At 72.3% G+C, this 94,689-nt stretch carries 83 protein-coding genes and 1 pseudogene (1 of these 84 cut by a window edge); 47 read left to right on the top strand and 37 right to left on the bottom strand.

Annotated features, from left to right (window positions below; genetic code table 11):
* Positions 1-184: the end of a type II toxin-antitoxin system VapC family toxin gene (locus V6V47_RS16885; RefSeq protein WP_334629191.1), read on the top strand. Its footprint begins 233 nt before the window's first position; 184 of the gene's 417 nt are visible here — the last part of the coding sequence; the start codon falls outside the window, past its left edge; its stop codon occupies positions 182-184.
* Between the two features lie 328 nt (positions 185-512).
* Entirely contained in the window at positions 513-1,184 is a 672-nt protein-coding gene (locus V6V47_RS16890; RefSeq protein ID WP_334629192.1) for a uridylate kinase, read from the top strand.
* Between the two features lie 72 nt (positions 1,185-1,256).
* On the opposite strand, the gene V6V47_RS16895 is transcribed toward V6V47_RS16890, so the two are convergent.
* From V6V47_RS16895 to V6V47_RS16910, 4 genes are all read right to left on the bottom strand, one after another.
* Positions 1,257-1,628, bottom strand: coding sequence for an integrase (locus V6V47_RS16895; RefSeq protein WP_334629193.1), 372 nt, complete (start codon positions 1,626-1,628; stop codon positions 1,257-1,259).
* A gap of 181 nt (positions 1,629-1,809) precedes the next feature.
* Positions 1,810-2,151: a hypothetical protein gene (locus V6V47_RS16900; protein WP_334629194.1), complete on the bottom strand. Its 342-nt coding sequence runs from the start codon at positions 2,149-2,151 to the stop codon at positions 1,810-1,812.
* 621 nt (positions 2,152-2,772) lie between these two features.
* Positions 2,773-3,207 (bottom strand): hypothetical protein, encoded by a 435-nt coding sequence (locus V6V47_RS16905; RefSeq protein ID WP_334629195.1) that lies wholly within the window; start codon positions 3,205-3,207, stop codon positions 2,773-2,775.
* Positions 3,208-3,516: 309 nt separating this feature from the next.
* Positions 3,517-4,137: a dihydrofolate reductase family protein gene (locus V6V47_RS16910; RefSeq protein WP_334629196.1), complete on the bottom strand. Its 621-nt coding sequence runs from the start codon at positions 4,135-4,137 to the stop codon at positions 3,517-3,519.
* A gap of 234 nt (positions 4,138-4,371) precedes the next feature.
* Between V6V47_RS16910 and V6V47_RS16915 the strand changes: the two genes are divergently transcribed.
* Positions 4,372-4,830: a hypothetical protein gene (locus tag V6V47_RS16915; protein ID WP_334629197.1), complete on the top strand. Its 459-nt coding sequence runs from the start codon at positions 4,372-4,374 to the stop codon at positions 4,828-4,830.
* 246 nt (positions 4,831-5,076) lie between these two features.
* On the opposite strand, the gene V6V47_RS16920 is transcribed toward V6V47_RS16915, so the two are convergent.
* Both V6V47_RS16920 and V6V47_RS16925 read right to left on the bottom strand, forming a co-directional pair.
* Complete coding sequence (locus tag V6V47_RS16920) at positions 5,077-5,451, bottom strand: type II toxin-antitoxin system VapC family toxin (RefSeq protein ID WP_334629198.1); 375 nt, start codon at positions 5,449-5,451, stop codon at positions 5,077-5,079.
* On the bottom strand, positions 5,448-5,702 hold the full coding sequence (locus V6V47_RS16925; protein WP_334629199.1) for a type II toxin-antitoxin system Phd/YefM family antitoxin: 255 nt from the start codon (positions 5,700-5,702) through the stop codon (positions 5,448-5,450). The genes V6V47_RS16920 and V6V47_RS16925 overlap by 4 nt, the downstream gene beginning before the upstream one ends.
* 1,367 nt (positions 5,703-7,069) lie before the next feature.
* Here V6V47_RS16925 and V6V47_RS16930 point away from each other — a divergent pair.
* Positions 7,070-7,288, top strand: a complete 219-nt coding sequence (locus tag V6V47_RS16930) for a hypothetical protein (protein WP_334629200.1) — start codon at positions 7,070-7,072, stop codon at positions 7,286-7,288.
* Positions 7,289-7,627: 339 nt separating this feature from the next.
* Positions 7,628-8,107, top strand: a complete 480-nt coding sequence (locus tag V6V47_RS16935; RefSeq protein WP_334629201.1) for a hypothetical protein — start codon at positions 7,628-7,630, stop codon at positions 8,105-8,107.
* A 75-nt stretch (positions 8,108-8,182) separates the two neighbouring features.
* On the opposite strand, the gene V6V47_RS16940 is transcribed toward V6V47_RS16935, so the two are convergent.
* Positions 8,183-8,734, bottom strand: coding sequence for an RNA polymerase sigma factor (locus tag V6V47_RS16940; RefSeq protein WP_334629202.1), 552 nt, complete (start codon positions 8,732-8,734; stop codon positions 8,183-8,185).
* A 44-nt stretch (positions 8,735-8,778) separates the two neighbouring features.
* On the opposite strand from V6V47_RS16940, the gene V6V47_RS16945 reads away from it, so the two are divergent.
* Positions 8,779-10,212, top strand: coding sequence for a serine/threonine-protein kinase (locus V6V47_RS16945; protein WP_334629203.1), 1,434 nt, complete (start codon positions 8,779-8,781; stop codon positions 10,210-10,212).
* Here V6V47_RS16945 and V6V47_RS16950 read toward each other — a convergent pair.
* A complete protein-coding gene (locus V6V47_RS16950) occupies positions 10,203-10,574 on the bottom strand; it encodes a hypothetical protein (RefSeq protein ID WP_334629204.1) in 372 nt (123 codons plus the stop codon). The genes V6V47_RS16945 and V6V47_RS16950 overlap by 10 nt on opposite strands.
* A 425-nt stretch (positions 10,575-10,999) precedes the next feature.
* On the opposite strand from V6V47_RS16950, the gene V6V47_RS16955 reads away from it, so the two are divergent.
* Positions 11,000-11,707, top strand: coding sequence for a hypothetical protein (locus V6V47_RS16955; protein ID WP_334629205.1), 708 nt, complete (start codon positions 11,000-11,002; stop codon positions 11,705-11,707).
* A 12-nt stretch (positions 11,708-11,719) separates the two neighbouring features.
* Here V6V47_RS16955 and V6V47_RS16960 read toward each other — a convergent pair whose 3' ends face one another.
* The 3 genes from V6V47_RS16960 to V6V47_RS16970 all read right to left on the bottom strand — a co-directional run bounded on the left by V6V47_RS16960 (position 11,720) and on the right by V6V47_RS16970 (position 14,184).
* Positions 11,720-12,337: a response regulator gene (locus tag V6V47_RS16960; protein ID WP_442934249.1), complete on the bottom strand. Its 618-nt coding sequence runs from the start codon at positions 12,335-12,337 to the stop codon at positions 11,720-11,722.
* A 53-nt stretch (positions 12,338-12,390) separates the two neighbouring features.
* Positions 12,391-13,512 carry a sensor histidine kinase gene (locus V6V47_RS16965; protein WP_334629207.1) on the bottom strand — a complete coding sequence of 374 codons (1,122 nt, stop codon included), beginning with the start codon at positions 13,510-13,512 and terminating at the stop codon, positions 12,391-12,393.
* Between the two features lie 81 nt (positions 13,513-13,593).
* Complete coding sequence (locus V6V47_RS16970) at positions 13,594-14,184, bottom strand: hypothetical protein (RefSeq protein ID WP_334629208.1); 591 nt, start codon at positions 14,182-14,184, stop codon at positions 13,594-13,596.
* A gap of 242 nt (positions 14,185-14,426) precedes the next feature.
* Between V6V47_RS16970 and V6V47_RS16975 the strand changes: the two genes are divergently transcribed.
* Both V6V47_RS16975 and V6V47_RS16980 read left to right on the top strand, forming a co-directional pair.
* Positions 14,427-15,374: an ATP-binding cassette domain-containing protein gene (locus V6V47_RS16975; RefSeq protein ID WP_334629209.1), complete on the top strand. Its 948-nt coding sequence runs from the start codon at positions 14,427-14,429 to the stop codon at positions 15,372-15,374.
* The gene (locus tag V6V47_RS16980; RefSeq protein ID WP_334629210.1) at positions 15,371-16,114 is read left to right on the top strand and encodes an ABC transporter permease; all 744 of its coding nucleotides are present in this window, start codon (positions 15,371-15,373) and stop codon (positions 16,112-16,114) included. Before V6V47_RS16975 ends, V6V47_RS16980 begins: the two co-directional genes overlap by 4 nt.
* On the opposite strand, the gene V6V47_RS16985 is transcribed toward V6V47_RS16980, so the two are convergent.
* Positions 16,098-19,241 carry a BTAD domain-containing putative transcriptional regulator gene (locus tag V6V47_RS16985; RefSeq protein WP_334629211.1) on the bottom strand — a complete coding sequence of 1,048 codons (3,144 nt, stop codon included), beginning with the start codon at positions 19,239-19,241 and terminating at the stop codon, positions 16,098-16,100. The genes V6V47_RS16980 and V6V47_RS16985 overlap by 17 nt on opposite strands.
* 105 nt (positions 19,242-19,346) lie before the next feature.
* Between V6V47_RS16985 and V6V47_RS16990 the strand changes: the two genes are divergently transcribed.
* The 3 genes from V6V47_RS16990 to V6V47_RS17000 all read left to right on the top strand — a co-directional run bounded on the left by V6V47_RS16990 (position 19,347) and on the right by V6V47_RS17000 (position 22,201).
* Positions 19,347-20,009, top strand: a complete 663-nt coding sequence (locus tag V6V47_RS16990; RefSeq protein WP_334629212.1) for a class I SAM-dependent DNA methyltransferase — start codon at positions 19,347-19,349, stop codon at positions 20,007-20,009.
* 32 nt (positions 20,010-20,041) lie between these two features.
* Positions 20,042-20,824: a protein phosphatase 2C domain-containing protein gene (locus V6V47_RS16995; protein WP_334629279.1), complete on the top strand. Its 783-nt coding sequence runs from the start codon at positions 20,042-20,044 to the stop codon at positions 20,822-20,824.
* A gap of 180 nt (positions 20,825-21,004) precedes the next feature.
* Positions 21,005-22,201: a low temperature requirement protein A gene (locus V6V47_RS17000; protein ID WP_334629213.1), complete on the top strand. Its 1,197-nt coding sequence runs from the start codon at positions 21,005-21,007 to the stop codon at positions 22,199-22,201.
* Positions 22,202-22,269: 68 nt separating this feature from the next.
* On the opposite strand, the gene V6V47_RS17005 is transcribed toward V6V47_RS17000, so the two are convergent.
* On the bottom strand, positions 22,270-22,707 hold the full coding sequence (locus tag V6V47_RS17005; protein ID WP_334629214.1) for a winged helix-turn-helix transcriptional regulator: 438 nt from the start codon (positions 22,705-22,707) through the stop codon (positions 22,270-22,272).
* Positions 22,708-22,810: 103 nt separating this feature from the next.
* Between V6V47_RS17005 and V6V47_RS17010 the strand changes: the two genes are divergently transcribed.
* The 5 genes from V6V47_RS17010 to V6V47_RS17030 all read left to right on the top strand — a co-directional run bounded on the left by V6V47_RS17010 (position 22,811) and on the right by V6V47_RS17030 (position 26,664).
* Positions 22,811-23,776: a hypothetical protein gene (locus tag V6V47_RS17010; protein ID WP_334629215.1), complete on the top strand. Its 966-nt coding sequence runs from the start codon at positions 22,811-22,813 to the stop codon at positions 23,774-23,776.
* A gap of 104 nt (positions 23,777-23,880) precedes the next feature.
* Complete coding sequence (locus tag V6V47_RS17015) at positions 23,881-24,489, top strand: RNA polymerase sigma factor (RefSeq protein ID WP_334629216.1); 609 nt, start codon at positions 23,881-23,883, stop codon at positions 24,487-24,489.
* Positions 24,486-25,247 carry a hypothetical protein gene (locus tag V6V47_RS17020; RefSeq protein WP_334629218.1) on the top strand — a complete coding sequence of 254 codons (762 nt, stop codon included), beginning with the start codon at positions 24,486-24,488 and terminating at the stop codon, positions 25,245-25,247. Before V6V47_RS17015 ends, V6V47_RS17020 begins: the two co-directional genes overlap by 4 nt.
* A 106-nt stretch (positions 25,248-25,353) precedes the next feature.
* Positions 25,354-25,998, top strand: a complete 645-nt coding sequence (locus V6V47_RS17025; protein ID WP_334629219.1) for a hypothetical protein — start codon at positions 25,354-25,356, stop codon at positions 25,996-25,998.
* Positions 25,999-26,109: 111 nt separating this feature from the next.
* Entirely contained in the window at positions 26,110-26,664 is a 555-nt protein-coding gene (locus V6V47_RS17030; protein WP_334629220.1) for a Uma2 family endonuclease, read from the top strand.
* A gap of 123 nt (positions 26,665-26,787) precedes the next feature.
* Here the strand turns inward: V6V47_RS17030 and V6V47_RS17035 are convergent, their stop codons facing one another.
* A complete protein-coding gene (locus tag V6V47_RS17035; protein ID WP_334629221.1) occupies positions 26,788-27,453 on the bottom strand; it encodes a response regulator transcription factor in 666 nt (221 codons plus the stop codon).
* A 204-nt stretch (positions 27,454-27,657) separates the two neighbouring features.
* On the opposite strand from V6V47_RS17035, the gene lysW reads away from it, so the two are divergent.
* The 8 genes and pseudogenes from lysW to V6V47_RS17075 all read left to right on the top strand — a co-directional run.
* Positions 27,658-27,852 (top strand): lysine biosynthesis protein LysW, encoded by a 195-nt coding sequence (gene lysW / locus V6V47_RS17040; RefSeq protein ID WP_334629222.1) that lies wholly within the window; start codon positions 27,658-27,660, stop codon positions 27,850-27,852.
* On the top strand, positions 27,845-28,702 hold the full coding sequence (locus tag V6V47_RS17045; protein WP_334629223.1) for a RimK family alpha-L-glutamate ligase: 858 nt from the start codon (positions 27,845-27,847) through the stop codon (positions 28,700-28,702). The genes lysW and V6V47_RS17045 overlap by 8 nt, the downstream gene beginning before the upstream one ends.
* Positions 28,699-29,745, top strand: coding sequence for an N-acetyl-gamma-glutamyl-phosphate reductase (gene argC, locus V6V47_RS17050; protein WP_334629224.1), 1,047 nt, complete (start codon positions 28,699-28,701; stop codon positions 29,743-29,745). Before V6V47_RS17045 ends, argC begins: the two co-directional genes overlap by 4 nt.
* The gene (locus V6V47_RS17055; protein ID WP_334629225.1) at positions 29,742-30,608 is read left to right on the top strand and encodes a [LysW]-aminoadipate kinase; all 867 of its coding nucleotides are present in this window, start codon (positions 29,742-29,744) and stop codon (positions 30,606-30,608) included. Before argC ends, V6V47_RS17055 begins: the two co-directional genes overlap by 4 nt.
* Positions 30,601-31,743 (top strand): [LysW]-lysine hydrolase, encoded by a 1,143-nt coding sequence (locus V6V47_RS17060; protein WP_334629226.1) that lies wholly within the window; start codon positions 30,601-30,603, stop codon positions 31,741-31,743. The genes V6V47_RS17055 and V6V47_RS17060 overlap by 8 nt, the downstream gene beginning before the upstream one ends.
* 4 nt (positions 31,744-31,747) lie before the next feature.
* The gene (locus V6V47_RS17065) at positions 31,748-32,620 is read left to right on the top strand and encodes a transketolase (RefSeq protein WP_334629227.1); all 873 of its coding nucleotides are present in this window, start codon (positions 31,748-31,750) and stop codon (positions 32,618-32,620) included.
* Positions 32,617-33,591, top strand: a complete 975-nt coding sequence (locus V6V47_RS17070) for a transketolase family protein (protein ID WP_334629228.1) — start codon at positions 32,617-32,619, stop codon at positions 33,589-33,591. Before V6V47_RS17065 ends, V6V47_RS17070 begins: the two co-directional genes overlap by 4 nt.
* A pseudogene (locus V6V47_RS17075) lies at positions 33,588-34,763 on the top strand (MFS transporter); the annotation flags it as partial. The gene V6V47_RS17070 and the pseudogene V6V47_RS17075, both read left to right, overlap by 4 nt.
* Positions 34,764-34,814: 51 nt before the next feature.
* On the opposite strand, the gene V6V47_RS17080 reads toward V6V47_RS17075, so the two are convergent.
* From V6V47_RS17080 to V6V47_RS17095, 4 genes are read right to left on the bottom strand one after another with little or no spacing between them, the layout of a single operon-like run.
* A complete protein-coding gene (locus tag V6V47_RS17080; RefSeq protein WP_334629280.1) occupies positions 34,815-35,585 on the bottom strand; it encodes an SDR family oxidoreductase in 771 nt (256 codons plus the stop codon).
* A gap of 13 nt (positions 35,586-35,598) precedes the next feature.
* Positions 35,599-36,507 (bottom strand): sulfotransferase, encoded by a 909-nt coding sequence (locus V6V47_RS17085; RefSeq protein WP_334629229.1) that lies wholly within the window; start codon positions 36,505-36,507, stop codon positions 35,599-35,601.
* Entirely contained in the window at positions 36,504-37,358 is an 855-nt protein-coding gene (locus V6V47_RS17090) for a family 3 encapsulin nanocompartment shell protein (protein ID WP_334629230.1), read from the bottom strand. The genes V6V47_RS17085 and V6V47_RS17090 overlap by 4 nt, the downstream gene beginning before the upstream one ends.
* Before the next feature lie 40 nt (positions 37,359-37,398).
* The gene (locus V6V47_RS17095) at positions 37,399-38,286 is read right to left on the bottom strand and encodes an ATP-grasp domain-containing protein (RefSeq protein WP_334629231.1); all 888 of its coding nucleotides are present in this window, start codon (positions 38,284-38,286) and stop codon (positions 37,399-37,401) included.
* Between the two features lie 236 nt (positions 38,287-38,522).
* On the opposite strand from V6V47_RS17095, the gene V6V47_RS17100 reads away from it, so the two are divergent.
* From V6V47_RS17100 to V6V47_RS17110, 3 genes are all read left to right on the top strand, one after another.
* Positions 38,523-40,169 carry an AMP-binding protein gene (locus tag V6V47_RS17100; protein WP_334629232.1) on the top strand — a complete coding sequence of 549 codons (1,647 nt, stop codon included), beginning with the start codon at positions 38,523-38,525 and terminating at the stop codon, positions 40,167-40,169.
* Between the two features lie 3 nt (positions 40,170-40,172).
* Positions 40,173-41,969: an AfsR/SARP family transcriptional regulator gene (locus V6V47_RS17105; protein WP_334629233.1), complete on the top strand. Its 1,797-nt coding sequence runs from the start codon at positions 40,173-40,175 to the stop codon at positions 41,967-41,969.
* A 127-nt stretch (positions 41,970-42,096) separates the two neighbouring features.
* The gene (locus tag V6V47_RS17110) at positions 42,097-44,727 is read left to right on the top strand and encodes a helix-turn-helix transcriptional regulator (RefSeq protein ID WP_334629234.1); all 2,631 of its coding nucleotides are present in this window, start codon (positions 42,097-42,099) and stop codon (positions 44,725-44,727) included.
* On the opposite strand, the gene V6V47_RS17115 is transcribed toward V6V47_RS17110, so the two are convergent.
* The 6 genes from V6V47_RS17115 to V6V47_RS17140 form a co-directional block, all read right to left on the bottom strand.
* Positions 44,722-45,663: a GNAT family N-acetyltransferase gene (locus V6V47_RS17115; RefSeq protein ID WP_334629235.1), complete on the bottom strand. Its 942-nt coding sequence runs from the start codon at positions 45,661-45,663 to the stop codon at positions 44,722-44,724. The genes V6V47_RS17110 and V6V47_RS17115 overlap by 6 nt on opposite strands.
* A 10-nt stretch (positions 45,664-45,673) precedes the next feature.
* Positions 45,674-46,243, bottom strand: a complete 570-nt coding sequence (locus V6V47_RS17120; RefSeq protein ID WP_334629236.1) for a dihydrofolate reductase family protein — start codon at positions 46,241-46,243, stop codon at positions 45,674-45,676.
* Between the two features lie 94 nt (positions 46,244-46,337).
* Positions 46,338-47,015 carry an aspartate/glutamate racemase family protein gene (locus tag V6V47_RS17125; RefSeq protein ID WP_334629237.1) on the bottom strand — a complete coding sequence of 226 codons (678 nt, stop codon included), beginning with the start codon at positions 47,013-47,015 and terminating at the stop codon, positions 46,338-46,340.
* 5 nt (positions 47,016-47,020) lie between these two features.
* Entirely contained in the window at positions 47,021-54,211 is a 7,191-nt protein-coding gene (locus tag V6V47_RS17130; protein ID WP_334629238.1) for an amino acid adenylation domain-containing protein, read from the bottom strand.
* A gap of 1 nt (position 54,212) precedes the next feature.
* Positions 54,213-54,440: an MbtH family protein gene (locus V6V47_RS17135; RefSeq protein ID WP_334629239.1), complete on the bottom strand. Its 228-nt coding sequence runs from the start codon at positions 54,438-54,440 to the stop codon at positions 54,213-54,215.
* Complete coding sequence (locus tag V6V47_RS17140) at positions 54,437-56,224, bottom strand: non-ribosomal peptide synthetase (protein ID WP_334629241.1); 1,788 nt, start codon at positions 56,222-56,224, stop codon at positions 54,437-54,439. Before V6V47_RS17140 ends, V6V47_RS17135 begins: the two co-directional genes overlap by 4 nt.
* A gap of 151 nt (positions 56,225-56,375) precedes the next feature.
* Here V6V47_RS17140 and V6V47_RS17145 point away from each other — a divergent pair, with 151 nt between their 5' ends.
* From V6V47_RS17145 to V6V47_RS17160, 4 genes are read left to right on the top strand one after another with little or no spacing between them, the layout of a single operon-like run.
* On the top strand, positions 56,376-57,899 hold the full coding sequence (locus V6V47_RS17145; RefSeq protein ID WP_334629242.1) for an argininosuccinate lyase: 1,524 nt from the start codon (positions 56,376-56,378) through the stop codon (positions 57,897-57,899).
* Between the two features lie 4 nt (positions 57,900-57,903).
* Entirely contained in the window at positions 57,904-58,839 is a 936-nt protein-coding gene (locus V6V47_RS17150) for a GHMP family kinase ATP-binding protein (RefSeq protein WP_334629243.1), read from the top strand.
* On the top strand, positions 58,839-61,112 hold the full coding sequence (locus V6V47_RS17155) for a pyridoxal-phosphate dependent enzyme (RefSeq protein ID WP_334629244.1): 2,274 nt from the start codon (positions 58,839-58,841) through the stop codon (positions 61,110-61,112). Before V6V47_RS17150 ends, V6V47_RS17155 begins: the two co-directional genes overlap by 1 nt.
* Complete coding sequence (locus V6V47_RS17160; RefSeq protein WP_334629246.1) at positions 61,109-62,146, top strand: GntG family PLP-dependent aldolase; 1,038 nt, start codon at positions 61,109-61,111, stop codon at positions 62,144-62,146. The genes V6V47_RS17155 and V6V47_RS17160 overlap by 4 nt, the downstream gene beginning before the upstream one ends.
* On the opposite strand, the gene V6V47_RS17165 is transcribed toward V6V47_RS17160, so the two are convergent.
* Positions 62,133-65,252, bottom strand: a complete 3,120-nt coding sequence (locus V6V47_RS17165) for an amino acid adenylation domain-containing protein (protein WP_334629247.1) — start codon at positions 65,250-65,252, stop codon at positions 62,133-62,135. The genes V6V47_RS17160 and V6V47_RS17165 overlap by 14 nt on opposite strands.
* Before the next feature lie 470 nt (positions 65,253-65,722).
* Here V6V47_RS17165 and V6V47_RS17170 point away from each other — a divergent pair, with 470 nt between their 5' ends.
* The 3 genes from V6V47_RS17170 (at position 65,723) to V6V47_RS17180 (ending at position 68,047) form a co-directional block, all read left to right on the top strand.
* The gene (locus V6V47_RS17170) at positions 65,723-65,992 is read left to right on the top strand and encodes a hypothetical protein (RefSeq protein ID WP_334629248.1); all 270 of its coding nucleotides are present in this window, start codon (positions 65,723-65,725) and stop codon (positions 65,990-65,992) included.
* Positions 65,992-67,032 carry a hypothetical protein gene (locus tag V6V47_RS17175; RefSeq protein WP_334629250.1) on the top strand — a complete coding sequence of 347 codons (1,041 nt, stop codon included), beginning with the start codon at positions 65,992-65,994 and terminating at the stop codon, positions 67,030-67,032. Before V6V47_RS17170 ends, V6V47_RS17175 begins: the two co-directional genes overlap by 1 nt.
* Positions 67,033-67,117: 85 nt before the next feature.
* Positions 67,118-68,047, top strand: a complete 930-nt coding sequence (locus V6V47_RS17180; protein ID WP_334629251.1) for an LLM class F420-dependent oxidoreductase — start codon at positions 67,118-67,120, stop codon at positions 68,045-68,047.
* A gap of 1 nt (position 68,048) precedes the next feature.
* Here the strand turns inward: V6V47_RS17180 and V6V47_RS17185 are convergent, their stop codons facing one another.
* Positions 68,049-68,447, bottom strand: a complete 399-nt coding sequence (locus V6V47_RS17185) for a hypothetical protein (protein WP_334629252.1) — start codon at positions 68,445-68,447, stop codon at positions 68,049-68,051.
* 20 nt (positions 68,448-68,467) lie between these two features.
* On the opposite strand from V6V47_RS17185, the gene V6V47_RS17190 reads away from it, so the two are divergent.
* The 3 genes from V6V47_RS17190 to bdeA all read left to right on the top strand — a co-directional run bounded on the left by V6V47_RS17190 (position 68,468) and on the right by bdeA (position 71,645).
* Positions 68,468-69,307 (top strand): hypothetical protein, encoded by an 840-nt coding sequence (locus V6V47_RS17190; protein WP_334629253.1) that lies wholly within the window; start codon positions 68,468-68,470, stop codon positions 69,305-69,307.
* Positions 69,308-69,351: 44 nt separating this feature from the next.
* On the top strand, positions 69,352-70,590 hold the full coding sequence (locus V6V47_RS17195; RefSeq protein WP_334629281.1) for an FAD-binding protein: 1,239 nt from the start codon (positions 69,352-69,354) through the stop codon (positions 70,588-70,590).
* Between the two features lie 146 nt (positions 70,591-70,736).
* Positions 70,737-71,645: a bis(hydroxyethyl) terephthalate hydrolase gene (bdeA, locus tag V6V47_RS17200; RefSeq protein WP_334629254.1), complete on the top strand. Its 909-nt coding sequence runs from the start codon at positions 70,737-70,739 to the stop codon at positions 71,643-71,645.
* A gap of 136 nt (positions 71,646-71,781) precedes the next feature.
* Here the strand turns inward: bdeA and V6V47_RS17205 are convergent, their stop codons facing one another.
* Positions 71,782-72,636 (bottom strand): alpha/beta hydrolase, encoded by an 855-nt coding sequence (locus V6V47_RS17205; RefSeq protein WP_334629255.1) that lies wholly within the window; start codon positions 72,634-72,636, stop codon positions 71,782-71,784.
* Positions 72,637-72,836: 200 nt separating this feature from the next.
* Here V6V47_RS17205 and V6V47_RS17210 point away from each other — a divergent pair, with 200 nt between their 5' ends.
* The 4 genes from V6V47_RS17210 to V6V47_RS17225 are packed head-to-tail and all read left to right on the top strand — an operon-like array spanning position 72,837 to position 76,327.
* Positions 72,837-73,736 (top strand): ABC transporter ATP-binding protein, encoded by a 900-nt coding sequence (locus tag V6V47_RS17210; protein ID WP_334629256.1) that lies wholly within the window; start codon positions 72,837-72,839, stop codon positions 73,734-73,736.
* Between the two features lies 1 nt (position 73,737).
* Positions 73,738-74,541 carry an ABC transporter permease gene (locus tag V6V47_RS17215; protein WP_334629257.1) on the top strand — a complete coding sequence of 268 codons (804 nt, stop codon included), beginning with the start codon at positions 73,738-73,740 and terminating at the stop codon, positions 74,539-74,541.
* Positions 74,542-74,567: 26 nt separating this feature from the next.
* Positions 74,568-75,698, top strand: a complete 1,131-nt coding sequence (locus V6V47_RS17220) for a sensor histidine kinase (protein WP_334629259.1) — start codon at positions 74,568-74,570, stop codon at positions 75,696-75,698.
* Positions 75,695-76,327: a response regulator transcription factor gene (locus V6V47_RS17225; protein WP_334629260.1), complete on the top strand. Its 633-nt coding sequence runs from the start codon at positions 75,695-75,697 to the stop codon at positions 76,325-76,327. The genes V6V47_RS17220 and V6V47_RS17225 overlap by 4 nt, the downstream gene beginning before the upstream one ends.
* Positions 76,328-76,337: 10 nt before the next feature.
* Here V6V47_RS17225 and V6V47_RS17230 read toward each other — a convergent pair whose 3' ends face one another.
* Positions 76,338-77,243 (bottom strand): L,D-transpeptidase, encoded by a 906-nt coding sequence (locus V6V47_RS17230; protein ID WP_334629261.1) that lies wholly within the window; start codon positions 77,241-77,243, stop codon positions 76,338-76,340.
* Between the two features lie 75 nt (positions 77,244-77,318).
* Entirely contained in the window at positions 77,319-78,764 is a 1,446-nt protein-coding gene (locus tag V6V47_RS17235) for an alpha-amylase (protein WP_334629262.1), read from the bottom strand.
* A 445-nt stretch (positions 78,765-79,209) separates the two neighbouring features.
* Here V6V47_RS17235 and V6V47_RS17240 point away from each other — a divergent pair, with 445 nt between their 5' ends.
* The 4 genes from V6V47_RS17240 to V6V47_RS17255 are packed head-to-tail and all read left to right on the top strand — an operon-like array spanning position 79,210 to position 83,943.
* Entirely contained in the window at positions 79,210-80,865 is a 1,656-nt protein-coding gene (locus tag V6V47_RS17240; protein WP_334629263.1) for a ferric reductase-like transmembrane domain-containing protein, read from the top strand.
* The gene (locus V6V47_RS17245) at positions 80,862-82,328 is read left to right on the top strand and encodes an NADH-ubiquinone oxidoreductase-F iron-sulfur binding region domain-containing protein (protein WP_442934246.1); all 1,467 of its coding nucleotides are present in this window, start codon (positions 80,862-80,864) and stop codon (positions 82,326-82,328) included. Before V6V47_RS17240 ends, V6V47_RS17245 begins: the two co-directional genes overlap by 4 nt.
* Before the next feature lie 38 nt (positions 82,329-82,366).
* Positions 82,367-82,999: a redoxin domain-containing protein gene (locus V6V47_RS17250; RefSeq protein WP_334629265.1), complete on the top strand. Its 633-nt coding sequence runs from the start codon at positions 82,367-82,369 to the stop codon at positions 82,997-82,999.
* A complete protein-coding gene (locus tag V6V47_RS17255; protein ID WP_334629266.1) occupies positions 82,996-83,943 on the top strand; it encodes a cytochrome c biogenesis CcdA family protein in 948 nt (315 codons plus the stop codon). Before V6V47_RS17250 ends, V6V47_RS17255 begins: the two co-directional genes overlap by 4 nt.
* 35 nt (positions 83,944-83,978) lie before the next feature.
* Here the strand turns inward: V6V47_RS17255 and serS are convergent, their stop codons facing one another.
* The 5 genes from serS to V6V47_RS17280 form a co-directional block, all read right to left on the bottom strand.
* Positions 83,979-85,262, bottom strand: a complete 1,284-nt coding sequence (serS, locus tag V6V47_RS17260; RefSeq protein ID WP_334629267.1) for a serine--tRNA ligase — start codon at positions 85,260-85,262, stop codon at positions 83,979-83,981.
* Positions 85,263-85,352: 90 nt separating this feature from the next.
* A complete protein-coding gene (locus tag V6V47_RS17265) occupies positions 85,353-86,480 on the bottom strand; it encodes a DNA polymerase III subunit beta family protein (protein WP_334629268.1) in 1,128 nt (375 codons plus the stop codon).
* Positions 86,481-86,505: 25 nt separating this feature from the next.
* Positions 86,506-87,702, bottom strand: a complete 1,197-nt coding sequence (locus V6V47_RS17270; protein ID WP_334629269.1) for a saccharopine dehydrogenase family protein — start codon at positions 87,700-87,702, stop codon at positions 86,506-86,508.
* 50 nt (positions 87,703-87,752) lie between these two features.
* Entirely contained in the window at positions 87,753-88,904 is a 1,152-nt protein-coding gene (locus tag V6V47_RS17275) for an alcohol dehydrogenase catalytic domain-containing protein (RefSeq protein ID WP_334629282.1), read from the bottom strand.
* Complete coding sequence (locus V6V47_RS17280) at positions 88,901-89,341, bottom strand: hypothetical protein (protein ID WP_334629270.1); 441 nt, start codon at positions 89,339-89,341, stop codon at positions 88,901-88,903. The genes V6V47_RS17275 and V6V47_RS17280 overlap by 4 nt, the downstream gene beginning before the upstream one ends.
* Before the next feature lie 77 nt (positions 89,342-89,418).
* Here V6V47_RS17280 and V6V47_RS17285 point away from each other — a divergent pair, with 77 nt between their 5' ends.
* Entirely contained in the window at positions 89,419-92,358 is a 2,940-nt protein-coding gene (locus tag V6V47_RS17285; RefSeq protein WP_442934250.1) for a LuxR C-terminal-related transcriptional regulator, read from the top strand.
* Between the two features lie 42 nt (positions 92,359-92,400).
* Here the strand turns inward: V6V47_RS17285 and V6V47_RS17290 are convergent, their stop codons facing one another.
* The 3 genes from V6V47_RS17290 to V6V47_RS17300 all read right to left on the bottom strand — a co-directional run bounded on the left by V6V47_RS17290 (position 92,401) and on the right by V6V47_RS17300 (position 94,287).
* Entirely contained in the window at positions 92,401-92,949 is a 549-nt protein-coding gene (locus V6V47_RS17290; RefSeq protein WP_334629272.1) for a DsbA family protein, read from the bottom strand.
* Entirely contained in the window at positions 92,946-93,443 is a 498-nt protein-coding gene (locus V6V47_RS17295) for a redoxin domain-containing protein (protein ID WP_334629273.1), read from the bottom strand. The genes V6V47_RS17290 and V6V47_RS17295 overlap by 4 nt, the downstream gene beginning before the upstream one ends.
* Before the next feature lie 157 nt (positions 93,444-93,600).
* A complete protein-coding gene (locus V6V47_RS17300) occupies positions 93,601-94,287 on the bottom strand; it encodes a BON domain-containing protein (protein ID WP_334629274.1) in 687 nt (228 codons plus the stop codon).
* Between the last annotated feature and the right edge of the window lie 402 nt (positions 94,288-94,689).

Consider the following 94,689-nt stretch of genomic DNA (forward strand, 5'->3'; position numbering starts at 1 on the left):
CGACGAGGTTGGCGTCTCGGTGCTGCTCGACCGAATGTGGCAGTTGCGGGGCAATGTCACGGCGTACGACGCAGCGTATGTCGCGGCGGCAGAGTTGCTGGCCTGTCCGCTTGTGACCGGTGATGGTCGGCTCGCCAAGGCTAGCGGTGTCCGCTGCGAAATCCGACTGCTCGCGCCGTCCTGACGGCGGCTGCTCCTCGATGCAGGAAGCCGCCGCCCTGTGGAGCCTTGGTCCAAGAGGCAGTCAAGCCGGGCAGGAAGCCGTGGTGAGGCTGACCCAGCAGGACGTCGACGAGCAGATCCGCCTTGAAGCCCGACGGATTGTCGGGACGTCCGAACGGCCCCTCACCCCTGGAGCACTGCCGACGACTCCCTGACGCGAAGCAGCTCGGCTCGACCGCAGCCCCTTCCACACGCGGCAATCTCGCTGGCTGGGGCAGGCGCGTAAGAGTTGGCGCGCATAAGGTCGGCCGGACACGGCGACCTTTCGCGAGATCAGGACGGGGCAGGGCATGGTTCAAGGCACCCGCGGCGAGCTGCTCGGCCACCTGGCTGAGGCAGTCGGGTCCGTCACGGCCGTACACCCGACGCGCGTTGCCATCGACGGACCGCCCGCGGCCGGCAAGACCACCCTCGCCGACGAGCTGGCCGTCGTTTTGCGCGGACAGGGCCGCGACGTCATCCGCGCGTCGATCGACGATTTTCTCTTTCCTCGGGCGCAGCGCTATCCGCGTGGCGAGTACTCGGCCGAAGGCTGCTACTACGACACCCACGACTACGACGCGCTGACCCGGGTACTGCTCAACCCACTCGGCCCGGACGGAGATCGACGCTTCCAGCACGCGGTCTACGACCGCGCCACGGATACTGTGCTGTCCCCGGCGGTCACGACTGCCCCCGCCGACGCCGTGCTGGTCTTCGACGGCGTCTTCCTCATGCGCCCCGAACTGATTGATCGCTGGGAACTGCGCATCTTCGTGTCGACGGCACTTGAGAAGACCGTGGAACGTGCCGTGATTCGAGAGCGCCGGGTGTCAACTCGGGCCGAAGTCGAACGGCGCTGGCGTGAGCGTTACATCCCTTCCCAACAGTTCTACTTCGCGACAGCCCGCCCGACCCATCACGCGAACATCATCGTGCACAACGACGAACCCCAGACGCCGGTCTGGGAAACCCAACGCTGACCGCACCTCGCTCGGCATGACAGCGGAAGCGACCCTGGTCCAGGTCGTCTTCGAGCAGGTACGCGTACGCCGTCAGAGCTGGTGCGGCTCCTCGGTGGCTGACAGAAGATCAGTGACGGCAAAACCGGGCAACGCGACGTCGGCGGCAGCAGTGATCCTGAAGGTTCCGCCGACCGCTTCAGGCGCCCAGCCAATGCTGATGGCGTACCGGGCAAGTTCACGGACATTCTCGGCCGTCGGGTACGGGTACTTCTCCTCCCAGTGCGCCGGGTAGGGCCACTCGGTCAGGTCGGCCTGCAGGGCGCGGCCGTTCTTTCCCGCACCCCAGACCCGGACCCGGATGCAGCGATAAAGACGACCATCCACCCCGGACGTGTCGCGGAGGTCGGCTTTCCAGGTGAACTCGCGACCGTCGACGTGCAGCTTGCGGAGCCTCGACCTCATCCGACCGCACCTCCAGTCCGTCTGATCCGCTGCGTCGTTCATTGCCAGCGGGCTGAGCAGGCTATCAGCCACCCTCGCGGACCGCTTGGGCTCAACCATCGCGCAGTGTCGGCTCGAAGGTCAGTGCACGGAGGATCGGTCGAGTCGACCAAAAGGTCAGGGCGGTTCAAGGCTGCCACGGTTATGACGCGGCGGCTGCGGCTATCGCCTCCGCAACGCACTCGTAGTCCTTGACCAGCGGGCCGACCAAGCGAGGTGCGGCTTCGTTCGCCTCGACCAACCCACGCACCAGGTCGCGGATCCTGGCCTCGTGCGATGGCTGACGGACCCGAGGATGCCGCCGCTGGAAGCTGCGCCAACGGCGAAGCCCGACGTCGACGAGGTGCTCGCGGTCGTCGGGCGAGGCGACCGGGCACCCCCGGTCCCACAAGTCGGCCAACGTCGCCAATGCGAGCGCCCGAGCCGGTTCGGCCATCGTCACCTCCCCGCCGCCGTCGATGATTCGCTGCGACCGTACCGCCATCCGTGCCGCACCCGCGGATAGCGGGCCACGCGCCTGGTCCGAGTGGTCTCCTCGCGTACGCGGTGATGGCCGATGCGGACACCGGCGGCCCGCTGGCCGGGGTCTCGAGGTCCTCGAACCAGTCGACCCACAACGAGTGCAGCACCTGCTTGGCCGGCTCTGTGGCTTCGAGGCGCCGTCGGTAGCCGGCCCAGAAGGCATCAGTGACCACCGGGTCCGCCTGCTCAGCGATGAAGAGGCGTAGCTCGAAAGCTGTCCAGTATTCGTCGAGTAGATCGAGTGGGCCAAGGCCCGTGCGTAGCCGTTGCATCGGGGTCAGCCCGTCGTCTCCCAGAGCCACGGCGTTCCCCTCGTGGGCGAGATCGTTAGCGGATTGCTCAAGGTGACCCGACGGGGTGGACTCCTGCCAGCGTCCCTCACCGAGCGGCGTTACACCCTGTTTGGCTAGCCAGCGCAGCGCACCTTCGGACTCGGGTGTGTGCATCCGAGAATGTCGGCGGTCCGGAGCCACCACCGCCACCAGCCCTCGCCGGCCGCTGCGGTCGACGTCCGCGCCGCGAAGGCCCCATCGCCGGCATGTTGAGCTTCGAGCCCGGCCGGCAGAGACATGTCCAGCATCCGCTACAGCTCACCCGCTGCGGCCACCAGAACCACCGGGCCGTGGGTGTCCCACACGCCTGCGCCGACGCAGATGCTTCGATCGTCGAAGCGCCACGCAGCCACCTCCGACAGGCAGCCGAGAAGGAAGCTGGGAAGTTCCGGCACAGAGTCCCCCCGCGCCATCCGCTCCATGTACGGCCATAGGTCGAGGCTCTCGGCTGGTCCCCACAGCCGGCTCAACGCCTCTTCGACAGCGGCGCAGCGCTGCTCGAAGCGCGTAAGAACCTCAAGGGCGCGCGCATCGTCGTCGAACTCTTCGGTGGCGCTCAGGTACAGGACCAGAAAGTCGTATCCCACCACCCGTGAGGCAGCGCTGTCCGGACCAGGTGGCGGTTGCGTTGCGAGGTCGAGGGTCCGAAGTTCGAGCACCCGCTCCAGACAATCAGCGAAATCCACAGCCCAGCACTGTAGGCGATGGTGGCCTCCGACTCGGCACCGTATTCCGACTGCTCGAGGTCGACGCCGCGCTCCTCCAGGTAGGTCAGGACGCACAGCATGCAGTACCCGGACCAGTCGTACTCCCGCTGCGGCTTGCCCCCGTGCTCGGCCAGGTACGGGTGAAGCGACGATGGCGATGTGCGGGCCCGGCGGGCCAGCTCGGTGACGCTGTCCCTGGAGACCACGGTCATTGACGCGATAACCGACAACACACCCTCCGACAGCTTCCAGTCAGCCCGCCGCAGGTTACTGGGAGGGGGCGACAGATCAGGGCAGCACGCGGTAGGTCACATGCAGGACTGAACTCGCGGCGCGCGACGTCACCTGTTCGAGTTTCAGCGGAGGGACGCCCTCGAACAGCCGCACGCCGACGCCAAGAGTGAGTGGCACGATGTGCAGCCGCAGCTCATCCACCAGGCCGGCGGCGAGATACTGGTTGATGGTGGTCGCACCTCCGTGGATCAAGATGTCGCCGTCGCCGGCCGCCGCGCGAGCCTGTGCGAGTGCCGACTCGATTCCGTCGGTGACGAAGTGGAACGTGGTGCCGCCTCCCATCGGCTGTGACTCGCGCGCGTGGTGGGTGAGCACGAACACTGGCGTGTGGAACGGTGGATCGTCACCCCACCAGCCGTTCCACAGCCGATCCCACTCGCCCCGCACGGGGCCGAACATGTTGCGCCCCATGATGACCGCCGAGGCGGCATTGATCTGTTCGACCTCGGCCCGATTCTCCTCAGCAGCGCCGAACATCCAGGCATGCAGTCCGCGGCCCCAGCCGTCACCGCCGTCGTCGCCGAACGGGCGTTCCTCGGTTTGGTTGAGCCCGGCCGAGTACCCGTCGGCGGTGATGGTCTGGTCGGCGATCACCGTGCCGCCACGTGTGGTCACTGCGCACTCCTCCGTGTCACAACCGAGAGCATCGACAGGTACGGGTCAGCCTACGGCCGATCGCGCATTGGACCAGCGCAAGCTAACTCCGGGGAGTATCGGTAGCACGGCTGGCCGCCGCTTAGTTCGCCTCGCGCCTGAGCCGGTACTCCGATGGAAGCCATCGCGTCCACGTACCGTCGATAGGCCTTTGCGGCCCTCGCCCTGCCGGCCGGCAGTCGTCAGGACGGGGACATGTGCCGCAACGCGCCCCTGGCGTACGACGACAAGCAGGGCATCCTGGCGACGTACCTGGCCATCACGCCCAGGTCGGTGCCGGTGCCGCGGGTGCTGCTGTCGGAACCACCGGCCGGCACGCCGACCCCGCCGGAACTGGCCTATCGGACCATCGCCGCGTCCCTGGTCGTCGCCGACGACCTCGCCGTACCGACGTCGCCCGGAATGTCCACGGCGGCGGTGATGACCTGCTGGGACCTGTACTGGAATTCGTACAACTGGGCCGAGCTACCCGGCTACCCGAACCGGGCCAGCGTGTGGCACCCGGCGAAGACCTACTACTCGTCCAGCTACGGCGGAATGAAGATGTACTCCTACAGCTACCTCGCCAACTGCGGCGGGTTCGCCCGGCACCGCATCTACTACAAGTCGTTCGGTGACTACTACAAGCACCACGACTACGGGGTGGCGTCCTAGCACTGGCAGGCGGTCAAGAAGGGTTCGGTGCACCGCTACCGCAAGGTGGTCTACGACGGCACGTCGGGGGACACCCGCAACGGCAAGTACACCGGCTAACGACGACGCCGGTGGCGGTTGGGCCGGGTGCCGCCGGACGAGGGCTCGCCCCTCGTCCACCGCGGCCTCGGCGCGCCGCGTCCTCTCTTCCCGAATAGCGGCCGGACAGTCAGAGCTTCGTGGGTGAACCGCCGGACGTGCGGGCGGTCAGATCTTGAGGACGTCCACGTCGTACAGCGCTATCGACCCATCGCGGGAGGCCAGAGTCAATCCTTCGCTGATCGCTTGGGCCACCAGCATGCGGTCGAAGGGATCGCGGTGATGGGGTGGCAGGCGGCCCGCCGCGATGGCGTGGATGTGAGTCACAGGCAGTTCACGGAAACCCATGTCCCGTATCCGCTCCGCGAGGTCGGGCGGTCCGGCGAGCTTCCCGGCGCTCTGTTTGATGGTGATCTCCCACAAGCTGACTGGGGAGAGGTAGATGTCCGGATCATGGCGGAGTCGGTCGAGAAACTCGACGCCGAGGGTCTGGTCCCCGGTGATGGCCCATAACGCGACGTGCGTGTCCAGCAACAGATTCATGCGCCGATGCCGAAGTCGGCAGCAATCTCGGTGTTGGTCTCACGCGAGTCCCAATCGCCCGACAGATTCAGTTGCCCGGCGAGGGAGCCGACTGCGTTTCGGTTGACTCGCCGCACCAACGGCACGACCTTCGCCACCGGAGTGCCCGCGCGGTCGATAATGATCTCCTCGCCGCGTTCCACCCGTTCGATGATGCGTGACAGGTGAGTCTTGGCGTCGTGCATGTTGTAGTGCATGGCTTCAGCCGACATGACGAGACCTCCTAGGTTAGCTAACAGCTTAGCCCGCTTCGGTTCGATGTCACCACGGTTCGCTGACGGGCGACGAAGATCCTCGGCCCATCGCGGTGTACTGCGGGAGTTGCGGTTCGAGCTCGATCCGTCCGCACCCGTTGCTCCCGCGTGGTTTGCCGTGTGCGACAGCCTGGAGCGGCCGCCGGCTGCGCGGAGCAAGGAGCTGAGTGTTAATAACGGGCGTCGTCTTGCTTGTTAACAAGAGCGGGATGAAGTAATTCTTAACGACCGAGACGGGTTTAGGTAACGGGCTGAGTTTGAAGAGTGAGAAGACTAAAGGTTGATGGCGGTTCTCGTGTTCATGTTGCCATCATGCTGGGATGACTCGACTTGCGGGAATTCGTATCCCCCGGGCACGCCCACGGCCAAATACGGCCGGTGCGCCTGCAACGAAGCCGCTGCTCCTGGTGCCTGCGCTAATTTGGGCGCTCTCGCTAGGTGCGCTTCGGGTCCTGCTTGTGCGACAGGGCTGGCTGTTCGGCTCTGATCGTGTGTTCTTTGTCGATCTGGCGATCGGTGCAGTCTTCGTTATTGTGCTCGGGTATACGAAGTACCGGAGGGATCAGCGGGCACCGGACAAGCAGAATAAAGGTGACACTGCCCCGTTCAATGATCTGCTGACGACCGCTACCGCAGTTGTCGGTGTCCCAGTGCTGCTGACATCACTGCTGAACCTGGCCGCACCAGCGTCACCCGCTAACTTGGCAGTGCCGCCGTGCCGAAAAGCTCAGACACACAATGTTTCATACCTTGGGGTCACCACGGGGCCAATCGGGAACGCTACCCGTAGTGGTCCTGGGCTTTCTTACTCCCAGACCGACCGATTCGAGAGTAACTGCATGGTCGGCTTCGCCGGATACTGCATCGGTGATCCCGTCAAGGACCCCTTGGTGGAACCATGGGTAGAGACGCGTTGGCTGCTGGTGTCACAACACAGTGGCCTGCCAGGTAGATGGATCGCTCGCGGACTTGCTGGGGAGCCGGCTGATCAGCGATTTACGACGGCGGCCTACGTTAAGCCCCAGAGTGCCAACAGGGATCTTAAGTACCTCGGGCCTGAGGTCTGTCGTGCTGGGCGCCCCATGCCCGGAAGGTTAACGGTCGAATCGGCCACCGCGGAAGGCGGGAAGATGAAGTTTACGGCGCGAGCAGACCACGCCGTGTGGATTGGTATGGCCCTAGCGATTCCGTCCGAGGCGCTTCGGGCAGGGAGCGACATTCGTTGGGTTGGTTCGGGTCCTACTGATCAGGCCGGAGGGTTCAGTAGTCAGTGGGATCCATCAATCACGAGAAAACATCTGCTCCCAAACCGCCAAGCCCCTGTCGTGGCAACCGTCCTGGCGGTGCCGTGTCTCGGGCCGGTCGGGCCGGCGCCAGCCGATACGGCCGCCATCTTGCAGTACAAGATCGATCAGCAGGGGGATGTGAACCGGTCGAATGGAGAAGTCGATAAGGGAGTCAAGGAACGTTTGATGACCATGGCTTGCGATACCGAAGAATTCGAGGGCGGAGCAGAGAAAACGGCTTCGGAGAAAGCGGACTAAATCAACGCGCAGGTGTGGGTCATTAGGCATCCGCATCGGGTCCCGCGCCCACGACCACGACCCCAGACTTCGCGGCCCCGGAAAGATCATCCAGGAACGGGAAGGCGCGCGAGGCGGCCAACGTCAGGAACGCGAGCAGCAACAGGATGACGGCAAGAACGCGTTGTCCACTTATCGATCGCATCGGGGCAGACCGTATCGACTGACCGTCTGTTGGGCAACCACGACGAGGCGTCGATGGCTCGGTCATCAGCGCTGTGCTCCGAGTTGTCGCACCGAGGTCGTAGGTTCCCTCGGTCGCCCTGGATCGTGGGGCTGGGCAGTCGATCGGGGGATTCCGTGGGTGTCTTGTACGACTACTTCCGCGCGTCGGACGAGGAGGCGGTCGCGAAGCTGATGGCCGCTACGGACGGCGGCCCGCTGGTGCGAGCGGGCGATTCGCCGATCGTGGACGCGGTGGATGCCAAGGGGATCGATCCGACGGTGACCCTCGGCAAGGTGGTCTCATTCGCTCTCGATGTGCCGTGGGCCACCGACCTGATCGGGGACCGCCTCATCTGGCCGGACGGCGTCCGTGAGGACCTTGAGTACGAGGGGCCCTGGGTGGTCGCACTGAGCGAGCGTGCCCGGGATGTGCTTGCCGACATCCCGGACGACCGGATGCCGGGGCTCGCCGACCGGTGGTCACGGATCGAGGAGTTGTCCCACTACGACGACATGCAGCCGGACGTCATGCTGTCGCTCCTGCGGGAGTTCGTTGGGCTGGCCGGTCGCGCACGCGCGCACGGGGACCGCATCTACTGCTGGATCTGCCTCTAGCCCGAGGGGTCGATTGGTACCGCCTCGGCGGTTTCACCCTGAACGGCGCGGTCAAGGTGGCCCGCTCTGCTGGTGTCAGGCGGCGGCCTGGAGCGAGGCGCGTACGTGTCGGCGCGCGTCGTGGATGCGGGATTTCAGGGTGCCGACCGGGATGGCGAGGTGGTCCGCGATCTCGTCGTAGGTCAACTGGCACAGGTCCCGCAGCACCAACGGCGCGACCAGCTCGGGTCGGTGAGCTTCCAGCCGTTCCAACGCGTCGAGCAGGTCGAGCCGGGAGCCCGCGATCACGCTGGTGGTGCGCGGGTCGGCGGCGTCGAGCGGAAGGAGCGGCGTCGGCTGCTCGTCGGCTCGGCGCTTGAGGCTCCGGTACGTCTGTCGAGCGCAGTTGGCCGTGACGACGTACAACCAGGTGGAGAACTTCGACCGGCCCGCGAAGCCGCCGATGTTGCGGGCGACCTGCAGGAGGGCGTCCTGGCACGCCTCCTCGGCGTCCTGCCGGCACGGGAGGACGCGCAGACATTGCCGCATGACCTGCGGGCCGATCCTGGTCAGTAACGCGTCGAGAGCTGCCGCGTCGCCGGTGGCGGCACGGCCGGCGAGCTCCTCGGTGTCGATATCGTCAGACATGCTCAGGCCCCGTTCCTCAGCGTCTTGTCGTTGATAATACGGGCGTGTCAGTCCCCGACAGGATCGGCCGATATCGCGTTCTGCGGCGTATCGGCTCGGGAGCGTTCGCCACGGTGTGGCTCGGCGCCGACGATGCTCTGGACGCGTCCGTCGCGATCAAGGTGCTGGCAGACAACTGGTCGTACCACACCGATCTGCGGGAGCGCTTCGAGCAGGAGGCGCGGATCATGCGGCGAACTGATTCCAGCCTGCTCGTGCGTGTGCTCGACGTCGGTGAGTTGCCCGACGGGCGGCCGTACCTGGTGATGCCGTACGCCGCTGGCGGCACCCTCGCGGATCGGCTCGTCTCGGGGCCGATGCCGGTACGTGAAGCTCTGCTCGTCGCGGCCGACATTGTCAGTGCGGTCGCGGTGCTGCACGGGGCCGGTGTAGTGCACCGGGACCTCAAGCCGTCCAACGTGCTGTTCCAGCCGGCCGCCGATCGGGATCGGGTGCTCGTCGCCGACCTCGGCTTGGCCAAGGCGCTCGCGAACGCGTCGGGCTTCACCATCGCCGCCGGCACACCCGGCTACATGCCGCCGGAGCAGGCAACGCCCGGTGGCGGCCTGGACATCCGCGCTGACGTGTACGCGATTGGCGCGACCCTGTACCACATGCTGACCGGCAGCCCGCCGCACCAGCCCGGTCATGCGGGCAGGGGCGGGCGGTCGTTGCCCCGGCCGTCCCAGGTGCGGCCGGGCATCCCGTCCGCGGTGGACGACATCGTGCGACGGGCGCTGCATCACGACCCGCGGCAACGCTGGGCGTCCACGACGTCTCTGCTCGAGGAGCTGCACGGCGTCATCGCCTCCATGGATCGGGGCACGAACCGTGGCCGGTTCGTGCGAGGACTGGGCCGGGTCGTCGGCGTAGGGGTCGCGCTGGCCGCGGTACTGGCGACGACGGGGTCCAGCTCCACGCTGCCGGCACGGTCGGGCTGGGTACGCGTACACGACGTGTCTCGTGCTCTTTCGGTCGCGGTCCCGCCGAGCTGGGCCGGCCAGCTGAAGGACGCCGGCTGGGACCCGTCGGCGCTGCGACTTCCCGCCGGCCACGCACCGGGTCTCGTGGTCGCCCCGGACCTTGCTGTCTGGCCGGACCCGGCAAGTGCAATCCCCGGTGTCTTCGTCGGTGTGAGTAAGGCCCTGGCTGGCGGCGGCCCGGTGCCCGCGTTACCCAGCCACACCTCGTGCGTCCCACAGCCCGAGCGGACCGTGGACGTGGGCGGCAACCCGGCGCGGGTACGGCGGTGGACATCGTGTGGTGCCTCGGTCTCCTTCAGCGAGGTGGTAATCGCCGTGCCGCAGCGCAGCTTCGGCGTCTACGTGCAGATCAAGCAGGTCGGTGACGTCGACGTGACCGACGAGATCCTGGCCGGCCTGCGGATCTCCAGCTCGCTGGTGCCGCAGGCCGGCCGGGTCGGGTCCGCCTATTCGTAGCAGTCCTGACGCCTGAGCTGCAGGGTCAGCGCGGTGACCTTGCCGTTGCTCGTTTGGATGCGGTACAAGGCATTGCCATTGCCGGGCACCTTCGTGTAGCCGCGAGCGTTGGTCGCCTCCGCGTCTTCGGCGGCCTCGTAGGCCGGGTAGATCCGAAGCATCTCGGCGCTCGACGTGCCGATGCGCAGACCCTCGGGCGTCCTGATGCCGGGCCACACGCTGATGGCGGCGACCCCCAGGGTCGGCGAGAGGGTGACGGTCCCTTCTTCGGGCGGGGCGGCGCGCAGGAACGACACACCGCAGCGGCTCGTGGTGTCGAACGGGCGCACCATTCCTGTCGCGGTGGCCTGCTGACGGGTCATTCCGAGCTTCAGCGAGCCGATGCCGTTCGGGCCCAGGACGAGCCGAGCAGGGGTGGTGGCGCCCGTCGACGGCCGTGCGGACGGCGACGACGAGGTGGGCGACGCAGACGACGTGGGCGACGCGGGCGTCCCGGTGGTGGGCGCGTTGGTCGTCTGCTCGGGCGAACCGGCCGGTGCCGCGTCACCGTTCCGATGCGCGGGTGACGAGCACGCCCCTACGAGCAGGAGGCAGGTGAGAGTTCCGATCAACGGTCTTGCACGCATCATTGGCTCCTGGCTCGTTCCACGCGGTTGCTGTCGTAGGGTTCGATGCCTCCACACGGAGGTTTGTTCGCCGCTGTGCGGAGTCTTTAAACCGACACCCAGCGCGGTACGAGCGGCCACCGACACGTTGGCGGCTGGACACTGCCGGTCACCATGACGGCATGCGTAGATGGCAACGTCCGTATTCACTCGACACCGCGACCGGCTTCGCGATCTTCGGGCTGGTCGGGATGGCGGCGTTCACGACGTTCGTGGTGATCCAGTACCTGCACGGACGGGTGCCGACGATCGGCGCGGTCTTCCTCGCACTCTGGCTGCCCATCTGCGCCGCCGTCGGGGTACGGCAGGCCATGCTCGGGGTCTACGTCAGTGACGTCGGGGTCCGGTCCCGGTCCATCCTGCGGACGACCACCGTGCCGTGGGAGTTCGTGTCGGAGATTCACAGCGGTGTGGCCACCATGGCAGGCATGGACATGGGCCGTTCCGCGATCATCATCGAACGCACCGACGGGGTCTCGGTGCAGACCCCGGTGCAGCGTGGCGATTTCTTCCGGCCCTTCACGTTCCGGCCCGAACTGGGCCGGGTGGCGACCTGGCCCGAACACTATGACGAGATCCTGACGACCCTGCGGGCACACCACCGCGACGCCCAGCGCAGCCGGCAACCGGTGCCCACCGATCAGCCGGCGCGGCCCGCCGCCGTCGACGTCCCGACGACCAGGCGCTCCGCTGGGGTTGACCGGACCCCCGATGGCCTGACCGCTGACCAGCGGCGCGACATCCACGCGCTGACCCGGCAACACCAGCGGGGCGCGCTCACCGACGCCGAGTTCAGCACGGCACTGGCAAAGATCCAAAGCATCGATTAGTACGCCGAGAGCTCAGTTCTCGCCGGCGGTGATCAGGCCCGTCTCGTAGGCGCAGATCACCGCCTGGGTGCGGTCTCGGAGGCCGAGCTTGGTCAGCACGTTGCTGACGTGGGTCTTCACGGTGTGCTCACTCACCACCAGGGCTTGGGCGATCTCCGCGTTGGACAGGCCTCGTCCCAGCAGGTGCAGGGTCTCGCGTTCGCGGGTGGTGAGCACGCCGAGGCGGGCGTCGGGCGCGTCGGTCAGCCGGGTCGCACCGGGCCGGTGGCGGCCGGTGATGTCGGCGATGATCTGCCGCGTCACCGAGGGGGCCAGCAGCGCATCGCCGGCGGCCACGACCCGGACGGCGTGGACGAGGTCGTCGCGGCGTACGTCCTTGAGCAGGAAGCCGCTGGCACCGGCGTACAGCGCCTCGTAAATGTAGTCGTCCTGGTCGAAGGTGGTCAGCATGATCACTCGGCTGACGGTGTCCGCACAGATACGGCGGGCGGCCTCGATGCCGTCCATCGTCGGCATTCGGATGTCCAGGAGCGCCACATCCGGCCGGTGCTCCCGAACAGTGGCGACGGCCGCCTCGCCGTCACCGGCTTCGGCGACGACGGTAATGTCCGGCTGGGCATCGAGGATCATGGAGAATCCGCTGCGCACGAGCTCTTGGTCGTCTGCGATCACCACCCGAATCGTCACGTCGGAAACGGTAGCCGGACCTCGACGGTGAACCCACGTCCACCTACGTCCTGCCCGGTTCTCGCCGTACCGCCGCAGGCGGCCGCGCGTTCCCGGATGCCGACGAGGCCGTGTCCGCCGCCTGGGCCGCCGATCCCGGCACCGTCGTCGGTCACGGTGATCGTGAGGGCATCGGGCGACCAGTCGAGGTGTACGTCGACCTTGCTGGCCGCCGCGTGCTTGACGGCATTGGTCAGGGCCTCCTGCACGATGCGGTACGCGGCCAGCTCCACGTCGGACGACACCGGTCGGGGCTCGCCGGTCACTCGCAGGCTGGCCGCCGGTACACCGTCGATCAGCGGCCGCAGTTGAGCCAGGGTGGGCTGCGGACCGCGGGGGCCGGCTTCCGAGCGCAGCAGGCCGAGCATCCCGCGCAGCTGCACCATGGCGTCGCGGCCGGCGGCGGCGATCGCGTCGAACGCCGCCTCCGCCCGGTGTGGGGCGGTGCGCACCGCGACTGGCCCGGCCTCGGCCTGCACGATCATGAGGCTCACCGCGTGGGACAGCACGTCGTGCATCTCCCGGGCGATTCGGGCCCGCTCGCGCGCGGCGGCCCGATCCGCCTCGAACTCGCGCTCGCGTTCGGCCCGCAGAGCCCGGTCCTCCAGGGCGGTCGCGCGCTCCTGGCGGGCGTGGCTGAGCCGGCCCAGGACGTACGCGGTGAAGAAGACCAGGAAGGTGTAGAAGTACTCGCTGATGCGGTTGGTGTTGAACGCGACTCCTGCCGCCACGCCCGGGAAGGTCGCGGCGAGGGCGCCCCAGCGCTGCCGGCGGCCACCGAGTGCGGCGACCGTGTAGAGCGCGACCAGCCCGCCGTACGCGAGGGACTGCCCTGGCGCGTCGACAGCTTTGCCCGCGATCGTGGCCAGTGCGACCGCCACCAGGACGGTGAACGGCACCCGCCGGCGCCAGCTCAGTGGGATCGCCGTACCCGCGGTGAGCAGGTACGCCAGCAGCCCCGGTGTGCTACCCGGCCGGGGAAGCGCGAACGGCAGGGACACCGCGACGAGGACGCACACGGTGATCGCGGCGTCCACCACGTACGGATTCGTGGTGCGCACGAAGCGGGCGAGCGACATCGCGGCAGGATGCATAACCCCTGACTTCCTTCGATGGGCACCCGATCCCCCCGGTCTCGGGGGGATCGGTTCCGGTTGCGCTCAGGCGAGGGCGGGCACCGGTTTCGCCGGGGCGGCGGCGGTGCCCCGGGCCAGCGGGAGGAAGGAGACCAGCAGCAGGACCGCGCCCAGCGGAATCAAGTCCTTGTCGATGAATGGCGTGGTGAGGTCGGCCAGCACCAGGGCCGGCGTCCACAGCTTGATCCGGCGCTGCACGGCGAGCAGGACGACCAGCACGAGCTGGCCGAGATAGAAGGCGTAGGGCCCGAAGTCGTAGGCCAGCTGCGAGATGCCCGGCAGAGTGCGTACCTCGTAAATGATCATGCTCATCGCGTAGTTGTCGTTGGCCATGAAACCGGCTGCCATGTCGATCGAGAACTGGGTGATGAGCGCCAGCGCTCCGAGGGTGCCGGCTGTGGCGCTCACTGTCGCCAAGACCCGGCTTCCAGCCAGGCGACGCATCTGCCAGAACGCCGAGATGAACGCGATGAGCGCCCCGATGAACGCGAGGTGCCCGATGGTCCAGGCCGGGCCGGGACCGCGAACGCCGTCCAGGCCGTCAATGAGACGGATGATCCCATAGCCCATCACCAGGACCGGGGCGATGATGAACGCGGGGCGGCGGAACTCCATTGTGGTGTCTCCAAGTGATGTCTGCGGTGTGTGTTCGACGTGTTCAGCCTGCCGTTTCACCACCCCGAGGGCATCGCTCCGCTCGGCGATCTTGCCAGCGCTCGGCACCTCCCTCGTACGGGTGAGCGACTCCTCCGCGCGAGCGAGACACCGGGTGCCGCGCGGCCCGTGGCACCCCGGCGTCAGCGGTCGTGTCAGGGGCGTGTCAGGGGCGTGACAGGCCGGGTGCCGACAGTGGGCACATGACGAGTTCAGCGATTGAAGTTTCAGGGCTGCGAAAGGCATTTGGCGACAAGGTCGTACTCGATGGCATCGATCTCGATGTCCCGGCGGGCACGGTCTTCTCCCTGCTCGGCCCGAATGGGGCGGGCAAGACGACGACGGTGAACGTGCTGACCACGTTGATGAAGGCCGACGGCGGGACGGTACGTGTCGCCGGGCACGATGTGGCGACCCAGACCAAGGCGGTACGCGCGGCGATCGGGGTCACCGGTCAGTTCGCAGCCGTGGATGAGCTGCTGACGGGCCAGGAGAACCTGCAGCTCATGGCCGATCTGAAGCGCCTCGGCTCCGGCGAGGGCAGGCGGGTCGTCACGGAGTTGCTGGAGCGGTTCGATCTGGTGGAGTCGGCGCAGAAGTCGGTGTCGACCTACTCGGGCGGCATGCGCCGGAAGCTGGATCTGGCGATGACACTGGTCGGTCGGCCGCCACGCATCATCTTCCTCGACGAGCCGACGACGGGTCTGGACCCGCGCAGCCGCCGCACGATGTGGGAGATCGTCCGCGAGTTGGTGGTCGCCGATGGTGTGACGATCCTCCTCACCACCCAGTACCTCGACGAGGCCGATCAGCTCGCCGACCGCATCGCGGTGCTCCACCAGGGCCGCCTGGTTGCCGAGGGCACTCCCAACGACCTCAAGCGCCAGGTCCCCGGTAGTCACGTCCGGCTTCGGTTCACCGACGTCGCCGAGCTCGACGCGGCCGCGCGGATCCTCACCGACGCCACGCGCGACGACGAGGCAATGGTCCTACGGGTGCCCAGCGACGGTGGGACCAGGTCGCTGCGGGCCCTGCTGGACCGGCTCGACGAGTACTCGCTCAGTGCCGAAGAACTCTCCGTCCACACGCCGGACCTCGATGACGTTTTCCTCGCCCTGACGGGCCAGCCCACGGAGGTAGTCGCGAAATGAGCACCCACTCGATCATCATGTTGCGCCGCAACTTCAAGCACATCGCCCGGAACCCGACCTCGGTGTTCAACGCGGTCCTGATGCCGATCGTGATCATGCTGATGTTCGTGTACATGTTCGGAGACGCGTTCAACGTCGGTGTCGACTACATCGACTACGCGACGCCGGGCCTGATGCTGCTGGCCGTCTGTTACGGGTTGGGGGCCACCGCGACGTCGGTGAACTCCGACATGACGAAGGGCATCATCAACCGGTTCAAGGTCATGGACGTCTCCCGTGCCGCGGTGTTGACCGGGCACGTCATCGCCAGCCTGTTGACCAACGTGATCGCCATCGGAGCGCTCATCGGGGTGGCCTTCCTCCTGGGCTTCGACCCGTCAGCGAGTGGCCTCGACTGGCTCGGCGTGGTCGGCATCGTCGTGCTGCTCGGCTTCGCGGCCGGCTGGCTCACGGTCGCCCTGGGGTTGGCGGCGAAGTCGCCGGAGACGGCGGGTCTGGCCGCGGTGCCGCTGGTCATGCTGCCGTTCTTCAGCAGCGCGATCGTGCCGGCGGAGAAGATGGGGCCGGGTCTCCGACAGTTCGCCGAGTACCAGCCCTTCACGCCGATCATCGAAACCCTGCGCGGGTTGCTCAACGGCACGCCATCGTCCACCGACGCGATGATCGCGGTCGCCTGGTGCGTCGGCATCGCCCTGGTCGGATACCTGTGGGCCGGTTCCACCTTCAAGAAGCGAGCGTGACGTCGACCAGTTGACGCCAGCTCGTCCGCGTACCCTCCTGAGCCGCCTCGGCGAACCGCGTGTCGCCGAGGCGGCTCCGCGCTGCCTGCTCGATCCGGGCCTCATCCGGGTGGGACCGATCCGACAGCCCGCGTACGTCAGCGCTCGCCGCGAGCAGCCGTGCGGCCTGCTCGTACTCCTCGCTGCGCAATGCCACGTCCGCGATCCCGACGAGTGTCTGCGCGATCAGGGGGGCGTGCCCCGCCTCGACGGCCGCATCGAGGGCCGCAGCGTGGTGCGTACGGGCCTCACCCAGATCGTCGGCCAGGTAGCCGAGCAGGTCGTGCGTCGCCGCCCGGACGTTCGCCTCCTCCGCGCCGTCGCCCAACACGGTCCTCGCGATGCCGAGCTGCTGGTACGCCTCCTCGGCGTCGCCCGCCCACCGAGCGAGCTCCGCCTTCGACAGTGCCAGCTCAGCCAGCGCATCCGGCCAGGTGACGCGTTCCGCGCAGCGTTGCGCCTCGGCTATCGCAGCCGCGCTGGACGCCTCATCGCCCAGCAGCCAGTACAGCCGCGCCTGTCGCGACCGCGACCGGATGACGTCCTCGGTGGCGCCGAGCTCGGTGACGACGGCGATCGCCTGCTCGTAGTGCGCGCACGCGGCCGCGAACTCACCGCGCACGGTGATGCGGTCCGCCAACTCAATCAGGGCGAACCAGATCCCGAACCGTTCGCCGAGTGCCCGAAACTCGGCGAGCGCCGCCTCGAGGTACGCGTCCGCATCCCGCCCGCCCTGGCCGAGGATGATGCGCATCTTGCCGAGGTGCAGCCGGGCGAGCGCGCGTACCCAGGGGTCGTCGTGGTCCAGCAGTTGTTCGAACGCGGGCAGGAACGCGTCCGGCGCCTGGAGCAGGCGTTCCAGCGCGGCGGCGAAGGCGATCGTCGGGTGGCGGCTGTGACTGCGCTGGCCGAATCGGTGCGCCTTGTGGATCCATTCCGCCGCCTGGTGTTCGTCGCCCCGCCCGGAGCTGACGAACTGCACGACGAGCGCATACACCGTGGCCCGGATCTCATCGGTCACCTCGCCGGGCGTCTCGGTGGCCGCGGTGATCAGCTCGAAGCCTTCGGCCTTGTGCCCGGCGAGCCACCAGTACCAGCCAGCGCCGGCCGCGAGCCGCATCGCCGCGTGTGCCTCGCCCGCCGCGAGCGCACCACGCATCGCGGAGCCGATGTTGTCGTGCTCGACCTCGAGCGTGGCGAGCCACTCCAACTGCTCGGCACGGCGGAGATGCGGCTCCGCGGCTTCGGTGAGCTCGGTGAAGTAGGCGAGATGCGCCTGGCGCGCCAGGTCCGATTCCCCCGCCTCGGCGAGCCGCTGCGCCGCGTACTCCTTGATCGTGCCGATCATCCGGTAGCGCGGCGCGTCGTCGTCCTCGGTGCGCAGCAACGATTTCTCGGCCAGAGCGGTGAGCAATTCGAGCACCTGGTCCTGCTCGACCGCATCGCCGACACCGACCCGCTCCGCCGCCTCCAGGCTCGCACCGCCCGAGAACACCGAGAGCCGGCGCAGGACCATCCGTTCGGCGTCGGTGAGCAACTCCCAACTCCAGTCGACCACCGCACGCAGCGTCTTGTGCCGTGGCAGTGCCGTACGGCTGCCGCTGGTCAACAGGCGGAACCGGTCGTCGAGCCGGTGGGCGAGCTGCTCGATGGTCATCGTGCGCAGACTGGCCGCGGCCAGTTCGATCGCCAGCGGCATCCCGTCCAGTGCCCGACAGACGCGCACCATCGTCGACAACGTCCGAGCGTCGGCGCCGAGATCCTTGCGCACCGCGCCCGCCCGGTCCCGCAGCAATTGGACGGCGGGGGAGGACTCGACCTCGTCGGGGCTGGCGCTCCGCGCCGGCAGGGCCAGCGGCTCGACCCGCCACAGCGCCTCACCGGTGATGCCGAGGGGTTCCCTGCTCGTGGCCAGGATCCGCAGCCGCCGGCACTCCCCGAGCACGCGGTGGGCGAACGCCGCCGCCGACTCGATCACATGCTCACAGTTGTCGAGGATCAGCAACGCCTCGCGCTCGTGGATCGCGGCGATGAGCCGGTCGGTCAGCTCCACGTTCGGGGCACCGCCGAGCAGAGCGTCCCGGAGGCCGAGCCCGCTGAGCGTCGCCTGCGCCACGTCACCGTCCGCGCCGATGGCGGCGAGCTCCACCAGCCAGGCCCCGTCCGGCAGGTCGCCGAGCACCGTACGCGCGGTCTCCGTGGCCAGCCGGGTCTTCCCCGAACCGCCCGGCCCGATCAGGGTGGTGAGCCGATGGTCGGCGACGAGTTCGCGGACCGCGGCGACATCGGCGTCCTTGCCGACGAAGCTGGTCAGCTCGGCCCGCAGGTTGGTCTTCCGGGTCTCCTCCCGTCGTCCCGACCCGCTGCGCAGCAGCGCGACGTGCAACGCGGACAGCTCCGCGGAGGGGTCGACGCCCAGCTCGTCGGCCAGCACCTCCCGGGCGCGTTGGTAGACGAGCAGCGCGTCGGTGTTGCGACCGGCCGCGACGAGGGCACGCATCAGCGCGGCGACAAGTTGTTCGCGCACCGGATGCGCGGCGACCAGGTCGGTCAGTTCCGTGACCAGCTCGGCGCCGTGACCGAGGTTGATCTCCGCAGCGAAGCGCTGCTCCAGGGCGGTCAGGCGTAGCCCCTCGAGCCGGGCGACCGCCGCGTCGAACGCGGCGCTGTCCGACAGGCCGACGTCCTGCAGGGCGGCACCGCGCCACAGTGCGAGGGCGTCGCGCAGCAGCCGGACCCGCCGTGGTTCGTCGTCGTCCCGGACCTGGCCGGCGGTCACGAGGCGTTCGAACCGTACGGCGTCGACCGCGTCGGGTTCCACCGTCAACCGGTAGCCGTCGGTCTGCCCCTCGACCGACCCGTCCGGCAGCGCCTTTCGCAGCCGGGAAACCAGGCGTTGCAAGGCGTTCGTCGCGTCGGAGGGTGGCCGTTCGCCCCAGATCCAGTCGACGAGCGTCGCCTTCGGGACCACGTGACCGGCTTCGAGTGCGAGGGCGATCAACAGCCCGCGCAGCCGGGCGCCCGGCACGTCCGCCAGGACGCCGTCGTCCCCGCGAACCTCGAATGGCCCCAGCATCCCGATCTGCACCTGGCAGATCTTGCCACGGGCGACCGGCGGGCTTCCGCCTGCTGACGCGGCACAGCCGTCTGCTGCTACCCGGCCAGCGGCAGCCGAGGTGGAATGATGCGGCCCGTGACTCTCTCGCCCTCGGATCGACTCGACGTCCGTGGTGTGCGACGCGCCTACGACACCGTGGCGGAGGATTACGCCGCGTACTTCCCGGATACCAGTGCCGAGGCTCCACTCGACCGCGCCATGCTCGACGCTTTCGCGGCGGCGGTGACGTCGAGCGGCGACGGGCGGGTCCTCGACGCCGGGTGCGGCGCGGGCCGGATCAGCCGGTACCTCACCGAGCGCGGGTGTCTGGTGCAGGGGGTCGACCTGTCGTCGAGCATGGTCGCCATGGCGCGGCGGGACCATCCCGACCTGGCGTTCACCGTGGGCTCGTTGACCGAGCTTCCCTATCCGGACGACGAGTTCGTCGGCGTACTGCTGTGGTATTCGATCATCCACACGCCGCCGGCCGGCCTGGCGCGCATCTTCGCGGAGGCCACCCGGGTTCTCCGCCCCACCGGCCACCTGCTCGTCGGGTTCCAGGCCGGTGAGGGTACGCGGGACGTGTCTGGTGCGTACCGCCAGTTCGGTCATGAGGTCGTGCTCGAGCGCCACCTCTACACCCCGGACCAGATCGCTTCCCACCTTGAGGCTGCCGGCTTGCGCGAGGTGGGGCGCCTGGTGCGGCGCGCGGGCAGGGAGAAGGACGACCAGGCGTTCCTGCTCGCCAGAGCGGGTTGAGTCGAGGGCGGCGGCAGGACATGCGCGTGACGATGGCGAGCGCCCCGGCACGGGCCGGACGCGCGAACGAGGACTTCGCTGGGGCCGTACCGATGGCAGCGGTGGTGATCGACGGCGCCGGCATCGCCGGCACCGAGTCGATCTGCCGACATGGCGTGGCCTGGTACGCCAGCCGCCTGGGAGGCAGCCTCCTCAGCCTGGTGGCACGGGAGCGGGATCTCGGCCTGTCGGCGGTGCTCGCCGAGGCCATCGAGCAGGTGACAGACGAGCACCGGGACACCTGCGACGTCGCCAACCCCATCAGTCCGTCAGCGACCGTGGCCATCCTGCGCCTCTCCGACGGCCTCGTCGAGCACCTGGTGCTCGGTGACGCGTTCGTCGTGCTCGACCGAGCAGACGGTGTGCCGCTCGTCGTCACCGATCCGCGTGAGGTGACCGTCAGCCGGTCGTACCAATCGGCGCTCGAGACCGTCGCCGAGGGGAGCGCCGAGTACCACCGACTCCTGCGGGAGCTGCGCGCCAACCGGAACCAGCCCGGCGGCTTCTGGCTGGCCAAGGACGACCCGCGCGCGGCGGACGAGGCGATCACCGGAAGTTGCCCGGTGTCCGAGCTGCACGGTGCCGTCCTGCTCAGCAACGGCGCCAGCCGCATTGTGGACCGGTTCCAGCTCGTCGACTGGCCCGGTGCCCTGGCCCTCCTGGCGTCGAACGGACCCGCCGACATCGTGCAGCGGGTCCGGGAGGCCGAGGCCCGCCAAGCGGTGGCGGCGGACGATGCGACGATCGTGCACTGCGCCGATCTCGGCGAGGCGTGACCGGACGGGCGCGACGGGCTGGTCACCCGCCGCCCCAGCACGAGCGACGGCCGGGGGCGAGTCGTCGCGCTCACCGGAGCCGGCCGAGAGGTCAGGTAGAAGTCCTTCGTTCTGAATCCCGGTATCCGAAGGTCGTATATAACGGACACCAAGAGTGTTCCTATCAGAGGCCGGCCATCGATGAATCAGAACTCGAGGACCGGTCAGCTGCTGCGCGTACGGGATGCCCGGAAGCAGCCCGCGTTCATCGAGCTCTTCTTCGACCTGGTCTACGTCTTCGCCCTGATCCAGCTCACTCACCTGCTGGTCGACGCCCTCACCCTGGAGGGTGGGTTCGAAGCGCTCGTGCTGCTGTTGGCGTTGTGGTGGGTCTGGGTCCTTACCGCGTGGACCACGGACCAGTTCGACCCACAGCACGCCGGCGTCCAGTGGTATGTCGTCCTGGTCATGTTCGGCATCCTGCTGATGGCCATCCAGGTGCCCAAAGGGTTCCACGGAAACGGACTGCTCTTCGCCGTCACCTTCACTCTGATCAACTTCGGTCGCTTTTTGTTCGTCGCGCGAGCGGCGCGAGGCACTCCGGTTCTGAACCACGTGATGCGCGCCCGTTTCTGGTCCGTCCTCTCGACGCTGATCTGGATTCCCGGGGCCTTCGCGGAAGACTGGATCCGAGGCGTCCTGTGGTTGTCGGCCCTGGCCGTGGACTACGTCTCGGCGGCGCTGCGTTGGCCGACTCCGTGGAAACTGGGTCACGCGGTAGGGCCGGCGCTGGAGATCGTCGCGACCCACGTCGCCGAGCGCTACCGGCAGGTGTTCATCATCGCCCTGGGAGAGATCGTCCTGGCCATGGGGATGACCTTCTCCAGCACTGGTTACGACGCTTTCACACCCAGACGGGTGGTGGTGCTCGCACTGGCGTTCGCCAGCGCCGCCCTCATGTGGCGGCTCTACATCTACCAGGCAGGAGCCCAACTCTCCCCGGCGATCGCGGCATCCGAGAATCCGCACCGCCTCAGCCAGTGGTCCGCCTACGCGCACATGGCCATGATTGCCGGGATCATCCTGACCGCCGTTGGCTTCACTCTGGCCATCGAGCATCCGATCGAGCGCATGCCGTGGTCCTGGGTCGTCGGCATCGTGGGCGGCCCCGCCCTCTTCCTGGCCGGGCGTTCCGGCTTCGAATACGTGATCTTCGGGCGGGTGACGATGCCGCGGCTGATCGGAATCCTCGTCCTGGCCGGTCTCTCTCCCGCGGTGGTGCACCTGCCGCTGGAGGTCACGTTGGCTTCGACGACCTTGGTCCTGGCCGCACTCGCCGTCGAAGACGCGGCACGCGGCAAGGGGAGGCCCCCGGAAACCGCCGCACCGCCCACCTGAGGCGTACGCCTGCCTTCCGTGTCGGTGGCGAGGCCCTCATCCCAGCGCACTCGGACTGTCGCTCGAAGTCAGCACCCGAGGGACTGTTCGGGTACGGACAACTCCCCGGACCGGACGGGCCTGCCGCAGGCCTGGCAGCAGACCTCGGCCACGAAGATCTCGCCGCAGAGGTCGTGGGTGAAGACGGCCTGCGGCACATCGGCGTCGCTGTAGGTGTCACCCCAGCGCTTGAGCACGAGAATGACCTTTCCGAGGTCCAGTCCCTTCTGGGTGAGTTCGTACCCCGATGCTCCGCCAGTCTCGGTCGAGCGCGGCTGCACGATCCCGGATTCGGTGAGCTTGCGCAGCCGGGAGGCGAGGACGTCCCGGGGCGCGCCCACGGACCGCAGGATCTCGGTGTACCGGGATGCGCCGAATGCGAGCGCTCGCACGATGTGCAGCGACCACCGGTCGTTGATGGCGTCGAGCGCCACAGCGAGGGTGTCCCGTTCTGGTTTGGATTTCAAACCACCGGTGCTAGGGTTCGTTTGGTTGGACATTCAAACCACCCTACTTGAGGAAGCGCCCATGTCATCGTCACCTGATCCAAATCCCGCCCAGGTCAAGCCCATGGTCACACAGCACCGGGCCTGGACCTCGCTCGTGCTCACCGGACTGATCATTGGCGCAGCGTTCATCGCCATCTATGTCGGGCTTCAGCGCGATCCGGAGCCGAGCCGCCTGCCGATCGCGGTGGTCGGCGAGCAATTGGCGACGGCAGCCCACGCCGGGTTCGGCGACGCCGTCGCGGTCCGTCAGGTCGCGAACATCGAAGACGGCGGGGCCCTGGTGCGCAACGGGGATGCCATCGCCGTCCTCGGTGCGACCTCGCCCGCCACGTTGACGCTCGACTACGCCGGTGCCAGCGGGTTCAGCGAGAGCGGCGCCGCGCGGCAACTCGTCGCGGGCCTCGCCACACGGGCGGGAGCGACCGTCCAGGAGCACGACATCGTGCCCCTGGCCAGCTACGACAGTCGCGGGCTGTCCGCCTTCTACGTGGTGTTCGGCGTCACCCTCTCGTCGTTCGTCCTCGCGCAGGGGCTCACCGCGGCCACCGCGAAGGTGCGCCTGCGCCACCGCCTGTACGCGATGGGCGGGTTCGCGGTGGCGATCGGCGTGACGGCGGCGACGATCGCCGGACCCATCTACGGCTCGCTGACGGCCCCGTTCCCGCTGCTCGCGCTGTCGCTCATCCTCCTGTCGGCCGCCAGTGCCTTCACCACGAAAGCCCTCGGGGCGTGGCTCGGCCCGGCCGGTATCGGCCTCGCCGTCCTGACCCTCACCACGATCGGCAACGCCACCAGTGGCGCGACCATCGGCGTCGACCTGCTGCCGCAGTGGGCGCAGGCGATCTCGGCGAAGCTGCCGCCGGGTGCTGCCGTGCGAGCGGTCAACAACTTCGGCTACTTCGACGGGTCCCACGCGGTGGCGCCGCTCGTCGTCCTGGCCACCTGGTTCCTGGCCGGCCTCGGCTTCGTCCTGCTCCGACAGCGCGTCGGGCAGCGCCGCGCGGCACCCATCGCCACCACGGCTTAGCGCGCGGCGCCGGCGCTGTGCCGTTGGCCACGTCACCGTGGGACCCTGCTCAACAGCAGGTACCGATAGGTTCGGGACCTTGTCCGTACCCGAAGAAAAAGGTCATGGAGTCGAGTCTGCGCGCTCGGATACGAGCCGGTGATCCCGGCGCGTTCGCCGAGCTCTTCGACCAGCACGCGCGATTGGTCTACAACCACGCGTTCCGGCTCACCGCCGACTGGGCCACGGCGGAGGACGTCATGGCCGCCACCTACCTCCAGGCATGGCGCTCCCGCGCGCGGGTGAGTGACGAGGGCGGGTCGCTGCGGCCGTGGCTGCTCGGCATCGCCACCAACGAGGCGCGGAACCACACCCGCAGCAACCGCCGCTACCGCAGGGCGGCAGCCGCGCTCCGCGCCGCCGACTTCACCGTCCCCGACCACGCCGACGAGGTGGCCGGCCGGCTCGACGACGGCGACCGGGTCACCGCCGCGATCGACGCGCTGGCCGGTCTGCGCCGGCCCGAACGCGAGGTGCTGACGTTGTGCCTGTGGGAGGGCCTGGACTACGAGTCCGCCGCGCAGGCGCTGGGCATCCCGATCGGCACGGTCCGGTCCCGGCTGTCGCGGGCCCGGACCAGGCTGCGCAAACTCGTCGACGCGGCGCAGCGCACGCCCCGGACGTCGGCGCGTTCCGACAGCACCGCCCCACTGGCGCAGGAGGGCAACCGATGAAGGCGCAGCCCCCACTGGAACCGTCCGAGTGGGCGGAGCTCGCCGCACTCGCTCCCCATCCGGGTGACCGTGAGCTGCCGCCGGGTACTCACGAACTGCACCGCGACCGGATGCTGGCGGCGATCGCGCAGGAGACGCGTACCCCCGAACCAGCCCGCGCCGCGCGGCGGCTGCGGCCCGCGCTGGTCGGTGCCGCGCTGGTCCTGGTCGTCGCGGGGGTGGGCGGCGGGCTCGCCGCCACCAGCGATGACCATCCGCCGACCGCGCTCCCGACACCCGAGGCGAGCAGACCGACCGCCGCGCCCCCTCCGCGCACCGCGGCCAAGATCCGGGCGTACGGCACCGTGCGGCAGCTCACCGACAGCGCCGACCTGATCGTGCGCGGCGACGTCGTGTCGGTGACGGGCGCAGGCGCTGACCGGCGGGCCGTCTACCGGGTCGCCGAGGTGCTCTACCGCGCGTCGGCGGCGCCGGCCGGTGCCGAGATCACGCTGCTGGACCCGGAATCCGCCGGCATGTCGCGGCTCGAAGCCGGTCAGTCCACCGTCCTCTACCTGGCCGTCAGTGATCCGACGGGGCCGGCCTACGCCGCCCTCAGCGGCGATTTCGGGATCTTCGACGTCACCGGGGACACGGCCACCAGCCGCTCGCTGACCAACTCGGTCACCGGACTGCGCACCGAGGCCGCCGCCAAGCGCACCGGCCCGTTCGCCGCCACGCTGGCCGACCTCCGCCAACTCGCCCGGGAGCGCGGCTGAAAGATTGTGGGAACTCGGTGCCCGGGGCGCACAGATAAGAGGCGTAAGCAGTGCCGCGTCCCGGGCGAGACGACCCGGAGCGGCACCCAGACGCGAGGAGCGTTCCATGGCAGTCGACCCCACTTCCCGTGCCCGGATCGGGTGGGCCGCGGCCGCCGCCGTGCTCACCGTCGCGGCACTGTCCGCCTGCGGCAGCGCCGCCACACCGTCCGCCGGGTCGGCCACGAGCAACGCCACCGCGCCGATTGAGCCGACTGCCGGACCGGCCACGAGCAGTGCCGCCGCGCCGCCGCCGATCAAGGGCAAGCTGCGGGGGTACACCACCGTCCAGCAGCTCAGCGAGACCGCGGATCTGGTCGTACGCGGGGAGGTCGAGGCGGCCGGATTCCGGGTCGACGAGGTGCTGCGCGCGGCGGCCGGATCCTCGGTGCCGACCGGGTCCCGGATCACCCTCACCGGCCTGAACCGCCGCTCGGCGGACATGGCCAACATGTCGGAGCTCAAGGCGGGGCAGGTCGTCGTGCTGTACCTGGCGCACGACACGACGGTGGCGAACCCGACGACGTTCAGCACGCTCAGCGCCGACTTCGGCGTGTTCGACGTGACCGGTTCCGACGACGCGGCGACCGCGTCGACCCGCTCGCAGAGCATGGCCGTCACCGGCCTGCTCACCGAGGACCCGGCCGCCTCCGGCCACGGCTTCCGCACCACTCTCGGCCAACTGCGCGCCGTCGCCGCCAAGGTCAAGTAGTACGGCCGCGTACGCGGACGGCACCCGACCCTGGACGCCGTCCGCGTACGAATCGTCGGACGGGTTCGGCGCTGTCGGAGTCGAAGCTGCTGGTCGCCTAGGATGAGGCTCATGAGCGCAGAGGCCGTTGGCATGCACATGCCTGCCGTCGTGACGCTCGACGACGTGGCGGCGATGAACGCTGCTGATTCGAACGGCCACCGCTACGAGACCAGCCCCGAGGGGGTTCTGTCGGTCATGCCGCCACCCGACTCGGACCACGCCATGATCGCCAGTCGGCTCTTCGCGTGGCTGATCATGGCCGGCTGGCCCGCCGAACAGGTGCTCCAGGCCGCTGGCGTGCGGATCTCCGGGCCGGAGGGTGACGGGGGCCGGATTCCTGACCTCAGCGTGTGGCGCAAGCCGCCGACGCGCAGCGTCTGGGCCGCGGTGGCCGACGTCGTACTCGTGGTGGAGATCGTCTCGCCGGGTTCGGAGGCGATGGATTCGGTCACCAAGGTCCGCGAATACGCGTCGGCGGGGATTCCGCAGTACTGGGTGGTCGACCGGGACAGCGCGCAGACGGTCACGCTGCATCGGCTGGGCGGGGGCGGCGCCTACGAGCAGAAGGCGCGGATGCCGTTGGCGTGGCTTCTCCAGACGGCCCCGGCCGAACACCTCGATTGAGCGTTGCGCAATGGCGCCCCCGGTGTGGGCGTACGAGGCGTACGTCGGACAGCTCGATCCGACTCACCGCTCGTGCCTGGGCCGTCCGGGGCACCGCGCCGGGCGACCGCACCGCGTCGACTCTCAGGCAGGCTGCATGAGGCCCGCACGGTAGGCGAAGGACACCAGTTGGGCCCGGTCCTTGACGTTGAGTTTGCACCGGAGCCGGTAGACGTGGGTGCGCACGGTGGTCAGGCCGATGGACAGCTCGGCGGCAACCTCGTCGGTGGACTTGCCGTCGGCCATCAGCAACAAGACCTGGCGTTCCCGTGGCGTCAAGGTGGACACCGCGGGCTGGAACACCTCGTCCGGAGACGGCTGCCGGCGCCGGAACCAGTCGACCAGCCGGTCGGCGATCTGTGGGGCCAGCGTGGTCTGCCCGACCGCGGCGGCGCGCACCGCGGCGGCGACCTCCTCCCAGGTCGCGTCCGGCATCAGGATCCCGTTGACCCCCGCCTGGAACACGCTGCTGACCAGGTCGTCGCTGTCGGTGGAGGCGAACACCACGAAACGGGGTCGTGGATTCAACTTTTCGCCGTTGATTTTGTTAATGAGCTCGACGGCGGAAATACCGCGCAATTTCAGGCCGGTGACGATGACGTCGACCCGGTGTGTGCGAGCCAGCATTATCGCGTGGTTGCCACTGTCTGAAGTGTCCACAACGGAGACGTCGGGCTCGCTGCCCAGCAGCGTACGGAGGCCATCTCTGACAATTGGCAATTCGTCGCAGACAAGAACCCGGATTGACATTCCCCCGCCTTACGGAACCATGCCGGTGAATTCCACACATCGATGATCGCGATGTTACTCGGTTCGACGCTGCTGCGACAGCCGTGTCACGCCACCGGTCCCGGGGGTCATCGTGGCGTTGACCGGGTGTCGACGGCGCGCGGACGCGCATCCATCGTGGGATTTCTATGGTCGGAGCGTCCCCCGCCCGCCGCGCAGGATTGGATGCCGTCCGTGACAGTCCAGGAACAGACCCTCGCCCGCTGCCCCGAGTGCGCCGCCGACGTGACGTTCGCCGAGCCGCCCCGGCTCAGCGAGCTGGTCGAGTGCGGAGAATGTCAGGTCGAGCTGGAGGTCGTCGCGGTGCAGCCGTTGACGCTCGCGCCGGCCCCCGAGGTCGAAGAGGACTGGGGTGAGTGAACCGGCCTCGGTAGCCGTGCTCACCTCCCGGCTGCGGATCGACGACAAGCGGATCCTGGAGGCGCTGGAACGTCGTACCGTCGCCGTGGCCCACGTCGACACCAGGACCGCCTGGTGGCCACTCGATGGCGCCGCGCCCGACTGGCGGCTGGTCCTCAACCGCGAGATCGGCCAGATCCGCGCCGGCTACGCCGCCCGCGCGCTGGAACGGCTCGGTGTGATCGGCGTCAACTCGGCCGCCGCCATCGAGACCTGCGCCGACAAGTGGCACACCTCCCTCGCGTTGCGCGCCGCCGGCCTGCCCACCCCTCGAACGGCGCTGGCCGCCACCCCGGAGGCCGCGCTCTCCGCGCTGGCCGCGATCGGCTACCCGGCCGTGGTCAAGCCGCTGGTCGGCTCGTGGGGGCGGTTGGTCACCACCGTGCCGGACCCGGACCTGGCCCGCACCGTGCTGGAGTACGTGGCCGCGCTGCCCGGCCCGCAGGCGCACATCGTCTACGTGCAGGAGTACGTCCGCAAACCCGACCGGGACATCCGGGTGGTGGTCGTCGGCGGTGAGGTGCTCGGTGCGGTGTACCGGCGCAGCGCGGACTGGCGTACCAACGTGGCCCGGGGCGCGCGCACCGAGCGGTGCCCACTCACCGACCGGATCGTCGAGCTGGCCACCACGGCCGCCGCCGCGGTCGGGGCCGATCTGGCCGGCGTCGACCTCGTCGAGGACGAGACGGGCCAGCTGTACGTGCTGGAGGTCAACTCCGGGGTGGAGTTCGCCGGTTTCGAGCAGGCGTACGACGGCGAGGTCAACGTCGCCGACCGGATCGTCGACCACGTCCTGGCGAGGCTGGCGTGACCGGCCGGGGCGGCCCGGTCCGGGCGGCCGTGGTCGGCGGCGCCGGGTACATCGGCGGCGAGCTGGTCCGCCTGCTGCTCGGCCACCCGCGGATCGAGCTGGCCACGGTCACCTCACGCCGGCTCGCCGGCCGCCGGGTCAGCACCACGCATCCCAACCTGCGCGGTCTCACCGAGCTGACCTTCACGGCCCCCGAGGACCTGGGCCGGCACGACGTGCTGCTGCTGGCCACCGAACACGGGCTGGCGATGGGTGCGATGCACGGCCTGCTCGACCTGGCCGACACGGTGGTCGACCTGTCGGCGGATTTCCGGCTACGGGACCCCGCCGTGTACGCCACCTACTACGGCGGCCCGCACAGCGCCCCCGAGCTGCTCGCCGACTTCGTCACCGGGCTGCCCGAACTGTACCGCAAGGAGTTGCGCGACGCCGACCGGATCAGCGTGCCCGGCTGCATGGCCACCGCGGCGATCCTCGCCCTGCACCCGCTGGCCGACGCCGGCCAGCTCGGCGCGGGGGAGGTGACCGTCGACGGGCGGACCGGCTCCAGTGGCTCCGGCAGCACCCCCTCGCCGGCCAACGTGCACGCCGAACGCAGCGGCGCGATGCGGGTGTTCGCCCCGACCGGCCACCGGCATCAGGCGGAGATCGCCCAGGCGGTGGGCGTACCGGCGCGGATGACCGCGACCGGGGTGGAGGCCGTCCGGGGAGTGCAGGTGCTCTGCCGGGCGCCGCTCGCCCCGGGCCTGGACGAGGCCGCCGTACGGGCCGTCTACCGCCGCTACTACCGGGACGAGCCGTTCGTCCGGGTGGTCGCCGGGCGACGCGGCACCTACCGGTTGCCCGAGCCGAAGATCCTGGCCGGCTCCAACTTCTGCGACGTCGGGTTCGCGGTCGACCCGGACGGCGGCTGGGCTCTGCTGGTCGCGGCGCTGGACAATCTCGTCAAGGGCGGCGCCGGCAACGCGGTGCAGTGTCTCAACGTCCGGTACGGCTGGCCCGAGCGGCTGGGGCTGGAGTTCCCCGGCCTGCACCCGGCATGAGCGCCCCGTCGGCAGCGTCGCCCTCGGCGGCCTCGCGGGGGGAGCTGACCGTCGTCAAGTGCGGCGGCACCGCCGGGGTGGACGCGGAAGCGGTCTGCGCCGACGTCGCCGACCTGGTCCGCGCCGGGCAGCGGGTGGTGCTGGTGCACGGCGGCTCCGCCGACATCGGCGCGCTGGGCACCCGGTTGGGCGTGCCCGAGCGCCGGATGATCAGCGACGACGGGGTGGACACCCGCTACACCGACCCGGCGGCCCTGGAGGTCGTCGTCCTCGCCCTCGCCGGAGCGGTCAAACCCCGGCTGGTCGCCGCCCTGGCCCGCGCCGGTGTCGACGCGGTCGGGCTGACCGGGCTGGACGCGGGTCTGTTGCGGGCCCGGCGCACCGCCGCGTACCGGGCGGTCGTCGACGGCCGCCGGATGGTGCTGCGGGACAACCACGGCGGCCGGCTGATCGGCGTGCGCGCCGAACTGCTCCGGGTGCTGCTGGCCGCCGGCACCGTGCCGGTGGTGTCCCCGCCGGCCCTCGGCGAGGACGGCCGGCCCGTCAACGTCGACGCCGACCGCGCGGCCGCCGCGCTCGCCGCCGCACTGGGCGCGCGGACCCTGGTCCTGCTCACCGGCGCGCCCGGGGTGCTCGCCGACCCGGCCGACGAGCGGTCGGTCCTGCCCAGTTACGCACTGCCGCCCACCGGCGCGCCACCCGGTGTGGGCGGCGGGATGGCGATGAAGCTGATCGCCGGCCGGGAGGCGCTGCTCGGCGGGGTCGGCCGGGTGCTGGTCGCCGACGGCCGGCACGACAACCCCGTCCGGGCGGCGTTCACCGGCGCTGCCACCGAGATCACCACGAGGAGCGCAGATGCCTGACGACGTGACCGGGCCGAGGGCCATCACCGACACCTTCGCGGCCGGGCTGCTGCGGTGCCTGGTCGAGACGCCCTCACCGTCGTACCACGAGGCGGCGTTGGCGCGGTCCCTGGTGGACGTCATGGGGCAGCTCGGCTTCGAGGCGTACATCGATCCGGTGGGCAACGTGGTCGGCGAGATCGGCCGGGGCGACGGGCCGGTGGTGCTGCTGATCGGTCACCTGGACACCGTGCCCGGCGGCCCGCCGGTGCGGGCCGAGGACGGCCGGCTCTACGGCCGGGGCGCGGTGGACGCGAAGGGGCCGTTGGCGACCATGGTGTGCGCGGCCGCCTCGGCTGACTTCTGCGGCCGGATCGTGGTGGTGGGCGCCGTCGAGGAGGAGATCGCCTCGCGTGGCTCGCGGGAGATCCGTCGGCGGCTGCCCCGGCCGGACGCGGTGGTGGTCGGCGAGCCGAGCGGCTGGTCGACGATCACCCTCGGCTACAAGGGCAAGCTCGACCTGCGCTACCGCGTGACGGTGCCCGCCACCCACCCCAGCAACCCGGTGCCGAAGGCGTCCGAGCTGGCGGTGCAGTGCTGGAACACCCTGCTGGACGTGCTCGGCCCGGAGCGCGGCAACGGCTCGTTCGACCAGCCGGGCGCCACCCTGATCTCGCTCCGCGCCGACCAGGTCGACGCGGAGGCCGAGCTGAGCGTCCGCACCCCACCGGGGTACGACGTGGACGGCCTGCTGCACGAGCTGACCCGGCGTACCCCCGATGGTGAACTGACCGTGGTCAACCGCGTCGCCGCGTGCCGTGCCGACCACCGAAACCCGGTGGTACGGGCACTCTCGGCCGGCATCCGCGCCCAGCGGGCCCGGCCCAGCCTCAAGGTGAAGACCGGCACCTCGGACATGAACGTGCTGGCCGAGCAGTGGGACGTCCCGATGGCCACCTACGGCCCCGGTGACAGCAGCCTGGACCACGCCGACGACGAGCACATCGTGCTGGCCGACTACCTGCGCGGGATCGCCGTGCTGCGGCACGCGCTGTGGGAGCTGGACCGCAACCCTCCAGCACCGGCCGAGCCACCACCGCCGGCCGTCGTCGCGGCCCGGGTCAACGGCGTCCGCCGCACACCGAGCAGGGCCTGACGTGGTGCCCCGGGAACCACTCGCGGTGGCCGATCCGGCCGAGCGGCCGGCGGAGCCCGGGCCGGTCGACGCCGTCGAACCGGCGGCGGTCGCGGTACGGGTACGGGAGTTGATCGTGCAGATGTGCGCCAGCACCGACGGCGGCCACCTGGGTGGGTCGATGTCGCTGGTCGAGATCCTGGTAACCCTCTACCACGAGGTGCTGCGGGTCGACCCCGACCGGCCGCAGGCACCCGATCGGGACGTACTGCTGCTCAGCAAGGGTCACGGCGCGATCGCCCTCTACGCGGTGCTCGCCACCCGGGGGTACTTCCCGGTGGCCTGGCTGGACGACTACGCCGCGCCCGGCGGGCCCTTCCTGGCCCACCCCAACCGGGCGGTGCCGGGCGTGGAGATGCCGACCGGGTCGCTCGGACACGGGCTGGCCCTCGGCGTCGGGCACGCGCTCGCCGGCCGGCTGGACGGCAGCGGCAGGCGCTGCTTCGTGGTGCTCGGCGACGGCGAGTTGCAGGAGGGCTCGGTCTGGGAGGCGGCGATGGCGGCCGGCAGCCTCGGGCTCGACCGGCTGGTCGCGGTGATCGACCGCAACGGCCTCCAACTCGGTGGCGGCACCGAGGACGTGATCACGCTGGAGCCGCTGGCCGACCGGTGGCGGGCCTTCGGCTGGACGGTACGCGAGGTGGACGGCCACGACCGGGTCGCGCTGCGTCAGGCCCTGGACGAGCCGGGCGCCGGGCGGCCGGTGGCCGTCATCGCCCGTACCGTCAAGGGGCGCGGCCTGCCCTATGTGGAGGGTCAGGTGCGCAGCCACTTCGCCCGGCTCGGCGAGACCCAGCGCGGCCGGGCACTGCGGGCCGTACGCCGGGGGGTGCGGTGAGCGCGGCGGACGTCGCCCCCCGCGCGGGTCGCGACGTCTACCGCGATCTGCTGGTCGAGCTGATGGCGTCCGACGCCCGGCTGGTCTGCCTGGACAGCGACACCGGCCTGTTCACCGGTGTCGACTTCGGGCCGGCCGGCGACCGGTACGTCAACCTGGGCATCGCCGAGCAGAACCTGATGGGTGTCGCCGCCGGCCTGGCCCGCTGCGGGCGGATCCCGATGGTGAACACGATGGCCACCTTCGCGAGCACCCGGGCGTTGGAGGCGGTCAAGGTGGACATCGCGTTCAACGACCTGCCGGTGCGGATCGTGGCCACCCACGGCGGGCTGGCCGCCGGGCATCTCGGGCCGACCCACCACGCGCTGGAGGACCTGGCGATCATGCGGACCCTGCCGAACATGACGGTGGTGGTGCCCGCCGACGCCGACGCGTGCGCCCACCTGTTCCGGCAGTCGCTGGACCTGCCCGGGCCGGTCTACCTGCGGCTCGGCCGCGCGGCCACGCCCGATCTGGCGGCCACCCTCGCCGCGGCCGGCGGTCCGGACGCGCCGCCGGTCGAGCTGGGCCGGGTGCAGCAACTCCGGGGTGGCGGTGATCTGGTGCTGGCCGCCTGCGGACCGTACCCGGTGCTCGCCGCGCTGGCGGCGGCCGACGACCTGGCCCGGCGGGGTGTACGGGCCACCGTGCTCAACGTGCACACCGTGCGCCCGCTCGACGTGGACGCCCTCGACGACGCGGTGCGGTCGACCAGCAGTCAGGTGGTGGTGACGGTGGAGGAGCACTGGCCCAGCGGCGGGTTGGGCTCGGCCGTCGCGGAGGCGCTCGCCGAACGGCGACCGGCCCGGGTGTTGCGGGTGGCGGTGCCCGACGGGTTCGTGGCCGTCGCCGGTGATCAGCGGTACCTGCTGGAGCGGTCTGGGGTGACCGCCGCCGCGGTGGTGGACCGGGCGGTGGCGGCGCTGCGATGAGCCTCCCGGGCGGACGCCGGAGCCTGGTGGCGCTGCTGACCGCGCACTACCTGTCGTCCTTCGGCAACGCGATCACCGTGGTCACCGTGCCGCTCTACGTGCTGGCCCGCACGGACAGCGCGGCGGCGACCGGGCTCGCCGGCTTCGCCGGGACCCTGCCGTTGATCTTCGCGGGCGCGGTCGGCGGAGTGTGGATCGACCGGCTGGGTGGGCGTCGGGTGAGCGTGTTCTCCGACGCGCTCGCCGGCCTGCTCACCGGCCTGGTGCCGGTGCTGGACGCCACCGTGGGTCTGCCCCTGCCCGCCCTGCTGGCGCTGCTGTTCGCCCGCAGCCTGGTGGCCACCCCGGCGAACGCGGCCCGGGTGAGCCTGATCCGGCCGGTCGCCACGGCAGCCGGCGTACGCCTGGAGACGGCCAACTCCTGGTACCAGGCGGCACCCCGGCTCGGCCTGGTGATCGGCGCGCCGCTCGCCGCGCTGCTGGTCGCCGCCCTCGGCGCGGCCGTCGGCCTGTACGTCGACGCGGCCGGCCTGCTGCTGGCCGCCCTGCTGATCACCGTGGGGGTGCCCGGCCTGGCCGTCGCCACGTCGACCGGGCGCACCGGCTTCGTACGGCAACTGGTCGAGGGCGCGGCGCTGGTCCGGCGGATCCCGGTGATCGCCGCGATGACCGCGTTCGTCTTCGTCACCAATCTGCTGGACGCCGCCTTCACCCCGGTGCTGCTGCCGGTGTACGCGCACGACGTGCTGCACGACGGGCGGTACCTGGGCTGGCTGATCGCCGCGTCCGGCTGCGGCGCGGTGCTCGGCACGTTCCTCTACGCGCCGGCCAGCCGTCGTCTGCTGGCCAGTCGGCGGCGGACCATGCTGGGCTGTTTCGTGGCCATCGGCGCGCTGCGCCTGTCCATGGCGACGACCCCACCGCCAATGGTCATGGTCGGCATCTGCCTGCTGCTCGGCCTCGCCGCCGGCCCACTCAACCCGCTGCTCACCACGGTCACCCTGGAACACGTGCCGGAGGAGGCGCGGGGTCGGGTCTTCGGGCTGGGCAGCGCGGTGGCGTTGAGCGGCGCGCCACTGTCGGTGCTGCTGGCCGGCTGGTCGGTCGGCGCGGCCGGGCTGGTGCCCACGCTGGCCGGCTTCGGAGCCGCGTACCTGCTGCTCGTCGCGGTGGCGCTGCGCGGCAGATCGCTGCACGCGATGGACGCGTACGCCCCGGGCGGGTCAGCCGAGACCGCGGGTCCTGCCGCCGTCGACCAGCAGGCAGGTGCCGGTGACGAACGAGGCGGCCTCGCTGGCCAGGAACGCGGCCACCGCGCCGAAGTCCCCGGCCCGGCCCACCCGGCCGAGCGGGATGCCCGCGCCGATCTCCGCGAGCCGGGCGTCGGCCGCTGAGCCGTAGTCGGCGCGTACCCCCTCGGTGTCGTGGTAGCCGGGTGCGAGCACGTTGACCGTGATGTCGCCCGGCCCGAGCGCCTGCACCAGGGCGCGGGTGAAGCCCAGCAGGCCCGGCCGGGCGGCCGCGGAGAGCCCGTACTCCGGGATCGGCTGGCGGACCGTCTCCGAGGCGACGATGAGGACCCGACCCCAGCCGGCCGCCCGCAGGTGCGGCAGGGCGGCGAGGGTCAGGCCGACGTGCGGCAGGAACGCGGCATCCAGCGCCTGCCGGTACGCGGCCAGCCCGAAGCTGTCGACGGTGCCGCCCGGGACCTCGCCCCCGTTGGCGACCACGATGTGCAGCGCGCCGAAGTGCGCGACCGTGTCGGCGACCCAGCCGGTGACCGCCTGTTCGTCGGTGATGTCCACCGAGCGGGTCAGCACGTCCGGCGCACCGGCGGCGCGCAGCTCCTCGGCGGCCTCGGCGAGCCGCTCCGGGTTCCGCGCGCACACCGACAGCGCGCAGCCCTCGGCCGCGAGCGCGCGGGCCGTGGCTCGGCCGAGACCGCTGCTGGCGCCGGCGACCAGCGCCACCCGCCCGGCGATGCCCAGATCCATGTCAGCCACTCCCTCAGGGTCGTATCGGATAGCCGTACCGGTGCAGCACCGGCGCGGCGAGCGTGGTGGCGACGGCCGCCGTGCGGGCCGGCAACGCGTCCCGCCAGGCCAGATCGGGGCGGATCGTCGTCGGCCCCTGGCGCAGCCGGTCCGGGTTGCCGGTCACCGTGTGGTTGACACCCAGTACGGCCCGGCCGTCCGCACCCACGGGCGGCTCACCGGGCAGGTCGGCCCAGCGCAGCACCCGGCTGAGCACGTCGCGCGGCGCGGCGGCGAAGTCCTCGTAGCGCAGCCGCAGGTAGCGCTCCGGCGCGGCCCGGCCGACCCGGTCGGAGGCCACGTTGATCGCGGTCCACATCCCGGTGCTGCGGGCGGCCCCCATCTGCGGCAGGTACTGCTTGGGGCGGGCGAACGAGTGAGCCACCGCGCGCGGGTCCCGGACCAGGTGCAGCACCCGCAGGTCCAGACCCGCGTCGCCGAGCAGCACGGCGGCCTCCGCCGGGTACTTCGAGCCGTCGACGATCACCTCGGCGCCGGTCTCCTCGGCCACCGCCCGGTAGGTCGCGAGCATGCGGCGGGCCACCTCGGTCACCCCGGCCGGTCGCGGCCGGCGACCGGTGACCTCGGCCAGCCGGGCGCCAGTGTGCCGGACCCGGACGTGGCGCTGCTGCTCGGCGATGATCCGTTGGGCCGCCTGTGCCGGGGATCGCCCGGCGACCCGGTCGACGACCACACTCCACAGCGGACAGCGGGTGAGTGGTTCACCGCAGCCGCAGGACGTGTTGGTGCCGATGCCGAGCACCCCGTTGCGCCACAGGTAGTACAGCTCGCCGACGTGCACCACCTCGGGAAGCTCGCCGAGCAGGTTGCCCAGCACCGTCGAGCCGCTGCGGCACCACCCGGTCAGGTACAGCACCTTCATCGCAGGTCCAGCAACAGGAAATGCTGTGGCAGGTGCACGGCCAGGCCCAACCGCAGGCCCGCGGTGATCACGTCGGCCCCGTCCGGGCCGGCGCCCCGGCGCAGGGTCAGCTGCGACGTCCCGGACTCCAGCAGGGTGACCGCCGCCCGGAAGTCGCCCAGCAGCACCTGGTCCGGCGCGATCATCCTGGTGCGGCTGACCCGGATGCCGACCTCGGCGAGCCGCGCCAGCATCCCGCTGCCCAGCAGGTCCCAGTACCGGTTGGGATGGGCCACCATCGCGTCACACGAGCCGCCCATCTCCTCGACCTCGCCGGCTGCGGTGATCACCTCGGCGGTCAGCTCGCCCGGCGCGGCCCGACGCCGGGCACCGGGCAGGCCTACCAGACCCGGAATCACCGAGTCGCGGCTGCCGTGCAGCAGCACCTCGTTCTCGATGGTGCCCAACCGCACCAGCACCCGGTAGTCGACGAAACCGGCCAGCAGCGCCGGATCGCGCAGCAGCCCGGGCGGGACGGCGACCGCCGCGCTCACCTCGGTCAGGTCCGTCTCCACCAGCCGGGGTACGAACGTCGCCTCCGGGCTGGCCTGGTAGCTGGTGCCGGCGAACTCCGGGGTGTCCGCCGATGGCGCCTCGCTGACGTAGGTGACCGGCTCCTCGGTCACCGTCGCGCTCTTGAGCAGGTGCCGCACCGTGTAGCGGGGCCGATGCTTGGCCAGCGGGAACAGAGTGGGCAGGGAGGCGCCGATCGACACGTCGACGTCACCGCCGTCGGCGGCGAGCACCGCGCGGGCGAACTGCTCGCCCGGGCCGTGCTCGGTCAGGTCGTAGTCGGCGAGGGCATGCTGCATCGACACTCCGTCCGTCGCGGGTGAGGGGACCGGATCCAGGTCAGCAGGGGGTACGTGCCTCGACCCACTCGTACATCGCCTCGAAGGCGAGCCGCTGGGACTCCTTACCGAGGATGTTCAGGTTGCCGGGGATGGCGTTGCACTCGAGGATCACGTAGCCGTCCTCGGTCGGCAGGATGTCCAGCCCGGACACCGTGATCCCCATGGCCCGGGTCGCCCGGATGCAGATGTCCTCGAGCTCCGGTGGGATGTCGACCCGCTCGAAGCTCGCCCCCAGCAGGGTCCGTGTCTTCCACTGCCCGACGGCCGGGTATTTCACCATGTTCATCGGCATGGTGTCGCCCGCGACGGTGAGCCGGTACTCGCCGTACTGGGTGGGGTAGTAGGGCTGACCGACCAGCACGCCGTAGCGGGCGAGCAGCGTCTCGATCAGTGGCAGGTCGTCGGCGACGTTGGTGATGCGTTCCACGTCGATGCCGGCCCGGCCGTAGGACGGTTTCACCACCACGGTGCCCCACTCCCGGCTCGCCGCCTCGACGTCGGCGGGCGTACGACAGGCGCGGGTGGGTGGCACGGGCAGGCCGGCGTCGGCCAGCACCTGCATCATCCGGAACTTGCTGTAGGCGGCCTGCCAGACCTCGATCGGGTCGAACATGGCCACGCCGGGGATGTTGCTGGCCAGCATCAGCCGCTCGACCCGGTCACGCCAGTCGCCGTGCAACTGGGCCCGGGAGATGACCGCGTCGAAGGAGCGCCCCAACTCGCCGTTGAACAGCACCTCGGGGCCGCCGCCCGGGGCCGCCCCGACGTCGATCTCCTCGACGGTGAACAGGGACGTGTCGTGCCCGCGCTCCCGGCCCAACTCCGCGATGACCGGCGAATCGTCATCCTCTTCGCCGTGATCCCAGGCCAAAACGCCGATCCTCATGACACCTCCACGCTTCCGCGCACCCCGACAGGCATCTATGGCTCTGGTGAGACTCGTCCATGTCTGATCAGTTGTCAAGGTCAATGGATCACGCTGCGCGTCGGCGGCACTAGCTGCGAGTTTGCTCTGCGTAGCCAAGATTTTCCGGACGCGACAGAGGCCCGTCCGGGTGGTAGCTTCGCCCGCAGACACATCTCCTGTGGACGTGACGGGGCATGGCCGGGAGGCGACCGAACATGTGGGATTCACTGGCACCTGTCGATAAGCGGCGCGCCGAGGAGTACGTGGCGGCGGGCTGGTGGCGAACGGAGACGTTCCTCGACGATCTGGCCGCGGCGGCGCGTGACCGTCCGGACCATCCGGCGCTCATCACGTACGAGGCCGGCGAGCACTCGCGCACGTTGACCTACGCGGAGCTGGCCACGATGGTCGCCCGGTTCGCCGGCGCGCTGCGGTCGCTCGGCGTCGGGCGTGGTGACGTGGTGATGATCTACCTGCCCAACCGGTGGGTGCTCACCCCGCTCTACCTGGCCTGCAACCAGATCGGGGCGATCAGCTCGCCGGGCTTCCCGATGCTGAGCACCCGCGAGCTGCGCCAGGTCCTGGAGTCGACCCGGGCGAAGGTCTGCATCACCCTGGACACCTTCGCCGGCACCGACTACGCGACGCGCCTCGCCGACCTGGGCGTTGCGACGCTGGAGCACCGCGTGGTGATCGGCGACGCGGCGCGGGTGGGCGCCGTCGACTTCCAGGAGGTGTTCGTCGACACCCCCTGGGAGCAGCGCGACCCGGACGACGGGTCGGACGCCCTCGGCCCCGACGACCCGGCGCTGGTGCTGCACACCTCCGGCACGACCGGCCCGATGAAGGGCGTCGTGCACAGCCAGAACACCATGTACGCCTGTGTGCGCGCCTCGGCGGACCCACTCGGCCTCGCCCCGGACGAGGTGGTGCTGCTGCCCAGCGTGCTCACCCACATGGCCGGGGTGACGCACGCCGTCTACCTCCCGGTCCACCTGGGCTGCACGGCCGTCGTGATGGACTCCGGCGACGACATGGCGCTGATGGTGTCGCTCATCGCCCGGCACGGCGGCACCTTCGTGTACGCCGCACCCGGCTTCGTCATCGGCATGCTCGCCGCCCAGCGCCGCGCACCGGTGCAGACCCCGGGTCTGCGCCAGATCGTCTCCGGCTCGGCCCCGATCGCGCCGCAGCTCATCGCGGACGTGCGCGAGGCGTTCGGGGTGCCGATGCGGGCGCTGTGGGGGATGACCGAGAACGGCGCGGTCACCGTGACCCGGCTCGACGACCCGGACGACTGGGCTGCGCACAGCGACGGCCGGCCGGTGCAGTGGATGGAGGTCCGGATCGACACCGACCCGGGCGAGGAGGCCGGCCGACTGTACGCGCGGGGCGCCTCCCAGTGCCTCGGCTACCTCAACCAGCGCGAGCTGTACGAGTCGCTGCTCGACGACGACGGTTGGTTCGACACCGGTGACCTGGCGCGCGACGACGGGCGTGGCGGCATCCGGATCACCGGCCGTCGGGTCGACCTGATCACCCGGGCGAACAGCCTACGCGTGTCCACCCTGGACATCGAGGCGGTGCTCCAGCGGCACCCGGACGTGGTGGACGCGGTCCTGGTCGGCTACCCGGACCCGGCCGTGCCGGGAGCGGATCTGGTCTGCGCCGTGGTGATCCCGGGTGGCGACACCCCCACGCTGGCCGGCCTGCACGAATACCTCGAACGGGAGGGGGTGGCCCGGGTGCTGTGGCCGGACCGGCTGCAGTTCGTCCGGATCCTGCCCAAGAACGCGCTGGGCAAGCCGCTGCGGCATCCGCTTCGCCAGCGCCTGGAGATCGCGGCGTCGGCGCGGAGGTAGCTCGTGCGCTTCCGGATCCTCGGCCCCCTCGAGATCTCCGGCGCCGGGCGCACGCTGACGGTCACCGCGGCACGCCAGCGGGTGGTGCTGAGCACCCTCCTGCTCGACGCGAACTGCGTGGTCTCCGCCGCGCAGCTCGCCGACGCTCTGTGGGACCACGAGCCGCCGACCACCGCCCGCGGTCAGGTGCAGATCTGTGTGTCCGCGTTGCGCAAGACGCTCGCCGGGCTCGGCCTGCCCGACCGCATCATCACCCGCCCGCCCGGCTACCTGATCGCGGTGTCCGACGGCGACCTGGACCTGCACTACTTCGACCGGCTGGTGCTGGCCGGTCAGCAGGCGCTCGCCGAGTCGCGGCTCGACGACGCGGCGGAGGCCCTGAGCGGGGCGCTCGCGTTGTGGCGCGGCGCGGCCCTGGCCGGTGTGGAGAGCCAGGCGTTGCGGGTCGCCGCGACCCGGCTCGACGAGCGGCGGCTCGCCGTCACCGAGGACTGGCTCGACGTCGAGCTGCAACGCGGGCGGCACCAGCACGTCGTCGGCGAGCTGCGCGAGCTGGTCGCCACGTACCCGCTGCGGGAACGGCTGCACGCGCAGCACATGCGGGCGCTCTCCGGCGCAGGCCGGCCGGCCGAGGCGCTGGCCGCGTACCGGTCGGCCCGGCGTACGTTCCTCGACGAACTGGGGTTGGAGCCGGGTGGCGAGCTGCGCCGGCTGGAACGCGCCATCCTCACCGACGGGCGGGCCGACGAGCCGGCCGAGGCGCCGCCTCCGCCCGCCGCGGTGCCCCGGCTGCTCCCCGCCGACCCGGCCGAGCTGACCGGGCGGGACGGGCCGCTGGCCCTGATCCGGGCGACGCTGGCCACCAGCGGTGCCGCCCCGGTCCCGGTGGTGGCGATCTCCGGCCCGGTCGGCGTGGGCAAGTCGACACTCGCGGTCCGCGCCGCGCACGCGCTCGCGCCGGCGTACCCGGATGGGCAGCTCTACCTGAACCTGCTCGGCGCCGACGGCCGACCGGTGCCGCCGGAGGCCGCCCTGGGGCGGTTCCTGCGCGCGCTGGGCCTGCCCGGCGCCACCGTGCCGGCCGGCCTCGACGAGCGTGCCGAGCTGTACCGGGACCGGATCGCCGAACGGCGGGTGCTCGTCGTGCTGGACGACGTGACGCACGAGCGGCAGGTGCTGCCCCTGCTGCCGGGCACCGGCGGCGCCGGTGTGCTCGTCACCAGCCGGCGTCGGCTCGCTGGCCTGACCGGCGCCCGATCGGTGCACCTGGACCCGCTCGGCGTCGAGGATTCGGTGCGGCTGCTCGCCTCCGCGCTGGGCTGGCCCCGGCTGGCCGCCGACCCGGCCGGGTCGGCGGTGCTGGCCGGGCTGTGCGACGGCCTGCCGTTGGCGCTGCGGATCGCCGCCGCCCGACTCGCCGCCCGCCCGCACTGGACGGTGGCGCAGCTCGCCGGCCGGCTGCGTCATCCGAGCCGTCGCCTCGACGAGCTGAGCTTCGGCGGGCTGGACGTCCGGGCCCGACTGGCCACCAGTTACGCGGCGCTCGCGCCGGCCGCACGGCTGCTGTTCCGATCGCTGGGCGCACTACCCGACGCGGACCTGCCGACCCCGCCCGCCCCGTGGCTGCCGGGCGCCCGCGAGGCGGATGTCGAGGACGCCCTGGAGGAGCTGGTCGACGCGCAACTGGTGGAGGTCGGGGTCGGCCCGACCCGGTACCGGCTGTCCGGCCTGGTGCGGCTCTACGCGGCGGAGCGGCTGGCCGGCGAACCGACCACGCACGCCCCCGCCGAATCGGCCTAGCGGCCCGTTGAGTTAGGTTCATGATCCGGGTCGTCGAGGCTCCTGACGTGCGGCTCTTCGGCAAACGCGTCGGCTCTGACGCGGCCGGGGGGAACGGCGACGACGGGGGTACGGGGTGCAGGGCCGGGTGGCGGAGTGTGACCGGATCGACCGGATGCTCAGCGACGCCCGTGCCGGCACGAGCAGCGTCCTGCTGATCCACGGCGAAGCGGGCATCGGCAAGACGGCGCTGCTCGAACACGCCGCCGCTCACGCGGCCGGTCTGCGGGTGCTGCGGATCGAGGGTCTGGAATCGGAGACCGAACTCGCCTTCGCCGGCCTGCATCAGCTGTTCCTGCCGATCCTGCACCTCGTCGACCAGCTGCCCGGCCCGCAGGCCAGGGCTCTGCGTGCGGTCTTCGGGCTCACCGACGACACGGTGCGCGACCGTTTCATCATCGGCCTGGCCGTGCTCAGCATGCTGGCGGAGGCTGCCGGCGACGGAGCACTGCTCTGCCTGGTGGACGACGCGCAATGGCTCGACCAGGCATCGGTGGACGCGTTGACGTTCGCCGCCCGCCGGTTGCAGGCCGAGGGCATCGTGCTGATCCTCGCCGTCCGGGACGCCGCCGGCCTGCCGGGGGTGGGCGGGCTTCCCGAGCTGCGCCTCGCGGCACTCGATCCGGAGGCGGCCGCGGCGCTGGTCGCGGACCTGCCGCCGTACGTCCGGGAGCGGATCGTGGACGAGGCCCAGGGCAATCCGCTCGCGTTGCGGGAACTCTCCGCCACGCTGACCCCGACACAGCGGGCCGGCCAGCTCAGCCCGCTGACGCTGTCCGCACCGTCGAACCGGGTCCAGGACATCTTCCTGGCGCAGCTCCGTCGGCTCCCCGAGGCCACTCGGGCGCTGCTGCTGACGGCCGCCGCGGACGACACCGGAACGCTCGACCTGATCCTGCGAGCGGCGAACGCGCTGGTCGACGACCTCGCGCCGGCCGAGCGCGCCGGGCTGGTCGTGCTGACCGGCGATGCGCTGCGCTTCCGGCATCCGCTGATCCGGTACGCCGCGTACCAGGGCAGCCCGTTCGCCGATCGGGTCGCCGCACACCGGGCGCTGGCGGCGGTGCTCTTCGCCCCCGAGCACGCTCATCGGCGCGCCTGGCAGCTCGCCGCCGCGGCGACCGGACCGGACGAGCAGGTCGCCGACGAGTTGGAACGCGTCGCGGTCTGGGCCGGCGGCCGACAGGCGCTCGCCTCGGCGTCCGCGACGTACGAGCGTGCGGCCCAGCTGACGGCCGAGCCGGAGAGACGGGCCCGCCGGTTCGTCGCCGCCGCCCAGGCTGCCGCTGACGCGGGCCAGGACGAGCGGGGTGGCCTGCTGGCGGCGCTGGTCGAGGCGCCACCGCAGGACCCCGGTCTGGCGGCCGACCTCGCGCGGGTCCGGGCGGTGGTGGAGCTGGGAATCGGCAGACCGGACGTCGCCGGCCGCCTGCTGCTGGACAGCGCCGACCAGATCGGTGCCCGACGACCGGACAAGCTCCCCGCGCTGCTGGTGGACGCCCTGCATGCCGCGTTCTCCTCGGGCAACGCCGATCTGATCGTGGCGGTCGCGGCCCGGGGCCCCGCCGAACCGGTGCTGACCGTGCCCGCCCGCCTGTTCGCCGACGACGTGCCCGGTGCCCTGCGCGCGCTCCGCCCACTCGTGTCGGTCGAGTCCGGGTTCATGAACCGGTTGATGATCGGCATCTACTGTCACCTGACCGGCGACGACGAGGCGGCTCACGAGATCGCGGTCGAGGCTGTCGAGCACTGCCGGGGCAACGGCATCGGTGGCTGGTTGCCCACCGCCCTGCATCTCCTCGCCCGGGTGGAGCTGACCCTCGGCTGGCACGACGCCGCGTACGCGCACGGCGCCGAGGGGCTCCGGCTGGCCGAAGGCCACAACCTGGCCCATCGGGCCGCTCACCTGCGTGCCGTTCTGGCGACCCTGGCCGCCGTACGGGGCGAGGAGGAGCAGACCCGGCGGCTGGCACGGGAGGCGTTGGCGTACACGCAGCCACGCGGCGTCGGCCGGGGCACGGCGGACGCTTTGTGGGCGCTGGGCCTGCTCGACCTTGGTCTGGGGCGCGCGGACGCGGCGCTGGAGCGGCTCGAGGCGGCGCGGGACGCCTCGGGTCACCGGCTGTTCGGCGTGTTCCTGCTGCCCGATCTCGTCGAGGCGGCCGTGCGCGCCGGCCGTCCCGAGCGGGCCGCCGAACCGGTACGCCAGCTCGAGGGGTGGGCGGAGGCGACCGCCCGACCAGCACTCGCGGCGCTGGCCGGGCGTTGCCGCGCCCTGATCACCCCGGACGGCGAGGCGGAGCAGCATTTCACGACGGCGGTCCGGCCGCACCGGGGCGGGAGTGCCGTGGACCGGGCCCGTACCGGTCTGCTCTACGGCGAGTGGCTGCGCCGGGCGCGCCGCAAACTCGAAGCGCGCGGTCACCTGCGGGACGCGCTCGACACCTTCGCGGCGCTCGGTGCCGAGCCCTGGGCCCGCCGCGCCGGTGCGGAGTTGCGGGCCAGCGGCGAAGCGGTGGAACCGTCCCTGGGGCCGTTCAGCCGGCTCAGCCCCCAGGAACGCGAGGTCGTCCGGTTGGCCGCGGCGGGTGCGACCAACCGGGAGATCGCCTCGCGGCTGTTCCTGAGCCCGCGCACGGTGGGGCACCACCTCTACCGGGCGTTCCCCAAGCTCGGCGTCACCTCCCGCACCGAACTCGCCACGGTGCTCACCTCATGACGCCGGAGCCGAATAGAGCAGTCGGATCTGCGCGGTCCGGTAGCCCGCCCGTGCGAACGCGGCGGCCATCGGTGCGTTCGTCGTGTCGGTGGTGCCCGTGATCAGCTCGGCCCCCTGCTCCGCGTGGCACCGGGTGATCTCGGCGAGCACGTCGTCGATGTAGCCACGCCCCCGCAGCTCGGGCACGACACCCAGGTAGCCGACGTTCCGGTTGTACGGCGTCGCCGACGGAATCGCCAGCCCAGCGAGCGTCCCGTCGGTGGTGTGGGCGAGCCGCCACCACGATCGTTCGCCCGGACATCCCAGGTAGAAGTCCATCTCCTCCCGAGCGGTGACCTCGGGGCCCTTGACGGCCAGGTTCCGGCGGGTCTCGAGGTCCAGGCTGCCCACCGCGATCCGGCGGAACACGTCCAGGAACTCGTCGTCCGAGCCCGCCGAGAAGACCAGCCGACCGCTGGAGGCGGGCACCCCGATCTCCGGCGTCCACTCCAGCCGCAGCCGCTCCACCTCGTCGGTCAGCCCGACGGTCAGAGCCGCGTCCCGCCGCCAGGCCACCGCGGCCGAGACCGACTCGTCGTCGCGCCAGCCGTTGGGCAGGGTCAGGTTGTACAGCGGCGGTTTCGGCGCGCCCTGCTCCGCGAACGCCTTCAGCCCGGCGGCGAGCAGGCCGGCCGCGACGGCCGCGCGGTCGGCGACCGATCCGTCGACGTGCAGGCAGTCGAGGGCGATCGGGTGCGCGCTGGAGGCCTGTCCCCACCACAGCGCGCGGCCGACCACCCGCTGGTCGTGCTCGGCGATCCAGGTCCACTCCGGGCGGTACATGCCCTGGCCCAGCTCGTCCAGGTAACGATCGGCGTCGATCTTGCTCACCGGGTCGTCGACGGTGAAGCCGGTGACCCGATCGAGATCGGCCCCGGTGGTGGCGCGGAACAACATTGGTCCTCTTTCAGTGCTTGGCATAGGTGGAGATGGTCGCGCCGGTGTTGAACACCCGGGTGTCGCGCAGCGCGAAGCCCGTCACCGCGAAGGGAGCCCGGAACAGGGGAATGCCGGAGCCGAGGACCACCGGATAGCGCTTGATGACCAGTTCGTCGATCTCGTCCACCAGGTGACCGGCGAGCGTCGCGCCGCCGCAGAGCCAGATGCCCAGGCCGTCCTGGCGCTTGAGCTCCCGGACGAACTCCGCCGGCTCGCCGGCCACGATCTCCACCGCCGGGTCGCGCTGTCGCAGCGTCCGGGAGAACACGTACTGCCGCAGGTGGGCGTACGGGCTCGTGACGCCGAGGGCCAGAGCCGGTTCGTACGTCGCGCGGCCCATCAGGACCGTGTCGAATGTGGCGTTCGCCGCCGTGGCGATGCCGAGCGGCTCCCGCGCGTGGGTCGGCAGGGTCTCGGGATAGTCGGCCAGGATCGCCGCCGCCAGATCCCCCTCGAACGCGAAGAAGTCGAACTCGCCGTCCGGCCCGGCGATGAACCCGTCCAGGCTGGTGGCGATGTAATACGTCAGTTTTCGCACGTCAGATGCTGCTTTCGGAAATGTCGTCATCGGCTGGAACGCTAGTCGGACCAGCCGCCGACGGCATCGGTCGCACCGACGTAACGTGACCGGCTCAGCGCCCGGCGGGCATCGGTCGGCGGGCCAGCACCGCGTCGGCCAGCACGTCGGTGACGTCGACCAGCGGCAGCGGACCGGTCGCGCCGAGCGGGGCGATCACCGGCAGCTCCGTACAGGCCAGCACCACGCAGTCCGCCTCAACGGGCCACGGTCCGGCGGTGACCAGCGCCGCGAGCCCGGCACGCAACGCCTCGACCGGCTCACCCCGCTTCACGCCGTCGATCAGTGCGTCGACCAGACCCTGGGCCGCCGTCGTGGGATAGAGCGGCCGGGTGCCGGCGGCCAGGTGCGGTTCGTACAGCCGCAACCGGGCGGTCGGCGCGGTCGCCAGGAAGACCGGCCGACGCAGCCCTCGCCGGGCCAGCGCGGCGCCCACCTCGGCCAGCAGGTCCAGCACCGGTACGGCCAACGCCCGGGCCACGTCGTCGTGGAAGGCATGCGTGGTGGCCGACGGGATGACCACCGCGTCCACCCCGGCGGCCTCCAGGTGCTGGGCGGCCCGGAGCAGCGCCGGCAGCGGACTGGGCCCGGCACCGCTCAAGTACGCGATCCGGCTGGGCACCCGTTCGGCGACGAGCACCACCTCCAGGTGCTCGTCGTCCTCGGAGGCCGGAGTGAGCTGGATGAGGCGCTGGTAGAAGTGGGCTGCGGCCAACGGCCCCACCCCGCCCACCACGCCTAGTCTGCGGATGCCCAACCCCGCTCCCGAAACGCGTCGGAGATCCGGGCCGCCAGCACGGTGGCGTGCGGCGCGTACACCAGGTCGTGGTGGTTGCCCGGCACCGGCACCACGTACACCGGGCCCCGGGTGCGGGCCCGCCAACTCGCCGGGTTCACCGGCGGGTTGGTCAGCGTGGGGTGCCGCTCGGTCGCGGTGAACAGGTGGATCGGCGCCCGGATCGGGGCGCGTGGAGCGTAGCGGTCGGCGGCCCGACCGTTCGCGGTGAAGACGGCGACCATCCGGCGCAGCGTCGCGGTGTCCGCGCCGCGCGGCACCCGGCCCCGCTGCTGCGCGTCGCGCAGCAGGATGGCCAGCGCCTCCTGCTCCTCGGCGTCGGCCAGCGCGGTGACCTGTGCCGGGTCCAGTTCGGCGATCAGGCCGTACCGTTCCAGCTCGCTGCGCCCGGTGAACCAGGGTTCCAGCTCCTCGCGGCCGAACGCGCGGGCGTCCAGCACGCCGAGGAAGTCGACGCGCTCGCCGGCGGCCTCCAGCCGGGCGGCCATCTCGAAGGCCACATTTCCGCCGAAGGACCAACCGGCCAGCCGGTACGGGCCGCCCGGCGCCGCCGCGCGGATCTCGTCGACGTACCGCTGGGCCATCTCCTCGATGGCCGCCAGCGGCGGGTCGTCCGTGTTGTAGCCGACCGCCTCGATGCCCTGCACGGCGCACACCCCGGCCAGCTCCCGGGCGAGCTGTGCGTAACAGGCCACGTCGCCGCCCTGCGGATGCACGAGGAAGAGCGGCGGCTGCTCGGCCGGCCCGTCGGCCAGCGCGATGAGCAACCGATCCGGGCTGGCCGCCCCGGCACCGAGCACCGCGGCGAGCCGCTCCACCGTGGGGTGGGTGAAGATCGCACTGAGCGGCACGGCGACGCCCAGCTCCCCACGGATCGCCTCGACGAGGTCCACGGCCCGCAGCGAGTGACCGCCGACTGCGAAGAAGTCGTCGCGTACCCCGATCGGGCCGTGGCCGAGGACCCGCTCCCAGATCCGCACCAGGGCCAGCTCCAGGATGTCGCGTGGGGGCAGCGCGTCGGTACGGGCGACCGGAGCCGGCACCGGCAGCCGGGCCCGGTCCAGCTTGCCGTGCGGGGTCAGCGGCAGCGCGTCCAGTGCCTGGAGTCGGGCCGGCACCAACTGCTCGGGGAGCGTGTCGGCGAGCCGGTCGCGCAGCCCGCCCAGGTCGACGTCGGGCCCGGCGACCACGTAGCCGGCCAGCTCCCCGTCGTGCACCGCCGCTGCGGCGGCGTGGATCCCCGGGTAGGCGGCCAGCGCGGCCTCCACCTCGCCCAGCTCCACCCGGACGCCGCGGATCTTCACCTGCTGGTCCCGGCGGCCGTGGAAGACCAGCCGCCCGTCGGCACGCCACCGCACCAGGTCGCCGGTGCGGAAGAGCCGGGCACCGGGCGGACCGAAGGGGTCCGGCACGAACCGCTGCGCGGTCAGCCCCGGCGCCCGCTGGTAGCCGCGTGCCAGGCCGGGCGAGCCCAGGTGCAGCTCACCGAGGGCACCCGGTGGCAGCAGCTCGCCGTGCGCGCCGAGGACGTGACAGCGGACGTGCGGGATGGGTCGCCCGACCGGCACCGCGCCGGGCTCGTCGCCCACCTCGTGGTACGTCGAGGTCATGGTGGCCTCGGTCGGGCCGTACTGGTTGACCAGCGCGATCGTGGGGGAGAGCTGGCGGGCGGCACGGACGTGCTGCGCGCCCAGGGGTTCGCCGCTGACCAGGCCGAGCCGTACCGACCCGGCGGCGGAGGGCCGCTGCCCGGCGGCGGTGGCCAGCGCGGTCAGCATCGGCGGCACCAGCGTCAGCAGCGCGGTCACCCGGTGCCGCTCGATCGCGGCGAGCAGGGCGTACGGGTCGCGGGCCGTCTCGTCCGACGGCAGCACCAGCCGCCCGCCGACCACCAGTGGGCCGAAGATGTCCCGAATGGACGCGTCGAAGGAGATGGCGGCCAGTTGCAGCACCACATCCCGGTCGGTCAGCCCGATCGGGCCGGTCAGGTACGCCAGGAAGTTGGCGATGCCCCGGTGCGGGGTCGGTACGCCCTTCGGTGCTCCGGTCGACCCGGAGGTGTAGTAGATGGCCGCCGGGTCGTCGGGGTGCGGCACGGGCCCGGGATCACCGGCCGATTCGGTCAGCAGCTCCGGCCACTCCTCCTCCAGGCAGTACGCCGGCACGCCCTCGATCGCGGCGGCCGGCCCGCGTCGGGCCAGCGCGTCGCGGGAGGTCAGCACCAGCCGGGGCGCGCTGTCCGCCACCAGGTGCGTGAGTCGGCCGGGCGGCGCGGCCGGGTCCAGCGCGACGTACGCGCCGCCCGCGCGCAGCACCGCGAGGAGGGCCACCACGAGGTCGGTCGATCGGGGCAGCGCGACGCCGACCACCACGTCCGGGCCGACGCCGTACCGGCGCAGCCAGTGGGCCAGCTGGTTGGCCCGCTCGTCCAGCTCGGCGTAGGTCAGCTCGCTCGCCCCGGTGCTGGTGTCGGCCCGCGTCGGCGGCGCGGCGAGGCAGACCGCGACCGCGTCCGGGGTGCGGGCCGCCTGCCGGGCCACCAGTTCGGGCAGTGACGGCTGGTCCGGGGCCGGCTCGCCGGTGCCGCTCCACTCGGCCAGCAGCCGCCGCTCGGCGGGCGTCGGGCCCAGCTCCGACAGCCGCCGGTGCGGCGCCGCGACCACGGCCTCCAGCATCCGGACGTACGCGGTGGCGAACGCCTCGACGGTCGCTGCGTCGTACAGGTCGGTGGCGTACTCCACCGTGCCGCACAGCCGGTCCGCGTCCTCGGCGACCGACACGTTCAGGTCGAACTTCGCCCCACCCGGGCCCAGGTCCACGGCCTCCACCGTCACCCCGGGCAGCCGCAGCTCTGCGCCGTCGTGCTCCTCCGGCCGGAAACCCACCTGGAACAGCGGGTTGCGGGATGGGTCCCGCTCGACGTGCAACTCCTCGACCAACCGCTCGAACGGCACGTCCCGGTGTGAGAAGTCGGCCGCGGCTGCCTCTCGGACCCGGTCCAGCAGGCCGGCGAAGGTCGGGTCGCCGCCGACGTCACCGCGCAGCACCAGCGTGTTCACGAAGCAGCCGACCAGCGGCTCCAACTCCGCGGAGTCCCGCCCGGCGACCGGCGTGCCGACCACCACGTCGTCCTGACCGGTGAACCGGGCCAGCACCACCTGGAAGGCGGCGAGCAACGTCATGAACGTGGTCGCGCCGGAGCGCCGGGCCAGCGCCCGTACGGCCTGCGCGGTGTCGTCCGGCACGGTGAACTCCACCCGGTCGCCCCGGCCGGACCAGGTGGCCGGGCGGGCCCGGTCGGTGGGCAGCGCACAGTGTGGCAGGCCGGCGAGCCGAGCCCGCCAGTGGTCGAGCTGTCCCGCGTACGCCGCCGCGCCCCGCCGCTGCTGCCAGTACGCGTAGTCGGCGTACGTCAGCGGCAGCGCCGGCAGATCCACCGCTCTGCCGTCGGCCAGCGCCGCGTACGTCAGGCCGATCTCCCGCCACAGCACCCGCAGCGACCAGCCGTCCACCGCGGCGTGGTGCAGCACCAGCACCACCGTGTGGTCGTCGTCGGCGACCCGGATGATCCGCGCTCGGGCCTGCGGCCCAGTGGCCAGGTCGAGGGGCCGGGTGGCGTCCTCGACGACGAGCCGGTGCACCGTCGCGGGGTCGGCGTCCGGCAGCTCGGTGCTGACCACCGCGCAGGGCGGCCCCGGAAGCTGCTGCTCGGCGACGAACCGGGCGCCCAGCGCGTCGTGCCGGGCCAGCACCAGCCGCAGCGCCTCGGTCAACGCCGACGTGGAGACCCGCCCCCGCAGGCGCAGCACGCTCGGCACCAGGTAGCTGCTGTCGCCCGGGTGCAGTCGGTCGAGGAACCACAGCCGGCGCTGCGCGTACGACAGCGGAGCGGGCGCGTCCACCGGCCGCGCGGCCAGCGGCGCATTCGCCTGGTCGACGCCGCCGGCCACGGCAGCGCGTGCGGCGGCCAGCGCGGCGGCCAACGCGGCCGGCGTGGGATGGGCGAACAGGGTCCGCAGCGACACGTCCACCCCGGTCGCCGCGCGCAGCCGGGCGGCCACCTGCAACGCCTGCAGCGAGTGGCCGCCCAACTGGAAGAAGTCGTCCCGCACGCCGATCCGGTCGGCGTCGAGCACCTCGGTCCAGGTGTCCACCACCAGGCGTTCCAGGTCGGTACGCGGCGCGACGTGCCCCGGAGCGTCCGGACGCACGTCCGGCGGGGGCAGCGCGGCCCGGTCCACCTTGCGGTTCGGGCTCAACGGCAGCTCGGTCAGCTCGACCACGATGCCGGGCACGAACGCGTCGGGCAGGATGCCGCGCAGGTACGCGCGCAACGCCGCCACGTCCAGCGGCTCGTCGCGCCACACCACGTACGCGACCAGCTGCCGGTCGGCGTCGTCGCCCCAGGTGGTGACGGCGGCCCCGGCCAGCGCGGGGTGTGCGGTCAGCGCCTCCTCGACCTCGCCCAGCTCGATCCGGTTGCCGCGTACCTTCACCTGGGTGTCGGCCCGGCCGACGAACTCGATCGTCCCGTCCGGGCGCAGCCGGGCCAGGTCGCCGCTGCGGTAGAGCCGCCCGCCGGAGGCGAACGGGTCCGGCAGATAACGCTCGGCGGTCAACCGGGGCCGCCCGGCGTACCCCCGGCTCACCCCGACCCCGCCGACGTACACCTCGCCGATCACCCCGACCGGCACCGGACGCAGGGTCGGGTCCAGCACGTACACCGTGTTGTTGGCCAGTGGACGGCCGATCGGCATCGGCCGGTCCGCCTGCACGGCGTGCACCTCGTGCGCGGTGCACCAGACCGTCGTCTCGGTCGGGCCGTAGAGGCACCAGAACCGGGACACCCGCCCGAGCAGCGCGGCGGCCAGGGCGCTCGGCACCGTCTCGCCGGACGCACCGGCCCGCAGGTCACCGCCGACCCATCCCGCGTCGACGAGCATCCGCCACATGGTCGGCGTGGTCTGCATGACGGTGGCGCCAGCGCTGTCCAGCAGCGCGCCGAGCGCCACGCCGTCGGTGGCCGTCCGTCGGGGCACCAGCAGCACCGTGGCACCGACGGTGAGCGGGCTGAGCAGCTCCGGCAGCGACAGGTCGAACGCGTGCGAGGCCACCGCCGCCACCACGTCCCGGTCGGTGACCTCGAAGAGCCGGACGAACGCCGTGGTCAGGTTGACGATCGCCCGGTGCGGCACCATCGCGCCCTTGGGTCGCCCGGTGGAGCCCGAGGTGTAGATCAGGTAGGCGAGGTGCTCCGGCGTCGTGGCGGTCACCGGCGGGGTGTCGGGCAGCCCGGTGAGCAGGTCACCGGCCCGGTCGATGCGCAGCAGCTCCGGGCCGGGCGGGGCGCCGAGGCGGTCCCACACCTCGTCGGTGGTGAGCAGCAGCCGGGCCGCGCTGTCGGAGAGGACGTGCCGGACCCGGTCGGCCGGGTGGTCCGGGTCGACGGGCACGTACGCCCCGCCGGCCTTGAGGACGGCGACCAGCGCCACCACCAGCTCCGGTGTGCGGTCCAGGCAGACGCCCACCGTCACGTCCGGGCCGACGCCGTGCGCGACGAGCAGGTGCGCGAGCCGGTTGGCGCGCCGCTCCAACTCGCCGTAGGTCACCTCCGCCCCGGCGCAGCGGACGGCGACGGCGTCGGGCCGTCGCCGGGCCTGCTCGCCGATCAGGTCGGCGAGCTGCCGGTCGTCCGGGTACGCGGCGGTGGTGTCGTTGCACGCCTCGGTGATTCGGGTCAGCTCGGCCGGCGGCAGCACCGCCAAACCGGCGACCGGACGGTCCGGGTGCGTGACCGCGTCGCCGAGCAGGCACAGGTAGCTGTCGACCAGTCGGGCCACGGTCGCCGGCGCGAACACGTCGCTGGCGTACTCGACGAAGCCCGCCAGCCGGCCGTCCCGGCGGGTCAGCACCACCTCGAGGTCGAACTTCACCGTGCCGGTGCCGACCGGCACCGGCTCCACCACGCAGCCGGGCAGCTCGAACGGGGCGGTCTCCTCGTCCTGCACGGTGAACATGGCCTGGAACAGGGGGTTGCGGGACAGGTCGCGGGCCGGGCGCAGCTCCTCCACGAGCCGGTCGAACGGCACGTCCCGGTGCTGGTGGGCGTCGATCACGGCGTCGCGCACCTCGGACAGCAGCGCCGTGAACGGTTGGCCGTCGAGCACCTCGGTCCGGATCACCACGGTGGTGCCGAAGAACCCGATCACCGACTCCAACTCGGGGTGCTCCCGGTCGGCGAAGAGGGTGCCGACCGCGACGTCGGATCGGCCACTCCACCGGTGCAGCACGGCGGTGAACCCGGCGAGCAGCGCGTGGAACAGGGTCACCCCGTGCCGGCTGGCCAGCTCCCGAACCCCGTCGGCCAGCGCGTCCGGCACCGCGAAGTCGTGCCGGTCGCCCCGGCCACTGAAGACCGGCGGGCGGGGCCGGTCGGCCGGCAGCTCCAACGGGGCCAGACCGGCGAGCCGCTGCCGCCAGTAGCCGAGCTGCCGGTCCAGCCGCCCGTCGCGCAGGTGCTCCCGCTGCCAGTGCGCGTGGTCCACGTACCGCACCGGCAGCTCGGGCAGCGCCGGGACGGTGCCGGCCGACAGGGCCCGGTACGCGGCGGACAGCTCCGCCCAGAGCAGCGCCATCGACCAGCCGTCCACCGCGATGTGGTGGACCACCAGCACCACGTACCACTCGTCGCCGCCGGCGGTCAGCAGCTCGGCGCGCAGCGGCAGCTCACCGGCGAGGTCGAAGGGCTGCCGGACCACCTCGCGGGCACGGGCCAGCGGATCGTCGACGGTGCGGACGGCGACCGGGACGGTCCCCAGCTCGCGCAGCACCGGGCGGGGGCGGCCGGCCACCTCGCGGTAGCAGGTACGCAGCACCTCGTGCCGTTCGAGCACGATGCCGAACGCCAGGCGTAGCGCGGCGGTGTCGAGCGGGCCGCGGACCCGCAGCACCTCGGCGACGTTGTAGTCGGGGGTGCCGTCGAGGAACCGGTCGGCCAGCCACACCGACTCCTGAGCCGGCGAGGTGACCAGCTCGTCGTCCGGGCAGCGCGGCAGCGCGGGCGCCGGAGCGGCCCGGCTGGCCTCCCGCGCGGCGCGCAGCCGCGCGGCCAGCAGCTCCGCCGTGCTCGACACGTCAGGCCACTCGATCCGGCTCGCCATCCAGGTGCCGGCGCAGACTCAGTGGCCGCATGTCCACCCAGACCCGCTCGACGTGGGCCAGGCAGTCCTCCCGACTGCCGGTGGTGCCCTCGGCCCGCCAGCCCGCCGGCACCGGCCGCTCCGCCGGCCAGATCGAGTACTGCTCCTCGTGGTTGACCACGACGCTGTACGACAGGCGCTCGTCGTCCGCTGCGTTCGTCACCGCGCTGCTCCCTTCAGGTCCGCCAGCACGAGCCGTTCCAGCTCGCTGGCGGACGCCGCGATCGTGGGGTGGTCGAAGATCAGCCGCAGCGGGATGTCCAGGCCGAACGCCTGCCGCAGCCGGCTCAGGATGCGCACGGCGAGCAGCGAGTGGCCGCCGGCGGCGAAGAAGTCCTGGTCGACGCCGATCCGCTCGACGCCGAGCACCGCGCACCAGATCTCCGCGACGGTCTCCTCGGTGATCGTGCGCGGGGCCAGCAGCGCGCCCTCGTCGGCGCCGGGCACCGGCAGCGCGGCCAGCGCAGCCCGGTCGACCTTGCCGTTGGGGTGCAGCGGCAGCCGGTCCAGCACGGTGAAGTGGGTCGGCACGGCGTAGCTGGTCAACAACCCGCGCAGGTGGGCTCGCACGTCGTCCACCGAGCACGCGCCGGCCTGCCGGGGCACCAGGTAGGCGGCCAGGTGCTTCGTGCCGGTGCCGAGGGCGAGCACCACCGCGTCGGCGATCTCCGGGTGGCCGCGCAGCGCGGTCTCCACCTCGCCCAGCTCGATCCGTACCCCCCGGATCTTGACCTGGTGGTCGACCCGGTCGACGAAGGCCAGCGTGCCGTCCGGGCGCTGCGCGCCGCGGTCGCCGGTGCGGTACATCCGCGCACCGAAGCCGTCCGGGTCGGGCACGAACGCCGCCGCGGTGCGCCGCGGGTCGCCCTGGTAGCCGCGGGCCAACCCGACCCCGCCGATGCACAGCTCACCGACCTCGCCGACGCGGACCGGCCGGTGCCGATCGTCGCGCACGGTGACCCGGTTGCCGGTCATCGGCGCGCCGATGGGCACGCTCGCGCCGTCGGCGAGGCCGTCGGCCGGCCGGCAGATGTGGAACGTCGAGTCGATCGACACCTCGGTGGCGCCCCAGGTGTTGTCCAGCGAGACCCCGTCGGGGAACCGGGCGAAGAACCGCCGGACCAGCTCCGGGCGCAGTGCCTCGCCACTGCACAGCACGCTGCGCAGCCGGGTCAGCCCGGCCACGTCGGCGTCGGTCAGCGTCTCCAGGAACAGGTCGAACACGCTCGGCACGAACTGGAGGTGCACGGCCTCGTGCCGGATCGCCGCGTCGATGATGGCGCGCGGGTCGCGGTGCGCGCCGGGAGCCAGCAGAGCGACCCGCCCGCCGACCAGCAACGGCCACAGCAGCTCGACCGCCGCGTCGTCGAAGGTCAGCGTGGTCTTCTGCAGCACGGTCTCGCCGGGTTGGAGGTGGTGCCGCTCCTGCATCCAGCGCATCCGGTTGGCCCAGCCGCCGTGGGTGCAGGCCACACCCTTGGGCCGGCCGGTGGAGCCGGAGGTGTAGTAGAGCGCGCAGAGCTGGTCGGGGTGCGGTGCCGTCGGCTCTGCTGGCTTCGCCCCGCGCGGCACGTCGGCGGGGACCACGGCGGTCCGGCCGGCGGCCCGGACCTCCTCGGCCAGGGCCGGCTCCACCACGCAGACGGTCGCGGCGGCGTCGGCCAGGATCGCCGCCCGCTTGGCCGGCGGGGTCTCCGGTTCGATCGGCACGTACGCGCCGCCGGCCCGCAGCACGGCCAGCACGGCGACCGCCATCTGCACCGAGCGGTCCAGGATCAGCCCGACCGGTTGGTCCGGGCGGACCCCGGCGTCGCGCAACGCGGCCGCCACGTCGGTCACCCGGGCGTCCAGTGTCGCGTAGTCCAGCGTCCCATCGTCGTCCACGGCCGCGGTCGCCGATGGTGTGCGGCGGGCCTGTCGAGCGAACATCTCGTCCAGTGACGTCACGGCACCTCCTCGCCGGCAGCCACGGTGCCAGAGCCCGCTATCGATGCGCTTTCGCCGCGGTATGTCGCCCGGCAGCGAATATCGACGGGGGTTGTCACGCCGCTGCGGGCCTGGGTATGTTTCTGCCGCCGGCGCAACGGGGAGGCCGATCGTGAACAGCACCGCGCCGTCCGGCCTCACCGGGCGGATCGACGAGCCACCCGGCCGGCTGCTCCACGACGAGGTCCTGGCGCCGCAGTTTCGCTTCGAGGTCGAGCATCTGCTCCCGTCGTACGTGGCGGTGGAGAAGGTGCTGGCCCTGGAATATCAGCGGATGGGTCTGCTCACCGCCGACCAGGCGAGGGCCGTCGCAACCGGGTTGGCCAGTGCCGGCCCGGAGGCGCTCACCGCCGATCCGGTGGCCAACCTGTCGGATCTGGCGTTCGCGCTCGAGCGGCACGTGGAGGCCACGCTGACCGAGCCGCTGCCGCGCTGGCACGTCGACCGCAGCCGCAACGACCTCCAGGCCGCCGCGCAGTTGATGTACGGCCGGCAGCAGGTCGTCGAGGTGGCGCAGGGGCTGCTCAGGCTGGGGGTCAGCCTGCACCGCCGGGCCGGCGAGCACCTGTCGACGCCGATGCCCGGCTACACGCACTTCCAGGCCGCGCAGGTGATCACACCGGGGTTCCACTTCGCCGCGTTCTCCGGGCACGTGCTGCACACCCTGCGTCGGCTGCTGGCCACCTACGACGCCATCGACGCCTGCCCGCTGGGCGCGGGCGCGATGGCCGGGCAGGACCTGCCCTGGGACCGGGCCCGGATGGCCCGGCTGCTCGGCTTCCGGGTGGCCCAGCCGCACGCGCTGACCGCGGTGGCGTCCCGGCGCTGGGTGCTGGAGGTCACCGCCGAGCTGTCCCTGTTCGGCGCGGAGACCAGCCGGTTCGTCACCGACCTGCTCGCCTGGGGCGGCAGCGACCTGGGCTTCCTGGACCTGCCCGACGAGTTGAGTGGCATCTCGTCGGCGATGCCGCAGAAGAAGAACTTCCCGATCCTGGAACGGATCCGGGGCCGTTCGGCACACCTGGGCGCGTTCCACACCGACGCGCTGCTGGGCCAGCGCAACACCCCGTACTCCAACCTGGTCGAGGTGTCCAAGGAGGCGGGCACCCACCTGCACGCCGCGATCGGCGCCGCCCGGTCACTGCTGCGACTGCTCACCGCCGTGGTCGACAACCTGCGGTTCCGGACGGACCGGATGCTGGCCGCCTGCGAACGGGAGTACCTGGGCGGGTTCGCGCTGGCCAATCTGCTGACCCTGCGTGAGGGCGTGCCGTGGCGGCGGGCGCAGGTGCTCGCCGGCCGCTACGTGGTCGCCGCGGCGGCCACCGGCCGGGCACCCAAGGACACCGACCCGGAGCTGTTGGCGGCCACCACCGCCGCCGAGGGCTACCGACTGGTCGAGCCGGCGACCCTGCTGCGGGAGGCGTTCGACGTGCACGCCGGGCTGACCGCTCGGCAGACCAGCGGTTCGGCCCGGCCGTCGGCGGTGGCCGACCTGCTCGCCGCGCAGACACTCGAGTACGACGAGCTGCGCGCGCACTGGACGCGGCGGGCCGGCGCCGACCGGGTCGCGGCGGAGGAGACCGACCGCCTGCTGGGGCTGGTGCCGGCCGACGCGGGTCTCGGGCTCGGCTGACGCGATGGGGGAGGGGGCGTGCACGGCCGACCGGGACGCGCTGCTGTCGGCCACCGGCCGGCTCGGCGTCGGCACCGCGTTCGGCACCTTCGGTGAGCTGCTGCAGGGCGTGCTGCCCGACGCCGACCGGGACTTCCTGGTGACGTTCCCGATGGCGCAGTGGGCCACCGCCACCTTCTGGCCGACCAACGAGCTGGACCGGATCCAGGTCTTCCCGGCGCACAAGCAGAAGTCCGCCCGGCTGGCCGGGACCATCATGGAGCTGTTCGGCCTCACCGGCGGCGGTGTGCTGGAGCTCGGCGGCGAACTGGCCGAGGGCAAGGGCTTCGCCAGCTCCTCGGCCGACCTGGTGGCCACCGCCCGGGCGGTCGGAGACGCGTTCGGCATGACGTTGAACGAACGCACCATCGAGTCGTTGATGCGCCAGATCGAGCCCTCCGACGGCGTGATGTACGACGGGATCGTCGCCTTCTACCACCGCGAGGTGCGGCTCCGGGAACGGATCGGCGTGCTGCCCCCGCTCACCGTGGTGGCGCACGACGAGGGCGGCGCGGTGGACACCATCCGCTTCAACCGGATCCCCAAGCCGTTCGACGAGGCCGACAAACGGGAGTACGCCCGGCTGCTCGCCGCGCTCACCACGGCGGTTCGCGCGGGCGACCTGCCCGCCGTCGGCGAGGTCACCACCCGCAGCGCGGTGCTGAACGGCAAGCTGCGCCCGCGCCGGCACTTCGACGTCCTGCACCGGCTGTGCCGTGAGGTGGAGGGCTTCGGCCTGGTCATCGCGCACAGCGGCACCGCCCTCGGTGTCCTGCTCGACCAGGCCGACCCGGAGCGGGCCGCGAAGGTCGACCACGTCCGCTCGGCGTGCGCCGTGCTGCCCGGCACCGTGACCGTGCACCGTTCGCTCGGCGCCGACGAACTCACCGGGGGACGCTGATGCGCTTCGACCAGGTCCGTGACGCCATCGGCCACACCCCGCTGGTCCGGCTGCGGATGCCCACCGCGCCGGACGTCGAGGTGTACGCGAAGCTGGAGTTGCAGAACCTGTACGGGATGAAGGACCGCGTCGCCCGCTCGATGATCCTGGAGGCCCGCCGGCTGGGCGTGCTGGCCGAGGGCGACCCGGTGGTGGAGAGCTCATCCGGCACGATGGCGCTCGGGGTGGCCCTCGTCGGCCGCTCGCTCGGGCATCCGGTGCACATCGTCACCGACCCACGGATCGACCGGGTGACGCTGGCCAAGCTGCGGGCGCTCGGCTGCGAGGTGCACGTGGTGTCGGCGATGACCTCGCACGGCTGGCAGAGCGCCCGGATCGAGCGGCTGGAGCAGCTGCTGACCGGGCTGCCCGGGGCGTTCTGGCCGCAGCAGTACAGCAATCCGGACAATCCCGGGGCGTACCGGTGGCTCGCCGACGAACTGCTCGCCGACCTCGGCCCGTTCGACGCGCTGGTCGGGTCGGTGGGCAGCGGTGGGTCGCTCTGCGGCAGCTCCCGAGCTCTGCGCCGGAGCCTGCCCGGCCTGCGGGTGGTCGGGGTCGACTGCGTGGGCAGCGCGCTGTTCGGCCAGCCGGACCAGCCCAGCCGGTTGCAGAGCGGCCTGGGCAACAGCCTGCTGCCGAAGAACCTGGACCGCCGGCTCGTCGACGAGGTGCACTGGCTCAACGATCACGAGGCGTTCGTAGCCACCCGGGAGCTGGCCCGCGAGCAGCAGATCTTCGCGGGCAACACGTCCGGCTCCGTCTACCGGGTGCTGCACGACGTGGCCCGCCGTACCCCGCCCGGCTCTCGGGTGGTGGGCATCTTCCCGGACCGCGGCGACCGGTACGCCGACACCGTCTACGACGACGACTACTGGGCGACGACCGGGCTCACCGCGCTGCCGCTGGCCGCCGAACCGGCCGTGGTCGGCCCGGACACCGTGGTCACCTCGTGGTCGCGGGCGGCCCTCGACCCGCCGGCCGAGCAGCGGTATCTGCTCTTCGTCGAGTCCAACACCACCGGCACCGGGATGCTCGCCCTGCGTCGCGCCGCCGACCTGGGTTTCCGTCCGGTGCTGCTGACCGCCGACCCGACCCGGTACGCCGGTCTGGCGGAGACCAGCGCCGAGGTGGCGGTCTGCGACACCGGAAACGTGCCGGTCCTGCGGGCGTACGTGCAGGACGGCTACCGCCGGGACGAGCTGGCCGGGGTGACCAGCACCAGCGACTTCTTCATCCCGGCGGTGGCCGAGCTGACCGGCTGGCTCGGGCTGCCCGGCAACCCGGTCGACGCGGTGCTGACCTGCCGCGACAAGGGACGGCTGCGGACCGCGCTGGCCGCCGCCGGCGTACGCCAACCCCGGTACGTGATCGTTGCCGAAGCCGCACCACCAACCCTCGCCGAGCGGATCGCGGACGCGGTCGACGACGTGGGCCTTCCCTGCGTCGTGAAGCCGGTCGACGACTCCGGGTCCAACGGGGTCCGGCGCTGCGCCACCGTCGCCGAGGCGGTGGCCCAGGCCGAGCGGATCCTCGCCGTGCGCAGCAACGTCCGCGGGCTGCCCACCGCGCGCCGGGTGCTGGTGGAGGAATACCTGGACGGGCCGGAGGTGAGCGTGGAGCTGTTCGGCACCGGCGACGCCCAGCACTGCCTGGGCATCACCGACAAGCAGGTCGACCCTCCACCGCACTTCGTGGAGCGGCGGCACGTGTTCCCGGCCGAACTGCCCCCGGCCGTCGCCGCGGAGGTGACCGACCTGGTCCGGCGGGCACTGGCCACGGTCGGCATGACGGTCGGCGCCACCCACACCGAGGTGCGGCTCACCCCGGCCGGGCCCGCGCTGATCGAGGTCAACCCACGACCGGCCGGCGGCATGATCCCTGAGTTGATCCGGGCCGCGACCGGGGTGGAGCTGCTCGACCAGCAACTCCGCGCGGCCACCGGCCTGCCGGTGACGCTCACCCCCACCACCAAGGGGTACGCCGGCATCCGGTTCCTCACCGCCGACCGTGTCGGCACCTTCTCCGGCGTGGACGGGGTGGACCGGGCCGGTCGACGTCCCGGGGTGCTGCGGGTCACCGTCACCGCCCGCCCGGGGATGCCGGTGCGTCCGCCGGAGAACGCGTACGACCGGGTGGGGCACGTCATCGTGACCGGGGACGACACCGGCGAGGTGCTGGCCGCCCTCGCCGAGGCCGAAGAACTGCTCACGGTGCAGGTGGTCGCGCCGTGATCGAGCTGCGCAGCGACACCTTCACCCTGCCCACCCCGGCGATGCGCGACGCGATGGCCCGGGCCCTGCTCGGCGACGACGTGTACGCCGAGGATCCCACCGTCCGTGAGCTGGAGGAGTTGGCCGCACACACGCTCGGCAAGGAGGCGGCCTGCCTGACCCCGAGCGGCACCATGGCCAACCTGGCGACGATCATGGCGCACGCCCCGCGTGGGTCGGCGATGCTGGTCGGCGCGGAGAGCGACATCTACATCTACGAGGCCGGCGGCGCGGCGGTCTGCGGTGGGGTGACCTACCTGCCGGTACCGACCCGGCCCGATGGCCGGCTGCTGTTGACCGATCTGGCCGCCGGGTTCCCCGACGAGCCGGACGACCCGCAGTTCGCCGTGCCCGCGCTGATCTGCCTGGAGAACACCCAGAACCGGTGCGGGGGCGTGATCCTGCCGCTGGACTATCTGGCCGAGGTCCGGCGGTTCGCCACCGAACGCGGAGTGCCGGTGCACCTCGACGGCGCGCGGATCTTCAACGCGGCGGTCGGTTCCGGCGTGCCGGTCGCCGAGATCGCCCAGTACGCAGACTCGGTGCAGTTCTGCCTGTCCAAGGGCCTCGGCGCGCCGATCGGCTCGGTGGTGGTCGGCGACGCCGACGTCATCGGCCGGGTGCGTCGGGTCCGCAAGATGCTCGGCGGCGGCATGCGGCAGGCCGGGATCATCGCGGCGGCCGGGATCGTGGCGATCCGCGAGCACGGCCGGCTCGCCGAGGACCACGCGAACGCCCGCCGGCTCGCCGAGGGGTTGGCCACCGTCGACGGGATCGAGGTCGACCCGACGTCGGTCCAGACCAACATCGTCATGTTCCGGGTGCCGGAGCACCGGCTGACCCGGGCGCAGTTCCTCGCCGCGGCCAACGCCGCAGGGGTGGCCCTGGCCGAGCTGGGGCACGGCCGCGTCCGCGCGGTCACCCACTCGGGGGTGTCCAGCGCCGACGTGGACCGGGCGGTCGAGGTGATCGGCGCGGTGCTCAGCGGGGAGTGAGCGCCGCCCGTACCTCGCGGGTCGTCGCGTTCGGGTGAGCCACGACGACCTCCAACACCCGGCGGACCGCGGCCAGCAGACGGCCGCCCTCGGTCGGGGCCAGCGCGTCGCCCTCGATCAGCAGGCGCAGCACCAGCTCCGGGGTCGGCTCGACGATCAGGGTGAGCGGGTAGCCGGTGCTCTCCACCACGTCGACCGGGGACAGCCCGGCTGGCAGCGGCGGGTGGTTCTGGAACACCACGATGCTGTGGAACAACGGCGAGCCCGGGGGCACCTCGCTGGCCCGGGTGATGTCGGCGAGCGACTGGTGCTCGGACTCCCGGGCCGCGACCTGTTGAGCCTGCACCGCGTGCAGGGCGTCGGTGAAGGGCGCGTCGGGCTCGAAGCGCACCCGCAGCGGCACCGTGTTGATCAGTAGTCCGACGATCGCCTCCGCGCCGGGCAGGTCGTCGGGCCGACCGGCGACCGTCACCCCGACCACCACGTCATCGCGGCCGACGTACCCGGCCAGCGTCAACGCCCACGCGCCGAGCGTCACCGCGTACGGCGTCACCCCGGCCGCGGCGGCACGCGCGGCCAAGGCGGTACCCAGCCGGTCAGGCAGGACCAGCCGCGTGACCGCGGTGCCCGGCAGCCCGACCTGCGGCCGCGCGTCGGCGGCATCGGCAACGGCCGACGCTGGCGGGTGGGGGAGGGGTGTGGACTCGGGGAAGCCGGCGAGCAGCCGCTTCCAGTACCCGGTCGACCGGTCCGCGTCGGCGAGCCAGCGCAGGTAGCGCCGGAAGGGCACCACCGGCTCTCGCCGGTCGTCGAGTACCTCGGCGAGCAGGACGGCCAGGCTCCACCCGTCGAGCAGCAGGTGGTGGAAGGTGAGCACCAGATCGGTGCGGTCCGTCGCCCGGGGGATCAGGGTGACCCGTACCGGCGGAGCGGCGCCCAGGTCGAGGCCGGCACGGCGTTCGGCGGCCAGCAGCAGCGCCGTGTCGGTCTGCCCGTCGAGCACCCGCACCTCCGGCGGGTGTCCCTCGTGGACGAGCTGCACCGGCTCGGCGACACCGTCCCACCGCACCGTGCTGCGCAGCGCCGGATGTCGCCGGAACGCCGCCCGCCAGGCGTCGGCCAGCGCCGCCACGTCCACCGAGCGGTCCAGTCGGTAGACGTGCTGTTGGAGGTAGTCGGCCTCGTCCGGCGCGAGCAGCGTGTGGAAGAGCATGCCCTCCTGCATGGGGGTCAGTGGGTAGGCGTCGACCACCGTCACGCCTGCCCGCTCCGTTGCTCCACCCGGCGTCGCCGTCAGCAGCGCGGGGTCGACCGGGCTGAGCGCGAAGGCCGGGCCGTCCAGCAGCGCCGGGTCGTCGACCGCGGTCGGGTCGGTCGACTCGACGTGCGGCGCCAGCGCGGCCACCGTCCGGTACGTGAAGAGCTGCCGGGTGCTCAGCCGCAGCCCGGACCGGCGGGCCAGCGCCACCACCCGCATCGCCAGCACCGAGTCGCCACCGAGGGTGAAGAAGTCGTCGTCCGGGCCCACCCCGTCCCGCTCCAACACGCTCGCCCAGAGGGCGGCCAACTTCGCCGGAACGCCGCCCGTCGCCGTCCCCGCACCGACTGTCGCGCCGGTCGGCGCGGGTAGCGCCTGCCGGTCGGTCTTGCCGCTCGGTGTCACCGGCAGGTGTTCGAGGTGCACGAGGAGCGCGGGCACCATGTAGTCGGGCAGCCGCCGGGCCAGGTGGTCACGCAACTCAGCCACCGGACAGCCGGGCGGCGCGACGTACGCGACGAGCTGCGGATGTCCCGAGGCGAGGTGTCGTACGATCACCGCCGCCTCGTGCACCCGATCGTGGGTCAGCAGCGTCTGCTCGACCTCGCCCAGCTCGACCCGGTTGCCGCGGATCTTCACCTGGCCATCGCGTCGCCCGACGAAGTCGTACTCGCCATCCGGCAGCCGGCGGGCCAGGTCACCAGTGCGGTAGAGCCGTCCCGACCCACCCGGATCGGGCACGAAACGCTCGGCCGTCAACCCCGGTCGACCGTGGTAGCCGCGGGCCAGCCCGACACCGCCGATGTACAGCTCACCGACCACACCGACGGGCACCGGGTCGAGTCGGTCGTCCAGCACGTGCAGGCTGACGTTGGCGATCGGTGCGCCGATCGGCACGCTGGCCCCCTCGACCGGCGGCCGTACCCGGTGGGCGGAGACATCCACCGACGCCTCCGTCGGGCCGTACAGATTGTGCAGCTCACCGGGGATCCGACGGATCGCCTCCCGGGCCACGGCGACCGGCAACGCCTCGCCACTGCAGATGACCCGGCGGACGGTGGGCAGCGGGGGCAGGTCGGGTTCGGCCAGGAACTGCGCCAGCATGGTCGGCACGAAGTGCAGGGTGGTCACGCCGTACGCGGCGACGGTGGCGGCCAGGTAGGCGGGGTCGCGGTGCCCGCCCGGCCGGGCCAGCACCAGCCGGGCACCGGCGGCCAGCGGCCAGAAGAACTCCCACACCGACACGTCGAAGCCGTACGGGGTCTTCTGCAACACCACGTCGTCGGCGTTCAGCCGGTACGCGTCCTGCATCCAGCGGACGCGATTGACGATGCCGCGGTGCGGCACGCACACACCCTTCGGCCGCCCGGTCGAGCCGGAGGTGTAGATGACGTAGGCGAGGCTGTCGACGGTGGCCAACGGCTCCGGCGGTGTGGCCGGCCACCGCTCCGGCGACTCGTCGATGACGCACCACCGCTCCGCGACCATGTTGGGGATTCGGTCGACCAGGTGCCGCTGGGCCAGCAGCACCGGCGGGTCGGCGTCGCCGGCCTGGTAGCCCAGCCGCTCCGCAGGCAGGTCCGGGTCGAGCGGCACGTACGCGCCGCCGGCCACGAGCACCCCGAGCAACGCGACGACCAGGTCCACACCCCGCTCGGCGACCACGCCGACGGGCGTGTCCACACCGACGCCCCGCTCCCGCAGTCGATGGGCGAGCCGGTTGGCGCGGGCCACCAACTCGGCGTAACGAAGCGCCCCGTCGTCGGCCAGTACGGCCACCGCGTCGGGCGTCCGGGTGGCCTGCTCGGTCACCAGATCGTGCAGGCACGTGTCATCGGCTCGCGGCACGCCCGCAGTCCAGCACAGCCCGCTGTCGACGAGCTTTCGAACTGCTATCCCCACGGCCGGCAGCCGATCGAGGGCACTGTCAGGAACCGGACAAGACGGTAAAGCCCCTGGTAGAGCACTGTTAGGGGCAGGTGGGAAGGGTACAGATAGCGAGCCACGCATCCGATTCCTCCGGCCCGGTGGGGACAGCATCGTCCGCACCGTCGAGGCCACCACCCAGCCCGGCCCCGCCGTCGCGGCGGACATGGCGTAGCCGCCGGTCCACGCGTACGGCCCGGCCCGCGGCTGCCGCCGACACCGCTACGGGCGCCCGCAGCGGTGTCACCGCCCACCGGGACGTCATGCCCCGTGGTGCCGCCTCTCGGCCGTGCCGCCGTCCCGCCTCCCTCTTGCACATCCGTGCACCACCGCCGGGTCCGGCGTCGCTTCATCGCGCCCGCCCCCGGCGACCCAATCAGAGAGGGCCTGACATGGCCACTCCCACCGTGACCGCAGCCCTGAACGGCTCGGTCTTCGCGCCGGGCCAACAGATGTTGCTGACCGTGACCTACGCCGACGCCGACACCCAAGTTCTGACCCTCACCCTCGTGATCACCGATGCGCGGGGCAACAAGAGCGCTCCGGTCGAGGCCATCGCGGTCATCGATCCGCTCACCCTGACCGTCACCGACGACTCCGGGCGCGTCTGGGCCCGCGTCTCCGACAACGGTGCCGTCGCCGTGTACCGGTCGGTGGCGTGATGTCCCGCGTCACCGTGCAGGTGCGGGACGCCGGTGGGCACGTCGCCACCGCCAGCGCCGACTACGTCGTCGGCCTGCAACCGGTCCTCGGCGGCTACTACCTGTCCGGTGGAGCCGACCCGACAGCCGACATGGCCGGGGGCAACTTCCGCTCACTGACCCAGTACCGCAGTTTCGCCGACGGCTACATCTTCCCCGGCTACAACCGGCCCTGGTTGATCACGCTGGGCCAGTCCGGCATTCAGATGAACATGGTCCTGGAGTTGAAGCACTACGGTGCCCCGAACGACGGGCCCCAGAGCTTCACCGTGGACGGCACCAGCTACACGGTGCCGGGCCCGACGATGACCATCCAGCAGCGTCCCGGCACGACCTGGCCCAAGGCGTACGGATACGGCCAGGTGCTCGCCCACCAGTGCGACGGGCTGTTCGCCCGCGCGCTGGCGCAGTACCGGACGCTCGGCTTCGGGGTGAACATCCAGATCGCCTCGGAGTTCGACACCGACCACGAGTTCGGCACCACCGAGGCCGGCGTGGCGTACACCTGGGCGCAATCCGATGCCCGCGCCGTGCAGGCGGTCAACTACATCCTTAGCTGGTTCAAGGCGCGCACGCTGCCCGCCGCCACGACGTTCTCGGTCGGGATCGCCGGCTTCAACCGGGAATGCTTCCAGCGGATCCATCCGGAGCCGCTGATGGCCCGGTTGGACTTCCTGCAATGGAACGCCTACGCGACCAACGCCAACCACACCGCCCTGTCCCAGTTCCGCCGGGCAAAGGACTGGACGGTGGCCGACCTCGGCCCGATAGCGCGGTCCCGTCCCGTGATCATCGCCGAGTGGGGGGTCCGGGCGGCCGAGATCCCCAACCAGGCTGCCTGGATCGCCACCGTGCCGTCGGCCATCGGCCGACTCAACGCCGAGGGCGGGCCACTGATCGCCCGCACCAACTACTTCAACTCGGGCTGGGGCACCCTGACGCCGAAGGCGACCGGCCTCGCCGCACTGCGGGCGGCGTACGCCACCCCGCCGTACGTCTGATCGGCCCGACGGTGTCCAACCGCCGTTGCGGGCCCTCGCCGGTGCAGGCCGGCGGGGGCCCGCGGCCCGTCCCTATGCTCGGGGGATGGAACTGCGGATCTTCACCGAACCTCAGCAGGGCGCCAGCTACGACCAGTTGCTCGCCGTGGCACGCTGCGCCGAGGACGCCGGGTACGGCGCGTTCTTCCGATCCGACCACTACCTCATGATGGGCGCGGCGAGCGGCGAACCGGGCCCCACCGACGCGTGGACCACGCTGGCCGGCCTGGCCCGGGACACCAGCCGGATCCGGCTCGGCACCCTGATGACCGCCGCCACCTTCCGGCTTCCCGGCCCGCTGGCGATCACCGTGGCGCAGGTCGACCAGATGAGCGGCGGCCGGGTGGAGCTGGGCATCGGCACCGGGTGGTACGCCGACGAGCACACCGCGTACGGCATCCCGTTTCCGTCCCTCGGTGAGCGGTTCGACCGGCTGGAGGAGCAGCTCGCGGTCATCACCGGGCTCTGGGCGACCCCGGCCGGGGAGCGATTCGACCACGCGGGCCGGTACTACCCGGTCACCGACTCGCCGGCCCTACCCAAGCCGGTGCAGCAGCCCCGCCCGCCGATCCTGCTCGGCGGCATGGGCCCGAAGCGCACCCCACGGCTGGCCGCCCGCTACGCCGACGAGTTCAACCTGCCGTTCGCCGCGCTGCCGGACACCGAGGCGCAGTTCGACCGGGTCCGGGCGGCGTGCGTCGAGATCGGCCGGGACCCGGCGGAGCTGGTCTGGTCCAACGCCCTGGTGCTCTGCTGTGGGCGGGACGACGCCGAGATGGCCCGACGGGCCGACGCCATCGGCCGCGACCCGGACGAGCTGCGCGCCAACGGCCTGGCCGGGACGCCCGCCGAGATCCTCGACAAGATCGGCCGGTACGCGGAGGTCGGCAGCCAGCGGATCTACCTCCAGGTGCTGGACCTCAGCGATCTGGAGCAGATCGAGCTGGTCGCCAGCGAGGTGCTGGCGAAGCTCTGAGTCAACGGCCCGGGTGGGCTCCGCGCAGCACGGTGTCCAACTGACCGTCCCGGTCACTGTCCACGTAGGTGATGTCCGGTACGCCGTCGCCGTTCAGATCGACCTGCACCACGTCGGCGACGCCATCGCCGTCGAGGTCGGTGACCACCTCCACCGAACCGTCCAGATGCCGGGTCACGATCGACTGCGCCCCGGTGCGCGGCGGCGGGCCGGGCGTCGGCACCGGCGTCGGGGCGGGTGCGGGTGCGGGCGTCGGCCGGGGACCGGGCGTGGGCGACGGATGGCCAGGGAACCCGCCGACCGGGGCGCTGGCCGGTTGCACGTCGCTGCCGGTCGGGTCCAACTCCTCCTCCGAGGGGAAGACGTCGCCGCGCGGGGCCGGATCACGGTAGCTGCTCATGGGCGTAGGGTTCCCCGACGATGACGAGAACAACCGTGCCCGATCGACCGGTGTCCTCGGCGTCCGGTCTGGCGCAAGATGCTGGCACCGACGCCAAGGTCATGAACGGGGGTTCGGACGTGGAACTGCGCCGGAGTCGGGGGGCGCCCGTGCTCGCCCTGGTCTGCGTACTCGGTGGGGTGGTGTTGCTGGCCCTGCCCCACGACGGCGCCGTGTTGCGGACGATCGTCGCGGTCGGAGCCATTGTGCTCGGCGTCGTGGCGCTGGTCAGCACGTTGCGGCCGTTCCGGTTCGGCATCGGCGCGGATGGGCTGACCATCCGCCGGCCGGGCCTGCGCCGGTCGATCCCGTGGTCCGAGGTCGACGCACTGGTGCTCGACGAGCCAACTCGACAGGACGGCCGCGCCGTGCCGCCGCGACTGCTGCTGGTGCCCGCGGCCGGTGTGTCGCTGGGGTCACCGGTGACCGCCCGTCACCCGGTCGACGGTCGACCCGCCGTCGAGCTGCTCGTCCTCGACCAGGTTCGGGACCAGCCGGAGCAGGTGGTCGCCGCGCTCACCCGCTACGCCGGCGACCGGTTCGTGGACCTGCCCGCGCTGCGCCGCGCGGCCTTCCCCGACCCGGACTTCGCCGTCGGCCTGCGCGGTTGCCGGATGGATCAGGTCGACCAGTTGGTTCGCCGCGGCCAGGACGCCCTGGTGTCCGGGGACGCGCAGGCTCGGCAGGCGGCCCAGGGCGGGATCCAGCGGGCCCGCGCGGCCGGTCTGTCGATCGCCCAGCGGGGCTATCACGTATTGCAGGTCGACGAGGTCCTCGACGCCCTCGAGGCCGCGCTTACCGAGGGGCGGGCCAGCTCGTGACCGTGTCGGGACAGGGTGACGGCCCGTTGACCGGCGCGGCCGACGTGCCGCGCCGCAACTGGGCGGGCAACGTGCGTTACTCCGCGCGGCAGTTCCACCGGCCCACCTCCACCGACGAGCTGCGCCGGCTGGTGGCCGGCAGCGACCGGATCCGGGCGGTGGGCACCGGCCACTCCTTCAACCGGCTCGGCGACACCGGCGGGGACCTGGTCACCCTGGCCGGGTTGCCCCCGGTGATCGACGTGGACCCCGAGCGCGGGCAGGTCACCGTCGCCGGCGCGCTGCGCTACGGCGACGTCGCCCGGCACCTGCACGCCCAGGGGTACGCCCTGCCGAACCTCGCCTCGCTGCCGCACATCTCGGTGGCGGGTGCCGTGGCCACCGCGACCCACGGCTCCGGCCAGACCCACGGCAACCTCGCCACCTCGGTCGCCGGTCTGGAGGTGGTCACCGCCGACGGCGACCTGCTGCGCGTCGACCGCGACACCGACGGGGACCTGTTCGCCGGCATGGTGGTGGGGCTCGGCGCGCTCGGCCTGGTCACCCAGGTAACCCTGGACCTGGTGCCGACCTTCGAGGTACGCCAGTACGTGCGCCTCGGCCTGCCCCGGGAGGCGCTGGACGACGCGCTCGGCTCGGCGTACAGCGTGAGCGTGTTCACCGACTGGCGCGCGCCGGAGCTGCGCGAGGTCTGGCGCAAGCAGCGCGCGGACCAGCCGCCGCCCCCGGCGGACTGGCTCGGCACCACCGCCACCGACGAGCCACGGCACCCGGTGCTCGGGATGCCGGCGCAGAACTGCAGCCCGCAGCTCGGCGAGCCGGGGCCGTGGCACGAGCGGCTGCCGCACTTCAAGCTCGGCTTCACCCCGAGCAGCGGCGAGGAGTTGCAGTCCGAGTACCACCTGCCCCGCGCCGCGGCGGCCGACGCGCTCGCCGCGCTGGACGAGGTGGCGCACCTGATCGCCCCGGTGCTGCTCGTCTGCGAACTGCGTACGGTGGCGGCCGACGAACTGTGGCTCAGCCCGAACCACCGGCGGGACAGCCTGGCGATCCACTTCACCTGGACCGACGATGCCGCCGCGGTCCTGCCCGTTGTTGCCGCGGTCGAGGAGCGGCTGGCGCCGTACGCGCCCCGCCCGCACTGGGGCAAGGTCTTCGTCACCGACCCGGCCGTGCTGGCCGCCCGCTACCCCCGGTACGCCGACTTCGCCGCGCTGCTGACCCGCCTCGACCCGACCGGCACGTTCCGCACCGACCTCCTGGACCACTACTTCCCCCGCTGACCCGGAGGGGGCATAGCGCGGTGAGGGGTGGACGGGTGGGATTGGTGGTGACTGCCCGCACGAGTGGACGATGACATGTGTCGATGGATCCGCCGTCGACCGGTCCCTGTCCCCGGGACCGTCCGTTCGTCCTGTCGGAGCGACGAATGCAGCCCGTACCCACCATCACCCCCCTCCCGACGATCCGCCGCCGTCCCCGGCGCGCGCTGCGCTGGGCGCTCGCCCTGGCCGTGGTCGGCGCCGGTCTGGGCGCCGCGCCCGCCGCCCACGCCGCCGCCAGCCCCTACGAGCGCGGCCCTGCCCCCACCACGGCCAGCATCGAGGCCAGCCGGGGGTACTTCGCCATCGCGCAGAGCACCGTCTCCGCCGGCAGCGTCAGCGGGTTCGGTGGTGGCACGATCTACTACCCGACCAGCACCGCCCAGGGCACGTTCGGCGCGGTCGCGATCTCGCCCGGCTACACCGCCACCCAGTCCAGCGTGGCCTGGCTCGGGCCGCGCATCGCCTCGCAGGGCTTCGTGGTGATCACGATCGACACGCTGTCGCGCTTCGACCAGCCGGCCAGCCGAGGCACGCAACTGCTCGCCGCCCTGGACTATCTGAGCAACACCAGCAGCGTGCGTACCCGGCTCGACCGCAGCCGGCTCGCCGTGATGGGCCACTCGATGGGTGGCGGCGGCAGCCTCTCGGCGGCGAACACCAGGCCGGCGTTGCAGGCCGCGATCCCGCTGACCGGTTGGCACTCGGTCAAGAACTGGTCGGGCGTACGGGTGCCCACTCTGGTCATCGGCGCGGAGAACGACACGGTGGCGCCGGTCTCGTCGCACTCGGAGCCGTTCTACACGAGCCTGCCGTCCTCGTTGGACAAGGCGTACCTGGAGCTCAACAACGCCAGCCACTCGGCGCCGACCTCGCCGAACACGACGGTCGCCAAGTACAGCATCTCCTGGCTGAAGCGCTTCGTGGACGACGACACCCGCTACGAGCAGTTCCTCTGCCCGGCCCCCGCAGCCTCGACCATCCAGGAATACCGCGACACCTGCCCCCACTCCTGACCGGCCTCCTGTCACCCACGAACGCCCCGGGGCCCACCCCTCTCCGGGGTCGATCATGAAGTTAGCGGTGTCGATGTCGGCGTGTCGCGCCGCTAACTTCATGATCACCGAAGGCGGGCGGGCGGGCCTTGCGCGGTCAGCGGCGGGGGGATTCGCTGGTTATGGTTGCCTCTCTGGGGAGCGCTGCTGCCCTCAGCGCCCAGTCGAGGGCGTAGTCGGCGATCTTCTCCCAGCCGTCCTGCCCTACCGTGAAGTGTGAGCGGGCGGGAAACTCCTCGAACGCCGTGAGCGCTCTCGACTTCTGGTAGAGCCCGGCATTCGTGCGGACGACCGACGCCGGCACCACGTGGTCGAGTTCGCCGGCCATCAGCAGCAGCGGGGCGCGGTTGTCGCGCCCGGTGTCCACGCGGGCGGGCGAGCGGGGGTCGACGTTGGCGAACGCGGCCTCGAAGAGCACCCGCCCGGCGCCCGGCACGGCGTACCGCTGCCAGGCCCGGTCGGAGTCCTCGCGGCTCATCGCGTTGCCGAAGGCGTAGGCGAAGTCGTCCTGGGTGAACGGAACGGCCTTGTTCCGGTTGGCCGGGCTGCGCAGGATCGAGAACCCGGAGCGCAGCGTGCTCAGCGGCACCTTGAGCACGCCCTTCACCGCCGCGGGGTGCACGCCCACCGCCGCCGCGCCGAGGCCCCGGTCGACCAGGAGTTGGGTGAACAGCCCGCCGAACGAGTGCCCCATGATGATCGGCGGTCGGGGCAGGGCCCGGATGATCCGGTCGTAGTGCGCGACGATCGTGGCGATGCTCTGCTCGGCGATCGGGCCGGGATCGACCCGGAGCCGCTCGACCGACTGATCCATCCCGGGCCAGGCGGGGGCGAGCACCTTCAGGCCCCGGGCGGTGAACCGCTCCGCCCACCCCTCCCAGCTGCGCGGAGTCATCCAGAGTCCGTGGATCAACACGACCGTGTCGACCTGGCCCTGTGGTGTCGTACCCATCTGGTCCCCCCGGGTGTCGCGGCGTCCGGCCGCGCGATTACCCGCTGCCGTGCGGGGAAATCCTCCGCTCGTCGCGGTGTTCGCCCCCGCAGAGGTCACTCTCCGTGATGCCCGGGCCGCCCGGCCCCTGACAAATGTCATGGCGGGAACGTGACGCCCGCTCCGGGTACCGGTGCCGGCGCCGCCGGAGCATGAATGACATGACCAGTACGCATCCGGCCGTCGAGTTGAACGGCCTCACCAAGACCTTCGGCGCGGTCACCGCGGTCGACGGGCTCAGCCTGCGGGTGGAGCCCGGCGAGGTGGTGGCGTTCCTCGGCCCCAACGGAGCGGGCAAGACCACCACCATCGACATGCTGCTCGGGCTGGCCCGGCCGGACGCCGGCACTGCCCGGATCCTCGGCGGCACCCCCGACGACGCGGTGGCCCGGGGGCGGGTCGCCGCCGTACTCCAGACCGGCGGGCTGCTCAAGGACCTCACCGTCGGCGAGACGGTGCAGTTGACGGCCCACTTCTACCGGCACACCCGCCCGGTCGCCGAGGTGCTGGAGCGGGCCGGGATCGCCGATATCGCCGACCGGGTGGTCGGGCGCTGCTCCGGTGGCCAGCAGCAGCGGCTGCGCTTCGCACTGGCCCTGCTGCCCGACCCGGACCTGATGGTGCTCGACGAGCCGACCACCGGCATGGACGTCGAGGGTCGGCGGGACTTCTGGCAGGCGCTGCGCCGCGACGCCCGGGCCGGGCGGACGATCATCTTCGCCACCCACTACCTGGACGAGGCGGACGCGTACGCCGACCGGATCGTGCTGGTCCGGCAGGGTCGCGTGGTCGCCGACGGCACCACCGCGGAGATCAAGAACCTGGCCGCCGGCCGGACGGTCCGGGCCACCCTGCCCGGTGCCGAGCAGGCCGCACTCGCCGCGCTGCCCGGCGTCGACGCCGTCGAGGTACGCGGCGACAGCGTGCTGGTGCGCACCCGCGACTCGGACGCGATCGCCCGACACCTGCTCACCCGGACCGCGGCCCGGGACGTGGAGGTCACCTCCCACAACCTCGAGGACGCCTTCCTCGCCCTCACCACCGAGCGAACCGGAGCCTGAGATGACCACCCTGCCGGCCCCCGCCGCCACCCGTACCGACCAGCCGGACCGTCGGCTGCCCGCCCTGGGCGGTTTCTCCCTGGGTGCCCTGCGCATCGAGCTGCGCCGGGTGTTGCGTAACCGCCGCACGCTCGCCTTCACGCTGATCATGCCGGGGGTCTTCTTCCTCATCTTCGGCCTGCCGCAGGGCGACAAGACCCTGGACAACGGCCGCCCGGTCATGGCGTACGTCATGATCAGCCTGGCCGTGTACGCGGCCATGGTGGCGACCACCAGCGCCGGGGGTGCGGTGGCCACCGAGCGGGCGCTGGGCTGGAGCCGGCAGCTTCGGCTCACCCCGCTGCGGCCGGTCGCCTACATCGCCACCAAGGTGGCGACCGCGATGACCCTCGGCCTGATCGCGATCGTCGTCGAGTTCCTGGTCGGCGCCGCCGCCGGGGTTCGCATCCCGGCGCACGTCTGGCTGCTGTCCGGGCTCGCCGCCTGGGTCAGCTCGCTGGTCTTCGCCGCGTTCGGCCTCTTCATCGGTTACCTGGTGCCGGCCGAGAACGTCATGCAGTTCATCGGCCCGGTCCTGGGCGTGCTGGCCACGTTCGGTGGGCTGTTCCTCCCGGTCGAACTGCTCTCCGAGGTGCTCCAGCGCGTCGCCAAGTTCACCCCGGTGTACGGCATGGGCGAGCTGTCCCGCGCCCCGCTGACCGGCGACGGCGTGAGCGTTGTCGGTGTGGCCAACATGGTCTTCTGGGCCCTGCTCTTCGGGATTGGTGCCACCCGGCTGTTCCGCCGGGACACCGCTCGGGTCTGACCGCGCCGACCGCTAGCGTGAACCCGATGAACCCCCGGACGAGTCAGCCCTGGCCGGTGAGCCGCCGATGGCGGATCACCGGTTGGCTGCTGGCCGCGGTGTGGCTGTTCTTCCTGAACGTGCCGCTCTCCACCGCGCTGCACCAACCGCAGCCGTGGCGACGGATCGTCGGCGTCGCCACCGTGGTCGCCTTCGGTGTCGGCTATGTGCTGCTGTTCCAGTGGGCCCGGAACCTGCGTCAGTACCTCCGACCGATCCCCCAGGACCGGGCTCGGATCGCGCTGTTGGGGCTGCTCCTGCTGGGCCTGGCCAGCATTCCGGGCACCGCCGGGGACTGGACGGCCACGCTGGTGTTCGTGGCCGCGGCCGCGGTGTTCCTGCTGTCGGCGGTGCAGGCGCTGATCATCGTGGCGCTCTGCGCGCTGGTTCCCCTGGTGGGGGCCTGGCTGGTGCCGAGCTGGACGGGCGAGAGCACGGTCACCTTCGCGGTGCTGCTCGCCTCGTTCGCCATGTTCGGGGTGTCCCGGTTGGCGCAGCGCAACAGCGAACTCCAGGCCGCTCAGCAGGAGATCGGCCGGCTCGCGGTCGCCGAGGAGCGCGCCCGGGCCGCCCGGGACCTGCACGACATCCTCGGGCACTCGCTGACCGTGGTGGCGATCAAGGCCGAGCTGGCCGGCCGGCTGATCGAGGTGGACCCGGCCCGGGCCGCCACCGAGATCGCCGAGGTGGAGGGGCTGGCCCGGGCGGCGTTGTCCGACGTACGGCAGACCGTCGGGGCGTACCGCGAGGTGACTCTCGTCGGTGAGCTGGCCGGCGCCCGGACCGCGCTGGTCGCGGCGGGCATCGCGGCGGATCTGCCGACCGAGGTGCCGGCGTTGCCGGACGAGTGGGACCGGTTGTTCGGCTGGACGGTACGGGAAGGGGTGACCAACGTGGTCCGGCACAGCGGGGCGCGACACTGCACGATCCGGGTGCACCCGGACGGGGTCGAGGTGAGCGACGACGGTCAGGGCCCGTCGACCCCCGACGCCACCGGGAACGGGCTGGTCGGCCTGCGGGAGCGGGCGCGACGACTCGATGCCACGGTGACCGTCGGTCGCCGTGCGGAGGGGCCAGGGTTCCTGCTGCGGGTCCACCTGCCGGCGGAGTCCCGGTGAGTGACCAGTCGGCGCCGATCCGGCTGCTGCTCGCCGACGACCAGGCGCTGGTCCGGGGCGCGCTGGCCGCGTTGCTCTCGCTGGAGCCCGACCTGACCGTGGTGGCGGAGGTCGGCCGGGGCGACGAGGTGGTGCCCACGGCCCTCCGCTGCACGCCCGACGTGGCCCTGCTGGACGTGGAGATGCCCGGCCTGGACGGGATCGCCGCAGCCGCAGCGTTGCGGGTCGCGCTGCCCACCTGCCGGGTGCTGGTGGTGACCACGTTCGGTCGGCCCGGCTACCTCCGGCGGGCGATGGAGGCGGGCGCGAACGGCTTCGTGGTCAAGGACACCCCGGCCCGACAGCTCGCCGATGCGGTCCGCCGGGTGCACGCCGGCCTCCGGGTGGTCGACCCGACGCTGGCCGCGGAGACCCTGGCCACCGGGGCCAGTCCGCTGACCGAGCGGGAGACCGACGTGCTGCGGGCGGCCCGCGGCGGTGGGGCGGTCGCGGACCTGGCGCGGGTGCTGCACCTGTCCGAGGGCACGGTGCGCAACCACCTCTCGGCGGCGATCGGCAAGACGGGGGCGCGCAACCGGGCCGCGGCGGTGCGGATCGCCGAGCAGAACGGCTGGTTGCTTGGCGAGTGAACCTCGTCGCTCAGGCGGTCGACGGCGGGGTGCGCAGCTTGTCGACCACGACCAGGCTGCTGCCGGGGCGGACCTCGGCGAGCAACTCCCGCTGGCCGCTGCGGGTCAGTCGGATGCATCCGTTGGTCGTGTTCTCGCCCAGATCGTCGTCGTTGTGCCAGCTGTGCACCCCGATGTGCGCGCCGCGTAGGCCGGCCGGCACCGCCTCCGGGTCGTCGGGCACGGAGCCGAGGGCGTAGATGTCCACCCCGCCGTAGACCTCTTCCGGCGGTGGGGTGCGGCCCAGGATGAAGGTCCGCCCGAGCGGGGTGTCCTGCCCCGGCTCGCCGAGGCTGACCTCCCAGGAGCGCACCGCCTTTCCGGCCCGGTACCAGGTGAGCCGGTGCACCTTGCGTTCCACGACGATCTGGTCGCGCAGCGCCACCGTGTCGAACCCGCCGGGCGGCAGCCAGGCCAGCCGCCGATTGGCCGAGGGCAGCAGGACGGCTGCCCAACCGGACCGTCGCTGGGCGATCGGCACGGTCAGCTCCACGCCGGCGAGCGTCGGTTCGAGGAAGGCCAGCGGACGCCCGCCGGGCGCGTCGTACGCGGCGATCCGACGGGTCGGGTGCGCGCCCTCGGTCAGCGGAGTGGTGTCCATGGTGGCCGGGTCGGTGGGGAACCCCTGCGGGGCGGGGTCGTAGTCGACCACCGGCAGCCCGGCCGGGGCGGGGGCGGCCGGCAGTGTCGGCTCGTCCGGCTGCTCGGCGCCGTTCGGCGTCGGGCCGAGCGCGGCGGCACCCGGCCGGTCCGGGGTCGTCGAGCGCGGGGTGAGGGCCTGGCCGATCAGCAGCGCGACCGCCAGCAGCGCGGCCACGGCGACGGCGGCGACCACCCAGGCGACCCGACGGTACGGGTACATTCGGTCAAACAGCACGATTTCACTGTATCGGACCCGTCTACCCGGAAAGGGGCCCCTGTTGCACAAATGGGGCCCCTTTCCGTGGTGCGCTCAGACCCGGGCGCCGATGTGGACGGCCACGGCGTCGTGGGCCGGCACGTTGGCGACGAACCAGCCGTTGCCGTCCACCGTGATCACCGGCCCGCTGCACGTGCCCCCCGCGTACGTGCCGTGGATGACGTCGCAGTACCGGCCGGCGGGCAGCCCGGTGTAGTAGGAGCGCCCGTTCACCGCCGAGTCCTCGTCGTTGACGGTGATGAAGCCCTTGCCGCTGCGGCTGAACGCGATGTGGTTGTTGCCGTTGTCGTACCAGTTGGCCACGCCGGCACCCTCGGTGGCGTTGCGGAAGCTGACCATGTTGGCGATCACCGGCCAGCGGTGCTCACACTCCCAGCCGGAGTAGCAGGTCGTGTTCAGCGTCTTGTTGGCGCCGTCGGACGGCGGGCCGGCGTCCCGGTTGCTGAAGGTGTAGCTGGACATCACGGTCGGCGAGCCGTACGGCCAGGCCAGCATGAAGGCGTTCGCCAGGGCGTAGACCCCACGGTCGTTGTAGGTGAGCACCCCGCCGGCGTCGCGCTGGGTGTCGTGGTTGTCCACGAACACCGAGCCGGACCCGCTGGGCAGATGCCCCCAGCCCTCGCCGAAGTTGCGCAGGTAGGCCAGCCGCTCCGAGCGGAAGACCCGGGCCAGGTCCTTGCCGTAGCGGAACTCGTGCACGTCTCCGTTGCCGGTGTACTCGGTCGGCTGGATCGGCTCACCGGCGCCGTAGATGACCTCCTGCACGAGGTACGCGGACCGGGAGAGCTTGCCCTTGATCGCAGCGATGTCGGCGGCCGGCATGTGCTTGCTGGCGTCCAGCCGGAACCCGTCCACGCCGAGGGAGAGCAGGTCGTTCAGGTACGAGGCGATCTTCGTACGGACGTAGTCCGACTCGGTCTTCAGGTCGGAGAGATTGACCAGCTCGCAGTTCTGCACCTCGTACCGGTCGTTGTAGTTGACGATGTCGTCGCCGCCGTTGCGCCCGCAGTGGTGGAAGTCCTGGGTCTGGTAGATGCCGGGGTAGTCGTAGTGCGAGAAGGACGAGCCGGCCCAGCCCGTGCCCCCGTTGTCCTGACCGGACATGTGGTTGATGACCGCGTCGACGATCACCTTGACTCCGGCCGCGTGGCAGGTGTTCACCATCGACTGGAACTGGGCCCGGGTGCCCTTGCGGGACTCGATCCGGTAGCTGACCGGCTGGTACGCCAGCCACCACTGGTTGCCGCGTACGTGTTCCTGCGGGGGCGAGACCTGGACGTAGCCGTACCCCTTCGGGCCGAGCGTGCTCTGGCACTCGCTGGCCACCGAGGGCCAGTTCCACTCGAAGAGCTGGACGATGACCTTCTTGCTGCCGGGCGGGGCGGCGACGGCCGGGGGAGCCGCCACGGTGGTGGGGACGAGCAGGCTGGCGACCAGGCCGAGGGCGAGGATCGCCGAGCCGCGTCGACGACGATGCATCGGAACTCCTGACGGAGGTGGGGGTGGGGGTGGAGGAGCAGCGTTGCCGGCATCTTGCAAGACGAGGCTGAAAGTTTCCGAAATATTACAAGCGAGTTGCAACAACCGTCAATGCATGGATATTCATGACTGCCTGTTCCGTCGAGTGCCGAAGTCCCGCCTAATCCAGCCCAGAAAGTGCCCGTAGGCCCCAGGCGGACCGACTCAGGTTCACGTCCTTTGCTCTGCTTCAACGGACGCAACGAGAGAGCGCTTCCAGTGTTGCGCCGAGTGAAGCAGAGCAAAGGACCCGAAACAGTAGGCCCAGGGCGGGACGGCGGAGCTCCCGAACCCCCGCTACACGCGTGCCGGTGCGGCTCGGTTCGATCCGGCCCAGAAATTTCCATCGTCAGGTGATCCGCGTGCGCCGCCGGTCCGTACTGACTGGCGGAGCAGGGGTCGGCCGGTGGCGCGCCGCCGCGAGACGATCGAGGAGCAGATGGCCCGGGCAAAGCAGAACCAGAAGGCGGCCGACGTCCGGACCAGCGAGAGCAGTCGAGGGGTACGCACACCGTCGCGGTCCGCGACCGCCATGCTGATCGCCTCGCTGCTCGCCGCGCTCTGGGCGGCGATCATGCTGACCGGCGCCGGCCAGACGGCGTACGCGTACGGCTTCTTCTTCACCGAGTTCTTCGCCGGCGTGGTCGCCCTGGTGGCGATGACCCTCACCGTGATGCTCGGCCTGCTCGCCACCGACCGGCTGGTGCTGCGCATCTCGCACCGGGTGCTGTTGCAGTCGGCGCACCGGGCCACCGGCGTGCTGGCCGTGGCCGGGCTGGTCTTCCACGTCCTCACCAAGATTGCCACCGGACGGGCGGCGCCGACCGACGCGGTGGTGCCGTTCCTCGGCGGCGGCGGCCTCTACGTCGGGCTCGGCACGGTGGCCGCCCTGCTGATGGTCAGCGTGATCTGGACCGGCATCATCCGGGCCCGCTTCGCCGGCGTCGGTCCGAAGTGGCTGTGGCGCTCACTGCACTCGCTGGCGTACCTCTCATGGCCGTTCTCCCTGCTGCACGGCCTCAACGCCGGTCGGGCCGCGAGCTCCTGGGTGGTGCTCAGCTATTTCGGCTGCATCCTGCTGGTGGTGTTCGCGCTGCTGGTCCGGCTCTCGGTCACCATCGGCCGCCGCAGCCGCGAGCAGCACCAGGCCGCCGTGCTGAACAAGGCGATGGCCGGCCGGGCCGGCGAGGAGGGCCGCGGTCGATCGCTGTTGGCCGGACGGGGCCGGCGCCAGAACGCCAGCGAGGACAAGCGTCCCGCCTGGGCGTCGGCCACCACCAGCACCTGGACCACGCCGGTCGGTGCCCGGCGGGGCGACCCCGAGCGGTTCACCGTCCCGGTGGTGCCCGAGCCGGGCTCGCTCACCGAACCGGTCCGGCCCTCCCGCCGTCGCCGCGACGAGGAGCCGGCGGCCCGACGGGAGGCGGCGCGGGCCGCGCGCGACCGGCGCGACGAGCGGGAGCCGGCGAGCCGCCGGTCGAGCCGCCGAGCCGCGACGGAAGCCCGCCGGCGCGACAAGGACGACTTCGAGCCGATCGCCCGCCGGCGCGGCGAGGAGGAGTTCGAGCCGATCGCCCGCCGGCGCGACGAGGACGAGTTCGAGCCGATCGCCCGCCGGCGCGGCGAGGAGCGGTCGACCCGCCGTTCCCGGCGGGAGGAGTCCGAGAGTCGGTACTCGGCGCCGCCGCAGCAGGCGTACGACGAGCCTGAGGAGCCGTGGGACAGCCCCCGTCGCTGGCGGTCCGGCGAGCCGATCTCGGCCGGTCCAATCTCCGCCGAGCCGATTTCCGCAGGGCCGATCTCGGCAGCGCCACGCAGCGGCAGCGGTCGGCACAGTGTCGAGGACGACCAGCCGGAGGAGCCGGACTACTGGCGCCCGCCGGCTCGGTACGTGCCCGAGGAGACGCCGCCGCCGGTCGACGACACCCCCACCCTGGTCGACCTGGCGTCCCGGCGAGCGCGGCGGGCGGCGGGTGAGGGCCGGTCGGCCAAGCGCCGCAAGGCCAGCGCGGACGCGGTCGACGGGGCGTACTGGGCTGGGCTGCGGGGTGAGGCGAAGTGATGCGGACGACCGTGCCACCGGTCGCCTGCGTGGGCGAACCCCGGCTGACCGCTGGCTTCGCCGAGTTCGGCCGGCTGGACCTCGCCGCCCACGAGGACGTGCACGGGCCGCTCGGCCCGATGGAGCCGGCCCAACTGCTCGGGCTCGCCGAGGGCATGCAGCTCAAGGGCAAGGGCGGTGCCGGCTTCCCGTTCGCCCGCAAGCTGCGCGCGGTGTTGGAGTCCTGCGAGCGGCAGGACCTCGCCGCGGTGGTCGTGGTCAACGCCAGCGAGGGGGAGCCGGCCAGTTGGAAGGACAAGGTGCTCCTGACCCGCGCCCCGCACCTGATCCTGGACGGCGCGGCGCTGGCCGCGTACGCGCTGGACGCCGAGGAGATCGTGATCGGCGTGGCCGACGACGGGATCGGTCGGGAGTCGCTGATGGAGGCGCTGGCGGAACGCCGGATGCCGGTGCCGGCCACCATCGTCACCGTGCCGCACCGGTTCATCTCCGGTGAGGGTGGCGCGTTGGTCAACGGGATCAACGGGTTGCCGCACATTCCACCCGGCACCAAGAAGCGCTCCAGCGACTCCGGTGTCGGCGGCCTGCCCACCCTGCTGTCCAACGCCGAGACGTACGCCCAACTCGCCGTCGCGGCCCGGCTCGGCCCGTACGAGTACGCGGCGCTCGGCACCGACGACGAGCCGGGCACCCTGCTGCTCACCGTGACCGGCGCGGCGGCCCGCCCCGCCGTCGTGGAGTGCGCCGCCGGGACCCCGCTGCGCGAGATCCTCGACCTGTGCGAGGTGCCCGACGGGCCGGGCATCCTGGTGGGCGGCTACCACGGAAAGTGGATCAGCCCGGCGGCGGCGGACCGGGCCGAGGTCTCCCGCAAGGGCCTGGCCGCGGTCGGCGGCACCCTCGGCGCGGGCATCATCATCCCGCTCGGCGTCGACACCTGCCCACTGGGCGAGGCCGCGCAGGTGGTGCGCTACCTGGCCGGCGAGTCCGCCGGCCAGTGCGGGCCGTGCAAGATGGGCCTGCCGGACCTGGCCCGCGCGGTGGACCTGGCGGTCGCCGGCAGTCAGCCAGCCGACGTGGTACGAGCCGCCGCCGGTGACGTGAAGGGCCGGGGCGCGTGCAGCCACCCGGACGGCACCGCCCGGTTCGCCCTCTCCGCGATCGAGGTCTTCGTCGACGACCTGCGTCTGCACAGCACCGGCGACGGCTGCGGCCGGCGGGTCAAGGGCGTGATGGGGCTGCCGGGCGCGCCCGACGCCAACCCGCAGAAGCTGACCCTCGACTGGTCGCGCTGCGACGGGCACGGGCTCTGCGCGCACGTGGTGCCGGACTTCATCCGGCTCGACGGCAACGGGTTCCCGGCCTTCCCGCCCACCCCCGTACCGACCTGGCTGCGGGAGGGCGCGCTCAAGGCGGTGAAGGTCTGCCCGGAGCTGGCGCTGCGCCTCGCCAAGGCCGAGTAGGACCGGCACCCACCCTTACCTGTCGAACGGAGAAGCGGATGCGGATCAGGCGAACAACGGGTGGGTGTCCGCCTCGGGCCGCCATCGTCGGGGCGCTCGTCGCCGCCCTGTTCGCCCTGACGGCCTGCACCGGCACGGCGCCGCCCGACGCCGCCGCCGTCGGCGCGACCCCCACCGCGCCCAGCTCCCTGTCGGCCCCCACCGCGCCCAGCTCCCCGGCGGCCTCCACCGGGACCGGCGCGCCCACGGCCGCTGCCGCCCCGGTGCCGGACACGCTGCGCTTCACCGGGACCACCCTCACCGGCGCCGCGTTCGACGCGACGCAGCTCGCCGGCCGGCCCGTCGTGCTGTGGTTCTGGGCGCCCTGGTGCGCCACCTGCGCCAGTCAGGCGTGGACGGTCGCCGAGATCGCGCCGAAGTACCGGGACGCCGTGCCGATCGTCGGCGTCGCCGGGCTGGGCGAGCAGCGGGCCATGAAGGAGTTCGTCACCGAGTTCGATCTCGGCGGGACGCCGCAGATCGACGACAGCAAGGGCGTGCTCTGGAAGCGGTTCACAGTGACCGAACAGAGCATCTTCGTGATCATCGACCGGTCCGGCAAGGTCGTCCACCAGGGATTCCTGGACGGTGAGGCACTCAGCGCCCGGGTCGCCGAGCTGGCCAGGGCGTGACCGGCCCGCTGCTGCTCGCGCTGACCGCCGGCATGCTCGGCGCGGTCAACCCGTGCGGCTTCGCGTTGCTGCCCGCGTACCTCTCGCTGTTGGTCGCCGGGGCCGCGGACACCCGCGGCGCGGTCGGCCGCGCGCTCACCGCGGCGGCGGGGTTGACCCTGGGGTACGTGCTGGTCTTCGGCGCCTTCGGCCTGGCGCTCGCACCGCTGGCCGGTTGGCTGCGGCCCCGGCTGCCGTGGCTGACCGTGGCCCTCGGGCTGCTGCTGGTGTTGGCCGGTTGCTGGCTGCTCGCCGGTCGACGACTGCCGACCCCCGGCTGGTCCACCCGGGCACCCCGGTTGACCCGGTCCTGGCCGTCGATGGCGCTGTTCGGCGCGGTGTACGCGTTGGCCTCGCTCGGTTGCGCCATCGCACCGTTCCTGGCCATCGTGGTGACCAGCCTCCAGGCCGGCTCGACCGGTGAGGGGCTGGCCCTGTTCGGCGCGTACGCCCTCGGGATGGGGCTGGTGGTCGCGGTGGCCGCGCTCGGCGTGGCGCTGCTGCGCGACGGCCTGGTGGCCCGGCTGCGCGGCGCTGGCGCGTGGGTGCCCCGGCTCAGTGGCCTGGTGCTGCTGGTCGCCGGCGGCTACGTCGCCTGGTACGGCTGGTACGAGCTACGCCTGGCCGCCGGTCGACGGGACGCCCTGCGCGATCCCGTCGTCCGCGCGGCAGCCCAGGTGCAACACGCCCTCGCGGACGCCCTGAACCCGACAGTCCTGGCAGCAACCCTGGTGGCCCTAATGCTCACGGCGGCCCTGACCCGCCGCCCCCGCGCCCCCCGCGCTCCCGGCCCCCGCGCTCCCGGCCCCCGCGCTCCCCGCCCCCGCGATCTTGCAGTTGCTGCCCGGGCAAAAGCCGCGGAGCGCCACGTTCCGGAGACCGAAACTGCAAGATCGACGGGGTAGGGCGGGGTTCGACGAGGTAGGGCGGGTAGGGCGGGTCAGCGGGGGGTTAGGCGGTCGGTGCCCATTCGGTCCTGGAGGACCTCGGGGATCAGGACTGAGCCGTCGGGCTGCTGGAACTGCTCGATGATGGCCGGGAAGAGCCGGCTGGTGGCCAGCGCAGACCCGTTGAGGGTGTGCACGAAGCGGGTCTGCTTGCTGCCCGGCTCCCGGTAGCGGATGGCCGCCCGGCGGGCCTGGTAGTCGCCGGCCCAGGAGACCGACGAGACCTCCTTGTACTTGCCGGTGCTCGGCATCCACACCTCGATGTCGAGGGTCTTCTTCATCGACGCGCTGGCGTCACCGGCGGAGAGCAGCGTGCGCTGGTAGTGCAGGCCCAACGCCTCGACCAGGCTCTCGGCGTGGGCGAGCATCTGCTCCAGGGCGGCGTCCGCCTGCTCGGGCAGGGTGAACTGGAAGATCTCCACCTTGTTGAACTGGTGGCCACGCACCGTGCCGCGCTCGTCTGAGTGCGAGCCGGCCGACTCCCGCCGGTAGCACGGGGTGTACGCGAAGGCCCGCAGCGGCAGCTTCGCGGTCTCCAGGATCTCGTCCTGGTACGCGCCGAGGATCGCCGTCTCCGAGGTGGGCAGCAGGAACTGCCCGCGCGGGGCCGATTCCCTGTCCAGGTGGTAGACGTCGTCGTAGAACTTCGGGAACTGCCCGGCGGCGAAGCCGGCCGAGTCCAGCAGCAGGTGCGGCGGGAGGAGGAACTCGTACCCGGCGGCGATGTGCCGGTCGATGAAGAAGTTGAGCAGCGCCCACTCCAGCCGGGCGCCGACCCCCGTGTAGATCCAGAAGCCGGAGCCGCCGAGCTTGACGCCGCGCTCGTAGTCGACCAGGCCCAGCGCGCGGGACAGCTCGACGTGGTCCCGGACCTTCTCGATGGCCGGCGGCTCGCCGAAGGTCTTGACGACCCGGTTGGCCTCCTTGCCGCCGGGCAGGACGTCGTCGCTGGGCAGGTTGGGCAGCTCGCTCATCGCGTCGCGCAGCCGGGCCTGCACCTCGTCCGACTGGGACTCCAGGTCGGCGAGCTGCTTACGCTCCGCGTCCGGCGCGGAGACCTGCGGCTCGGTGCCGGCGCGCTTCGCCTGCGCGTACGCCCGGGCCTCCGCCTTGCGGCGCTGCCGCTCCGCATCGATCTCCGTGATCAGGGCGCGCCGCTCCTGGTCGAGCCGCTGAATCTCGTCCAGGGCCCGTTCGACCTCGGCGGGATCCAGTCGCTTCGCCAGCGCGGTCGCCACCGCCTCGCGATCCTTCCGGATCAAGTCCATGTCGAGCATGCTGCTCCGTACGCCTCCGTCCGGGGTCAGTTAGACCCACAGATGCTACCGTCGCGCCCCCGTCGGCCCGGGACGGGGAGCACGAGCCCGTCAGAGCCGGATCGGCATCAGCACCGAGAAGGTGTCCACGTCGTCCGTGCGGCGGACGGCCAGCGGGGCGATCGGCCCGTCCAACTCCAGCACGAGCTGCGACCCGCCGGCCGCGTCCAGCGCGTCCAGCAGGTAGGCGCCGTTCACCCCGACCCGCAGCCCGTCGGCCTGCTCGCGCTCCGCCGGCAGGTCGGTCGGCAGGTCGGCGGGCAGGTCGTCGTCGCCGGGGAGCAGGCGCAGCCCACCCTGGTTGTCCAGGCCGAGCACGGTGACCGCCAGTGGCGTACCGCCGTGGTCGCGGGCCACCGTGGGCGCAGCCGGGTCCGTCAGCGCGGCGCGCAGCGCCGCCACGTCCACCGGGATCCGGTACGTGGCCGGCGGCTCACCGAGGGCCTCGCGCAACAACCGGCGGTAGTCGGGGAAGTCGTACGGCAGGGCGGTGCCGGTCACCGTCCGGTCGGCCACCGTGATCCGCAGGTCCGCGCCCGACACGGTCAACCGCACCGGCCGGACGTCGGCGGCGTCGAGCAGGGCGCGGAGCTGGTCGATCAGGTCCACCGGGAGGTACGCCCGCACCGGGGGACCGTCGACGTCCGCCGCGGCCCGGGCCAGCGCGAGCCGGTGCCGGTCGGTGGCGACCAGCCGGACGCCGTCCGGTTCCACGTCGAGCAGCACCCCGGAGAGCATCGGCAGCTCCGGGTCGACGCCCACGGCGAAGCGCACCGCCTCGACGGCGGCGGCCAGCTCGGCGGGGGAGAGCAGCAACGTGGTGGCCGCCGCCGGCACCGGGTCGACCAGTGCCCGGAGCCGGGCCACCTCGCGCTGGGCGTCGGCGAGACCGTCGACGAGTCGGCGTAGGTGCGTGTCGAGCAGTCGGTGCACCTCCGCCGGCTCGGCGCGTACCGCCGCGGCGATCTCCGGCACCGGCATACCGACGCGGCGCAGCCCGGCCACCAGGCGGGCGGGGGCGATCTGCTCGTCGGCGTACCAGCGGTAGCCGGTCACCGGGTCGACCAGGGCCGGCTGCAGCACGCCCGCGGAGTCGTAGAAGCGCAGCGCGCTGACGGTCAGGCCACTGGCCCGGGCCAGCTCGCCGATGCTGTGCAGGTCGCTCTCCACGCCGGGCATCCTGCCCCCTCGACCGGGTCGAGGGTCAAGCCGCCGGTGTCGCCGTGTCCTGCTTCAGCACCCGGAAGGTGATTCCGGCCCGGACGAGCCGGTCGAGCAGCGCGTCGCCCATCGCGGCCACCGGGGTGAGCTGGCCGGCGGTCGGCGGCAGGTCGTCCAGCGCCAGGCAGAGCGCCGACTCACCGAGCATCTTCGCCGTCTCGGTGTAGCCGGGGTCGCCGCCGGCCACCTCGGTGAACACCCGCCGACCGCCGCCGGTGCCGACGAACCGGACCCGGAACCAGGACTCAGCCCGCTGCTGCTCGGTGGGCCCCTGCCCGGAGGCGAGCCGGCCGAGCAGCCAGCGCCGGGCCGGCGGCACCTTCACCAGCCCGACCAGCGCGCCGAGCCCGGCGGCACTGGCCAGCACGGTGGGCAGCCGCTTGACCGCGGCGAAGTGCCGGTAGCGGAAGTCCGGGCCGTACTCCGGGCGGGCCGCCGCCGAGCGGCGCACGATCTGCGGGTCGATGGTGGGCAGCGGCACGGTCCAGATGCCCAGCTCCGCCGAGCGGGCCAGCCGACCGGGCACCGCCCGCACCCGGCGGTCGGTGGGGCGCGGCTCGACCGCCCGCCGGTCCCGGGCGGCCCGGCTGGCGTGCCCGCTGCGGGAGAACGCGGTGAGCGCGGAGTGGTACGTGCCGGCCGAGAACCGCCCGCCGGCCCGGACGTAACCGTCCACGGTGATCGGGGCGTCGGCGGGCAACTGCTTGACGGTGAACCAGACGCCAAGGTCGTGCGGGATCGAGTCGAACCCGCAGGCGTGCACCAGCCGCGCGCCGGTGCGCGTCGCCTCGGCCTGGTGGCGGACGTACATGAGGTCGACGAACTCCGGTTCGCCGGTGATGTCGAGGTAGTCGGTGCCGGCCCGGGCGCAGGCCGCGACCAACGGCTCCCCATGGTGGATGTACGGCCCGACCGTGCTGGCCACCACCCGGGCGCTCTCCGCCACCGCGCTCAGCGAGTCGGCGTCGGTCACATCGGCGGTGAGCAGCGGCAGCCCGGCCAGCGCCGGGTCGATCGTGGCGAGCCGGTCCCGGACGGCGGCGAGGCGCTCCGCGTTGCGGCCGGCCAGCGCCCACCGCAGCTCGGGCGGCGCGTGCCGGGCCAGGTATTCGGCGGTCAGCCCGCCGGTGAACCCGGTGGCGCCGAACAGCACCACGTCGTACGTCCGCTCTGCAACCATCCGGTGAGTCTGCCACCCGCCATCGCCCGAAGTCGATCAGTGGCGGGGAGTCACGGGGTGAACACGGCCCGGACACACCCGTCGGCCCGATCCCGGAACAGCGCGTACCCCTGCGGGCCGTGCTCCAACGGCAGACGGTGCGTGGCCAGATGCTCGGTACGCAACTCGTCGCGCGCCATCCGGTCGAGCAGCATCGGCACCTGCCGCAGGTCCGCCCGACGCGCCCCGCGCAGCGTGAGCCGCTTGTCGGTCACCGTGCCCAGGGGGAACGTCTCGACGAACCCGTCCGGTCCACCGAGGACCACCACCACGCCACCCTTGCGGCAGGCGTACACCGCCTCGCGCAGCGCGTCGGGGCGGTCGGCGGTCCGTCCGCCGAACCGGTCGGCGAGCGTACGCGGCGCCGCCGACGCGCCGCCCGCCACCACGCACACGTCCGGCCCGCGTCCACCGCTGCGGTCGCGCAGCTCGGCCGAGACGTCGGTCCGGCGGTAGTTCAGCGGCTCCGCGCCGGCGTGCTGTTCGGCCATCCGTAGGCGCTCCTCGTGCTGGTCCACGACGATCACCCGGGCGGCGTCGCGCAGCACCGCGGCCCGGGCGGCCAACTGGCCCACCGCACCGGCGCCCCAGATCGCCACCACGTCACCGGGCCGCACGTCGCCCAGCTCGGCCGCCAGCCACCCGGTCGGCGCGGCGTCGGCGGCGAACAGCGCTCGGTCGTCGCCCACCGCGTCCGGCACCCGGAACGCGCCCACATCGGCGTACGGCACCCGCACGTACTCGGCATGACCACCAGCGAACCCACCCGCCGCCCGGGGCCGACCGAAGCAACCGGCGTCCGAGCGTCCCCAGCCCGGATCGGTGCCCGGCGGGTCGGTGCTGCCGTTGTCGCAGCAGGAGTGCCGGCCCTGGCGGCAGTACCAGCAGCCACCGCAGGCGACGCTCGCGCCAACCACCACCCGGTCACCCACCCTGTGCCTGCGGACCGCGGGGCCCACCTCGACCACGTCGCCCAGGAACTCCGTCCCGAGCACGTCACCGACGGCGAGCAGCGGGTCCCGCCCGGCCAGCAGCGGCAGGTCCCCGCCGCAGGTGGCGCTGCGCCGGACCCGGACGATGACGTCCCGCTCGTTGCGCAGCTCCGGGTCGGGCACCTGGCGTACCGCCAACTCGTCGGCGGCCACCCAGCAGAGCGCCCTCACCCGTGGCACTCAGGGCGGTCCAGCGCGGACCGGTCGGCCCGCAGCACCTCGCCGGCCTCGACGCGCTGCTTGACCTGCCGCAGCGTCCGGCGGACCAGCAGCCCGGGATCGTCGCCGACGAGGTGCGCGGCCAGCCCGACGGGCGGGGTGCCGCCGGCCAAGGGGCGGGCGGCGAGCTCGGTGCCCCGGTCTCCGGGCGCCGGGCGGACCCGCACCTCGACCGTGCCGTCCAGGCGGCGCAGCGGCTCAGGCCACCGCCCGCCGGGGAGCACCTGCTCCGGCGGCCGATCCACCGTCACGACCTCCCACCGGGCCGGCTCGGCGGGGTCACCGTCCGCGCGGAGCGGACCCCGCCTTCGGGGTACGCGGAGCAGCCGTGTCGCCCCGGCCACCGTCGCGCCGCCGAGGGCGGATCCCACCCGCGCCAGCCGTCCCATCGGTCCCCACCCGTCCTCTCGGTCCACGTCCCCCGATCGTCGGGTGGGACCGGGTGAAGCCGGCTCGCCCGGAAGGGGTGAAGCGGCCAGCGTCGGGTAACCGCTCGCCGACCGGGGGAAGGAACGCGTCGACGGGGGGCCGGGTGGCGGAACAGCAGGAGCACGCGTGGGTCGGCACGGCACTGGAGAACCCGCCCGGACCGCCGCTGTTGGCGTCCCGGCTGACCCCGGCCGTCCCGGCCGAGCCGGTGGTGGCCCGGGCTCGCCTGCTGCGTCGGCTCGACGAGGGCAGCGCGGGACCGGTCACCCTGGTCACCGCACCCGCCGGCTGGGGCAAGACCACGCTTCTGGCGACCTGGGTCCGGCTGGCCACCACCAGCCCGGGGCCGGCTGCGCCCGAGGCTGCTGGCTCAGGGGCGGCAGCGCCCGAGGCGGGCCTGACGCCGGCCCTGCGGCAGGTTGGCTCGGGGCTGGCCGTGCCGGAGGGCGGCCCGGGGCCGGCGTGGCTGTCGGTGGAGGTCGGCGACGACGGCGGCCGGCTCTGGGCGTACCTCGCGGCGGCGCTGCGCGCGGCGACCGGGCCGACGGACGACGGACCGGCGGCACCGGTGCCCGACCGGCCGCCGCGCCCCGACCAGCTGGAACTGCTGGCCGCCGCGCTCGCCGCAGCGGACCGACCGGTGCTGCTGGTCCTGGACGACCTGCACCGGGTGGCCGACCCGGCGGCGCTGACCGGGCTGGAGTTCCTGCTCCGGCACACCGAACAGCGGCTGCACCTGGTGGTCGGGGCCCGGGCCGGGCTGCCCCTGGCCCTGCACCGGCTCCGGCTCGCCGGTGACCTGACCGAGATCGGCCCCGACGAGCTGGCGTTCACCGACGACGAGGTCGCCGACCTGCTCACCGCGCACGGTGCCCCGCTGCCGGCCGCCGCCCTGCACCGACTGCGTGAACGGACCGGTGGCTGGCCGGCGGCGCTGCGGATCGCCGCGCTGGCGCTGCGCGGGCAACCCGACCCGGAGCGCTGGGTGGAGCAGTTCGGCGGTGACCAACCGGACGTCGCCGGTTACCTGCACGAGGAGGTGCTCGCCTCGATCGACCCGGCCGACCGGGACCTGCTGCGCCGTACCGCTCTCGTTGAGACGATCTGCGCCGACCTGGCCCAGGCGGTGACCGGCCGCGCCGACGCCGGGCGGGCGCTGGACGACCTGGCCGGGGCCGGCGGCCTGCTGCACCGGGAGGACACCCGCCCGCCCTGGTACCGCTGCCACCCGCTGCTGGCCGACCTGCTGCGGGCCGAGCTGGGCCGACTACCCGCCGACGACGTGCGCGAGCTGCACGTACGGGCGGCGGACTGGTACGCGGGCGACGGCCGGCCGGCCGACGGGCTTCGGCACGCACTGGCCGCCGGCCGTTGGGATCTCGCGGGTGACCTGTTCGTCGCGCACTGGCCGGAGCTGACCCGGTACGACCCGAGCCCGGTGCGCGGCCCGGCTCCCGCGTCTCCTCCGCCGGAGGTGATCAGCGCTGATCCCGAGGTGGCGCTGGCGTGCGCCGCCGAACGGGCGTACGCGGGCGACCTGCCGGCGGCCGCCGGTCACCTGCGTACCGCCGCTGGATACGCGGGCGGTCTGCCGGTGCCGCGCCGGGACCGTTTCCTGCGGTTGACCACCGCGCTGGAGCTGACCCTGGCCCGACTCGGGGGCGACCCGGCGGAGGTTCGGGCCGCCGCGGCCCGGCTGCTGCGAACCCGCCCGGCCGAGGCAGCGCCGACCGGGACACCCGATCCCGCGCCGACCGCCGGCTGGGGCAGCGTCGCCGAGGACGCGGACCTGCGGGCGTTCACCGGCACGGCGCTGGGGTTGGTCGAGCTGGCCGAAGGTGGGCTGCCCGGTGCTCGGTTCGTCCGGGCCCGGACGGCGGCCCGGGAGGCCCGGCGACCCCGCACCGAGCTGGTCGGCGCGAGCCGCTCCGCGTTGCTGCTGGCGATGAGCGGCGAGCTGCGCGCCGCCGAGCAGACGGCCCGGGACGCGCTCGGGATGCCGCCCTGCCGGGGCTGGTCCTGCCGCGTCGACTGCGGTTACGCGTACCTCGCTCTGGCCGTGGTGGCGCTGCACCGCGACCAGCCGGAGGAGGTCGCGGCGAACCTGGCCCTCGCCGTCCCGGCCAGCTCCGCCGAGGTGCGGTCCGGCGACGACCGGCCGGCAGTCCCGGACGGCGAGCCGGTGGCGGCGGCGGTGGCCGCGCTGTGCCGCGCCCAGCTGCACCGCGACGCCGGTGACCCGGCCGCCGGCCAGCGGCTGCTGGTCCGGGCCCGCGAGTCGCTGACCGACCTACCGGCCGCCGCCGAGCTGGCGGGCCTGTTGCGGGCCGCCGAAGCGGAGCTGCGGGCCGAGCGGGGTGACCTGGACGTTGCCCGCGACCTGCTCGCCGGCGGGTCCGCCCCGGCGCTCGCCGTGGCGATGGCCCGGGTGGAGCTGCGGGCCGGCGACGCCGGGGCCGCCGGGCGGGCACTGCCGGACTGGCAGGCGCCGTCCGCCACGGAATGGCCCCTGCCGGTACGCCTGGACGCCGGGCTGCTGGACGCGGTGCTGGCCGAGCGGAGCGGAGACGGGCGCCGGGCCGGCCGGATCCTGGAGCAGGTGCTCGACCTGGCCGGCCCGCAGGGCTGCCGTCGGGTGTTCACCCGCGCCGAACCACCGGTACGGGATCTGCTGGCCGCGCACCTGGACGCGGGCACCGCCCACTTCGCGCTGGTCAGCGACCTGGCGCGGGGGGCCGAGCAGCCCTCGACACGGCCGCCGACCGAGCCGAGCGGCACGCTCGACGAGCCGCTCACCGAGCGGGAGCTGACCATCCTGCGGTACCTGCAGAGCATCCTGTCCAACGTGGAGATCGCCAGCGAGTTGTCGCTCTCGGTCAACACGGTGAAGACCCACGTACGCAACATCTACCGCAAGCTCGACGCGACCCGCCGGCGCGAAGCGGTCCGGCGGGCGCGCGAGCTGCGGTTGCTCTGAGCTGCGACGGCTCTGGTCGGCGGCGACCCGGCGGTCGCCGGGTCAGGCGTTGGCTGCGGCGTCCACGGCGGCCAACAGGTCGGGCAGGTCGAATCCGCCCTCGTGGCGGACCTCGTTGACGAAGAGGGTCGGCGTGCCGTTCACCCCGCTGCGGATGCCACCGGTGAAGTCCCGGCGTACCCGGTCGGCGTGCACCCGGCGGTCGACCTCGGCGTTCAGCTCGTCCGGCGGCAACCCGAGCTGCTCGACACCGAGCGAGAGGTGCACCGGGTCCAGTTGGTCCTGGTGCTCGTAGAGCCAGTCGTGCAGCTCCCAGAACCGGCCCCGGACCCCGGCGGCCTCGGCCGTCTCGGCGGCACGCTCGGCGTACGGGTGCACGTTCGCGATCGGGAAGTAGCGGTAGACCAGCCGTACCGTGTCGGCCCGTTGCCGCAGCAGTTCACTCAGGTTCGGGTACGCGGCGCCGCAGAACTGGCACTGGAAATCGCCGTACTCGACGACCGTCACCGGCGCGTCGGCCGGCCCCCGGACGTGGTCCTCGTCCGTAACCGGGTCGCGGAGCCGGGCCGTGACCTGCAGTGGCGTGCTCATCCGGCCACCACCTGTCGATCGGCGGGGAGCCGGTCCAGCGCGTCGAAGATGCCGTCGGCCCCCGGGTTGACCTCGGGCGGAGAAAGGTAGCTCCAGGCCACCGTCCCGGCCGAATCGAGCACCACCAGCGCCCGGGCCGCCTCGCCCGCCGGGGTGTACGCGCCGTACTGGCGGGCCACCTGGCCCTTGGGTTCGAAGTCGGACAGCAGCGGAAACTCGATGCCCCGGCTCTCCGCGAACGCCCGGTGCGACCAGATGCTGTCCACCGACAGGCCGAGCACCACCGCGCGGTACCGGTCGAACTCTGGTGCCGCGGCCTGGTACAGCGACATCTGGTCACCGCAGACCGGGCTCCAGTCGGCGGGGTAGAAGGCGAGTACGACCGGTCGGCCACGGAACTGCTCGGGTCCGGTCTGGCGCCCGTCCGGCGTGCCCGCCAGGGTGAAGCCGGGCGCGGCACGCCCCGGTTGGATCAGCCCGTTCGGATCACTCATGCCCCGAGCCTGCTCCCGGGGTGGGTGAGGCCGGCTCACCCACCCCGGGTGGTTTCGCGCTCAGGTCTAGCGGGTGGTTCCGCGCGCTCGAGGTCGCGCGCTCGAGGTCGCGCGCTCGAGGTCGCGCGCTCGAGGTCGCGCGCTCGAGGTCGCGCGCTCAGCCGAGCACCGGGGCGACCGCGATGTGGTTCTGCACCTCCCGGATACCCGGGGCGGACCACGCCGCCTGCTCCACCTCGGCCCGCTCCGGCATCGAGTGCACCAGGCCGGCGAGCACCGCCGTGTCGCCGTGCACCCGGACGCTGACCCGCTCGGCCTCGGTCGCCCCGGCCCGGGCCAGCGCGTCGACGATGCGCTCGGCCAGGTTCTCGCCGTCCGGCGGGGCCGCCGGGCGAACCGTGATGCCGTTGCTCACTCCGCGTACACCGGTCAGCCGGGCGACCGAGTGCTCGGCGGCCCGGCGCTGGTACTCCCACTCGACCTCGCCGTGCAGCGTCACCCAGCCGGACGAGACGGTGACCTGAAGCTTCTCGACGGGCACGAACGCATCCCACTCCAGCGCGTGCCCAGCGGCGGCAGCCAGGTCCGGGTCCGCGCGTTCGGCGTTCCCCGGCAACCGTACGGCCAGGTCGTTCGCGACCGCCCGGACGCGGGCGACCCGGTGCGTGGCCCGCTCGGCGGCCCACTTCTTCGCGTAGCTGTCCACCCGGCCGGTCAGCGTGACGACGCCCTCGGCGACGGTCACGCCGATCTCGTGTGGCTGCACCCGCGGTTCCCAGGTCAGCTCGTCGAGCACGGCCGACTGGATGTCCTGGTCGGTACGGGTGATCGTCGAGATCGCCATCTGCCCCTCCTCCGGTGCGTCGACGGCGGACCGGGCGACGGCCGCAGCCGGAGGCCCGCCGACGTCGACCCTGCCGCCACCCAGGGTGACCCACCCTCCCCCGATCGGGGTGACCCACCGCCCGCGACCTCGACAACGATCCCGCCTCCCTTCCTGGGCCGCTGAGCGTCAAGATCCGCGCACTTTCGGGGAAACTGCTGTCTCAGTCCGGCGGGAGGCAGCAGTTTCCCGGAAGTTGCGCGGGTTGTGAGCGCGGGTTGTGAGCGCGGTGTTGGCTTGGTTGCTGCGGCCGATAGCGCCGCAACATCCTGGTTGTAGTGGCATCGGGCCCGAGGGATACCACTACAACCAGGATCGAGCACGATCATCGGCGCGGGGCGCGGGGCGCGGGGCGCGGGGCGC

Origin of the sequence: Micromonospora sp. CPCC 205539 (assembly GCF_036906815.1) — a bacterium.
In the GTDB taxonomy this organism is placed as follows: domain Bacteria; phylum Actinomycetota; class Actinomycetes; order Mycobacteriales; family Micromonosporaceae; genus Micromonospora.

Coding starts and splice junctions, on each gene's coding strand:
- V6V47_RS16890 (WP_334629192.1), top strand. CDS start 513: ATGGTTCAAGGCACCCGCGGCGAGCTGCTCGGCCACCTGGCTGAGGCA.
- V6V47_RS16895 (WP_334629193.1), bottom strand. CDS start 1,628: ATGAGGTCGAGGCTCCGCAAGCTGCACGTCGACGGTCGCGAGTTCACC.
- V6V47_RS16900 (WP_334629194.1), bottom strand. CDS start 2,151: ATGGCGGTACGGTCGCAGCGAATCATCGACGGCGGCGGGGAGGTGACG.
- V6V47_RS16915 (WP_334629197.1), top strand. CDS start 4,372: ATGTGCCGCAACGCGCCCCTGGCGTACGACGACAAGCAGGGCATCCTG.
- V6V47_RS16920 (WP_334629198.1), bottom strand. CDS start 5,451: ATGAATCTGTTGCTGGACACGCACGTCGCGTTATGGGCCATCACCGGG.
- V6V47_RS16925 (WP_334629199.1), bottom strand. CDS start 5,702: ATGTCGGCTGAAGCCATGCACTACAACATGCACGACGCCAAGACTCAC.
- V6V47_RS16940 (WP_334629202.1), bottom strand. CDS start 8,734: ATGTCTGACGATATCGACACCGAGGAGCTCGCCGGCCGTGCCGCCACC.
- V6V47_RS16950 (WP_334629204.1), bottom strand. CDS start 10,574: ATGACCCGTCAGCAGGCCACCGCGACAGGAATGGTGCGCCCGTTCGAC.
- V6V47_RS16955 (WP_334629205.1), top strand. CDS start 11,000: ATGCGTAGATGGCAACGTCCGTATTCACTCGACACCGCGACCGGCTTC.
- V6V47_RS16960 (WP_442934249.1), bottom strand. CDS start 12,337: ATGATCCTCGATGCCCAGCCGGACATTACCGTCGTCGCCGAAGCCGGT.
- V6V47_RS16965 (WP_334629207.1), bottom strand. CDS start 13,512: ATGTCGCTCGCCCGCTTCGTGCGCACCACGAATCCGTACGTGGTGGAC.
- V6V47_RS16970 (WP_334629208.1), bottom strand. CDS start 14,184: ATGGAGTTCCGCCGCCCCGCGTTCATCATCGCCCCGGTCCTGGTGATG.
- V6V47_RS16975 (WP_334629209.1), top strand. CDS start 14,427: ATGACGAGTTCAGCGATTGAAGTTTCAGGGCTGCGAAAGGCATTTGGC.
- V6V47_RS16980 (WP_334629210.1), top strand. CDS start 15,371: ATGAGCACCCACTCGATCATCATGTTGCGCCGCAACTTCAAGCACATC.
- V6V47_RS16995 (WP_334629279.1), top strand. CDS start 20,042: ATGGCGAGCGCCCCGGCACGGGCCGGACGCGCGAACGAGGACTTCGCT.
- V6V47_RS17000 (WP_334629213.1), top strand. CDS start 21,005: ATGAATCAGAACTCGAGGACCGGTCAGCTGCTGCGCGTACGGGATGCC.
- V6V47_RS17010 (WP_334629215.1), top strand. CDS start 22,811: ATGGTCACACAGCACCGGGCCTGGACCTCGCTCGTGCTCACCGGACTG.
- V6V47_RS17015 (WP_334629216.1), top strand. CDS start 23,881: ATGGAGTCGAGTCTGCGCGCTCGGATACGAGCCGGTGATCCCGGCGCG.
- V6V47_RS17020 (WP_334629218.1), top strand. CDS start 24,486: ATGAAGGCGCAGCCCCCACTGGAACCGTCCGAGTGGGCGGAGCTCGCC.
- V6V47_RS17025 (WP_334629219.1), top strand. CDS start 25,354: ATGGCAGTCGACCCCACTTCCCGTGCCCGGATCGGGTGGGCCGCGGCC.
- V6V47_RS17030 (WP_334629220.1), top strand. CDS start 26,110: ATGAGCGCAGAGGCCGTTGGCATGCACATGCCTGCCGTCGTGACGCTC.
- V6V47_RS17035 (WP_334629221.1), bottom strand. CDS start 27,453: ATGTCAATCCGGGTTCTTGTCTGCGACGAATTGCCAATTGTCAGAGAT.
- lysW (WP_334629222.1), top strand. CDS start 27,658: ATGCCGTCCGTGACAGTCCAGGAACAGACCCTCGCCCGCTGCCCCGAG.
- V6V47_RS17055 (WP_334629225.1), top strand. CDS start 29,742: ATGAGCGCCCCGTCGGCAGCGTCGCCCTCGGCGGCCTCGCGGGGGGAG.
- V6V47_RS17060 (WP_334629226.1), top strand. CDS start 30,601: ATGCCTGACGACGTGACCGGGCCGAGGGCCATCACCGACACCTTCGCG.
- V6V47_RS17080 (WP_334629280.1), bottom strand. CDS start 35,585: ATGGATCTGGGCATCGCCGGGCGGGTGGCGCTGGTCGCCGGCGCCAGC.
- V6V47_RS17085 (WP_334629229.1), bottom strand. CDS start 36,507: ATGAAGGTGCTGTACCTGACCGGGTGGTGCCGCAGCGGCTCGACGGTG.
- V6V47_RS17090 (WP_334629230.1), bottom strand. CDS start 37,358: ATGCAGCATGCCCTCGCCGACTACGACCTGACCGAGCACGGCCCGGGC.
- V6V47_RS17095 (WP_334629231.1), bottom strand. CDS start 38,286: ATGAGGATCGGCGTTTTGGCCTGGGATCACGGCGAAGAGGATGACGAT.
- V6V47_RS17100 (WP_334629232.1), top strand. CDS start 38,523: ATGTGGGATTCACTGGCACCTGTCGATAAGCGGCGCGCCGAGGAGTAC.
- V6V47_RS17115 (WP_334629235.1), bottom strand. CDS start 45,663: ATGTTGTTCCGCGCCACCACCGGGGCCGATCTCGATCGGGTCACCGGC.
- V6V47_RS17150 (WP_334629243.1), top strand. CDS start 57,904: ATGGGGGAGGGGGCGTGCACGGCCGACCGGGACGCGCTGCTGTCGGCC.
- V6V47_RS17155 (WP_334629244.1), top strand. CDS start 58,839: ATGCGCTTCGACCAGGTCCGTGACGCCATCGGCCACACCCCGCTGGTC.
- V6V47_RS17170 (WP_334629248.1), top strand. CDS start 65,723: ATGGCCACTCCCACCGTGACCGCAGCCCTGAACGGCTCGGTCTTCGCG.
- V6V47_RS17175 (WP_334629250.1), top strand. CDS start 65,992: ATGTCCCGCGTCACCGTGCAGGTGCGGGACGCCGGTGGGCACGTCGCC.
- V6V47_RS17180 (WP_334629251.1), top strand. CDS start 67,118: ATGGAACTGCGGATCTTCACCGAACCTCAGCAGGGCGCCAGCTACGAC.
- V6V47_RS17185 (WP_334629252.1), bottom strand. CDS start 68,447: ATGAGCAGCTACCGTGATCCGGCCCCGCGCGGCGACGTCTTCCCCTCG.
- V6V47_RS17190 (WP_334629253.1), top strand. CDS start 68,468: ATGACGAGAACAACCGTGCCCGATCGACCGGTGTCCTCGGCGTCCGGT.
- bdeA (WP_334629254.1), top strand. CDS start 70,737: ATGCAGCCCGTACCCACCATCACCCCCCTCCCGACGATCCGCCGCCGT.
- V6V47_RS17205 (WP_334629255.1), bottom strand. CDS start 72,636: ATGGGTACGACACCACAGGGCCAGGTCGACACGGTCGTGTTGATCCAC.
- V6V47_RS17210 (WP_334629256.1), top strand. CDS start 72,837: ATGACCAGTACGCATCCGGCCGTCGAGTTGAACGGCCTCACCAAGACC.
- V6V47_RS17215 (WP_334629257.1), top strand. CDS start 73,738: ATGACCACCCTGCCGGCCCCCGCCGCCACCCGTACCGACCAGCCGGAC.
- V6V47_RS17220 (WP_334629259.1), top strand. CDS start 74,568: ATGAACCCCCGGACGAGTCAGCCCTGGCCGGTGAGCCGCCGATGGCGG.
- V6V47_RS17235 (WP_334629262.1), bottom strand. CDS start 78,764: ATGCATCGTCGTCGACGCGGCTCGGCGATCCTCGCCCTCGGCCTGGTC.
- V6V47_RS17250 (WP_334629265.1), top strand. CDS start 82,367: ATGCGGATCAGGCGAACAACGGGTGGGTGTCCGCCTCGGGCCGCCATC.
- serS (WP_334629267.1), bottom strand. CDS start 85,262: ATGCTCGACATGGACTTGATCCGGAAGGATCGCGAGGCGGTGGCGACC.
- V6V47_RS17265 (WP_334629268.1), bottom strand. CDS start 86,480: ATGCCCGGCGTGGAGAGCGACCTGCACAGCATCGGCGAGCTGGCCCGG.
- V6V47_RS17270 (WP_334629269.1), bottom strand. CDS start 87,702: ATGGTTGCAGAGCGGACGTACGACGTGGTGCTGTTCGGCGCCACCGGG.
- V6V47_RS17280 (WP_334629270.1), bottom strand. CDS start 89,341: ATGGGACGGCTGGCGCGGGTGGGATCCGCCCTCGGCGGCGCGACGGTG.
- V6V47_RS17290 (WP_334629272.1), bottom strand. CDS start 92,949: ATGAGCACGCCACTGCAGGTCACGGCCCGGCTCCGCGACCCGGTTACG.
- V6V47_RS17295 (WP_334629273.1), bottom strand. CDS start 93,443: ATGAGTGATCCGAACGGGCTGATCCAACCGGGGCGTGCCGCGCCCGGC.
- V6V47_RS17300 (WP_334629274.1), bottom strand. CDS start 94,287: ATGGCGATCTCGACGATCACCCGTACCGACCAGGACATCCAGTCGGCC.